Here is a 115343-nt window from a genome sequence, read left to right on the forward strand (position 1 = left end):
ACCCGCACAGCGCTTTAGGATATCAATCCCCGCGCGAGTTCATCAGCTCGCAATCTCAAACCTGAGCATGTCCGGTCTTTTGGGGGCAACTCCACAGTATCCGTATCCGTAGCGATAGGGGGCGGTGGCCGCTGCGCCGATGGCGACTCCCGTCACAAGTCCGGCACCGGCATACCACGCACCATGATAGTCTGGAGCATGCCAATAATTGGCATGGACGTCGTTGATATGAACGTCTCGATTGCCTCCAGCGAACCCGCCGCGGAAGCCGCCGCCGTCAACGCCGCCGCCATGAAAGCCCCCGCCCGCAAAGCCTCCACCACCGAAGCCCCCCCCACCGAAGGAAAAGCCGCCGCGGTCGATGAACAATGCGGCAGGACCGCTTCCGCCCGACAGACTTCCTTCAAGGACTGCCACCTCGAACGTCAGGTTCCCACCCTCGAGCTTTGGATTCATAATCGTGATGACGGCGTCTTCGACCTTCGACCCGTTCCCACCCAGCACGGAAATGGTGGCATTGGGTGGATCATCGGCGAAACTGCCTTTGCCTTGGTCCCATTGCATGACGAACTGCTCAGTCGTGAGGTGACCGGCCGCACGAATTGGCCGATCGGCGAAGACGATCGAATTCATCGAAACGCCGGACATCGTCAATGTGGTCCCCTCAAGTTTTGCGCCCGCGGAGTTCAGCACGTACAGCGATGGGACTGGCCCTGTAGGTGTTACCTGGCCGATCGTCTTGGCAAGCGGAACGTGCGGCTTGACCTCGGCGTCTTGCGCCAAAGCCGCGTGTGGGATGAGATATTGGCTTGCGGCAAGAAAAAACGAAAGAAAGACAGCAGCTTTGGGGGCCATACCTACCTCCTGCGTTTCAGGGTAATTTGAAATCCACGTCGCGATGCGAAACTGCTCGATTAGTCCGCGAACATACGCTTCCAGTCGTCCTTCATGCTGATCACGACCCAGCCGTTCTTCATCGCTTCGTCGTAAAGTTCCTGCGTGAACGTGCCGACCTTGGTGTCGGGGAGGCCCTTCGCCGGGCCATAGGCGTATTCCCGATCTGCATCGTCATGCAGCACGAGCGCTGAGAGCCGTGGGCCATCGCCCGCTTCGGTATATTCCAGCATCTCTTTGTCACCGGTCGAATTGCCGAAAGCGATGAGCGGTCGTCGTCCGACCATCAAATGGATGCCCTCCGGTTTGCCCGCATTGTTATCGTTAAGAAGAAGCTTGGGGTCCTTGGTCAGGGCCGGCTTGCCGTCCTTTGCATAGCCATAGGTCGTTCCGCCGGCTGTCCCAACCACCTGCTCGGGGGGAATCCCGTAGGTGCTTTGGGAATAGACGCGGACGAAATCCTGCCCACCGCCGGTCACAATGTAGGTCTTGAAGCCGTTGGCGCGCAGATAACCGAGGAACTCCTGCATCGGCTGGTAGGTGAGGGCCGTATAGGGACGTTTCCACCGCGGGTCCTTAGCCGATGCCATCCATTTTCCAACTTCGGCCTGGAACTCATCGACCGTCATCCCGGAAAGGGTGGCAGCGAGGAGCTTTTCGAGTTCGGCCATAGGAAGCTTCGCGATCGCTTCCCGATCACCGGTGAGCACGGTCTTGAAGGGCTCGACGTCCTTCAGTTCCGGTTTCGCCTCCACCAGTGCCGGAACCCGATCCAGGCAATAGATCACCTGGCTGTACATCGGATGCTCAACCCAAAGCGTGCCGTCCTGATCGAAGGTAGCAATCCTTGCCTCGGGGGCCACGAATGTCTGCTTCGTCTCGTCCGTTGTGGCTTCCACGAACTCGACGATGGCCTGCTTTGTCACGGTGTCGTTCCAGGACGGCAGCGGGTCGTTCTGGGCCTGCGCCATGGAAGATGCAAACGACACGCATAATCCGAGAGACAATCCGATCAAGTTCTGAAACACAGATTTCGAGAGCATTTTCCAATCCTCCCAATCGGTATGCGCGAGCTGACGGACGCCCCGAGAGGCGTCCGCTGCGACATTCCTGTTCGCCGGCGTCAGTCGTGCCCTGTCTTCATCTCTCGAACTTGCTGCATGACCTGTTCAAGATTGTAACTTGCAGGGTCCTGCATCGGTGGAAACTTGACGTAGGTCTCAAGGTGCCTCAGCCACAACTGCTGCCCGATGGGAAGCATGTTCCAGTCATAGACATAGGCCGTCGATGGAGAGGCGATCGCGCCGCCCATTCCGAACAGTGTCTTGATCTGCTGTCCGACCGAGGTTTCGAACGGATCGCGCTTGATGTTGACGACCTGTGTCCATGAGTACGGCATCACGCCGGCAATGAAACCTGCCGGATCGTCGGATACCATGGCGAAATACATCTTCCAGTTCTTGTAGCGGACCGCGGACGGCTCCTTGCCGGAATAGTACAGGAACGTGTCGCGTGCCGACTTGTCCGACTTTCCTTCGAGGTAGGCCCGTTGGTTGACGCCGTCGAGCGTGGTCTTGGCGAGGCCAGGATACTTGCCTTCCTCGAGCGTCGCCTTCAGTTCATCACCCTTGGGCCCGCCAGCAATGTCTACGAAGGTGGGCAGCCAGTCCAGCGAGGCAAAGATGTCGTTCTTCACCGTTCCGGGCTCGATGTGGCCGGGCCAGCGCACGACTAGCGGCGCTCGCATCCCTCCCTCCCAGGTGCTCAGCTTGCCGCCCTTGAAGGGCGTGGTTCCGCCGTCAGGAAAGGTGATCGTCTCGGCACCGTTGTCTGTCGTGAAGACGACTATGGTGTTGTCGAGCTCGCCCATCTCCTCAAGCTTCTTCAGCACATAGCCGATGTTGTCATCCATCTGCTTCATGCCCGCTTCGTTAGCGCCCCAGTCCTTACCGCCGGGCTCGCCAATCATATTCTGGTACTTGTCCGACAAGACGGTCGTGACGTGCATACGCGCAGGATTGTACCAGACGAAGAAGGGCTTCTTGGTCTTCTCGGGGTCGTTCCTGTCGAGGAAGTCGATAACCTTCCCCGAAATCTCTTCGTCAATTGTCTTGGAACGTTCGAGTGTCAGCGGCCCTTCGTCCTTGCACGTCTGATTGGCCGCCGTCCCGTCAGAGGACGTGCATGCCAGCATCGGGCGGGGTGGCGTCAGGCAGGTCGTGGTTGCCGGGTCGACTGCCGCTGGATTTTCTGTAAGCCCCGGGATCGGGGTGTTCTTGCAAGGCGGCGCGAGGGTCTGTTCGGTTGGCGTCTTGTTGATATCGGGGAAGCTCACACCCTGCATGGCATCGAGGTGATAAAGATACCCCCAGAACTCCTGGAAGCCATGGGCGGTCGGAAGAGACTCGGTGTGGTCGCCCAGATGGTTCTTGCCGAACTCGCCAGTGTTGTAGCCGAGATCGTGCAGGAAACGGGCAAGCGTCGGCGTGCCGGTCCGAAGATAGGACGGGCTTCCGGGAATTTCCGGCAGGACCATGCCAACCCGCACCGGCTGCATGCCAGTGATGAAGGCGGTGCGACCAGCCGTGCAGCTTTGCTCGGCGTAGTAGGTCATGAATTTCGCACCCTCATTGCCGATGCGATCGATGTTGGGCGTTTCCCCCACCATCAGGCCCTGGTGATAGATGCTGGGCTGCATCCAGCCGATATCGTCGCCCATGATGAACAGGATGTTGGGCTTGGTTTCCTGCGCTCGGGCGCTCGTCGCGCCGCCCAGAATACTGGTCGCCGCCAATACTGCTGCAATGCATGTCGCTCTTGTACGAGGCATTTCCTGATCCTCCACGAAAAACTTGCAAGGTGAAAATGACCAAACCTGGCCCAAAGCGTATGAACGTTGGATGCGAGGCGGTACGATAGTTGCGACGCGTTGACTCCTGCGCCACAACGGCAACGAACTGTCCGAAATTCAACGCGGGGTAGCGTCCGCGCACGTGGTGTAATTTCGGGGGCGCTTTGAGTGGACACGGCGGTTGAGATTGATGCGCCGTTTTCGCGAGACGTCAGGTGGGCACCGGGCCCGTCGGAGAAGGTGGAGTTGCGAGACTTCAACCAGACCGAAAGGAAGACCCGATGACCGACGACAGACTACCCCTTGCCGAGCTTGCCGCGAAGAGTGGCGACAGCGATTTTCTTCGCGCCATTGCCGAAAGCGTGCTGCAACTGATCATGGAGGCCGATGTTGACGGCCTGATCGGTGCGTGCCGCTATGAACGGGGCGATGGCCGCCAGACCTGGCGCAATGGTTACCGCGAGCGTGCGCTCGACACCCGGCTCGGCACGCTGAACCTGAAGATACCGAAGATGCGCTCCGGAGCCTACTTTCCCGGCTTTCTGGAGCCGAGGAAGATGGTGGAGAAGGCGCTGGTGGCGGTGATCCAGGAGGCATGGATCAACGGGGTATCGACCCGCAAGGTCGATGAACTGGTGCAGGCCATGGGGATGACGGGCATCTCCAAATCGTCCGTGTCGAAGCTATGCAAGGACATCGACGAGCGGGTGAACGCCTTCCTCAAGCGCCCGCTTTCCGGTGATTGGCCGTATCTGTGGCTCGATGCGACGTACCTGAAGGTGCGCGAGGGCGGCCGCATCGTCTCGGTCGCGGCGATAATCGCGGTGGCCGTCAATACGGACGGGAAGAGGGAGATCGTCGGCCTGCACATCGGCCCTTCCGAAGCCGAGCCGTTCTGGACGAGCTTCCTGCGCGATCTGGTGCGCCGGGGCCTCACCGGCGTCAAGCTGGTCATCTCCGATGCTCATGAAGGGCTGAAGGCCGCCATCACCCGCATCCTCAGCGCGACATGGCAGCGCTGCCGCGTTCATGCCATGCGCAATGCGCTGGCCTATGTTCCCAAGGGGCAGAACACCATGGTCGCCGCCGCGATCCGGCAAGCCTTCATCCAGCCAGACCACGACAATGCCGTGCAGACCTGGCGGCATGTCGCCGACCAACTCCGCGCCAGATGGCCCAAGCTCGGCACCTTCATGGACAACGCCGAGGCCGATGTACTCGCCTACATGGCCTTTCCCGCGCAGCACCGCACCAAGCTGCATTCCACCAACCCGCTGGAGCGGCTGAACAAGGAAGTGAAGCGCCGCGCCGATGTCGTCGGCATCTTCCCGAACGAAGACAGCATCGTGCGCCTGATCGGTGCGGTCCTGCTCGAAGCCAATGACGAATGGCAGCTTCAGCACCGATACATGCAGGTCGAGGCGATGGCCGAGCTCAACACACCAACCATCGAGGAGGAAATCCCCCTGCAAATTACACCCAGAGCCGCCTGATCATGACGGCCCGGAACCACACCCGAAATTACACCAACTTGACGGACGCGGCCCAAGGCGCTTACGCTTCAAATCAATGGTGAAGCCGTCGGACTGCGTAGATTACGTTCCTGGTAGCTGCATACGCGCGTATAGCAAAAAATATGCCTGTGAGTGCGTCGAGAGGCCGCTCGCGCACGCAGTAATCATGGCACTGACACGAAACATTTCAAGACGTGCATTCTCGCTAAAGACGCACGTGGTAGTCGATCGTCTGGCCTTTGCCCGCTTTGATGGGCAAAGAGTACCGCTAATGGAGTACTCGGTGCACCGCTGCGTCCCGATTGAGACGTCGCCGGGTTCGGGTTCGCCATTCCGGCCTTCGCCTGGCAGTGAAAACGTCGCGCCGGACCGGCCAGCGGACGCGAACACCCGAGCACCCTTCCCGCAAAAACACCCGCGTCGATAAGCGAGGAGAGTACAGGTCGTGAGTGCTGGCCAGCTGACATTCCTTGATCCATCCATCGCTCGTGCGGCGAGAGCCCATACCGGACTAACCCAGATAGATCTTGGAAGGGCCGCGGGTGTGGCGTCGCGCACGGTGCACAAGTTGGAGAAGGATGGATGGGTCGCCGAGGAATCCATGACGAAGATACTTGGGGCGCTTAGCCGAGAGGGTATCGTGATGCTGCATGACGAGAGAGGTATGATATACGGACGCCAGGGACCGGGACGGTCCTGAGGGCGGCGCGGGCGCGATCACGTCGACAAGCGCACGAGGCATCGCAGTTCCACCGCCGCCGGGAAGTCAATCAGACCGGCCAGGGTGAGGGATCGACGCTGTGTCCTTCCAGACCTGCCGGCTCGGTGACGGCACCTCCCGCTAAAATACCACGCGCGATGGACTTCGAACGCGGCATCCAGCGCGTGCGTCCAATCGGCTATTTGGAACGACTACAAGCCGTATCGTCGTATTCGATGATCCGGTATGCGCTCCCGCCGTGAATATGATGACGTCGCCGAACCGATATAGGCTCCGGCCATCATCGCGCCGATAAACAAGGCGCGCAGATGGTTCCTGATAATGTCGACCTTGTGCTGGTCCACAGCGGCAAATTTTTCGACCGTCTCGATGTACATGGCGTCGTTAGCTTCCTGCTCGTTAGACAGTTTCTTTGCCGTCGGGTCTATACGGAGGCGTTGGATTTCGATGTTCAGCGAGGTTGGCGCGGATGTATTGGACAATCCGACAGCATCGCTGTCGCTAAAATGTGGCTCCACCGGGCGACGCACATATGCGGCGCTCATGGTCAACACATAGCCGCGCTCAGTCAGGGCCCTTTTCCAGGAGAACCTTCAGTGAAGATCACCTATCACGTCGGCCAACAGACCATCGAGATGCTGGCGCTGGGCCGCGGCCTTGGCCGCCTTGAGCGCCTGCTGGTAACGTCGCGAATGGTTCGGACCAGACGTTGTCGAGGCGATACGCGTAACCGCCGTCGTCGCGACGCCGAGATCACCTACCAGGCCGCTGACGGCACCTGGCGGAACGAACACGCTCTGGGCGGTGACAGGCCGGAGACCGCCGTGGTAGATGACGGCTAGGGGTATTTCTCCGTTACCGGGGAAGAGCTTTCGTTCGACTATTCCGGCACTGGCGACTACGCGCCGAGCGCCGCTGCGCGAGGCAGGTCCTCTTGCTCTTCAACCGACAACGGCATGACGATCTCGAAAATCGCACCGCCGTCCTCGTGGTTTCGGGCGGTCAGCGAGCCGCCGTGGGCTTCGACGATCGTCTTGCAGATCGCGAGACCCATCCCCATGCCTTCATTCCTGGTCGTGAAGAAGGGGCTGAAGAGTTTCGCCAGGTTTTCCGGCGCGATCCCGGTGCCGTGGTCACGGACTTCCAGACGCACCATGTCGGATTCGGTGGCCGCCAGCGAGATTGTCAGGTCGCGCAGATCGGTCGGCACGCCGCCCATCGCATGCAAACCGTTCGTGACGAGATTCGCGATCACCTGCTGCATCTCGACCCTGTCTGCCAACACGACCGGTTCATCGATCGAGAAATCAGTCGTCACCTTTGTGGACGCGGACATCAATTCGCGGTCCAGCAACCCGAGGACGTCCGTGACGATGTTCCTGAGGTCGATGCTTTCGAGTCTCCTCTTTGTTCCACGGACCTGCTCGCGGGTGCGCTGGATGATCTCGCTCGCCCGCATGCTGTGCTTGATCGCGCGCTCCGCCGCCGTCGAGGCGGCCTTGATGTCCGGCGGGTTCGCCTGAAGCCAGCGTACGCAAGCCTGGGCGCTCATGACCACAGCGCCGATCGGCTGGTTCACTTCGTGGGCGATCGACGCGGAGATCGCGCCAACCGTGGCGACCCGGCCCACCCTTGCGAGTTCGCCCTGCGCCGCCATCAGCGCCTCCTTGGCCTGTTCGCGCTGGGTGACGTCGATCATCGCGCATGCGACACGGTCGAACGCGTCCCTGTCCTGCGGGAATGCGATGACAAAGATCACGATGACTTCGTTGCCCGGACTCCTAAGAAGGCGCGCTTCCATTTCTACCCGGTCGTCGCCCGAGCACATACCAAGAATGATGGCTTCGACCAGCTCGCTGTGCGGCGGAAGAAAGCGGTCAATCGAGCCGAGGGCCTCCCGCTCGTTCTCACGTCCGAGGAGCAGGACGGTGGCTTCGTTGACGTCAACGAACCTCACGAGCTTCGAGCACTGGTCGACGAACTCCGGCGTCGCATCGAGATATGCCCGCAGCTTGGCCGGGGGATAGGCGCGCACCGCCTCCAACCGCTTCCACAGGAGGGAAAGGTCGACCTCGCAAAGCGAGACATGGTTCTGCGCGAAAATGGAGCGGTATCTCGTCTCGCTCTGGGCCAGCGCTTCGAGCGCCTTGCGTCTGGCGCTCGCGTCGAACGCTATAAGGCTCAGTCCGCCCGTGATCGCGAGATAGAAACCGACCGCTACCAGTCCGCTGTACTGGGCAAGGGCCTGGGAGACCACCGGGGTCAACGCCCCGCCGATGATACCGCCGATATTGAAGGCCACCGACGTCCCGGAATAGCGGACCCGGGTCGGGAACAGGCCGGGCAGCCATGCTCCGAGAGGTCCGTTCACGAAGCCCATCACCCAGAGCGAGAATGCCAGGTAGAGGAAGATGACCAGCAGCGACCCGCTTCCCAGCATAGGAGCGAGCACGACGCCGGAGACTATGGTGCCGACGCAGCCAAAGATTAGGATTCGCTCGGGATCGATCCTGTCGGAAAGCCAGCTCGCCACCACGATGCCAGCAGCCATGAAGAGGATCGCGCCCAATTCCACCATAAGGAACGATGATCGCGTATAGCCGAGCTCCGACGTGCCGTATCCAAGGGCAAAGGCCGTTACGACATAATAGAGCGAGAAGCAGGCGACGACGCCGAACGCGCCGGATATCACCTGGTCCATATGAAGTCGGAAGATGTCGAGCAAAGGTACGCGGGAAGGCTTCGACTTGCTGATGGCAGCGTGGAAGTCCCGCGTCTCGACGAGGTTGAAGCGGATCCAGATGCCCATCCACACCAAGGGGGCGCTCAAGAGGAACGGCACCCGCCATCCCCAGTCGGAGAACTGCTCCGGCGACAGCGTCAGGGTCAGAACCAGGAACAGGCTGTTCGCCAACACGAAACCGATCGGCGCGCCGAGCGGGGCGAACATCGCGTATCGCGCTCGCCACCCTTTCGGCGCGTTTTCAAGAGCGAGAAGCGCCGCGCCCGTCCATTCGCCGCCGAGCGCCAGTCCCTGGCCGAACCTCAGCAGACACAGAAGAGCCGGAGCGAGCCAGCCTGCGACCGCGTAGGTAGGCAGCAGACCGATCGCCGCAGTCGATGCGCCCATGAGAAGAAGCGATGCGACCAGGGTCGCCTTGCGCCCTACCCGGTCGCCGAAGTGTCCGAAAACCGCGCCGCCCAGCGGCCGGGCTATGAACGCGATACCGAAACTCGCGTAGGCTCCGATCAACTCCATCGATGACACTGACGCCGGAAAGAAGAGCGGGCCGAATACGAGACTGGCCGCGGTCGCATAGATGTAGAAGTCGTAGAACTCGACCGATGTGCCGACCAGACTGGCCATCAGGATCCGGAACGTCATTCCGCTCGGCATCGGTTCGTCGCCGACATAGGTACTGTCGGACGGAGGTCTGGTTTTCATGGACGTCGATCCCGGAAATGCTTGTTTCTTTCGGCCCTCCCAAACCAATGGAACTGTACAATAATGGCCAACTGCCAGAACCTATCCTTATGGCTAGGTCGAGATTTTGGCACGCGCGTAGTAGTTATCCGCTGGTACAAGCGCGCAGTGTCCGTCGTGATACGATCGGCATGCGGCAATTCCAACGATTACTTCGAGGTCTTCGCCGATGTCGGCTGCACTTGGTATTCGGGCCCACGACGCCTCGGCGGTCAAAGCCGACACGCCACTGGTTGTCGTCGTGGACGACGACGACGGGATGCGTGACGGCGTTAGGGATGTCCTGCGCTCGGTCGGCATCGATTCACTCGGGTTCGCTTCGACGACGGATCTCCTGGCTGAGCCGCTGCCCGACCGTCCGGGTTGTCTGATCCTCGACGTCCGTCTGCCCGGTCTGAGCGGGCTGGACCTCCAGACCAAGTTAAATGGCATGGGCAACAAACTTCCGATTGTCTTCATGACCGGGTACGCCGACGTCCCGATGAGCGTGCGTGCGATGAAAGCCGGGGCGACCGATTTCCTAACCAAGCCTTTCAGGGATCAGGAGATGCTCGACGCTGTCTCCGTGGCGATAGAACGCGACAGATCCCGACGTCTTGAACTCAGCGCCGCCAACGAGGCGGTCAAGTCCGCCTCATCGCTTACTCCCCGTGAGCAGGAGGTGATGGAAGCCGTGGTCAGGGGGCTTCTGAACAAACAGGTCGCCCATCTCCTCGACATTTCCGAAGTCACGGTGAAAATCCACCGCGGCAACGTCATGCGGAAGATGAACGTGACGTCGCTCGCCGATCTGGTCCGCAAGGTCGAAATCCTCAAGTCTCTGGCCTGAGTCCCTCCCCCGGCTTTGCCGTGGCGACCGACGACTTGGCAGCTGACGAGGGCTACCCATACAATCGTATTATTACAAATTCCCGCCAGTCCATCTAACTAGATGTCACAGCCCGTAAGTCGGGGAAAAGGAACATCAGGTGTCTGGCGACAAAAAATCCGTAGCCATCGTCGACGACGACGAAGCGCTCCTCGAGGCCACATCCGGCTTTCTCGAGTCCATGGGCTATGACGCCCTCCCCTTTAGCTCTGGGCGTGAGTTTCTCGCCTATGATAATCTCGACTTTGTCTCGTTGCTGTTGACTGACATCAACATGCCGGAGATGACCGGGCTGGAGCTGCTGGAAATCGTGAAGCAGCGCTGGCCGGACATGCCGATCATCATGATGACGGCACTCAAAGACGAGGTTATCAGAAGGCGCGCGATCGCGGGCGGAGCCACGGAGCTTCTCCAGAAACCGATACTCGCCGACGATCTGATCAGATGCATCGAAGAGGCCTGATTTAAGGGGTTGGGTCGGTCAGGCGTCCGATTGGTCGTCTGACCGCACAGCTGTCTGTCTTTACGGCACCCGTAGCGTGTACGCCAAAAACGCCAGCTCGCGAGCTGAAAACCACTGATGTGGAACGACAGCAGTCCAACGGCCATGCGAGCGAACATTGCTTTCGACGATATTCGTTTGGAAATCAGGTCTCTTGTAAAAAAAAGGTCCCAGGAGGAGCGCCAAATGGCCGACAGGTTGTCCCTGTCGGCCATTTGCTCCGCGTAGCGAAACTTCGGGTTTTACAACGCGGCCTTCAGTCGAAGCTGGGTTATACCCACCGAAATGTCGAGACCTTCCTGCCCACCGACAGCGACTGGCTGGAGGGAAAATGTTCCGTGTGTGCCGCCTGTCAGGATAACAGCGCCTCCGCCGACGCCAACCGCCGCCGACGCCTCGACGCCCCGATAAATGCCTTCGAGGTCGTAGGAAGGCTGCCTGCTGACGGCGTCCACCGCCCAGATAAGATTTGCCTTTTCGATCTCACCGATGTCAAAGCCGAAATTGTCGATCGATCCTGTGTATCTGACGGGCGTCCCCGGCTCGGACGGGTGGAAGACACAATCGACGTCTTGCTTGAAACCGATGATCTCCCCTTCGGAGCGCGAGAGGTCGCATTCCAGCCGCCCGGCGACGAAATGCTCGGACGCGGCTAGGGAAGGCTGGATGGAGATCGCAGAAATTGACACGACTAGGGCAGTAAGGCGCATGGAGTTCTCTTTCAAAACGGAATTGCATTTGATCCGCTAGACCGCGCTCGTCATGGCGGTTGTCGCGCGGACAACGAGGTTGGCAACGCGGGTGGAAGCCGTTGCCGACCGTGGGAAGTTGTCATTCCGGAACCCGGTCAGCTTGTCGATTTCGGCTCCCCTGCTCTCGCAGGTCAGTTGAAGCGTGCGGTATTCGCCTCTTGACGTGTGGCCGATGGGACCCGCGTGCCGGACGGACGCTGGACGCCTTGGGAAGAACGACGCCAGCGGTTCGGTGTCGTGCCGAAGACCTTACGGAAGGTCTTGCAAAGGTGAGCTTGGTCGGCCATCCCGCAATCGAGCGCAATCTCGCTGAGCGCGGCGTCGGTTTCGGTGATAAGCTCCTTTGCAAGCTCCATACGTCGGCGCAGCACATAGTTGTACGGGCTTTCCTTGTACGCCGACTTGAAGACCCTGGAGAAGTAGGTCTTGCTGAGCTTCGTAAGGGCTGCAAGCTCCTCGACCTTGATCGTCTCCGTGAGGTGTTCCTCGATGAATTGCATGATCTTGCGACGCTGCCAGGGCAGAAGAAGGTCACGCTGGACAACATCTGAGGAAAGGTCAGGAAGCGAGATCGGGGCCTGGACGGCGGCAGGAACAGCGGCCGACAGGTCGATATCCGAGTCGATTGCCAGCGAAGCTGCTTCGATGATCTTGAGGTTCTTGGTGGGGGCGTAGGCATTCATCGGTGCTCTCCGGGATTTGAATTTCGATGAGCAGATGTTGCCTTTCCGGCCACCTGAAATCTGTTCGGACCACCGTGTGTCGAGACCATACCTTCTGGTTATACGCGGCAGGCCAAAGCGTGATCTCGGTCTCAGAACCGTTGAGAATTTTGAGTAGGAGAGGTCAATGGCTGGCTGTGAAGCCACGGGCGCGATGAATCAGAACGGCACGGCCGACGCCTGCACCCGCAGCCGGAATGTGCAAGAAAAATGATCCGTGCCGGGAATACATGACCACAAGTCAGGTCAGAGGAACGACGTCGAGATGCGGTCGAGAGTGGCGATTGCGATACTTGCCGCTGGACGTTCGACACGAATGGGCAGCTTCAATAAGCTCCTGTCCATATTCGTCGATGTATCGAAAGCGGTGTTTTCCTCGCACATTGGCCAAGCGTGGTAGACCGTTCCGAAAGCTGCCGCTGCGACATAGATGGCAAGAATGCGCCAATAGCAGACGTCACTCCGGTCTCATTCGCTATCGCGGCCCGAATGCTTGGATCAAAAAGTCAACGAACACCCTGATTTTCTGCGGGATGTGGCGGCGCTGGGCGTAGAAGGCAACAGGGAATAACCCTGTCCTGTGATGCACGCATTCCTCACTGCCCGGGCAGAGTTCATCGTCAGGCGTTGCGGGACCTCGAAGTCGATAAACTTCCCATCGTGAGAGAACCTATGCATGTGCCCCCACTCACCGCTGACCTGCGTCACAGATGGCCAGGATGTGATCTCATCAAGGGTTTTGGGAGGCCTGTGCCTTTCGCAGAACTCCGGCGACGCGACGAACACGATCCTTTGCGTGAAAATCTTCCGGGCAATCAGGGAAGTGTCGCTCAACGGTCCTACGCGGATCGCCACGTCGAACTGCTCGCCAATCAGATCGACCAATCGATTGCCGAAGTCGATCGAAATATCGAGCTGCGGGAAGCGCCGGCTGAACTCGGGAATCGCAGGTGCCAGGCACTCGTTGCCGAACGCCGTGACGCAGGAGACGCGCAACCGACCTTTCGGAGTTTCGTGACGCTCGCGGACCGCACTCCGCATCAGGTCGAGTTCCTCCAGGACCCCTACGCTCTTCTGAACGAACTCCGTCCCGGCATCCGTCAGGTTGAGTTGCCGGGTGGTACGGTTGAACAGTCGGACGCCGAGATCGGCCTCGAGCTCGGCCACGATCCGGCTCACCGAGGCCGCGGAAAGGCGGAGGTCCCGGCTAGCGGAAGAGAAACTATTGTGCCGCGCGACCGCGACGGCGACCTTCATGGCTTCGACAATGTCCATCGGCTATTCTTCCGAATTCCAAAACAATGTTTCTCGAGTGGGACGGATTAACACGGAAGGCAAGCGCATGCATCAATGCCGGCAGCATTCACGATGGAGAGAAAGATGGCCACCAATCCAAGCTGGGTACTGAAGTCCTATCCTTCCGCCATGCCAACGGTGGAAAACTGGACGCTGGAGGATCGTATGGTGCCCCAGGCGAACGATGGCGAACTGCTGGTCAAGACGCTCTGGCTCTCGGTGGACCCCTATATGCGCGGCCGGATCAGCCCGGCAAAGAATTACGCCACGGGCTTCAAGCTGGGTGACCTCATGCGCGGGGGCGGAATTGGCGAGGTCGTTGCCTCCGAGTCCTCGGAGTTCAGGCCGGGTGACATCGTGACCAGCGACTATTTCGGATGGCAGCCTTTCAGCGTCATCCGGGCCGCAACGGCAAAGACCGTAGCGACCGGGGAAGCACCGATACAGGCAGCGCTGAGCTACCTCGGCATGCCGGGTCTCACCGCCTACTTCGCCCTACTCAGGACAGGGCGTCCGAAGGCAGGTGAAACGGTCCTGATCTCGGCGGCGTCGGGAGCGGTCGGGCAGATTGCGGGCCAGGTCGCGCGTATCAAGGGCTTCGATCCCGTGGCCATTGCCGGATCGGACGCGAAGCTGGAATGGTGCAAGGAGCTCGGATATCGGACGGGTATCAATCATCGCACCTCGGCCGATCTCATAGCAGACGTCGCCGCGGCATGTCCCAAAGGGGTGGATGTCTTCATCGACAACACGGCCGGCCCCATTCACGACGCCGCGATGTCCAACCTGAACACATTCGGCAGGGTGGTCGTGGTTGGGACGATCGCTCTGGCCGACCGCTTCGACCAGCCCGATATCGGCCTGAGGCACCTCAGGAGAACGCTCATCACCCGCGCCCGGATAGAAGGGTTCCTGCTCGACGACCACGAGGCCGAATATCAAACAGCAATCGCCGATCTGTTGTTGTGGCACAGGCAGGGGCTGCTCCAGACGAGGGAGGATGTCGCCGAAGGGATCGAGACCGTGCCCCACGCCCTTGTCAGGATGCTGAAGGGAGAGAACTTCGGAAAGCAGTTGGTCAAATTGTGATGCGGGAATGATCGGAACCGTTCGCGCTCGGCATGACACAATGGGGCCAATAGGCCAATAGGAGTCCAACCCTCAGGTCTTCATAGCGCCCTTATAGTGGTCATCGAGCCACCGGTCGCTGTTGCTGCAAAGCGGACATGACGCAGCAGCCACGCGGGGCGGAGTTGCGCCATCAGCGGACATTGCTTCCCGCACGCCTGGTCGTTTTCCTTCGCCGTGGTTCAAGCTGTGACTGCGCCTCTTTCGCTACGCGGCATCAAGATGATCATCGCGGGCTACTAGGTTGCGTCGAGTAAGCCACCCGTGACCCCAGTCCCGCAGCCCGAGCAGAATGGGCGCGAGCGTTCTGCCTTCCTCGGTTATCGAATACTCCACCTTGGGCGGGATGACCGCGAACACCTTCCGTGCCACAAGCCCATCGTCCTCAAGCTCTCTAAGCTGCTTGATCAGAAGACGCTGGGAGCAGTCTCCCAGCTCTCGCTTCAGGGCATTGAACCGGAGTGTCCCCTTCAAAAGGTGATACAGGATCATGCCCTTCCATTTGCCGCTGATAAGATTGAGCGCCGCGTACATCGTGCAGCCGGGTACCTCGTCGTAGTTCCGATCCTTGTTCATTCCGACCTCGTTTACGGTATACTTCTGTACACTATGTGCATTCGATTACCGTATTTTCAGTTTCGCTTCCAGTTGCGAAATGCGTCCGACCATTCGCGCTGCGTTCAAGGCGTGAAGAAGAGATACAAGGAACATGCAACATGACGAGAGTTGCTCGCTTTCATGAATACGGGGAACCCGATGTTCTCCAGATCGACGACATCGACGTTTCCGCCCCGGCAAGCGACGAGGTGCAAATCGCAGTCAAGGCCATCGGTCTTAACCGCGCCGAGGTGATGTTTCGCCGCCACGCATATCTGCAGGAGGCCGAGTTCCCTTCGATGCTCGGTTATGAAGCGTCAGGAACGATCACCGCGATCGGAGATGCGGTTACGGGCTTTGCCGAAGGCGACGCGGTCAGCGTCATTCCAATTCTCGACATGGCACGCTGGGGCACCTACGGCGAGGTCATCAACGTGCCCGGCCGTCACGTCGTGAAGCACCCGGAGAACCTGTCGTTCGAACAGGCGGCTGCATCGTGGATGCAGTATGTCACGGCCTGGGGCGCGCTGATCGAACAGGCAAAGCTCACGACGAATGAGTTCGTGATCGTGTCTGCGGCATCAAGCAGTGTCGGCGTCGCCGCAATCCAGATCGGTCGCAGCGTCGGCGCGACGGTGATTGCCACAACGCGGACAAGGTCGAAGGTGGAAGCCCTGATCAAGGCAGGCGCGCATCATGTCATCGCGATGGAAGAAGACGATCTTGCAGCCCGCGTTACGGAATTCACCGAGGGCAAAGGCGCGCGCGTTGTGTTCGATCCCATTGGCGGCCCGGCCATCGCGCAGCTTGCGGACTGCATGGCGGTTGGCGGTATCCTGCTTGAATACGGTGCTCTCAGCCCGGACGAAGGCCCGTTCCCCCAGTTCGCCGTCCTTGGCAAGAGCCTGACATTGAAGGGGTATCTCTACACGGAGATTGTCTCTGACGACGCGATCCTTTCCCGCGCGAAGACCTTCATCAATGACGGGCTGCGCTCTGGGTCTCTCGATCCATTGATCTCGCGCACGTTCGGCTTTGATGACATTCGCGAAGCGACGCGCTTCTTGGAAAGCAACGAGCAGATCGGCAAGATCGTCGTCACTGTCTAACCCGCCACGGCTATGGCGGAGTTTCTCCCGCCATAGCCGCGAAACAACAGGATGGAAACACGATCATGAAAATAGGAATTCTTGGCGTCGGCCACATCGGAAAGACCCTGGTTCGTACTCTCAGCGAGGCAGGGCATGATGTGAAGGTCGCAAATTCGCGCGGGCCGGAGACAATCCCTTCCGAGGTGCTTGCCTTTGGCGGCAGGGCAGTCACTGCTGAGGAAGCTGTGAAAGACGCAGATGCGATCATCCTCTCAATCCCGCTGAACCGCATACCGGGCATCGCGCCATTGCTGGCGACCGTGCCCGAGGACACGGTGGTGATCGACACCTCGAACTACTATCCAATGCGGGACGACAAGATCACAGAGATCGAAGAGGGTAAGGTCGAAAGCGTCTGGGTCTCCGAGCAACTAGGCCGCCCGATCGTGAAAGCGTGGAACGCAATCGGCTCGGACTCCTTTGCGCGGAAAGGCAAGCCCAAGGGGAGCGCTGATCGGATCGCCATCCCTGTTGCGGCTGACCGGGACCGGGATCGCGAGGTGGGGCTGAGACTCGTCGAAAGCTCGGGTCTCGATGCGGTTTACTCCGGCACGATTGCCGAATCCTGGCGGCAGCAGCCCGGCGCTCCCGGCTACTGCACCGACCTTACCCGTGAAGAGATGCCCGATGCGCTGGCGAAGGCCGAGAAAGCTCGACTGCCAAGGCGGCGTGATCTTGTTGTCGCGGCCATTCAGGAAAGGGTCGGCGACGCAACGACTAATCCGGACGCAGACTTTGGTGTCCGCCTGGCTCGGGCTATCTGCATGTGACGCCATGCCTGGCCGCTTTTCAGCCGCCAGCCATGCAGTCCCCAATTTCGACATGTCGGCTTAGGGCCGACGGCAGTCTTCCCCTTCGCGCCAAAAGCAGTCATTGAGTTAGCGGTGTCGCCAGACCTTCGCCGCCGAGATCAGCAGGATCGCAGCGAGGGCGGGCAGCAGGAACGCGTTCGGCACTATGCCTAGCAGGAGGCCGCCGACGAAGATACCGACAATCGAGCCCGCCGCCATGACCAGTAGGAAGATCTTGTTACGGCCGAGAACCGAAAAACTCTGATCGCGGCTGTAGCGGGTGAATCCGACCAGCATCGTAGGCAGGCTCACGGCCAGGGAGAGGCTTCCGGCCAATTTGATATCCGCCCCGAAAAGCAGGACCAGCGTCGGGATCAGCAGCTCGCCGCCCGCCACGCCGAGCAGGGAAGCCACGATTCCGATGATGAAGCCTGCCACCACGCCTGCGATCATCTGGGCCACGCCCGTGAGAAGCGCTTGGCCTGCTGTCGCGTCATGGCCGATCACCAGGATGACGGCGATCGCAACCAGCATCGCGGCAATCACCTTGTAGAGGGTCGCAGACTTCAGACGAGTTGCCCATCCAGCCCCAAGCCACGCCCCGAGCAGGCTGCCGGCGAGCAGATTTACGATGATTGGCCAATTCTCGACGATTGTGCCGAAGGGCACTGTCGTGGCCCGGAACGGGAGAGCGGTGGCAACGACGACCAGGCTCATGGCCTTGTTCAGGATGACCGCCTCAAGGGCCGCAAAATTGAACAGGCCAATCAGGAGAGGCAGCCGGAATTCAGCTCCTCCGAGGCCAATCAACCCACCGAGGGCACCGATAATTCCACCACCCGCAAAGGCCATTGGGAGATTTTGAAATGTAGGCGGTAAGGCGGGCAGATTCTGAGACATCGATATAGTCCGCTGAAGATATCGCCATCCCTAGCTGAGCCATCAGAAATCACCAAGATGAGATTGGATTGCAAAGGCCGCTTCGGGCCGACGGCAGACTTTAGCCGTCTTAGATGCCAGGCGGCGCGGCCGACCCAGTCGGCAAGAGTCGACCGGTCGAGATCGATCCCCTGGCGTTTGTAGATTTGCGCCTGCCTGTAGAGCGGCAAGTGATCGGCATTACTTCGAGACCAGCACCTGGGCGACGGTCGCCTCGGTCGGAATGCCGCCCTCGATCAGCCGCGCGGGTGCTGCAGCCTGGACGACGACTTCACCTTTACCGCTCCCGACGGCCCGATCACGTCTGCGCCTTCACGGCCTGATTGACGGTGGCAATCGTGGCCGCATCCGCGCCGGAAGCGACCCTGATGATCGCCCCGCCGATCTCTAATTCGATTGCGCCACTGCCCGGCTTCTTTCTCGAGGCACGCGCTCGTTCCGGTTCGTTTGCGTCAAGCGTCGCAGACGGCTCCAGCACCGCTGGCGCAAACATCGGAACGTCCTCGAGGACGCGCGCAGCATCGAGCGGCTTGCGAGCGCGCCGACGCCAGGTGAACAATTGCTGCGGGGTCAATCCATGACGCCGCGCCACGGCGCAGACCTTCACACCCGGCTCGTAACTCTCGGCGACGATCTCAGCCTTGCTCTCGTCGCTCCACTCGCGGCGTCGGCCGCTGCCCGTGAAAACCTCGAACCGGCGCACCGGCTCTTCATCGCTGGATGTAAGCGTAAGCTGTGAAATCGACATATGTCCAAACCCTCGTTCGGGCTCAACATCGTCAATCACGCCGTGATCCGGAAGGTGGGTGCCAAACACCGCTCTGATGTCCATTGTCAATGCATTGGGCACGAAGAAGCTGCCGCTCTCGCGAACGGGCCTCTCATGATGATCGCGTATGGGTGGAGGCGAACTCGAGGACGTCGGTGATCAAGCTCTGATGCGCGGGTTGGATACCGCATTCCCGATTGTGCGTCCGGGGCTGTTCCTATCTTACTGCGGGCGTCGGACAATGCCGGCCATAAAGCGTCTGACGGATGTTCCCCTGCCGTTGTCCCGCCTCCGCCCATGCGCGAGGTGTAAGTTCGCTGCAGTGACCTATGTCCTGATTGCCTGCGCCTCCCTTGCAACGGCCCACATGAAGCCGGCCAATTCTCGGGCAATTGCGGTGCAAACCACCGTCGTCCGTTTTCCCCGTGCGACCAGCAGGCGATATCGAGCCGTTAACCGGCTCTGAGTCTTCCACGCGATCTCTCTGACTGCCGGCGACGCTTCCGCCAGACGGTCTAGCTTTCTCGCGCCGACTTTCGGCGGGTGCCGGTAAGTCCACGCGCTCTCGACCAGCATGTGCCGAACCCGGCCGTTGCCTGCCTTTGTGATCGAGCCCCCGTCTGACGGTCTCACCCGTGGATCGCTCACCAGGGACCAAGCCGAGATAGCCCATCAATTGGCGCGGACTCTCGAAACGGCTGACGTCGCCGACTTCCGTGGCGAATGTAACGGCGACGATCAGATCAACCCCTCGCAGCGTCTGCAGAGCTCGAATGACCGGAGCCAGAGACCAGTTCGGGACAAATTCCTCAATTACCGTCTCCAGGCGTCCGACGCGCTCTTTCGAGACGCGCACCGCCTCGACCATTTCCTGCAAGGCGATCTGATGCGCCGGATGATCGAACTGTTGCTCCTGGAGCCAGCAAAGGTATCGCATAAAAGCGCTGATCTGTTGCCGGTGAACCCGCAACGTCTCGACAGCCGCAGCCCGGGCGCGGACGAGGTCGCGCATCGCCTCATGGCCCTCGTCGGGAACCCACACCGCCGTGAGCTCGCCGGCCCTCAATAGCCGGGCGAGCGCGAGTGCATCTCGACGGTTGGTCTTTACTCTGTCGCCCGGCTTCCTGGGGATCAATGATGGAACGACGACCACACGTTCATGGCCGAGCGATCGGATCAGCCGATGCAGCCCGTATCCGGTTGGTCCGGCCTCGTAGCAGAATTGAGCGCGGTCAAACTTTGCAGCTATCCGCTGGATGATGCGGCGCATGCTCGTATCAGACGCGTCAACCTCACCCCAGAAGCGAACCTCTCCCTCCCGGCCGGATTTTACTCCGCCGCCTGGCCTTAATTTGCTCCGGCGTTGACACCGATTCCAACGAACACTTCTCTATAATCTGCCACGGCTTGTCCTCCTGTGATGAGGATCGGCTCGGCCTGTCCGAGCAACCCTCGGAAGACCAGTGTAGGGGCGAGCCACCTCAGCCACGAAGACGACGATGTATCATTGGTGCGGCTGTCAACTTCCCGAGCGCTAGCCTCCGGAAGAGGCCTGGTGGATATGCCTCTGCTGAGCGAAGCCCACTTCGTGTCGATGATCGATGCCTTCATAGGAAATAAGGGGTTGTCATTGTGCGTGCCACCGCATTCGGCGAGCCCGGAAATCCGGTCATTTTGCCGAGATCGCTATTCTCGAATCTCTCGAAGCTAGACGGCGATGCAGGGGCGCGTCGGATTATCGCCGCAAGCGGGATACCAGTAATAGATATAGAGATCGGGTGCGCCGTGGACACGCCCGAAGCCCTGGAGGCGGCAGTAGGTATTTGGCCCGAGACTGATTGCCATCGTCTCGAGCAGACGACGCGCTCCTGCTCGCAAATTTAGCGTCGCGCACGCCTCTGACCAAAGGCACCTTGCGCATATCTCATTTGGTCGGGAGTGTCCGTGCAGTGAGTTTGTTTCCGTCGGGATCGCGAAGATATGCAACGAATGACCCGTTAGGGCGCGCGGTTGGTGGGCTCTCGATCGAGATGCCACCGCTCGCGATACCGGCTGCATGCCAGGCGAGAACATGACGTTGGCTTGTGGCGACGATACCGATAGTCGCGCCGTTGGCTACGGTTGCAGGATTGCCGTCGATTGGTTTCGTGATCATAAGCCGACCGCCCTCGTGGAGATAGATGAGCCTACCCCTCGCATCCACCTCGCCAGGCGCGCCATCTAGTGCGTGGAACGTGGCATCGTAGAACGTCCTGGCCCGCTCCAAATCATTGCTTCCAATCATGATGTGAGTGAACATCTTTCCTCCTATGCCGTTTCGGGCGGCTCCCACGGACGCTAGCCCAGCCATTGTTGAGTCGTCTGGTCACGGCTGACCCAAAACCTATTTCCTGGCTAACGATGACATAAGCCAGTCGAGTTCCGTGCGAGCGGACGAGAGCACGCTTGCATAGGAACTGACGGTCGTCATGTCACTCCCATATCTCTTGTCCATAGAGGCTGCGGAGCCCTTACCGATCATCAAGATCCTCAACGGGCTGCTTGAGGTGATGGTCCCTGATAAGTCATCACGATATTGCTCGGCTTGAGCGATGTCTTCCCGAGAAATCGGATGGTTGGGACGTTTGAACTCAATCAGCAGATAGCTGTCAGCTAGATCCTGCGACAGCAGAAGATCAGGCCGTTTCGAGGCCCGTTCGCCCGTAAATTTCTTATCACTATATTTCGCGATGACCCGTTTCAGGGTGACGTTTGATGACATCAGAGCGTATTGGCGGCCAAGAAGCCACAAATTCGTCTCGAAGGCCTTATGGACGTCCTTTTCGAGGGTCGCTTCGTTGTCGATAAGCTCCTCGAGGTAGTCCAGAAATCTCATTCGTCTGGTCGCTTGAGCAGCGATCCCAGAGAGCTCAACCATACCAAAATCTTCGAGCGCCGCTGCAAAGGAACTGACATCTGTGCGGTCGGTGGCATTTATCCGCTCGAAGACGGCCCAGTAGGCGTCATGCTCCATGGCGTCGAGCGCGACCTCCGCGATCGTCGCAATGCGGTCTTCGCTTTCCCGATAGAATCGCTGCAGGATCCGGTGGAGGGCTTCCTCAGCGTAGCGTCGGCGGTGTTCTGGGAGGTCTTTCAGCCTAGCGTCCAGCTGCTTCTTCAATCGAGCTAGCTGAAGGCTCATATCGCGAGAGTGGCTCTCCCTAAGGCCTTCTTTGACGATGGATTTCACATAAGATTGGATTTCTTGGAACGCCTTGCTGTTCTCGACCACCCCGCCCCAATCGGCAGTTACGAAATGGTCGTTACCCTCGAGCTCCACCTCTCCGTAGACTCGTTTCGACAGCTTGAAGGGAATTTCCTCGTCATCATCTAGGCCGAACATCATCGGCTTCCCGACGACCTTCCCGTCCACTTTCAGGACGATACCCGGAGCCTTTGGAGCCTTTTTCCCGTCCGCGATCGTGAACTTCAATCGAACTGAGCCGCTCTCAGTAAGCGTCTGCTCGACTTCCCGCGATACACCAGGAACATCGTCGACGGATAGCTGCGCCTCGTTCACGAATACTCTGAAGGAATCCTCCCGGCCGTACTCATGCACGAGGATTTCTCGAAAGCGGTCCGGCGTTGGGAAATTCAAACGGCTATCAAGACCCGACAGGATGATTGTCGTGCCTGCACGAGCTTCGCCTGCATCCTCCTCGATGAATGGTAGCGGCACTGCTTCCAAGTCGTTCTCATTCTCGGCCAGGACGAGCTTGTCGATGGTCAGGCTGCATTTCCGACCTCGAGCGACCGCTGAGACATCCATCCGGCTGGCCAACGATAGGCCAGCGAACTTACCAATACCCTTGCGGCCCTTGACCTTCCGCTTGAGGAGCGGCGTACGTTCACCTGTACGCGCCCGTTTGTCACTGGCGATGTTCAGGTACTCGTTTCGCATTTCCAGGGACGTCATTCCCGAACCGTCGTCGCGCACGGTGATCGGATCAGCCGACAACGGCGTCGGCAGCGTGATCCAAACATTCTTCGCGTCAGCGTCCCACGCGTTGTCGACAAGTTCTTTCAAGGCGGCTTCGCTAGATCGATAGGTTTCACCCAAAAGCCTGGTCAGTCGTGTATTCACCGAAAAATGCACGTCCATCGAAATGCGTTCCCCAACCCGTGTAGATTAGAGGTAGCAGAAGAAATAAGTCTCTGTAACCTTTGCAGATGAGCCCCCACAGGAAACAACGGGGCTCGGACATTGTGAGAAGCGGAGCGTGCGGCTCTTGATATTCACGAGGGACGATCGGGTCCGCCACTCCTTGGCACATGAATAGACCCTACGTCAGACGCGTTCCAACCCCGCGCTACCATCTCGTCATAGCCAGAACGATATCCCATCATCGCGTTTTCGATTACCTTGCCGATGTCGTTGAAACCAGCAACGAATTCTGGATTGCTCGCGGCTGGCGTATCAACGTCCACTAATGTGGCCATCCGAGCCAAGCCCGCTGTGTCCTGCTCGACAAAGACGATCTTCCGCTTTTCAACCTCGTAAGGATGCATGCCGAGAGCCTCCAAAGCCATACCTGCGGCTTGAACCGAACCATCAAACATCTCACGGACGATACGATCCGCTCCCGCATCGAGGAGCTTGTAGTGATGCAGACGATCGTATGCGCGGACGATGATCTGGATGCCGGGATTACTCCGGCGGGCGTAGGACACGATTTCGGTCGCTCTATCGGGGTCGTCTATGGCCACGATAAGCAGCGCAGCGTGGGCAAGCCCGGCCGATTCCAGTAGGTCCGGCCGCCCTGCGTCGCCAAAGAAAGACTTCACTCCGAATTTTCGAACGTTGTCGACAACGTCCGCCCTGTAGTCCAGGACGACAGGCTTGTAACCGTTTGCAAGAAGCATCCGGTTCACGATCTGTCCAAAACGCCCGACTCCTGCAAGGATGATCGTGCCGGCATCGGGCTGGTCGGCGTCCCTCTGATGTCGTCCCCGTCTCTCAAGCATGACAACGATCCTGTTGGACAGCGCGAAAAGAAGGGGGGTGAGGACCATGCTGAAGGTAATGATCAGGACCGATACCGACACGGTTGGGGGCGAGAGCAGTCCGCGGTCTCCGCCGATCGTCAGCAGTACGAAACCGAATTCACCTGCCTGCGCGAGCCCGAGGGTGAAGAGCCATCCGGCGGGCCCACGGATGCGGAAAAACCAGGCCAGCGGCAGAAGGATGAGCGCCTTGATCGCTATTAGGCCAAACGTGGCGGCGGCTACCGTCAACCAGTTTGCTAATAGGATCTCGGGGTCTATCTTCGCGCCGATAGTCATAAAAAACAGCCCGAGCAAAAGCCCCTTGAAAGGCTCGATATCGTTTTGCAGCTCGTGCTTGAACTCGCTGTTCGCGAGCACGACACCTCCCAAGAATGCGCCGAGCGCGGGCGAAAGGCCTACAGCCGACATCAGGACGGTGATACCCACCACGACCAGAAGCGCGGCAGCGGTGAATACCTCGCGAAGTCCAAGGAGCGCTATGGTCCTGAAGACCGGGCGCGATAGGAAGTGTGCCGCGGCCACGACCACGCCCACTGCTGCGAGAGTAAGGATCGCCGAGGCCCATCCGGGCAGGTTTTCCAGGAGTGCGGCATCGCCGTGTCCGGACGATGCACCTTGGCCGCTTCCGGCGATCAACGGGATACACGCGAGCATTGGGATCACCGCAAGGTCTTGGAACAGGAGCACCGCGAAGCTTGCCTGACCCCCGTCGGACTTGAGTAGGCCTTTCTCCTCGAGCGTCTGCAACACGATCGCCGTGGAGGACAGTGATGCCACGAAGCCGAAAAGAAGCCCCTGCTGCCAGTTGAAGCCAAGAGCGAGCCCCGCCGCTGCCACGGCACCGACCGTCGCGAGAACCTGGAGCCCACCGAGGCCGAGTAGCTTGCCTCGGAGCCGCCACACCATCTGAGGATCGATTTCGAGGCCGATGAGGAAAAGCATCATCACGATGCCGAATTCGGAAAACTGCTCGAGATACCCCGATCCGGCTATCGAGATCTGGAAGACGGGGCCGATCACAACCCCGGCGGCAATGTAGCCTACGACCGACCCAAGGCCCACCCGTTGCGATACTATGACGGCAAGGACCGCCGCGGCGAGGTAGCAAAGTGCATAGAATGCCAAGCCTTCCAAGGGTCAGTTCCTTACCAGGTCAGTGAGATCGAAGCTGTCGAATGTCGGCCTCTGACGGAGGGCAGCGAGATCGAAGCGATCATCGCGCAACGCGGCCAAAAGCTGGGGATAGGCCCGGATGTGAAGCTGCGCGCCAGTGTCGTCGATATGGTTTGCGGAATGAAGGACGAACGGGGGAAGATACTCCATCCCGCAAAGCCCGGCCGTCTGCTCGAGCGGATAGAGGAAATTCCGTATTTCCCGTCGGTTGCCGCCCTCTTCTGAATAGTCAGACTTGCTCCCACCAGTGGTGATGCAGGCGATCGCGTATTTTTCGGACAGCGTCTTCCCTTTCGGGCCGTACGCAAAGCCGTATTCAAGAACCAGGTCCTGCCACTGCTTGAGAAGGGCCGGCGTCGAATACCAGAAAAGCGGAAACTGGAAGACGATCACGTCGTGCTGCATAAGTCGACGTTGTTCCCGGTCTACGTCGATCGAGAAACGCGGGTATTCCGCATAGAGATCGACAAACGTCACCCCGCCCAGTTGCCTTGCACCGGACGCCATAGCCACGTTGACACTGGATTTCCGCTGCGCCGGATGCGCAAACAGAACTAGAACTCGCATCGCTTTAGTTCCCCATTGATAGTGATACTGAGCGTCTTGCTGTCGCCGCCCGTCGCCATCATCCCCGGGACGCGAGACGTTTTATTGCAGGATCGCGCACTTATCGCGCTGCGTTCCAGGCCGACGCGCGGCTCAGACTTCCTCGGCAGGGGCGAAATTTCCGCCTGAAACACCCTGGGGACATAGTTCGCGATACTTCCCGGAAATCCAGTTCCTGATCTCCTACCCGTACTCGACGGCCGCGTCCTCCCATATCAGATGACCGCCCTCCAACAGGACTTCTCGGCTACGTGGAATACGGTCCACGAGGTGCTCGCCGTTGGCAGGCTGGACGAGCGGACCCTGACGACCCGCCAGCACCAGTACCGGCGTCTCTACTTTCGTCAAAAGTCCTTTCAGAACCGGGAGTTCTTCCGGGTAGGCGCGGATAAAGTTGGCCGCATTATCGAAGCGCGCGGCTGCCGAAGAATGCCAGTAATCCTCGACTACGGACGGTGGCGGCGGCCTTGCTGCCGGCTCCGACACGAAAGCAACCGCGAGATCGCCGCCCTCGGCATCGGCGAACGCACCGAATGGAGACTGCATGAGTTCGATCAGCCGCCCGGCGACAAGTTCGACGCCTACCGCCCCGCTTCCGACGACAAGGCTCTCAAACAGGTCCGGACAATCCACGGCCGCGAAAAGCATCGCGGGCTCCCCACATCGGGTCCGACGCCATGCATCCTCTCGATTCCGAGAGTACGAGCGGCCCTCACGATGGAAACGTGCCATCCCGGATGGCGACATCAAATCGGAACGGCCGCGACATCTCGAATCCCGGAAGGTCGATGGCCACGTACGGTGCAACGGCACCGATAACAGGCAGGACGTCCCTGAAGGCGTAGATGCTTTCCGGCCAAGGGCTCGACAGAACGGCCGGAATCCCACCAGGACGTCCACCCGTAGCCACATGAACGTTGACGTCGTCGATCTCGCTCCGGTGGGACGCGGGCGCGCCCCTCGCCTGAGCTCGCGGCCAGTCTGGCGAGCGGTGATGCCTCGAGATTGTCCGATCGTGCAATGGCAGGCAACGATCGCCGGGACGCTATCCTACAAATGACAAAAGGTCGGCGGCCCATATTAGCCTCGTGCAGGGTACGGTCCCTGCAACTGGTGAGCGTCGACAAATGAAAACCGCTCTCTCCGCTCGGCTTCACAGCAATGCTGGCGTTCCCCGCTCTCGCGTTGAAGCGGGCAGCAGCACATACAACGGCCAGCCGCGTCGGCGTCAGCCATTGGGGACGATCGTACTATAGGGCAACGCGTCAGCGGCTTACGGTCGTAATGGAGGACATCGCAAACCGACAGGTGACGACATGGCTGTAAAACGCGCAGAAACCTCTTTTATTTTCCGGCAGGTTCCGTTCGGACGCATCAAACAGCGCTCGTCCTTTCGTCGACATACCGCCGCGAACGATAACATTTTGAGTTCACAGGACGTCCAGGCGACATCGCCGGATGACTCGCCATCACTGACCGATGTTTTCCCGATACTGGTCCTTATGGCGATGTCCGGCGGGACCATCTACTTCATATCCACCGTTCTTTCCGGTTACCTGGCAGCTTTCCCGCTGCTCTATCCGTGATCGTCACGACGAGCGATGTCGAGATCTCAGCCTTTCGACGGCAACACGCCAACATCGACGTTTTCACGGCCGTCTCGGAGGGAAGAAGCTAACGGGTCGCGATCGGGCTCCGTGGCGGTTCCAAGATCCGACATAAGTCGGCCGACTTGTGGATAGCTGGCCAATTGCACAACGAGAACTGTTGTCGCATGTCGCCATACTACCCGCCCTAGTATATCGAGAAACGATAACGAGTGCATGACTCTGAAAGGCCGCCGAGTCGATGTCCGACAATGCTTTCAAGTTTCTCCTTCAAGACGATAGCCAGCCGTTCTTTCCGTCGCGATGTTACGTGGTCGCGGACCCGGCGGTGGCGGAACGCGACCAGTGGTCAGTAGAACTTGACGAACCTGTCGGGGAACGTTGGGTCCACCGCATCGACGATATCAAGGACTGGATGCTGCACGGGGAAAAAGATACCCGGCAAATGATCTTTGATCGTAACGACCGTTTCACGCCTTTCCGAACCCTGCATCGTGACGAGGTTTTCAGGGCATACTTACGAAAGCTCCTGGATCGTCTGCCGCCTGAATATGAGTCGCATCGTAAACACGCGCTCATGCCGTCTATCGCGGAAGAGAAAACGCGCAACCGATATAAAGACGCCGTCGAAGCGGCAATCCCGGGCATCACTCTGCTCCCGGAGCCAGAGATGGTGGCGGAATACTTCCGTCTAGTGAAAGGCACGCTCGAGCTTGAGGAGCGTAGGAACAACGTCATCCTCGTAGTTGATGTCGGCGCTTCGACGGCCAACATGACGCTTATCGTCAGTCGCCGGGACCAGAAAATTGTTTCGGCAGGGAAAAAGGGCACTCAACGCGACCTCCGACTTCGAGCGCTTCGAGGTGACAGCGTCGGCCATGCGGGGCGCTGGGTAGATATCCGTCTCGCCGGAATGCTAGGAATGCCCGAAACCGCGGAAGCATTGCGAGAAGTCGAGAGTGCCAAGATAAGGGTCAGCCTGAGTGGAAAATCGACCGCGTTCGAAAGCGGCACTACGACCAAACCATCATCGTTGACGCGAAAGACATTGTCGTCCGTCTCGAAGGAACTGTGGTTTCACCTGCGGCCGCTCTTCGAGAAGCTCTGCGAACGGCTTTATGAAAACCAGACGTCTTCAATCGATGCGAAACGGTTGAGCGCAGATCGAATGGAGGAGCTGGGCGTCAAGGCACCTCAGGAAGCATATCGTCTGATCGACACGGTTCTTCTCGCGGGAGGCACCAGCCTTTTGCCGGGTTTCGATGAAGCGATGATGGAAACACTCTTCCCGGAGGGCGAGCATCCAAAGGTGCTTCGCGTGGGAAGTTCCTTTGCGATAGCCGCCGCAGCGGGGGGGCTCGCCCATATCCTGCAGAACTACGACCCTCCCCGGCTTCGCAGCCGCCGGGCTGACAACAACGAGGTTCGCTCCGCTCCTCTGGAATCGACGCTTCCCGACTCTCTTCTGCTCGGCATCAAGCAGCCTGGCGAACTGGAGCAGCGTATAGCGGTACTAGATGCAAACGATCCGTTCGTGGATGACGGCGGTGTGAGGCCCATCGAAGGACTTCCGGCTCTTGCAGCCGGCTCTCATCCGAAAATGCGCCTGGTCCCCGGTTTGGGGGCGGGATTGTCGGCGCGGCAAGGACGTCCTTTCAAAGCTATGGACGTAAGGCAGTCTCCTGGCAAGATGTCGTTGAAATGGGACCCCGACGAGGAAAAGGCCTTTATCCTTTCAGACCAGATCGACGGGACCGGGTATCTGTGGATCGAGGGCAAGGACTTCCGAAAGCGCTCGGAGCCTGCCTTGACGCCGTTCGAGGGCGAACTGGCGACAGGCGATCTCGCCATCGATGGAGCGGAAGACGTTATCCTAGACCTCGGAATGTCGAAGATCGTCGTGATGACCGCGCAACGCGGCAGGACCTCCGCCAGCGAGCTTGAACATTTGATGCGCGATGGCATCGGCAGAGGTCCCGGCGAGAGTGCTTCGCCAGCAGCCGTTACTGTATCGACATCGGAACTTGTGGATTCAATCGACGATCAACCTCCCGCAGCACCGAAAGGGAAGGAAGAAAAGTCACGTGACCAGGATGGCAAGGCGTCGGCAAACAATCCTGCCCGCTTGAAAGACGCTGCCGCGCCCCCGCAATCCGCTACCGCACCCAAGGATGGATCCGTTGCGATTACCCCCGGTGTCGATCGGGCTAGCCACGTTTCAAACGAATGGGGCAACCGGGTATCGGAAACTGTTTTTTCGAACGCTCTTTTGTCCTTGAAGGAAGCCGTGATCCGAAACGAGCCGACGTTTAACTTCGATGACGTCGTCGTGACTTTGTTGGCGCTGACCGTCCGACCCGTCGTTTTGCTCGCGGGCCCTCCTGGTTGCGGGAAATCGTCGTTGGTCAGGATGATCGCCCGCATGTTGGGCATGACACGTGGCGAGACTTTCCACGAGATCGCGGTCCAGGCGCACTGGGAAAACGACGGCGTGCTGTTCGGCGACTCTGGCCTACTTCGGCCAGTGCTCGGCGAAACGTCGAACCAGCACCTGATCCTCTTCGACGAATTCAACCTCACCCGGCCCGAGTATTATCTTTCCCGGTTTTTCCATGCTTTGGACGGCGGTCATGGACATCTCGAAAGCGGGCTCAGCATCGCACCGTGCCGAATACTCGGGACGATGAATGTCGACGACTTCTCCCGCCCTCCATCGCCAAAGGTCATCGACCGCTGCTTCCTACTGGAACTTGCCCAAATCCCGTGGCACAGCGAATCAGGCGGGATGGTGGAGCTTCGAGATGTCGATCCCCTCCCCGGTCTCCCGGTGGTGAGCTATGGTGGAGCGGGCAAGGATGAGCGCATCGAGCGTATCCTCGATGCGCTTCATGTGGCGGTCCATGAACACGGTCTTCGTCATGACCTTCTGCCGTCCCGTCGCGTGTTGGGCGACATCAGGTCGATACTTAATCTACATCACCAACTGGATCTGCAGGCTAAAGGTTTGCTGGACCGTGGTGAGCTCGTCGACCGGATCGTCGCGAGCCGCATTCTCGTGAAGCTATCGGGCGCAATCGATCAAGTGCAGCCCGCTCTGGAAGCGTTGGAGCGGGCGGCCAACGGATTGGACGAGCTGGTGAGAACTAAGGCTCGGTTGAAACTCGCCCGACATCAGGCGCGTCTCGGGTTCGTATCCCCTTGGCAGTAGAGGCTTCTTCCATCGTCGCAGTTCGGGTCGCGGACGCCGACGGTGTCTACAAGGAGCTTCCGTGGAACCCTACAACGCGGTATCTGATCAGGGACGACAAGCCCTTTCTTGATGTTCTGGTTCGCGGGGCGCTTCTCAACGCCAGAGCGGACCTCAAAGACGAATCGAAACTCCGTGATTTGAAGGAGACCGAGGAAAGCGGAGCCAGATGGCAGAGATGGGACCTCGAGACCTATCTCGCTAGATTCCGCCGCTTCGGCGAGATAAATCTCGAACTCAAAGTTCCGAAAAGCTCTGCGTTGCACTGCTACATAATCCCGACCGCATTGCTAGACCTCCGGGATGTCATAGCCATGGTCGATGACATCGAAAGCGAGCTGGGAATAGTCGCGGCCTGGGATGTCGACAGCCCGAAGCCGGAAAGATCGTGGAGCCGGGGAACCGATCGGAGAGGTTCGACTACGGCCCTTGAACTAATTCGGGAGGCAACTGAGGAGCTGGCTGCGGCAACCTCTCTCCGACGGGAGCCGTTCATCGAGCTGGGGCCTCGCTCCAGACGAAACTTGCCTCTTCCGGAAAACGCGGTCGTATCGCATTGGGCAGCCAGGAGATGCGCGCAGCTCCGAGATTGCGCGGCCGTCTGCATCGCTGAGATGCAGTCGCTCGAGGACAGGGCGGCGCGCGGACACGCCGAAAGGCGACGAGAGAGGATAGAGGACAGGCTCGCCACGCTGAAATCGGTAAAGACGAAACTGGAACATCTGACCAGTATCATCGCACGGTTTGGTAATGACGGCTCGGAACTAAACACTCTCGTTTACCCCACGCCCCTGTTTCATCGTGACCACCGCCTCAGGCTTCTGTTGCGCGCGTTCTCGCCGCTTATCTCAGAGACCATCGCCGAATCCGAGGCACTGCGATCGCGGTATCCCCCAATCCTTTTGACCAAGCTCTGGGAATTCTGGGGGGCTGTATGGCTTGTGAAGGTGTTTCGCGACCTTGGATTTACAGGACATTGCATTACGGAGCTGAAAAATGCGCCGGGTGCATGTTCCTGGCGTCTGCGAAAAGCGAATGTGCAAATCGAACTCGATTTCGAGGCCGAGCCGAACTACGTCGACTATTCCAAGATACCGCCCCCGCACGAGCGAGCGGTACCCGTCTTGGAGTGGGCGGCGCTGAACCAGGAAATGGATCCTGAGCGACCGTTCCTGGGACTGGAAGAGAAATGCTCTCCGGACTACATGCTGAGGATAACTGTCGGAAACGAACGTTTTCTCGTCGTCGGCGACGCGACCCTCGCGAGCGCGGAGTACCATCACAAAGACCCAAAGCCGAAAACGGTCGAAAAGTATCGCCGCACGCTCGGCTGGTCCATCGATGGCGGAATAGTAAGATGCCACCCGATGGGCGGCTTTGTCATTTTTCCTCCACCTTCCGCATCCTGGAAAGAGTTCGAGGTCATTCCCGGAGCGGCAGACTGCGTGATATTCGCACCGGGGCCGAGAGATGCAGAGGTTGCGAGGCACCGACTGCTAGGTCTTCTGGTGGCAGTTTCGCCGGACCTCAAAGCCAATTTGATGACTCAGGATTTGGCTCAAGGACCGGAGTATCGCGCGGACGAGATTGATGCATAGGCGATCTTTGGCATAGCTAAGTCGATCCATCCGCTGACGCGGGGCTACGGAAGCCAAGACCTGTGGCGTTCGCAGCCTTGAGGAGCCGTTTGAAGGTCGCACTATTCTTCATATCCCCTTTCGGTACGCTCGGGCCAGTTCGTATCGACATGCGCTTCCACAGACATGCCCGGACCGAGCCTGTCGAGATCGGGTTCGCCCGGGTCGATCTTTATGCGCACCGCGATACGTTGCGGGATCTTCGTGAAATTGCCGATCGCGTTGTCAGTACGGAGGACGGAAAATTCGGAACCGGCCGCCGGCGAAATGTCTTCCACATACAGGGTTTGACAGGCCACCACGATGGCAATCGGCGACCGCATCGGGGACTCGAGTTGTGAAGGCGACATAATCGGAGATCGTGCAACTTCTGTTAAGCGACAAGCCGCTCGCCTGCATTATCAGTGCCGGATACGTCGGCGCTATTGAGACGCTTGGTGATGCCGCCGCGGTAGCGGATCGAAGCGAGAGGACCTTGGCTCCTGCCGGCTCAGCAAGCGCACCCTGCGAGGTTCGATTCTCCTCCGTCATGAGCGGGTGGTGCCCGATCCTACAATAATCCCCCGACGCCATCCGTAAGGTTCCGATGCATGCCGAGACCCGGCACGAATAGATGGAGCGACTCGTGACCTACGAACTTTCCCGCCGACAGACACTCATTGCAGGGGCAGCCGTCTCTTTTTCCATGTTTGTGCCGGTCGCCGACGCAGCCGACAAAAAGAGCAACGCAGCGATCGAAGGAGAATTCGAAATGACCGAAGCATTCGTAAAGACCAAGGAAGGCGTCGAACTGTACTATAAGGACTGGGGCCCCAAGGACGCTCAGCCGATCGTCTTCCACCACGGCTGGCCGCTGTCGTCGGACGACTGGGACACCCAGATGCTGTTCTTCGTTCAGCACGGCTACCGCGTCGTTGCCCATGACCGTCGTGGCCATGGCCGTTCGTCGCAGGTCGCCGATGGCCACACGATCGAGCAGTATGCGGCAGACGCCAACGCCGTTTACGAGCACCTGAACCTCAAGAACGCGGTTCACATCGGTCATTCCACGGGCGGCGGCGAAGTCGCGCGTTACGTCGCGAAATATGGCGAGCCGCAGAAGCGCGTCGCCAAGGCGGTCCTCGTCAGTGCTATCCCGCCGCTCATGGTCAAGACTGAGTCGAACCCCGGAGGCCTACCGATCGAAGTCTTCGACGGCCTGCGCAACGGTCTCGCCGCCAACCGCGCGCAGTTCTATCTCGACGTTGCATCCGGCCCGTTCTACGGCTTCAACCGTGAAGGCGCGAAGGTCTATCCGGGCGTCATCCAGAATTGGTGGCGGCAGGGCATGATCGGTGGCGCAAAGGCCCACTATGACGGCATCAAGGCCTTCTCCGAGACCGACCAGACCGACGATCTCAAGAAGATCACGGTGCCGACCCTGGTCATGCACGGCGACGACGATCAGATCGTCCCGATCGACGACGCGGCGCGCTTGTCCGTCAAGCTCCTCAAGAACGGCACCCTCAAGGTATATCCGGGCTACCCGCACGGCATGCTGACGACGCACGCGGACGTCATCAACCCGGACCTTCTGGCTTTCGTAAAGGGTTGATACCCGACCGTCAGCAGACCGCGGCCACGCAGGGTATCTGCGTGGCCGACGATCGGGCGCGACCCGACCTACTGATACCTTCCCGGATCGCACCCCCGCCAGATATCCGATCTCGATCTGGACCATGCAATCAAGTATTGGACCATGAAGGAGTTCGCCATCTTGGCGGACTCGTAGACGGCGATGCAATGAGATCGGCTCCGCGTTTGGTGGAGTTGCCGTCGCGCTGCGCCAATCCGGTGCAAATAGCCGGAGCCTGTCCCGCCGCCGGAAACGACTGCCCAGTCCCCCGCAGCGGCACTGGGCGTCCGTCCATCGTCAGCGAGCGGAAACCGTGTGCGAAAGCCGACCCTGAGCGGGCGGAAGCTTCGATGGAGTTACAAAGACCAACTCGGTCTTCCCGATGTATCGCTGCCGCCGCTCGTTTCGCGGCACGTCAGCATGTAATTCTTGGATTGATAACCCTCGAACGAGGGGCATCGCCGACACAGATTTCTTGAAAACACCCTAAGAGCCGTTAGGAAGTGGCTAGGCATTCGCTCGCGTTCCACGCTGTCACTCCATTTCGCAGACGAATCCTGCCTCCTGGGGCCTTCCGACCCGGCAGCAGAAAGGTCGCGCGAAATGAACAGGCATGAGCCACGTCCCGGTTTCGCTGAGATTCTCGAGGACGCCGATGCGCGTGGGGACCGCTTGCTCCGGCGCTTCGCAGGCAGCCGAGTTCCAGCTCGGAAAATAAACCTGTATCGGATGGTGGATGATGTCTCCCGAGAACACCGCCTTTTCATTGCCCGAAGACAGCGTCACGTGACAATGGGCCGATGTGTGGCCGGGACTCGTTTCGATGTAGAGTTCGTCGCAAAGCTGGAACGGAGCGTCGATAAGCAACCACTGGTCGCTCTCGAGTATCGGCTGGATCGTGTCGGCGATCAGGTTCAAGTGGTCGGCCGACGGGCTTCCTTCGCCGACGAGGCGCTCGAACTCGCCGCGCGACACCACGTATTTGGCGTTGCGAAAAGTCGGCACCCATCTCCCGTCGAGAAGGCGGGTGTTCCAGCCCGCGTGATCGATGTGCAGATGTGTGCAGAACACAAAATCGACGTCGTCCGGATCGACCCCGGCTGCCGTGAGGTTCTCCAGATATGGTGAGTTCATCATGGAGAAGAACGGACTGTCGGGGCGATGCTTGTGATTGCCGCTGCAGGTATCCACGAGGACGGTCAGATTAGGCAGTTTGATGACCCAGCTGTGTATGGAGCCGACCAGTCTGCCCTCGTTCGGCGCATAATGGTCCGGCACCATCCAATGAAGGTGCTTGTCCACGAGCCGGGCGTCCCAATCCGGCAGGAACGCTTTTGGAGGAAAACCGAGCCCGTGATACTCCTCGACCCGTAGGACCTCCGCGTTACCGATCCGCATGCATTGTCCCCCGTTTCTGTCAGATCAGTTAGTCCGGGCGACCTGGGTTCTTCAACCTACCTCTATGGCTAGGTATTTCCGAGTGATCGTGAAGCGTAAGGTCAGCTTGCAGAACTGCTTGTGGTTGCTTGCCCGCCGCTTGCTGGTTATTCGAGGAGGTTCCGGAACATCCTGATGTCTACGATGCGATTTCTTGATTTCGAACTGGATATTTCCCGTCGGTTCCTGACGCACCGGGGCGAACCTGTGAAAGTCGGCTCGCGCGCGCTCGATATTCTCGCCGTACTGGCATCGCGGTCGGGGGAGGTCATCTCCGCGAACGAGATTCTGCAAGCCGTGTGGCCAGGCAGCGCTTCCGCTGAAAATTCCCTCCGTGTACATCTGGTGGCGTTGAGAAAGGCGCTTTCGATCGGCGATGCCGACAGCCTCGTTCAGAGCGTCGCTGGCCGCGGGTACATCCTGTCGGCCACGGTAAAAACAGATGTGTCGAACCCCGAGACCGGGCAGCCCGTGCCCCGTGGCAAAGGCAACCTGCCAGGCAGAAATACGAGCGTGATCGGTAGGGAGAATTTCATCAGGCGGTGCCTCGATCTCAGGCAGTCGCGGGTGATGACGATCGTCGGGACCGGAGGCATCGGAAAGACCACCGTGGCTTTGGAACTCGCGCATCTCCTCAGTGACGAATACGAAGCCGTGTACTTCCTAGACCTCGCGGCGCTCAGTTCGCCGGCTAGTATCGGGCCAACCCTGGCGTCCTTGCTTGGTCTTTCGGTCTACGGCGACGATCCACTGCCCGGGATCACGGCGGCTTTATCGGATCGGAGGATCATGATCGTCTTCGATAACTGCGAGCATGTGATCACGGATACCGCCCAGATTGTCGAAAGCATTACCAGAACGTGCCCTAACGTAACCGTACTTGCGACGAGCCGGGAGCCTCTTTCTATTCATGCCGAAACCATAAGGCGTCTCGGTTCGCTGGATGTCCCCGAGGAAGGCGAGGTTTCTGCAGATGCTTTACAGCGATCCGCCGTGGCTCTTTTCATGGACAGGATGGAGCATTCGTTCGAGATCGGCGCTCCGCTCGACAGCGAACAGACGGCGATCGTCGCGGCGATCGTCAGAAGACTGGAAGGCATCCCGCTCGCGATCGAGTTCGCTGCGACCCGCGTGGTTGACCTTGGCCTGAAAGAGCTTCTTGCCTCGTTGGACCGGCCGTTGACGGTTTTGAGACGTGGGCGGCGCACCGCGCCCCGCCGCCAACAGACCCTTCAGGCGACACTCGACTGGAGTTACGGCTTTCTCACCGACAACGAGAAGTTCGCGCTACAGGCACTATCCGTGTTCGCATACTCCTTCTCGCGGGAAGGCGCGTATGTGGTGTGCGGGCTGTCTCTCGGGAAAGAGGAGACCGAAGACGCGATCTGGGGGCTACAATCGAAATCCCTTCTGGCGAGGTCAGAGTCGGGAACAGCGTTGCGCCTGCTTGAGACCACGAGGGAGTACGCGACGATCAAACTGGCCGCCTCCGGACAACAGGCGGAAGCGCGGCTGGCTCATGCCTCGCTTCTGCTCGTCCGGATGCGGCAAGCCGAGCTGCTATGGGACAAGCTCTCTACATCTCAGTGGATGAATGGATACGGGATACTTATTCACGACCTGCGTCTCGCTCTCGCCTTTTGCGAGGAGACAGGAAACTTCCACCTTCTCCATCAGCTTCTTGCCGCATCCGGGCTCCTCTGGACGCAACTGGGACTGATGAATGAACAGTTCCGGCATATCGAAAGAGCCGTTAAGGCGTTCGACGATGCGCCGACGACCGACACACTGGTGGAATCCCAGTTACGGTCGGCCTATGGCTCTATCGCTTACAACGTCCATAGCGTCGCCGGCGACATCGAGGCCCGACGACAGTTCGAACTGGCTGCCATGCTCGCGCGGTCCCTGGACGACGGCACCAAACTGCTTAGGGCAGGCAGCGGAATTTGCGCACTTCTCACCACTCAGGGCAGCTATCACGAGGCCAATGACGTCGCGCTTGGATTGGTTCGAGATCTCGGACCGATTGCAGAGCCGGCAGTCGATCGGATTCTTGCCCACAACAACCACTATCTCGGACGCCATGACGACGCTTACGCCCACGCGCGTCGTGCGTTGGATGCGAACGGTCTCGCGGTCCGCGGGACACTCACAAGCGGCGCGAGTTTCGGTCAGAAGACGCTGTCGTTGATGGTGATGGCGAAAACTGCCTATCTTAGGGGTCAGATCGACAAATCTCTGGAACATCTGGATGAACTGACGTCGGACGTCCTCGCCGTGAAGCATCCGATATCGACCTGCCTCGGTCTCGCAGTCGGGGCCTGCCCGATATATTTCGGTCTGGGCAGGCAGGATCAAGCCCACCGCTTTCTGGACATTCTAAGGGACATCTCGACAAGGAACTCATTGGTTCGCTGGCAGGAGTGGGTGGATGGGTTCGATTTCGCTCTAAGGGCAGCCCACCCCGATGACGAGGGTGTCATATCGAGCCTTCGTCGTGGTGGAAACGGACCGCGCCTCGAGAATATCGTGACAGTCGCCGGAAAGAAGGCGGGCATCGACCTGATCGAGCTAGCCCTTGCGGGAGAAGCGGGATGGTGCCAAGCGGAGCTTCTGAGGCTCAAAGGGGAAATACTGCTCGATCATGGAGAAACAGGCGGCAGAGACCTGCTTCTCGAGGGCTATGAAATCGCCAAGCTTCAAAGCGCCCTGACTTGGCAATTGAAATGCGCGACCAGCCTCGCGAAGCACGCCACGTTCAAGACGCTCTCGGCAGATCGCGAGAGGATCGATCGCACTTTGGCACTCTTCCCGGCCCACTTGGCAGAAGCGGAAACACATCTGAGGCTGCCGAGCATGGTTGGACGACACGCATAGGAGGACGATGAGGTCCAAGGATAGATCGGCAGAAAGGGATGAAGCCGCTTATCCATGTCCCCTGGACAGGTATGCGACGCCTCGGTCGATGCCAGTGCCGATGATCGCACCGTTCTGACCGATCGTACAATATTTAGGCTGCGTCCTTGGGCTTCCTGTCAGGGTCGAAACAATTCAGACGAGGAAATCCCATGTTCAAGAAATTGCTTTCATTCGCATTGCTGGCCACTTCGTTGATGGGGGCAGCCGCGTACGCTGCCGACACGAAGCCGACCATCGTCCTAGTCCACGGCGCTTTCGCCGATGCCTCCAGCTGGACTGGCGTAATCGGGAAGCTCGAGGCCGACGGATATCGGGTTGTGGCCGTTGCCAACCCGCTGCGTAGCGTCAAGGGCGACAGCGCATATCTCAAGCGGATCATCTCGAACCTCGACACACCCGTCGTACTGGTCGGCCATTCCTACGGCGGCGCGGTGATTTCCGAAGCCGCGACAAAGGGCGAGAAGATCAAGTCACTCGTTTACGTCTCTGCGTTCGCTCCCGAAATCGGGGAGTCCGCCCTCGAACTCAGTGGCAAATTTCCGGGAAGCACCCTCTCCCCGACGCTCGCCAAGCCTGTCGAGCTGGAGAACGGCGCAAAGGACCTCTACATCCGGCAGGACAGGTTCCACAAGCAGTTCGCCGCGGACGTTTCCGCGAAGGCCGCGGCCGCCATGGCTGCCTCGCAGCGCCCCGTAACCGATGTCGCCCTCGGCGAAGCCGCTACCAACGCCGGGTGGAAGGAAATCCCCTCGTGGTCGATTTTCGGCTCGGCCGACAAGAACATCCCGCCGGAAGCGATGAAGTGGATGGCCAAGCGGGCGAACGCGAAGGAGACCGTCGAGGTCGAGGGCGCGTCGCACGTCGTCATGGTGTCCCATCCCGACCGTGTCGCCAAGGTGATCGAGGACGCCGCCAGGGGCCGTTGAGGCTGACTGCCGGGCCTTTGCCGCTTGAGGCGGGGCCCGGCTAAACGATCGGGGTGATCAAGGGCCGACAGTAGCGACGTCGCGGCCTCCAATAGGCAGTGAACTATTCGCCGAATGGAGAACGCCGAGAGAGTTTGTGTTTCGCCATCAAGCCGCGACTTTGTTGCGGCCACTTCTTTGCCCTGTACATGGCCTCGTCGGCGCGGCGTAATGTCTCCGCGAGAGGCTCTGCTTCTGACGCGGTCGCAACCCGATGCTCGCGGTTACCCTGATGGAACGACCCTCGAACACCACGGGTGCGTCGCATACTAAATTCCGCATTTTCTCGGCCCGGTCCCCGACGTCGAGCGAGCCGGACGACGTCAGCACGATCGCGAATTCCTCGCCACCGATCCGACCGATGAACTCGCCTTCGCTGATTGCGGTCAGTATCCGGTGATGGAACGCCCTGAGAACAGCATCTCCGGCAGCATGACCAAAGGTGTCGTTGACGTCTTTGAAATCGTCGAGGTCAACGACGAGAACGGCCTCGGGCGATCTTTCCTCGCAACGCTTGAAGGAACCGCTTCGGTTCAGCGCGCCGTCAGCGGGTTCGAACGTCTTGAGTTCTTCCTGCATGACGTCTCCGTCGCGCGAACGGCAGGCCATAGCGGCCGCGGCGCGTAGGTTCGGGATTGAGGATTGGTGAGCTTCATATGGCGGTGCTCCCGCGTCCCGGCAAAGGTATAGCTCGGATGCGTGCCGGACGTGGGAGAAAACAACACCGCCGGCGGCGATGGCGGGCCACGGCGTTTTCAAACGCGCCTTGCTGCGACCACAATCCGTGCCTATATATGTCCCATCGGCATTGCTGATGAGCGCTGAGACAAATTCGGCGCTCGCAACTGCCGCGTCGCTTCAAACTTTTGACCACGGATGTACTGGCACGGGTGATTGGGCGATGATGAGGAAGGTCGGTGCGGTTTCGCCCCGGCCTTTTTTGTTTCTCGTCTGGTGTTCGCCGATGGCGACGAAACTCTACGTGCGTCGGACGGGCACGCTCGCCAAGAAAAGACTGTTACAGAAGCAAAACGTCTATGTGATGCCTCAAATTAGCGCGGAGGCGCGGGCTCTAAGCGGAGGCACGTGCCGCAAGAACAAGCCGCGTTTTGTAGCGCGGCCTGTATGAATGGCACCGGAATGCGTCAGAGCGCCGTGACGTTCTCGGCCTTGCTCTTGCCGGTCTTTCGATCCTGGCCGATTTCGAATTCTACTTTCTGGCCCTCGCGCAGCGTGCCGCCGCGTTGAAGTGCCGAGACGTGTACGAAAACGTCCTGGCCGCCATTTTCTGGGGTAATGAAACCAAACCCCTTGTCGTCATTGAAAAATTTCACGGTTCCTGTCGGCATGTTCGTATCCTGGCTCGGTTGTTACATTGCGTCGAACCGTGCGCTTTTGGCCGGGGCACAGCAACCCTTCGAAGCGCTGTGTCGCGTTCCGATGTTCAGGTATCCGTACACCAAGAATTCATGTTCACGCGTTCGATGTACGGCACGGCCGACATGCAAGAACAGGGCGAGCTTCTGACGAAGGTCGCCGAACTGATCGACAGCGGGGCGATCAAGACCACTGTCACGGAAGTCCTGCGGCCCATCAACGCGGAGAACCTCAAGAAGGCCCACGCGACGCTGGAGAGCGGGAAGGCCAAAGGCAAGATAGTGCTCGAGGGCTTTTGAAGCCGGAAGGTATTTCGATGGAGAAGCCGCCGGGACCGAGCCAGGTCCCGGCGGTCGGTGATGTCGCGCAGTAAAAGCCTATGCCGCAATTCGCGCGACGAGCACATCGTGATGCTCGCGCGGGTTCGTCAGAGGATGTTCTTCACGAAGGAGGTGACGGTCTCCGCGCAGAATATCGGCTCCTGGTGATGTGGGCCGTGTCCTGCCTGCGGGATCGTCACCAGATGCAGCGACTTCCACTTCGTGGTCAGCGGTAGCCAGTTCCCGATCGGGCATGCGATGTCGTGATCGCCGCTGATGACGAGAACCGGGTTCTTGCCCGCGGCCAGCGCCGCCATCTCCGTACCCTCCGGATCGGGATAGATCGTCGAGCGGTCCTTTGCCTCGCTGAGAAGCTTCATAAAGACGGTCTCGGGAATCTGCGGGGAGCGGTCGGCATCACGGCTTTCGATGCGCTCAAGCGAACGCTTTGCCGCTTCCCGGCTGCTTTCCGACTTTGGCTCGAAGAACAGGATCGTCTGGTCTTCCAAACCATTGTTTGGGTGCATTGCCGTTTCCATGAACAACCGCTCACCGCTCACTTCGGGTTTTCCGGGAGGAGCCGTGCCGATCAGCACGGTGTGGGAGACCAATTCCGGATGGGTGGCCGTGAACTTTTGGGCAACGACCCCGCCGAGCGACCACCCGCCGATCACGACCTTCTCGAAGCCGAGGAAGTCGATGAGATCTCTGGCGTCCTTGACCAGAGAAGCCCGGTCGTAGATCGGATGTCCGGTGGATGCTCCCAGTCCCGTATAATCGAATATGACGACTTCGAAACTCTTTGCCAGCTCGTCGAGGAACAGCGGATCCCAGGAATCCATTGTTCCGCGGAACCTGATGTTCAATACGAGGGGCGTGCCCTTTCCGAACCTTCTGTAGGCGATCTTACGATCTTCGAGGTCGGCAAACTTAGTCGATGTCGTCGAGGCGGCCTCAGTCATAGCAGTTCTCCTTTGTTTGGTAGAGGAAACCGTTTCCGGGCTGCCGCTTATTGTACGATGTAGTCGCGGGGATCTGATCTGTCCCCGCGAGTATCCTCTCTCAATCGATGCTAAGTGCGCAGAATCCGCTTTAATGAGCCCCGAAGAGCCACAATGAAGACCACTATTTGACGGGATCGCTCTTGAACGCAGAAAGGTTTTCTTTCAGCCAGGCGTATGCTGACCGAGGTGGTTGACCGGTGAGTTCGAAGACTGTGGATGTCGTTTCCGACTGTACGGACAGTTCGAACAGCTGGTCGAGACCAAGTTGAAGGTCCGCCATCATCTCGCTCAGCCCCGAATTCAAAAGCACCTCTCGGTGTTCTCCGGGGGTGCGGTGATTGTATGAAATCTGCTCGCCGAGCAGTCGCGATAGTTCGGCAGCGACATCAGGCATGCTTACTGCTGCTGGTCCTGTGAGATGATAGGCGCGCTGCGCTTGGAGGTTCGCCCTATCGAGAAGTACCGCACGCGCGACGTCTGCGACGTCGCGCGTGTCGATGAGGTTGACGCGTCCTTCGCCTGCGGCCCCGCCCCATGCGCCTTGGGCGACAAATGCAGCCCTGCTCCTCAATATATCGACGAAAGTGGATGGACGAAGGAGCGTGTACCCAACATCGCGTGTAGCAAGATGCGCCTCGATCTGTGCATGCCAGTCGAACGGGTGAAGCCTTACAGGCGGCCCCATAACTGAGACTTTCACGATGTGCGCGACTCCGGCATCGACCGCCGCATCGATCAGAGCGATTTCGTTCTCTACCTGCCGTCCGTAGGTGCCGTGCACAACGAAAAGCTTATCGGCTCCTTCTACAGCCTTCGACAGCGTCGACGGCTTTTCGAAGTCGACTACCGTCGGTGTAATCCCGCGCGGCAAGCGATCCGTGGACGGATCACGCGAAAGCGCCACGAGTTCGACATCATCGGTTACGAGATTCGAGAGTAGTGCAGAACCAATTCGGCCTGTCGCGCCCGCAACCGAGATGCGCAAAGCGCCTTTAGAGAGTATGTCGGACATAATGTACCTTTTTGATGATCTGTGGCGACGGTAAGTGCCCGTCGCTGGGTGCGAAAAATTTAGACGGTTTGCATAAGTCGAATGAGCGCATGCTTGACAGCCGAGCCGTGACATAAACCGACGCTGTTCCGGGATACGCCTTAGACGGCGTCGCGTTACGACTGATGCTGGGACGACTTTCCATCGGGTCGCCCACTACAAGGGTGCCCGACCTTCCGCCCGAGGTTGATCCATGGGTTACATGGCATTTTTGCCTGGTTCGAATTCGGTTTTCATAACCCCGAATCTTCAAGGCGAACTGAATTACGACCTAGTCGATGCGCCCGGACGCGGGCGGGTCACTCGCAGGGAACGACTCGATCAGGGCCTCTTCGAGTAGTTCGTCGGAAGTCGATCGAGGTAAAGACTGCATTTCAAGGCCCAAATCTTCGAACTCAGGCAGCGTTTCCGCCCCGTCACGCAGAGTTTCGAAAGCATCATCTGTCGTTTTGGTCATCGCAAGTTCTCCTTTCGAGGAAGATCTGGCCATGTGGCGCTTCTCCCGTATTGGAAGATTCAACCTCCACGGACTGTGGCGGTGGCTCGAGAGCGCGGCGCGTGAGTGACATTAATGGCAGGAGGGATCCTTCAATACCCTTTCAGGCACCGAATTTTACAATAACCGCACCTGCCGCGGGCCTACACCTCCTCAAGAGATTTGATGGAGGGTTCGTTGTTAGCAAAAATCGAGAAAATAAGCGGGGTTGTTCCGGCCGAAGGCGAAGTTCCGCTCTTCAACGAGGGTGAAGCGGTTGCGATCGCAATGCGTTCGCCGATCGGGCACTACAGGATGCCGACGTATCTTCGCGGTAAGCGCGGGAAGGTCGAAGCAATCATACCTGGAATGGCCGTGGACAATGAGGAAGAGGGGTATGGCCGCAACGCGGGGTCCAAGGGCCATTACTATAGAGTGGCAATCCCGATGACCGAGGTTTGGCCGGACTACATCGGTTCGGCGAATGACGGCCTTCGAATCGAAGTCTTCGAAAACTGGCTGGAGAAACCGTCCGATGTCTGACCACGACCACGACCACGACCACGACCATGCGCCTCTCACCGTAGATGAAAAGCCAGGCTATTTTGATGTCATGGAGACGGCGGTTAGAGAGCTTCTGATAGAACGGAAGCTTTTCGGAGCCGATGAAATCCGTCGCCAAATCGAAGTACTCGACTCGCGCACCCCAGCTCTTGGCGCAAAGGTTGTAGCAAGGGCCTGGACGGACCCCGACTTCAAGTCCCGCCTTCTCGAGAATGGGCGTACCGGGTGCGAGGAACTGGGCATTACTTTCTACGACGACACCCAGTTGATCGTTTTGGAGAACACGCCCGACGTACATAATCTCATCGTGTGCACGTTGTGCTCGTGTTACCCACGCCCGGTACTTGGTCTCCCACCCGACTGGTACAAGCTTAAACCCTATCGTGCCCGCGCGGTTTACGAACCGCGAGCTGTCCTGGAGGAATTCGGGACCTCGATACCCCACGAGGTCGAGATACGAGTCAGCGACTCTACGGCAATCATTCGTTACCTCGTTCTGCCGATGCGGCCGGAAGGAACCGAGCATCTCAATGAAGCGCAACTGGCCGACCTGGTCACTCGTGATGCCATGATTGGGGTCATCCAGGTGGAATACAAAAAGGAGGCAGCGTGATGGTGTCTGAAAATCTTGTGAGGAAACTCCCCAACGATATCGGTGGCGACGAAGCGGGCAAAATCGAACGCGTCGAGCATGAGTTGCTTCCTTGGGAAAAGCGATGCCATGCGTTGGCCGATGTCCTCGACTTCCACAAAATCATCAACACCGAAGAGAAGCGACGCGGCGTGGAATCTCTGGGTGCGGAGATGGTTGGGAAGCTATCTTACTACGAACGATGGATCGTCGCGTTCGCCAATATTCTTTTCCAAAAAGGCATTCTGACGCCTGGAGAACTGGCGATGAAGATGTCGGAGGTCGAAGGAAGGTTCTCTGATGTTCCAAACGCGCACCATAGCTAGACCGGGCAGCCAAGGCACCGTTCCGAGCTTCTTCGAGAACAATCCCGAGCTGCCAGTTCTTCGCCGGGCGTTTGTAGAAGCCGTGGGAACAGCATTCCTTGTTATCGCGGTGGTCGGTTCGGGTATCACGGCATCCAGGCACGTCCCAGCCGAACAGTTGGCGGCATCCCTAATGGTTGCGGTCTCGATAGCAGGCGCGCTAGTGGGCCTGATAGTTGCCCTGGGAAAAGTGTCCGGGGGGCATTTCAACCCGTTGATCACCTTTGCCCAATGGCTGAACAAGGAACGCAGCACCGGCTGCACCGTATTGTACATCGTGGGACAGGTAGTCGGTGGCGCTCTTGGCGCGATCCTTGCAGCTACGATGTTCGGCTCCCCTATGCGCACTGATTTAGATGCCCTCCCTTCGTTCGGGAACTTTCTGAGTGAACTTGTTGCAGCCGCTGGGTTGATGACAGTAGTCTTGGGGTGCGCGCGCAGTACCAAATGGGAAACCGGACCGTTCGCTGTCGGAGCTTGGTTGGTGGCGGCTATCATCGCCACCCCTTCCACTTCCTATGCGAACCCTGCGGTCACACTTGCCGCGATATTCGCAGCGGGCCTCGTCGGCCTTTCGCCACTGACATCGCTTGCGTTCGTTCTGGCACAAATAGCCGGAATGTTCGTCGCCATGGGTATCAACAAGGTAGCCTTTACCAGAGACGCCGTAGTTACTGAATAGGTGACGACGTCCTGGTCAACCTTCTTCCGCGGCGAGCGCGCGCCTTTCTGCATTTGATTTTTGGGGGAGCAGGTCGCTCCCGCAATCGCGCGATGGCCATAACATCTATTACAAGCCCCACCCTCTTGGAGAACAGCAATGCATATCGAACCCGGAATAGTAGACGGTGCCAAAATCGTACTCAGCTATGCGACAGCAGGTTTCTCAGGCCTCTTCACCCTCAAGTTGGCATCGAGCGATATCAACAAACGCGGCGCTTTGTCATTTGTGGTGAGAAGTGCGATCACGACCGCTCTGGCCTTCTGCTTCTTCGAAGTCCTGCCACACTATCCTGTCGGGGTCTCGGAGGTACATCTGATCCTCGGCTCAACCCTTTTCCTTCTGTTCGGGATGGCCCCGGCGGCGACCGGGCTGGGGCTGGGTTTGCTGGCTCAAGGCCTGCTTTTTGCGCCATACGATCTGCCGCAATACGGGATGAATGTGACGACGCTTCTCGTGCCGCTCTTCGCTCTCCGGATGGTTGCCTCACAAGCGATTGCGCCGGGAATTCGGTATGTTGACCTCAAGTATCGCCAGGCTCTTGCTCTCTCCGTGACCTATCAAGCGGGCATCGTCGCATGGGTTGCATTCTGGGCGCTGTATGGCCATGGCATTAGCGTGGACAACCTCGCGTCCATCGGAGCTTTCGGACTGTCGTACATGCTGGTGATCGTGATCGAACCGTTGGCGGATATCGTCGTCCTCGCTATAGCAAAGTCGAATGCGACTATATCGCGTAGCTCGTTCTTCGAACCCCGACTGCTCGGGCGAGCCTGATCATCTTCACCAATTTAAGCACAGGTCTGCGACTTTTGCGTTGCAATTTGGGCAACTGTCAGCGTCTTATCCAAATCAAATCGCGGTAGGGTGCGGCACTTCGCACCTTATCACTGCAACGCCGGTTCCGACCGCGTATCTTGACGTGCCAAGGATGACGCTCCTGACAGGTATGCGAACCCCTGTTGCTAACCTTGATCGTTCTTAGGCTATATTCCTGAACCCTTCGTCTACAAACCAATCATCGGATGAAAGGGCATCGCACATCGCGTATTGCCAGCTATTCGGGCGGACTCGGTATCGGTTCCGGTCGCCCTCCAGATATCCTTGGACCGGAGCAGGCCCACCGCGGTCGTACAATTCGCCGAGCGTCGGCTTCAAGATGGGCAGTTCATCGTTTGCGTTCGAGGCGAATAGTACGGCTAGACCACAGACCGCGACATGGCGCTTGCCCCTCTCCTGATCGACAGATGGCCAAGCTGTCGGAGGGTCCGCACGAAATACAATTGTCACTGGCGGTCCTCTGTCAACCACCGCTCGGAGCCAGTGCACTTCGAGAAGGCGACGATTACCCAGCGACAAATCCGTACGACTGGATTGCGCCCGCATGTCAGCGTAGGGACCAGCTTGGTCGCTTCCCGAAAGCAGACGTCGCCAGCGACAAGTCTCGACGACAGCGCCCTGTTGGGTCACAGCAAAATTTCGCAGCCTCCCTTGGCGAGAGCGGCATCGACCCAGCCACGATCGTTCTTGCCCAGGCGGATGTTCTCCATCTGTCTCGTCTCCGCCTCGTGCTTCTTCGACGCAGCGGTGAAAAGCGTCTCGGCGTCATCAATGGGAACGCTGAGCAACCCGTCCGGATCGCCGCAGATAAGGTCGCCTGGGTGGATGACCATGCCGTCGATCGCAATGGGGACGTTTACCTCACCGGGGCCGTCCTTGTAGGGGCCACGATGCGTCACGCCGCATGCAAAAACCGGGAATGATCCCGCGCTGAGCTCCGCGCTGTCACGGATCGCGCCAAAAATTACGATGCCGCCAAGCCCACGCTGCTGTGCATGGGCAACCATTAGTTCACCGATGATCGCGTTTGTCGTATCGCCGCCGGCATCGACGACAACGATATCGCCGGGCTCGGCAATATCCAGTGCCTTGTGCACCATAAGGTTGTCGCCTGGACGCGATTTGACGGTGATCGCGGGCCCCGTCATCGTCCCCCCAGTGTAGAACGGCCGAAGCGCCGAACCACCAGCGGTCATCCGCGCCATCACGTCACTGACGTTTGCAACGGGCAGCGAACGGAATGCCTCTACCCATCGAGCGTCAACCTTACGCGCCCTTTTACATACGCGAAATCCAACCATAGGTGCCTCCTTCAACTCTGGGCTGATTGTCTCTGAACAAGTTCCTGGTTCGCGAGGGCCCGTCTTTCGAAGCCGTTGCCCGCGAGAACGCCGAGAATGTGGTTTACGCTCTGGAGCGCCATGTTGCGGAGCGCAGAGCGACTGGCCCCGCCGACATGCGGCGTGGCGATGAGGTTTGGTAGACCCCAGAGAGGATTGTCCTTCGCCGGGGGTTCCTCCTCGAAGCTGTCGAGTGCCGCCCCTGCGATTAGGTTGTCACGCAGCGCCGCAACCAGTGCGGCTTCGTCGACGACAGCACCCCGCGCCGTGTTCACCAGAAAGGCCGAAGGCTTCATGACGCGGAGCGTCTTCTCGTTGATCAGGTGCCGTGTCTGCGGCATCAGCGGGCAGTGCAGGCTGACGACATCGGCCTCCCGGAGGACGCTCTCTAGGTCATCGCTGACTGAAATGTCGCCGATACCTTTGGCAAACGGGTCGTAGGCGATGACGCGCATGCCGAGTGCCTGCGCGAGGGTGGCTGCGCGCTGACCGATCTCACCGAAACCGATGACGGCGAAGACGGCTCCAGCCAGGTCGCGCCCCACATACTTCGTCTTCGGCCAGTCTCCGCCCTTCACGGCAATGTTCAGGACAGTGATGTCTTTCATCAGCGAGACGGTGTGCGCGATCGCCAGTTCGGCTACGGATTGAGCGTTCGCCGCAAGGGCTCTGAGGACCGGAACGCCCCTTGCGGTCGCTGCGGCCAGATCGATGTTGTCGACGCCGCTGCCATGCTTGGCGATCACCTGCAGTTTGGGGGATGCGTTGATGACCTCGGCGATGATCTGCCCCTGCCGGACAAGAACTGCCTGGACCTCATGCTCCCGGGCGATTTGCGCAAGGTCCGCTGAACTGGAGTATGCGGGCGCATAGATCGCCTCCACGCCCGCTTCTGCGAGCAGATCGCGTGCCTCCTGCACAAGTTGCGCGCCCGTGACCATCACCTTGGGGTGTGTTTCCTGGCGTTCCAAAGGAGCGGTACGCGTCTCAACAACATTCACGATTTCATCCTCCACTGGCCGGTCATTGGAGCGACAGCCCGCGCCCCGTTGACGAAACTCATTTATCGCGTATTGTACTAAATGAAAAGGTGTTGTACCAAGTACAACGTACATCACCTTTATGGGAGGTTTTCATGCCTGGGAATTCGAGTGGCGTCGCTGCAGTCGAGCGCGCCGCCTCATTGTTGGAAGCGTTCACCGACCGCGACTTCTCCCTGTCGCTGGGCGAACTCGCGCGTCGCGTCGAGCTGGACAAGTCGACGGTGCTTCGCATTGCCCGTTCGCTGGCCAAGCACGGACTACTGCTGCGCAACGAAGACGCTAGCTGGCGTCTCGGACCGAAGCTCATGAAGCTCGGCAACATCTATCAATCGACATTCCGCGCATCCGACATCATCGAGCCGCTTTTGGCCGAGGTTGTCGAAAAGACCGGCGAGAGCGCCGCGGTCTATGTGCGTGAAGGACAGGAGCGGGTCTGCCTGTTCAGGCACGATTCCCACCAGTCAATTCGGCATGCAGCTCGTATCGGCGATACAATGCCACTAGATCGCGGCGCTCCGGGGCGCGTGATCCTCGCGTTCGGCGGGCGATCCGGCGAGGTTTACGATCAGATACGTGACGCCGGCTTTCACGTCACTTGCGGCGAGCGCGATCCGCAGGTCGCCAGCATCGCCGTTCCAATCTATCGCGACGGGCCCAATCTTTTCGGCTCGATGGCCGTAACGGGACCTCCCGCCCGCTTCGACGGCGAAGCCGTTCAACGTCATCTCGAAATTCTTCGGCAGGCCGCGAGAAAGCTCTCGACTGCCATGGGTGGAGAACCCGGAACATAACGCGGGGCCGGGCCCGCAACGCTCCAATGGAGGATTGGATAATGAAGAACTCGTGTTTGAAACTCGCGCTCGCGGCGGTCGCACTCACCGCCACGGTCTCTGCTGCCTACGCCGACTGGCCGAATGACCGCCCGATCCAGATGATCGTGGCATTCGCGCCGGGCGGCAGCACCGATGTCATGGCGCGAGCGATCGAACCGTTCCTCGAGAAGGAGCTGGGGGCCGACATCGTCATCGAAAACCGCCCGGGCGCATCAGGGGAGATCGCCTACACCGCGCTCTCGAAGGCAAAGGCGGACGGATACACGTTCTCCTACATCAACACCCCCGGCTTCCTATCGATGCAGGTCCAGCGCAAGCTCGGCTATGATCCGAAGAGCATCAAGCCGATCGCCCGCATCGTCGACGACCCGACGGCGATCGTTGTCCCGGCGGCTTCCGAAATCAAAACACTGAAGGACTTCGTCGAAGCAGCGAAAGCCAATCCGGGCGCGGTCTCCTACGGTTCCTCCGGGGTGGGCACCGACGACCATCTCGCGATTATTCTGCTTGGCTCTGCGACCGGCGCGACCTTCACGCACATTCCGTTCAACGGCGCGGGCGAAACACGCACGGCAGTGCTCGGTGCGCAGGTCACGGGCGGCGGCCTCAACATCAGCGAGTTTGCGGGCAATGACACGTCCGGCCTGCGCATGATCGCGCACTTCGGCACGGAACGTTCGCCCCAACTGCCGGACGTGCCCACCGCGAAGGAGTCCGGCTTCGACGTCGAGATGACATCGGAACGGGGTGTGGCAGCACCGCGTGACGTGCCTGATGACATTACGCAGAAGTTCTCCGACGCGATGAAGCGCGTGCTCGACGATCCGGAATTCCAAAAGCAGGCCCAGCAACTGGCTCTGCCGCTGGCGTACCTCTCCGGACCCGACTGGGAAGCGCAGATGCCAACCCGTCTCGAGCGGTTCCAGAAAATCTGGAACGAAACCCCGTGGGTTCAATGATGACCGGCTCCTCCAAGAACCATCGGGATTACCCCGATCTGTTGGCGGGTGGTCTGATGACGGGTTTGGGAGCGCTTGGCCTTTGGGCCGGGCGCGACCTGGCCTTCGGCACTCCGGCCATGATGGGCTCCGGATTTCTGCCGAACGTCCTCTGTGGCGTCCTGATCGCCATAGGCCTCTTTGTCTTTCTAAAAGCAATGACGAAGTCCTACGAACCGATCGGCGACAGCAACATCAAGCCCTTGCTGATCCTGATCGCGGCGATAGCGGGTTTCGCATTCCTTGCCGAGAGTTTTGGGTTCGTGGTTTCCACGGTCTGGCTGCTGGTGATCGGCAGCCTCGCCGATCAGGAATCGCGATGGAAGGAGATAGCCGTTTCCACCCTGCTCCTGACGGCGTTCGGAGCTCTCGTCTTCATCTACGGTCTGGGCGTTCAGATGCCGGTCCTGCCCTTCTGAGCGGCATAGCCGAAGGACTACAATCATGGCTTTTCTCGATGTCTTGATGTTGGGCTTTTCGGAAGCCTTCACACCCACGAACTTGCTGTTCTGCTTCATCGGTGCGCTACTCGGCACGCTGATCGGCGTATTGCCGGGTATCGGTCCGACCGCGACTGTCGCAATCCTGCTTCCTGTCACGTTCTTTCTGCCGCCTCTGGGAGCCCTGATCATGCTCGCGGGCATCTTCTACGGGGCACAATACGGTGGATCGACCACCGCGATCCTGGTCAACCTGCCCGGAGAAGCGTCCGCAGTGGTGACCGCGATCGACGGCTACCAAATGGCAAGGAAGGGACGAGCGGGTGCGGCGCTCGCAATCGCCGCCCTGGGTTCGTTCTTTGCCGGGACAGTTGCGACAATCGGCCTTGCAGTCGCAGGCCCCACCTTGTCTTCCTTTGCCCTGTCGTTCGGTCCGGCGGAATACGTGGCGCTATGCATCTTCGGTCTTCTTGCCGCGACGATCTTGGCCCACGGGTCGGTCGTCAAAGCGATCGGGATGGTCTGTCTCGGGCTCGTCCTCGGCATGGTCGGCATCGATGTCAACAGCGGGGCGACGCGGCTGACCTTCGGCTCGACCGAACTCTACGACGGCATCGATTTCGTCGTCATCGCAGTCGGCCTTTTCGGCGTCGCCGAAATTGCCAGCAACCTCGAGTTCAAGGAAGCACGGGGTGTCCTGCAGAGCACGATCGGTCGCCTCTGGCCGACAAGGCAGGAGTTCAAGGAAAGCTGGGCTGCCGTTCTGCGCGGCACAGCCGTCGGAACGATCCTCGGAGTCCTGCCGGGTGGGGGAGCCACCTTGAGCGCCTTCAGCGCCTACTCGGTTGAGAAGAAGATATCGAAGACTCCGGAGAAATTCGGACACGGTGCGATAGCAGGGGTCGCCGGGCCGGAGGCTGCGAACAACGCTGGCGCGCAGTCATCGTTCATTCCGCTGCTAACCCTCGGTATTCCCTCGAACTCGATCATGGCCATGATGCTGGGTGCAATGACGATCCACGGCATCACCCCTGGACCGTCGGTCATTCAGAACCAGCCGGAATTGTTCTGGGGACTGGTCGCGTCCATGTGGCTCGGCAATGCCATGTTGCTGGTGATCAATCTGCCGCTGATCGGCATCTGGGTGCGGCTCCTGAAGGTGCCTTACCGTCTGCTCTATCCGGCCATCCTGCTATTTTGCTGCATCGGCGTCTACAGCGTCAACAACCGAGGCTTCGACGTCGCGCTCGTGATCCTGTTCGGTATCCTCGGCTACGTGCTGCGCAAGGCGAAGTGCGAGGCGGGTCCACTGCTGCTGGGCTTCGTGCTCGGTCCGCTCCTTGAAACGAACCTGCGCCGCGCCCTGCTTCTGTCGCAGGGCGACCCGCTCGTCTTTGTCGAACGTCCGATCAGCGCGGTGTTGCTGCTGATCACCGCGGGCATGCTTCTGACCCTGATCCTTCCTGCCATCAGGAAAGGACGCAAGGAAGCCTTCGAGGCAAGCGAAGACTAAACAAAAATCTGCGGTGCAGGACCGTTTCGCCTTCCTGCACCGCGCCCCATAAGTCGCTGAAAGACGTTGGCCATGTCACCCTCCCGAACTGGCGGCTGTACCAGCCGTGTCCTGAGAGACTTCCTTTGTCTCGATGACTTTGAAAACAGAGCGCGACGTCACCTTCCCAGACCGCTGTTCGGCTACATCGCCGGCGCAAGCGAGCGCAATTCGTCTTTGCGAATGAACGAGGAAGCTTTCCAGAAGTACGCCTTCAAGCCGCGTGTCCTGCGAGATGTCTCCGCCCGCTCGACGGAAACGACGCTCTTCGGAAAAACCTACGCTGCGCCGTTTGGAATTGCCCCGATGGGTATCAGCGCGTTGATGGCCTACCGTGGCGATCTTGTGCTGGCGGAAGGTGCCGCACAGGCAGGCATTCCAATGATCATGAGCGGCTCCTCACTGATCCCGTTGGAAGACGTCGCAGCCGCCTCGCCGGATGCCTGGTTCCAGGCATATCTGCCGGGAGAGCCCGATCGCATCGATGCCCTTGTGGATCGTGTTGCCGCCGCAGGATATGAAACGCTTCTGCTCACCGTGGACACGGCCACCCTGGCAAATCGCGAGAACAACATCCGTGCGGGGTTTTCCACCCCCTTGCGGCCGAGCATACGCCTCGCCTGGCAAGGCATCTCTCACCCGCGGTGGACGATCGGAACGTTCATCAGGACCATCGTCAGGCACGGAATACCGCATTTCGAGAACTCCTATGCGACACGCGGCGCACCGATCATCGCCTCGAACGTTATGCGCGACTTCGGCAAGCGCGATCATCTGAACTGGACCCATCTCGAGCGCATACGCCGCCGCTGGAAGGGCAAGCTCGTGGTGAAAGGGATCATGCATCCGGACGACGCGGCACTGGCTGCGGAGACTGGCGCTGACGGCATCATCGTTTCAAATCACGGCGGCCGACAGCTCGATGGAACGGCCGCGCCGCTACGAGTTTTGCCAGATATCGCTGGACGTGTATCGATTCCGGTCATGATCGATGGCGGAGTTCGGCGTGGAACCGACGTTTTGAAGGCTCTGGCGCTCGGAGCAAGCTTTGTCTTCGTTGGACGCCCCTTCCTGTACGCCGCCGCCGTCGCTGGCCTGCCTGGAGTACGACGCTGCGCTGAAATTCTCAGATCGGAGACTGATCGCGATATGGCGCTCATGGGCATCGCATCGCTATCCCAGCTTGCGGAGGAAGGCCTGATCGATGGCTGAGTTCTGCTCCACGGCGGCTCAGGCGGCGAGCCAACATGGATCACGGGGGGCAGAGACTATTAGGTCCGCGGCCTCGAAAGATAACAACAACGCCTTCCTCTTCGTGCTCCCATCTCGGCCGTAGAGTCCGCCCAAGCGGCGTCTCCAAAGCGGACAATGCAGAGCAGTCGCGAGCCTTGATATCGCGCGAAGCTCCCGGACGTCGCTGCCGGAGGGATGTTTTCCCGCCTCGTTCGATTTCGACGACTACTGGATGCGCCCCGACAAGGGCGTGATGTAATCGAGGTTTCTCGCCCCGCGTATGATGGGCGCTCAGTTGGCGTTCGATTTGAGTGAGCACGGTCGCGAGTACCTGACGTCGCACCCGTGACAAAGGCCAACGGATGGCGCTCATCCGGCCTTCCACTGGGGATAGGGCTCCTGCAGTCGGTAGACCCTGCTGCGGCATCTGGCCCACGTCATACCGCGGTCGAGCTGCAGCAGTGGAGAGGTACGGCCAAAGCCTCCTTCGACGATGAACGGATGGCCTTCGAAGTTTCCGAAAATATGCCGATACCGTTCGCCTGATGTGTAAATCACCTCTTCGATCTTCCAGTGGGTAATCAGCGGAGCCGCCGAAAGCTCCTCCTGTGTTGGCGGGGTGCCGGAAGCGATCTGTTCGAGCATGAGATTGTAATCTCGCAAATAGGTCTCGAGCGTCCTGCCGTCGGGCGCGGTCATTTCCCAATCGTTCATCGCTTCAGCTCCCACCGGGGTTTCGCGCGCAAGGGCCAGCGCGACGAGCCCTCTCGTCCCGGGACAGGCCGGGCAAGCCTGTCACCGCTGACCGACAGCAGGTTCCGCACTTCCGCGCCGCTAGCGCTCCCTCGCTCCATTAGCATGGCCGCAAGAACGTCGAGCTCGTCCCGGTACTCTGCCAGGATCGCTTCCGTTTTATCGAGAGACGACTTGAGGCGGTGATCGACAGCTCGCCAGAGTCTTGGGTCCCGAGCTCGCAGGTCTTCCAACGCGCGTTGGCCGCTTCCCATGTCGAGTACAAGGCTTTCCCCGAAGCCATATTGGCGCTCGACGGCCGTCGCGAGCTCTGTGGCGATGCGAAGGTCCGAATTCTGCGCGCCACCCCCGCTTGTCGAATGATGGCCGAACACTACCCGCTCTGCGGCAATTCCGCCCATATGCACGCCAATACGGGCCATCAGGCTGTCCTCCGTCTCGCAAACGCTCTGCCTCCGGCGATATTCCACGTGGCCCAGCGTGCTTCCCGTATCGTCGAGCGCGATCCGCCGATTGATGACCACCCAAAGCAGCTCGTCAGGGCTCGCGACCAGTGTCACGAGAGCGTGGCCTGCTTCATGGATCGCGACCCGCCGCAGCTCGGCGTCGGACAGCATCCGACTTGGCGGAAGCGCGTCCAGCAAGTCCTTCTCCTCGAGCGCACGCCCCTCCCTCCTCACACGACGGCGAGCTCCCCGGGCGATAAGCTCGATGTTGGCCCCGGCGTATCCAGCGCTCATCTCCCGGAACTGCCGTAGGTCGTCAGGCGCGGTCAGCCCGCGGAGGTGCTGCCGCAGGATGGCTTCGCGCGCGGCCCCGTCGGGAAGCGGAATTCCGATAAGCCTTTCCAGCCGTCCCGGCCTTAGCAGTGCCGAATCGATCGCCTCGGGGAAGTTCGTTGCCGCGACCACCACCACACCCGGCCTTCCGGCCGGAGGATCGAGGCACTCGAGTAGGGCGTTGATGACCTGACGCTTGTAGTCGAGATTGTCCCCGGCTGTGTCGCTACTGCGGTCCCCAAAGGCGTCGAACTCGTCGATGAAAAGGATGCAGGGCGCGTGTTTGTCGGCCAGTTCGAACGCCTGCCGCATGGCTTTGAGCATATCCCCGAGGTGCCCCTTTGCCTGCCACCTGGCCGACGATGTCTCGATGATCGGCACGCCACATGTCGCGGCCAGGATCCGACCGTAGGTGGTTTTGCCCGTCCCGGGTCGACCACAGAGAACCGCGCCGCGATCGACGTCCTGCCAATCGATCTTGCCCGACTGCCATGCGGCGAGATCTTCGGCGAGCTGGATGCCCCAGTCGGCGGCCTCACCATACCCGGACATCTCGTGGAGGGTCCTGTCTGCCTTGTTCGGTTGCGGTGGGCGCACGCTGGCCTTGGCAGCTTGAGCGGCCTCGACTCTCCGCAGACGCCCGATAGCTGAACGCAGGGTCCGGTGTTCGTTCACTGCCATCTTTACCCGTTCGAAATCAAGACCGGCGAGGTACTCGGCGTCCTCCCTCGTCATATCCTTGAGGCCGATCTCCCTGGCGGCGGCAAGGTAGTGGGCGGGCCTTGGCGGTTCCAGTACGATCTCGACGTCGGCGATCAACCTGATGTTAGGGTCAAGCGCATCGAGATCGCTGCAGAGAAGCACCGTGCGTTTTGCATCGAAAACCTTCCTCAGGGAATTCACGATCGAGATTTCATCCAGGCGCGCGATGAACAAACGGTCGTTGCCGTACTCGTCGTACTGCGCTTCCGATTGCATAAGCTCCGTGATCGCCAACTGGAAAAAGATGCTTTCGCCGTTGAAACCATATGGCATCTGCAGCAATGCCTTAAACCGGGCATCGGGATGGTTGAGGAACGGTCGGAGGGCCTTCCTAACGGAACACATGATTACTGCGGTCGGGAAAGAGGGCTTGTGGTGGGCAGGCGAAATGGGGCGTTTGGTGATCATTTTTGTCTCTCTGAAATCCGGCTGGAAGGGCGCTTGATTTCAGGGACGTATTCGGCGCACCGTGGTCTCGGGTCCGAGTAAGGCTTCGTCGAGATCGACCTCGATGAAACCGGAAAGGATGAGCGACGCGATCCCGGCGACGGGCTTGGTCTCCTGGATCGCGCCGAGGCACTCGGCAAGCGTCAGGCTCCCGTTTTCGTCGAGAGCGGCCAGCAAGCGGACCCGGTCTCCAAGGCTCGTGCGCCATCTTCCATATTGAAGGAGGTCACGCGTGTTCTGAAGCCGATAACCGTCGTAGACCTCGGCACGGGACAGCTGGCGATACTCACCTGGTAGTCGTTCGCGGAAGGTCATATCTGACGCTTTCCGGTCCGGCGCGTCCAGAAAGCGTTGGTGGCCGTCCGCGTACATGACAAGGAAATCTGGCGTTCCCTGTTCCGCATTCCCTCCCCTATTGAGTGGCTGGCATTGCCAGGACGAGACATTCTGATCGACGTCCAGCAGGCAGGCGACATCGCGCGCCGCCTGGGTTCGAAACAAAGCAGGACCATCGCATTTGATTGTAGCCAGGGGATGAAAGCTGGTGTTCGCGGGAAGCTTCTCCCGCGCGGCGTCAGCCGCGGAACGCTCATAGGTTCGCATGACTTCCTCAATACAAATAGCCATTGACGACGGGGCCGCTGTGCGGTCAGCAGGTCAACGTATTCGTATCGAGTGGGTCAGCGATTTAAACATGGAAAGAACAATTAGGGAACAAACGCATTGGAGTCAACTGGGCTACCCCCACAATTTTCCACTGCCTCTTTCGGTTCCTAGCTAACCCGGATTCGAGTTTGACGGGGCAAGCTCCACCGGACTGTGGGCTCGCGCGCGGGTTACCGACTTGTGTCGCCGCCCACGGATCGTGGAAATCGAAATATGATACCGAAGGAAACATTGTCCCATAGTGGGCAAGATCGCTCCGTCCCTTACAGCGGATCGCGACTGATAGCCGGCAGGCTACCGACGGCGAGAATTCGCCTCCGATACTTGGGCATCGCGCGCCCGAGTGGTTTCCACTCGCTGGTATACAAGCTCCGACAGGTCCACTGGTCGGTCTGAGCGTCCACCCGCGTGAGAACCTCTTCGAGATAGTCAGCATCGTGCATAAGCTCGAACGCCGTGAAGGGCTCATTGACCCCGTCATGGATTTGGCACCAATATCCGAGCGCGTCGGTGGACGCGAATGCCTCGCCGAGCGTCATTTCCACCGGTCGGTGCGTTGGGCGGTCGACAGCTTTGCCCCTGAAAATGCCCGGTGATTCCTTCAAGGCTTGCGATCTCGCTCTCAGTTCTCCAAGAAGGGTACCGTCGCCCAACTGCTTGTAGGAGACGGCGGGATCTTCGTTGCTTCCGGCATCCACGGACCGTGCGGGGGCGTCGGGCCCGTTGACGTTCGAATAGACGATCGGCAAACGCTGATCGTCTACAGGAAACCAGACAACGCCTTCAAGAGCATGCATCCCGCACGCTGCCGAGATTTTCCCCGGCTCGAGCTTCAGCTCCGCGTGGCCTTGGAGATTCGCAGCATCTTCGTCGAGCCCCTGCCCTCCTCCCGCGAAAAATCCGCTGCCGTTGTTATATCCCTCCTTGTCCCAGTCGAAGATTTCAGAAGCATAACGCTGCGTGACGACATTCCCGTCGGCCGCAACCAGATGTACCAAGTAGGCTTCGAACCTCGGTTCCTGATCTGGATCGACGTGATGCCATTTTCCCGACAGGACGACCGCGGCCGTATCCGCCAGCCTCAACGCTCCCGCCCCCTTGAGGATAGATGCCTCATAGTCGGCGATAAGCGCGGCAAGCTGGCCCTCCGGGTGGGATGCGACGCCACTGATATAGCCGTTGACGTTCGTTCCGATCACTTTAATGGCGGCATCCGGACCCGCGAATACCAATTGACCTTCGTACCAGCGAGTGTCGGGGTATGCGGCATCACGCTGGGGAGCTCGCTTGTATCGGGAGATGCGATAGAGATCGGACGTCATTCGTTTAGCTTCCTGAAAGCCACGGACAGTCACGGTCGGCCGGACGGATTTCCGGCCGACGCCAGCTCTGCGGCGCTTGCTGGGGATGGGACCTGTGAGTAGGTCGATGATGAAATGCTGACCCGGATTTGATAGGCTGGCAACCCCGAACACGCATTCTGTTCAAACCGCCTCATCCATCGATCCGCATCTTCCGTGCGCGCAGCAGCTGCCTTTCAGAAGGACGCCGACATGGTTGCCGACCCGTCCAGGATAACCTGCTCGATGTCGTGCCGATCGCGGAGGAATCGCCGAATGAGATGGAGATTGACCAGAATTCCGGCCTGCCCGCCATTTTCGGCCAATTGCTCAACAAGGAACCTGCGATCGAACGCGATCCCGAAATAGGCGTGGTTGTCGACGTCGATCCAGGTCGGATCGATCACCCGGCCGTTAAGGTCCACGAGCCAGGCGTGCTGCACGGGCATGACAAGCTCCGGGCCAACCGCGTATCCTTCGGCGTACAACACGTCATCTCGGACCGCGGCATAAGCCGTTGCGTTGTTGAAACAGTCACGAGGTTTCCCGCGCTTCAACCATGGCGTTCTATCGACGGATGGCTTGAACGCCCGGCCGTGCTTCAAAACCACGGTGGACGGCCCGAACGCCTGCTCCGTACTCGAGAGCAAGCCGACAAAATCCTTGATCTCTTCCACGAGGTCCGTGAACAACATGCCATCGGTCATTTCTGAATTCCCGTTTATCGACGTAGGCCGGACAGGGCTGCCACGAAATTCGACGGCAGCCCTGTCCGTGAACAGGATTGAAAAGGACGATCTGCGCCCGTCTAGTGACGGACGCGCCGCGACGGTCGCGCCTTGCGCATCACGGCCTTGAGGAAGTCTCGAAGGGCGTCCTCGCCACGTCGGCGGATATCCGCGGGAATGTCGACACGGAGGTCGGCGTGACTTTTTGCCAGGAAGCCGGCGAATTCGAGAGCCTCGCAATCGAGCGGCATGGGAAGCGCGAGCAGGATATCCGCGACGCCGATCTCCCCTTCGATCAACACGGCGATCTCGTGACGGCCGAAGCTGCCGACACCCTTTCTCAGGGCCAATCCCTTATCGGAGGCGACGAGAAAATCTCCCTTGAGACTGCGGCTTTCGTCGCGGCGCGGCGCGAGCGACATCACGAACTGGAACAACGGAAACACGCCGTGCCGTTCGCTGTAGGCCTTCGTCCAGAGGGTGTTCAGGATTTCGTTGGAGAGCGATCCGAGAGCCATGTCATGTCCTTTCGTTGGCTGACGCAATACAAGTCCTGGGCCGTAAAGCCTCCTATGAACTTGCCTATGCAGACCAACAGAATGGACATGAGAACTCCGTTCGAAACTCCGGCCGGTATACGCGAATTCCTGGATTTGAATAGATCGCCGGAGTGAGAAAGCGGCCGGCAATCCAGCTTATTCAGCGTAGACTGAACAATCGGTTAAAGTAATGCCGCGGTGGTTCTGTGGTGTCTCGCTTTGGAACACCCTTTGGCGCGCCTCGTAGCGATCGACTGCCTAGCCTTCCCAATCCATACCTCGAGCCCGCCGACCTAGTTTGACATAAGAGGACCGGCGGCCGCGCCGCAGGCACATCGCGCGAGGCCCGACATTCGCGCACGATTGAGAATCTGCCTCCGTGGAAAAGCTTCTGAGATACAGCCTTCCTGCTCCTGCGCCTCGCCCCATACTTCAACTGGCCTCTCTCTCGACACCCATCCTCGGCAAACGGCCACTCGGTATGAACAGCATCAGCCTAAACGTCATGTCGCCATCGTTTCCGTGTGATCCATTTCGCTCTTGCGGGAGACGAAAATCCGGGAAACACTTTCTATAGGGCCCGCCCGCAGGCAGCCAATCGAACAGACGAATGACGCAGCCCGCCAGGTACTCCGGCGAGCGCGGTATCGCTTTGCCAAAAGGAGCCATCCAGTGACTGAGACCCATCTCTATCGTTTGTCGCAGTTTCGACTTCCTGGGTTTAAGGCCGAATTGACCGACCGGTCGTCCTCAAATGTCACGGCCCGCCCGGTGTTTGCGGGACCCGATGCGGCTATCGAAATCGACGGAGATACTATCCGGGGGTTTGTCAACGGCGGGCCCTCGCACGACACCGGGCAACTTGCGAAGTTCATTGACCGCTATCGCAGAGAACTCGTAGCCGCGGCGGAAGCAAAGCGAACCGGGGAAACGCTGAAGATCATTTTCTCGGGCACCTGGCATCACATCGACTTCGATGTCGCTCCCCGGTTCGAGGGGTGCCTGACGCACGTCGTCGCGCCGGACGGATCGGTCAAGACCACCCTCTACGAAGAGCGGGTGTTCGAATGGGACGTTACGCCTTATCGCGCGGGCTACGGGTTCGTGACCTCGGTGCGCGGCGAGCTGGACGACATTGCCGACCATCTCGACGAGATGGCTGACCACGGGGTATCCAAAAGGCGCGGAGAATATAAGGGCGCGAGCGGGCTTGGCATGGTCGGCGGAATGATCTGGTCAACAAGTGACGAAGCTCACATTCCCATCTTGTATTCGGCAGCGACGGGCACTCACGAGATCGAGATGGAATACGAGCTGGACGAGGAAGAGGAGGAATACCTGTCGGGACAGCCGGTAATCGGAGATGGCTCGCTATCGGCCGCCATCGTGTCGAAGCTGAAGGACCTTGGAAAGCATGACGGCTGGTTTCGCGGAAAGGACATAGACCGGGCATCGCATCGACCGCGCAAGCTCAAGCTTTTCGAAGTTCCGGATGCGGTGGACGCGATCGGTTACTGGGTTCAATTCCGCACCGGCGGAGGCATCGTCTCGACGGAATTCAGGCTGTTCGGAGGCGTCCCGGAGTGGCCGCATGAGGTTCTCGAAAAGAGAGGCGACGTCGATGGCGGCGATGATCTACTCGGCAATCTATACGCCAGCGACTGGATCTACGAACCGACGATCAAAGCGCCGGATCAGGAAGTCAGGGTCCTGGCTCTCGGGCCGATTCCTCATATCTCGCTTGCGCCGCTCTGAAATTAGTGGAGGGCGTACGCCTACTGCAGGGTCTTTTCGGCGAAGAGTGCCGGTCGCGTTTCCCTTTCCAGTTCCTCGGGTGAGGAAAGGACACGGAGGAACTCTTCCGTCGTGTAGATGCCGATCGGCAGTGCCGCGTCGAGTTTCTCTCGCAAATCCTCCGCGGAGGCGGAAGCCATGGCTTCAAAAAGCGCTCCCATACGCCTGTTGTGTTCCCCAATCGATCGCACTGCCGGTCATGAGTGCACCCGGTCGACGTCCTGGTTACCATTGAAGGGATCAACTCCGGCAGCGCCGACGCAGTGGTATGTTACGGGCGCTACAATCACGCTTCGTCATCGACGGACCGGAGTTTGCAAGTCGACAACCTGCGAAATGACCGTGGACGACGACGCGACATAGGCGGAGCGGCGTGAACCAAATATTCGAAAACAAGGGGCTTGTCGGTTCGAAAAATCCGCGCCACGCTTGTTACACAATATGGAGAAAACGAGATGGCCAAGGCCCAGAAAAAGCTTGAATACTGCGTTCCCCCGATCCTGGTAAGAGACCTGACCACACAGTGCGCTGCGCACTTCTTTCAGTGGTTCCGTTACGAATCCGAGGAGCATGTCAGGGACGTGAGGCGCTGTGGGCTACGTGGTAGCGGAGGCCTCGTCGAAGAGGTTGAGTGGTGGTTCGGATGCTGCAAAACCTCCGATGCTTGGGATGCCGAGCACGACGGCCCATGGGTCTACGACGAAGTTCCGGTGAAGGACGTCGCGGATGTAGTGTGGAAGCACACGAGAGGCTGGAGCTATCAGGATTTCCTCGACTACGGTTACACGACCGTCGAACGGGACAAGCGCGACGCGGCCTACGCCCGGGCTGAATTGAAGATTTCCGCCTGATTGATGTTGGGGATGCAAGCTGTGCCGCGGGGGGTACATTCCGCGATCGCTGCGTAAGAGTAACCCGCGCGCAATCTAACTAGCTTCCACGAGTCTACGCGCCTTCAACGGTCGATCGACTATCGCCAAAAACGTAGGCGGATCGAGGCCGATCGCACTGGACTAAGGTTGCCGCCATGACGTCTGTTCGTGACCACGCCTCCCGAACTGATCGAGGACATCATCGAGTGCGGCCTCGAAGAAGGCGGCTGGGTTTATGAAGTCGAGCACTTCAAGTTTCAGTGCGAGGCCGACGTCGACACGGACGACACGACCTCGGGTACTGGACGCTCGAAGAAAACGGCCCGTGGTTCTACGATATCTCTGCCTAGATGGCCGATCTCCAGAAGCACATCAACGAGGTCGCCGCCGAGCTAAACCTGTTCAAGCGCAAGTAGGCGCTGAAGACACCCACGGGCAAATTTTTGCCGCCGCGGGCGCGTTGCTCAGGCTCAGGACATTCATCTTGTGCGATGCCACGTTAACCATTCGAGTGAATATCGAGACAGTCGCACCTTACTATCTGTAGTTTTCCGGCACGTCTCGAATTAAAAACCTCCGTTGGAAGCATTCTCCGGCAGAGAAATTTCCGGCCTAAAGGCCTTGGATGGAGACTACCGATGCGCATAGCGAAACTCATAGGACACGCTTCTCTCTAGCAGAGGTCTCCCGGTCGGAAACCTCGTGCGGCGAGACGGTCGCAGGTATCGAGGGGTCACGGGAATGCATCACTTCATCAACTACTGTCATTGCTATGAACGCGCCGATCGGATGGTTTCCTCGACCGTCAGCAATCTGCGATACAATGCTTCCACTCCGCTCCTTCCAACGCCGCGAGGCTCAGGTTTTCGGACTTCGGCAACCAATTTCGCTGTGAGTGTTCTTTCGGCCGCCGGTCACGACACTCTCCCAGCTATGTCCTCTCTCAACTCCCCAGCCGACATCGAAATACGTCGGCCAGCGTGCCGTGGGTGATCCGCCTAAGCAGATCGCCTCGGTTTTGTCATGTCCGGGATTGGCTGTCCCGGTCAATGGATTCGCGTGGGGAGAAATTCCATGGACTACAAACTGATCCTCGACATTATCCGTGAGCGGCGCGCGGGAATCGACGCCATCGTGTTGGCTTCCGAGCGACGCGGTATCGCCGGGCATGATGAAACGCGTACCCATCCCGTTCATGACTCAAGGCACGACCCTGTCTATGGTCTGGAAGAATGGGCCTGCGCAGCGATGCCGGGGCCATTCTGACATGCGCGGCCTGTTGCGTGTTCCGTTCTTCGCGGATGAGCTGCTTCTGAGTTTCCTGGCGAGGACGGCGGCGGCGAATGGGCGGTTGGAGCTTCGGCATTTTTGCTCCGATCTCGGGCTGGACTTCCGCGGCATCGTCAGGGGCGAAAGTGCGGCGACCGCCGCGATCGCCTCCGCTCTCGAATATCCGACTGACCTTTTTGAGAAGCGTCGGCTGGCCCTCCTCGGAAGCCGATGTGTTCGCTTTGGTGGGGAAACGTTCTTCGCGGGCATCATGTCCTATGGTGCGGTCCACTACTGCCCCGAATGCATTGCCGAAGATGACTCGGACCAAGGGCGCTTGCCTGGAACGCGACGCTATATGCGGACGGTATGGTCACTCCATTCCGCAGAAATCTGTACCCGGCATTCACGCAGGCTCGTCACCGTCCGAGAAACCGCATGGTCCGCTAGATCGTTGGAAGCGTACGTGCCGCTCGATCAGAGCTTTTCATATGTGCGGCCATCAGCTTCCCCGGAGCGAATCGCACCCAACACCTTCGACATCTTCGTTTCAGAACGTCTTTCCGGATATGCTCGCCATGGTCCCGTTCTTGACGCGCTCTCGCTCTCCGCATGCATAGAGCTGTCTCCCCACGTCGGCATGGCTTCGATTTTCGGCCGGAGTTATAGCCACCGCAAACCCGACTTCGAGACCTTGCGGAGAGCCCGGATGAGAGGCCACGACGTCCTGAGAGAGGGTGAAAGCGGGATCCAGGACCTCCTGGATAAAATCGCTCCCGCCTTCAACGCTGACTCGCGAAACTGCGCGGAACTGTATGGCGGCGTTTTCGATTGCCTCGGACGCCGCCCGTCCGCCTACAAACCCGTCCGCGCTATTTTAGCCGCTCACGCGATGGTGCGTTATCCGCGGCTTTCTCCTGGGGCATTCCCCGGTTGCACCGAAGCTCTCGTGCCGATCGAAACGATTTCGAAAGTTGCTGGCGTATCTCTCCGGACGACCTGTACTTATCTCAGGCAGCACGGTCTGATCGGAAGCAGAGTGGCGGCGCACGGAAAAGAGCTTGTCGATGCGGAAATTGCCCATTCGGCTATGCTGGCCCTTCGCAATACGGTCGACGGACCCGAAGCCTGTGCCTTGCTTGGCTGTTCACCCGGTGAACTGAGGAGTCTCGTGGTTTCAGGCTTTTTGATTCCGTTGGTCGGCAGCGCCAGATCGCCGTCGCCATCGAAGAACGACCTCTACCTACGCACTCATTTAGAGATTTTGCGTGTTCAACTGATCTCACTCGCCGGGCCCGGGAAAACCATATCAACATCTCTTCGGACAGCGGTCAGGGATGCAGGCTGTGAAGTCGGCGATGCTTTAACGGCAATACTGGGCGGACGTATCCCCATTTTCGAGTTTGATTGTTCGAAGCCGCTGCTAGGAGGTTTGCGGGTCGAGACGTCGATGCTCGTCGGAGCACTCGGTTTAGAAGGGCTGCTGGGGGGCCGCAAAGCTCGCGAGTTTCTCCAGATCGATCAGTCGTCCCTGAAAAAGATCGTGTCACTCGGCATTGTTTCGGCGTCCATTGATAATCAGGGAAACCCGGCGAACTTCCACAGAAACGAACTGGCGAGTTTCGCACGCCGCTACGTAGCCCTTCGCAGCCTCGCGAGGGCCAACCGAATTGCAAGTCGAGAAATGAGAGCGATCCTATTGCAAGCGAACATTACCCCCGCGTTTCCACCGTCTCAGGTTAATGGAATGATCTTTCATCGCCCTGAAATTCACCGTAGGTTTTCCAAGCTCGAGCTCAAATCAGCTGATATCCCAACGGGGATAGGTGACAACATCCAGCCCGCCTTATGGATCGAAAGGCGGAGACGAGTTTCTCTTGACACCGGGACGCGGAGACCATGTGAATGGAAGCGTGGCATGGTCGCCAGTTTTCCCGAGGATATCCACATCGCGGCGATTGTTCCAGTGCGCCATAATGATACGGAATTGACTTATTTGCCTCTCGCAAGCAATGATGGAATATATTTGTTAATCTTAATGATTATTAAATCGCCCATCGGAATACTTCTGAGAAAAAATATTACTGATTTCCAATTTTAGACTTTGAAATACTGATAAAAAGTGCTAGCAGAACGCCATTGAAACGAACGAGGGCTCAAATGAGCACAGTTTACCACATCGCCAGAGACGCGGCACTCCGCGCGATAGCTATATAGCTCGGTGTGGCACGCCGGGGCGCTCCCCGCGCGATTCTCGTAGTGCAATCTTCGATCCGCGATCGAAAGGGTCATGCATGGTTTCGACGTTTCAAAATGCATTTGATCCGCGCCAAGGTACTCCTGATGTACGCGGGGTCGCTCTTCTGCAGCGTCGTCGGCCGCTCATACGCAGCATAGCGTAGTACGGTTCTCGCACGAGCGAACGCCGTCCTGAGGTAAATCCGGGTGTCATTCGGCTCCGGAGGCGATGTTACACGAAGGAGTTGACCTGAGATGACCTGCGAACGCGACAACCACCCGATCATTGATGGCCAGAACGGGAAATGCGCTAAGCGTAGCCTGCGCTACTTCAGCCAGGAGGAAGAGGCCCTCATCGTAGCCCGGTGCCGTGCCCATCACGCTGACCGAAACCACCCGACCATGAAGGAGAGCTACCTCAAAATGGCCGCACTCATTCAACACGTGAACAGCGGTCGGCTTCACGGACGGCTCGTTCCGCTGCGGACGCCGTCGAGCTTGACGTTCCATCGCGTACTCAGGGAGGTCCGCGTCGAAGGCGAAACTCTCGACCGCCGGGCCTCAAGATAACCTTCGTCTTAATAGAAGATCGCCGGAACACGATTCCAATCAAGGTTAGGCTGCCGTCATGGACTGCACATGTCACATTGCTGACTACCTGCGCGCGACACGCTGCATCCGTGACGCGTTCATGACAGCCCGTTCCGAAACTGCAGCATCGGCACACGCCGTCCCTCCGCTCGGATCTTTCAACACCCTTCCCTCCCCCACGGTCGACCGTCGAATACGCCGGCCAGCGTAGCGAAGGCTCTTTGCAGGCCCTCGCTTGATCGTACGCCGGAGGCCTGGCCGCCTCCGACATCGAAAACGCGTGTGCGTAAGGGGGCAAAAATGCCTGGTATCGACCCGAACTTCATCATCGCGACCATGCTCGAGCGCAGCAATGGCATCGACACGATTTCGAAGGCGTGGGAACGCAGGACCCATTTCGCCGATCCCGACTATCTCAGGGAGCAAGACAGCGCGTCGTCACGCCTCCTCGCCCTTCCCGCCGCGGATGAACCGGAGATCATCTGGGACAGCGTGCATCCGGAACCCGGCACGCCGGACCGCGTGGTGCCGATGAAGAACAAGGACAGGCACCGGAAGACCATCGCCAGCAACCGCGTCCAGAAGGTGGAGCCCAACACCAATACCCGCGTGCGGCTTGAGAGCGGCCTCGAGGCCAGCGCGATGATGATCTTCCTGGCGGATCGCAATGTCGTGGCGATCCGTCCCCAGTTCGGCCCAGTGTGGTTCAAGCGCGACGACGTTTGGCACAAGCACTACTTCGACTTGTGCGTCGATTACCGCACGGGTCGTCGTGGCCTCTATGCCGTGCGAAACGAAAACCATGCACCTGAGGTCGAAAGCGACCTTGAACTGATTTGTAACTATGACTTGCACAATCACGCGCATTTCGCGGAGTTGTGGACCGAAAAGGAAATCTCGAAACCGGCTGTTTACCGCGCCTCGGAGATTGTCCGCGCACGGCGGATGAACAACGAGGGGAATACGCAGTTGGTGATGAAGGCCCTGATCGACGCGGGTGGCCGCGCGCGCGTCTATGATCTGATTTCCAATCTCAAGGGCGTAATGGTCTCCTGCGGTTGGACGGCGCTTTGGTCCCTTATCGGGCGTGGGCTGGTCGCGCATCATCATGCTCGCGCGGATCAGGTAAACCTCGAATTCCACTCTTGGGTGCGCCTCGTTCCGGAGGGCCGTCCGTGACCGTCATCGACAACAAGAGCTTCAAGACGGCGACGAGATTCAACATCGAGGAAGACGACCTCGTCGTTGTCGATGGCCGCAAGACAAGATGCGTCGGCAAGTGGGAAGGAGGCGTGTTGCTACGGGCACTTAACACTCGTGACGCCGAAGCCAAGCCCGCGAGATTCGAACTGCTCACCAGGATGCTTCTGGCTGGCAGGCTGGAGGTCCACAAGGACTATTTCGGGATTCAGGCCGCCATCGAACGCGCACGTGAAACGAAAGGCTTCGAACTCGAGGCCGAGACCGTGCTCCGTACGCGCATGGTCTCCGAGTTCGTCGCCCAGGAATGCTCCGATGACGATTTCAAAGAGCGGGCCCACCGTTCAGACGAGGACATCGAGAGGTTCTACGCGGTTTTCAAGGCCGAGAATCCAGAACTCATTGAAGAGGCCCGCCTCAGCCTCGCAAAAAAAGGCAAGACGAAGCTGTTCGTCGGTCCACGACAGTTCCGCCGCCTGATTAAGCGCTATCTGGATGGGCAGCTCCATCCGACCGCAATGATGGACAGGCGGGCGGGACGGAGCGGCTCGGGTAGCAAGTTCACGCATGAAGAGCTCGAGTTCCATCTACAGTTCGCCGACGAGTACCGCACGCCCCAGCAGAAGACGATGAAGCAATGCTGGCTCGAAATGAAGCTCGAAAACCGGAAGCGTGTGGCGGAAGGCAAGGAGCCGATCCGCCTTCCTTCTCTGGCGACGTTCCAGCGGCTCATCAAAGACGGCAACGATTACCTGAACGAAGCCATGCGTTCGACCAACAAGGAGCGCGTGCTCAGGAAGTACGACTTCAAGCGGAAAGGTCTCCAGCCAGATCGCCCACTCCAGATCATCGAGATGGACGAGCATGAGTTCGACGTCAAGGCGCTCCTGACTAAGAACAAGCTCTGGAACTACCTCCATCCGGAGGCCCAGGTGAGGCTCGAAGGCCTCGGCAGGGTACACATGTCGGTGGCGCTGGACGCCTTCTCACGATCCATCTGCGGAATGAAGATCATCAAGGGCGCGCCGAGCGCGAGTTCGGCCATCGCCACGCTGGCGATGGTGGCGAGGCCCAAGAACAAGATTGCCGCGCTAGCCGGCTCGAAGTCCGGGTGGCCGCAATGCGGGACACCGGAAGGGGTCCATACCGATGCAGGAGCGGGCTACGTGGCGGCGCAGTTCGAGCTCGCCGTCATGCTGTACACCGGAGAACACCGGATTCCCCCGTCGAAGCATCCGCACCTGCGGGGACGAGTGGAGCGCTTCTTCAGGACGATCAACCAGCGCTACGTGCATATGTTTCCAGGGAGGACGTTCTCGAATGTCCTGCTGCGGGACGAATACGATTCTGACAGGTACGCACGTCTGACTGACGAGGAAATCGCGGACCTTTTAGTATGCCTCATCGTCGACTGCTACCACAACACGAAGCACCGTTCCCTTGGTATGACGCCCCTCGAGATGTGGGAACGAGGCAGTCAGCACGCCAAGGGGAGCATCAACCCGCCGCCGAACGAAGCGCTCTACCGCGAGATCTTCGGCTCCACCATCCTTGCTAGGGTTGGCAACGAGGGGATTGAACTGTTCGGGAACAATTATTCCAACCCGAAGCTGCTCGAAATCCGCAAGAAGTGGTTCGACTCGACGCTGGTCGTTCGTCTCAACGAGGAGGACATTTCCACGATCTCCGTAAAGCACAAGCTCCTTAACCGCTGGATCAACGTGCCCGCGGTCCACAGCGGGCTTGTCGGAAAATCTCTCGAACAATGGAACGAGACCGTCCGGTACATCAGGAAAAACATCGGCCATCAGGATAAGTACTCCGAGGAGATCGTTCTGGATGGCCTCCAGGCGGCGATCGACGTGGTACAACGCACAGAAAGACGCCCGGGCGCAATCCTTCACGAAGATCCGGGCGAACGGCTCCGAAAGTTCCAGGCGGAGGTTGGGGCGTTCAAATGGGACCAAGGCCGAGCCAGAGACTACGGCCGCGAATCTGCGGTCGTTGAACAGGTTAATGACGTGGAGCCAGAGTTCCTCACCGATTTCGAGCATGAAGTCTTCGGCGAGCAGGAACCACTGTCGAATAACGGCGTGCTGGACCGCCAGGCCGTTGATCGCCACTGGGAGAGTTCGGGCGAGGATCCCTATGCGACCGACGGCTCTGAATACGACACGACGCATTTCGTTTCCGCGGAAGACCGCCTTTTGCCGCCCGACCAGCGCGGTGGAGGCAAACGTCCCCCGAAGCCGAGCAAGCCGAAAACGAAGAAACCGAATCCCGCGGCCGGAAACTTCACCGTGATGTCGCCGGAAAAGCCGGAGACGCGGGGGCCTGAAACCCCGGTCCCGCCGGACGGCCCGACAAAGCCTTACGGATTCAAGAAGCGCAGCGCCAAGGAGAAGAAGTGATGTCCGATATCAGTCGCAACGATCTGGCCCGCTCGATCATGCGTGGCCGCACGTCGCAGCACGTTCTGGATCGGGCTAAGGCGCTCGAGGAGGTTGCCGCCGTTTATGTGATGTCCGATAACGATCGGAAAATGACGATGGAGCTCGAGCTGATCGTCGCGGACATGCTCAACCAGCATTCGTTCGAGGGATACGCCGTCGCCGTCACCGGGCCTTCGGGATCGGGGAAGAGCACCCTGGTCAACACGTCGCTCGACGAAATGGACGAGTTCCAGCCTGTCGATGACGGTTACGGCAACGAGGTCCAGTTCTGCCTGCGGGTATCGACACCCTCATCGTGCTCCACGAAGGACCTCGGCATCGCGATCCTCCGCGCTTCCGGCTATCCCCTCGCCAAGCCACCGAACGAGGGAGAGATCTGGAACGTCGTGAAGAACCGTTTGCGCGCCAAAATGCACAAGGTGCTTTTTCTCGACGAGTTTCAACATGCTCTCAAGAAGCCCGGAGCCAAGGGAGCGGAACATCTGGCAAACCAGATCAAGCTCCTTATGCAGGACAAGGAGTGGCCGTTGTGGCTGATCATCGCCGGTATGCCGGATGTCATGGAGTTCGTGAACCGGGACGAATGGCAGCAGATGGATCGTCGCACGCGCGAAGTTCCGCTCGACGCGCTAACGGGCAGCCCCGAAACGATCGAAAATACGAAGAATATGATCGGACAACTGACCGACGCGGCAGGGCTGAGATTGAGCGCGCACACCACCGACGAGTTCATCCTGAGGCTGCAGCATGGAGCTCTGTGGCGCTTTGGGCTGTCGATCCAGCTTACAAAGATGTCGATCGAGGTGGCACTTTGGGACGACGGGAATGAGGGCACGATGAAACACGAGCATTTCGTGGAAGGCTACAAGAGGCTCTCCCGTTGCACCCGCGAGAGCAATGTTTTCCTCTCGCCGGACTGGCGGCGCATCACGCGCGAGGTGTCACGAAACGGCTCCCTCACGCGGACGTTTAAGATGGCCGAGACGCCGAGGCTCTAAGCTGGCCGGTCGGAGACAGGTCGCGCCAGGGCAATGCGCCTTGCGCTCTCGGTGGCCGAGAATACCAACACCGCACGCATGTCGCCGACAGGCGGGCCGAATGGGAAAACAGCTACATGACGGTCCTTCGTCGCATCTCCGCAAAGCGTCCGATGGTCGCGCACGGTTGTGCGCGCGCGCTTTCGTCTTCGCACCGCGCCGCTGGCCCGCGGACGGTGTTAGCGGGCCAGGCGGTCCGAAAATGAGCGCGATGTTGCGCGTGCCGTTCCACGACGACGAGACGCTGGCGAGCTTCCTCTCCAGGATGGCGCGGGTCAATGGCCGGAACACGCTATCCGGTTTCCTGAAGGATTTCGCGCTCAGCCCTCTCAGGGTCCACCATGGCGATAGAGCTGAACTGGACAAGCTTTCACACGTCACCGGCATTCCTGCCGAAGTGCTCTACTCGCGCGCCGTCAGGGTGAAAGGCACCGTCACCGAATATCGGGGCGAGACCTTCCATCGACTTGCCATAGAGCGCACGAGGCTTCGGGTCTGCTCGCATTGCCTGCAGGAAGACGAGCGGAACAGCTCGTGCAAGCCAGGAACGCGAATGTATGCCCGGGCGGTTTGGATGGTCCCTGCGGTGGTGTCATGCCCGCGCCATGACCGGACCTTCACGGCAGTCGCCGTCAACTTCGACGGCATACCGGATCTGTACCGCACGCTTGAAAAGGCCCAACGCGAAATAGCCGACGGGCTGACGACATCCTCGGAGCTTTCGTCGACGGCATTCGAAAAGTTCGTGGAGCGACGTTTGTCGGGCTTGCGCAGGGACGGCGAACTCCTCGACGGCGCTTCCCTGCAGACGGCGATCGACCTGTGCCAGATTTTCGGGTTCGCGTCTGTCCACGGTCGGAAATTCCACGTGAGAGGCGCGTCCAACGACACCCTCAGTGTCGCCAGCCAACTGGGGTTCGACGCTCTCGGGCGAGGCAGGGAAGGCGTCTTCGCAATACTGGATAGGCTCGCGGCGCAAAAATCGGAAAGCAGTATCAGGGGCGGTTTCGCCATCTACGGAAACCTGTATTTTCTCCTGACCAGACCCACCCGAGGAACCGAATACGACCGGGTCAGGGAACTGGTGCGTGAGCATGCGGCCAGAGCCGTAGCCACTCTGCCCGCAGCCCGGATTTTCGGGAAGGTCGGCGATACGGGGACGGTGAACATGAACGCCTTGGTTCGGAAGGCACGCGTTCATCCCACGACGGTCGCCAGATATCTTCAACAAAACTCCTCGGTCGAAGAGATGGACAAGCCGGAGTTCGGTCAGTTCGTGGATGCCGCTACTGCATCCAGAGCAGTGGCGGACCTATCTGATACGATCCTCATGCCCGCCGTCAGCGAAATACTCGGATGGAATATCCACGATTGCCGCCGGCTGGCCGAAATGGAAATCCTTCCGGCCGCTGTCAAGCGCGATATGAAGGGTTACGGCTTGAAGCAGAGATATTCGCCGACACTCGCGATCGCCCTGAAGGAAAGTCTGATCTCGCGGGCGAACTACAATCCCAGTCAGCTGCAGTCACTCAGGGCGTTGCGACTCAGCATAGTTTCCGGTCACGATGATGTCTTGAAGGCAGTATTCGACGGTCGGCTCAGACACATGGCATATGCTGAACACCGGTCGATTCTGGATGCCGTCCAGGTAGACCTGTGGGAGGTGATCCGGCACTGCGCGGAAGTGACCTTGTCTCCGAAGGCCATCAACAGGCTTCTCGGCTTCGAGCGTCTCACCTTTCTCAGGCTATTGGAGATCGGAGCGTTTTCGAACGCAACACCGGGAACGACCGTATCCATCAAGGCTGATGACGTCGTGTCGTTTGACAGTGCCTACATCACGTCTGCGCGAGTCAAAAGGGAGCATATGCTTCGTCGAGGCGATTTCGATGCCATGATGGATATCAACGACATTGACCCGGCATTCCCGCTGGACGAAGTCGGGCAGATGATACTGCGTCGTCTGGACATCCCGCGTCTATTGTCCGCTGGCCCGAAGCCAATCCGCATGCGCGCCAATTGACACCAGGCTAGATTGAACGGCATGGTCGAAGCCCCGGCCGTTGGCTGCCGCCGAGGGGACGCGCCCCTCTCCCGCTCACTCCATGCCCGAACGAGTTCCGGAGGCCCTGCTCCGCATCGCCTCGATCATCCGGTCTAGCGCGTCCGGCCCCTTCGCGCTGCTGGGCGGTCCGGTGACGAAGTCCCTGTCGGGACCAAGGGGGAAAACGGTAAGTTCGCATAAACCGGCGTCGAATGCCGCACGGAAAAAGCGCCGGAAGTCCGGATCTCGATTGGAGGCCCTACTCAGAAACCCCGCGACAAGATTGCAGAGCTGGAGCGAGGCGCACTCGTGACTCCGCGCGCTGCTTACGGATCTGACTGGAAGCGGCAAGTTGAGGGTCTTCGTGCCGAAAAGTATTTCGGACGGCGCGATCGTCTTGTCGATCATGCGCAGCCATCGGTCCTCCCGCTCGAAGAAATGGATGCTTTCGTCGTGGACGATGTCGAAGGGCTCAGCGATCATGTCCTGCCAGAAATCTACGCATTGCAGGACGGCGGTAACGTGGATGTCGTTGGTGTCTCTGAACGAGGGGAGGTCGTTGAGTTCGTCAAATTCAATGGCTCCCGCTTCCATGAGGCCGATATAGTCTCGCGCCTTTTCGGGAATACCACGTAGTCCAGCGAAGGCAGCTTGTAGCTGGTTCAGAGTCTCCGCGTCGGGCTTGCGCGCGAACGCGTTTTAGGTTTGAAGCAGCATGTCGACTGAGGTCTGGTCTTCGATGTCCGCGAATACCGCCATCATGGTGTTTGCGAATCGCCGCGCGTATCCGTCGGTGTAGAAATCGTAACCTCTGGAATGCAGGAGAGGCTCCACGATGTTGTCCACCATCTTGCCGACGATAGCGAACCTCTTGTCGATCTGGCTACCGCAGAAACTGTTCGGGCGCTTTCCGATTTCCCTGGCGAACTCTATGAGGCCGGGGCGGCTTCGTGGCTGCTTGAACAGACGTTTCGACTTGAGTTCGTCTCCGGCGTGTCGGGGAAAGCAAGTGGCGATAATGTCGGCCGCTTCGCCAGCCTCGATATCCGTGCTGCCGATTGTGAAAAACGGTTGGTCGCGGTCGAAGAGGTTCGCCCCCGTCTGGCCGCTTTCGTCGAAATAGACAGCTTTCATTTTCTATTCCACGTTGGCTGCGGGCTGTTGGTACGTGAGAGAGCCCGCGCGGATTCGACTATCATGCCCGCGATCGGATTTACGGCACGGACAAAGCCGAATCAGCTATTAAAGTTATTGTTGAATTAATCTTAAATTGGCGAGATCAGGTGCGAAAACACTTGGTCGATGCGACGCTTTTGAGCGGCGGAAAGCGCAATAGAATCAACACGAGGGCAAATTTGGGACATCTTAGTGCCGATTTCGGGACGGATAGGAATGAATTCCTCTTCATAACCCCTTGATTTAATTGATAGTCACTGGACATCTTTGTTGAGTTTCTACACATGTGAATCGCTGTCAACGTCGCCACTTCGCTCGGCCGCGGCCGATCTACTCGACGCACGAGGAAGCTACTATCATCAACGCCTCGTCGAGGTGCTCGGGCAAGAGAATGCAGGCAGCCTCGTGTATCCTACCCGGGAGATAGAAGATCTCGCCGAAGTTGACCTCGGCGACCGTCTGGTCCGGATCACCGCGCACCGGACCGCGCATACGGATTGCGACCTGTCGATGCTCGATACATCCACGGGAACGCTGTTTCCTTCGGATCTGCTTTTCGTCGGCCGCATTCCCTCCCTGGATGGAAGCTTGCCCGGATGGCTGGCCGAAGCCGAACGGCTTGCAAAGCTTGGTGCTGCCCGTGCAGTGCCGGGACATGGACCGGCAATGGTGGAGTTCGAGCCGGCCATGGCAATACAGCGGCGCTATCTGACGACCCTCCAGGACGAGACGCGCACGGCGATAGCGGAGGGCGTTGCGATCGACGAGGCCAGCCGAACGGTCGCCGCGAAAGCAGCCGAAAGCTGGGCGCTGGTCGAGCTCGGGGATAGCCGCACGTTGATCGCGACGAAGCCGCCCGTCAGGCCGCTGCCCTCGTGGATCGCGCGCACGAGGTGCTCCTTGCCCGATCCGGTTTCCCCCTGGATCAGTACCGGCAGCGCCGTACGTGCGAGCTTGGCAACTTTCGCCTGCAAGGCGACGATCTCCGGGGTGTCACCACCGAGCCGACGGATCGCCTGGGGGATCTCGCCGTGCACCCAGGCGGAGGCGCGACGCTGGGTCTGCGGTTCGATCGCATGCGCAAACAGCGCGTTGCCGTCTCGGGCGAAGACCAGCCGGTCCTGCGTCGGTCGGCGCCGTGTCAACTCGGACAGGCCATCGACCTCGAGGTTCAGAAACTTCGACACGGGCTGACCGATCAGGCTTGCCGGCGTGCGCCAGTCCGCGCCGCCCGCCCGGGCGAGGATCTGCGCCCCTCCATGCGTGATGCCGATGATGCGGCCGCCGCCGAGATCGCCGCCTCGGGATCGACATCCAGGAATTCCGGCGAACGCGAGAAGCGCAAAACCCATTCGTGGCGTGTCTGCGCCATCAGGTTCGCGAGTTCGATCCGCCGTACCGTGGCACCGACGAGATGGCGTGCCAGGCTCTGGCTGGCCTTGAGGATCGGCGAACTCAGCAGGGAGATGTCGAGCACGGCCGCAAGTTCGCCCGTCGTGTCGTAGATCGGAGCGGCCGTACAGGAGAGTGCCTCTAGAATCTATCTTTCCGCACAGTCGACATACCTGAGCGTAACAAGGAGCGGGACGTCAGAGCTTAAAGAAGCTCGCCATCAATTCGAGCTGCTGTTCCAACATCGGCTTGCCGGGATGTGTGCGGCAGCCCTTTTCGCCGGCTGCGGCCAGAAGAGGAGTGGTCTCCGGCTCCATGATGACCTCGGCGACGATCATGCCGGGTGCGAGGCCTGCCGCGTCGAGCGGCAGCGGATCGCCGGGCTTCATGCCGAGCGAAGTGCCGTTGATCACGATGTCATGACCCGCCGGATCAGTTGTGCCGACGCTGACGGAGGCGTCGGGCGCATGGCTGCGGATCCGGTCGCAGAGATCTTGCGCCTTGTCCGACGTGCGGTTCGCCAGTGTCAGGTGAGCGATGCTGGCCTCCACTAGAGCGAAGGCGATGGCGCTCGCCGCCCCGCCGGCACCGACGAGATAGACCCGCTTGCCTTCGACGGAAATACCCTTGGATCCGAGCCCGGCGACGAAGCCCACCCCATCCAGCATGTCACCGACGAGCCGGCCGTCATCCTCGCGGCGGATGACGTTGACCGCGCCCATCATCCGGGCGCGCGAGCTGATCTCGTCGCAAATGCCCGCCATTGCACCCTTGTGCGGCACCGTGACGATCCCCCCATCGAAGCTCTTCAGGGTGCGGAGCGAAACGGCAAAGGCCACAAGGTGCTCCGGCGCGACCTGGAAGGGCACCATGACCGCATCCCGCGCACGCCGGATGGCGATGGCATTGATGCCGGGCGGCGCCTTCACATGGCCGATCGGATCGGCGAGGATGGCGAGAACGCGGGTCTTGCCGGTGATGGTGGTGAGGTCGCGACCCGTCATGGCCTACTTGGCCCAGGTGAGCGCGAGCGGGTTCACCTCGCGTGCCAGTTCCAGGAGGCCCGCACGCGTCTCCGGATGGACCGGCTCCAGCGGATGGCGCACGGCGTCCGAGCCGATCACGCGGCCCTCGGCCATGACGATTTTAGCGGCGCGAAGGCCGCACTGGCGGTTCTCGTAGTTGACCAGCGGCAGGATGCGCTGGTAGGCGGCGGCGGCAAGATCGCGCCGGCCGGCCGCGTGATGCTCGATCACCGGGCGGATGAGGTCGGGGAGCAGCGCACTCGACATGACGCCCGTCGCGCCGGCATCGAGGTCGGCCATCAGCGTGATCGCCTCCTCGCCGTCGAACGGGCCCTTGATCAACTCGCCGCCGGCGGCGATCAGCGCGCGCAGCTTGCCCGCCGTGCCGGGCACCTCGATCTTGAAATAGCGCACCAGCGGCAGTTCGCGCGCCAGCTTCACGAGGAAGGGCACGGAGAGATGCACGCCGGAGAGCGGGGCGTCCTGCACCATGATCGGAATGCCGGCGGCGTCCTGGATACGGGCGAAATGATCGAAAATCGCCTGTTCATCGACGCGCAGTGCGCCGGCGCCATGGTAGGGAGGCATCATCATCAACAGGCTGGCGCCGTGTTCGCGGGCATGGGCGGCACGCTCGGCGGCAATGCGCGTGGAGAAGTGGCTGCACGTCACCATGACCGGCACGCGGCCGGCGACGTGGGCAAGGCTGTCTTCGGTGAGGATACGGCGCTCCTCGTCGGTCAGGAGGAATTGTTCGGAATAGTTGGCAAGCAGGCAGATGCCGTCCACACCCTGGTCGATCATGCAGTCGAGGACGCGGCGCTGACCCTCAAGGTCGATATCGCCATTGTCATGGAACGGCGTCGGTGCAACGGGAAACAATCCGCGGTAGGGCGTACGGTCGGCGGTCATGGTCTGTCCTGTACTGAAAACGATCTGGGGAGGCCCGGCGCGGGTTTTCCCCGCGCCGGCAAACGGCTTATTCTTCCGGAATGGTCTTCGGCAGCGACTGGTGGAAATACTTCTCGTAGATCGTGTTCAGCTTGCCGTTTTCGAGGTTCTTGGCGACCCATTCGTCGACCCACGCCTTCAATTCGTCGTCGCCCTTACGTAGGCCGACGGCCATCGGATAGGCAGCCATGTCGATCTTGAGTTCTAGGTTAAGCGCCGGGTTCTGCTCGGCCACCTCGTTTGCTGTCGAGAGTGCGGCAGCGAGGATGTTCTGCTGGCCCGTCGCGACGGCGGTGTTCGTGGTTGCCTCGTCCTCATAGCGCACGATATTGGCGTCGACGCCATTGTCCTTGACGAGGCGGGTCAACTCGATGTCGGCGGTGGTGCCACGCGCCACGGCGAGCGATTCACCGGCAAGATCGGCCGGCGCCTTGATGGCCGTTTCCTTGGACGCCGAGATGACGACCGGGATGACGCCGTAGGGCTTGGAATAATCGATGACCTTCTTGCGCTCGACAGTGATTGAGAACGAGGCGATTACCATGTCCACCTTGCGGCTGATCAGCGAGGGCACCCGGTTGGCACCGGAAACCGGTACGATTTCCAGCGGGACTCCCATGTCTTCGGCCAAGAGCTTGGCCGTCTCGACATCCGAGCCTGTTTCCTTCGCCTCGGAATCCAGCATGCCGTAGGGCGGGTGGCTGACATCGATGGCGACGATCACCTTGCCGCGTTCCTTGATCGTGGCGGGAACATCGGCCGCGCCGGCGGCGGTCGCGCCGAGGGCAAGGCCGATCGCGAGGCTTGCGGCCGTTGCGGCCAGTTTGAATTTCAACATGGTTTCTCCTCCTTGGGTTGGATGGTTCAGAGCCCGTTGCCGACAAACTGGCGCAGTTCGGCCGTTTGCGGATCGAGCAGCATGTCGCCGGGTCCAGTTTCCCAGACACGGCCCTGGTGCATGAAGACGACCTGGTCGGCGACCGAGCGCGCGAAGGCCATCTCATGCGTCACAAGCATCATCGTCATGCCGTTCGAGGCGAGGCGCTCGATGGCCCTCAGCACCTCGCCGGTCAATTCCGGGTCGAGCGCCGAAGTGACCTCGTCGAAGAGCATCAGGCGCGGATGCATGGCGAGCGAGCGGGCGATTGCGACACGCTGCTGCTGGCCGCCGGAAAGCTCCTCCGGGTAGGACTGTACCTTGTCGGACAGGCCGACCTGCGCCAGCACCTCCCTGGCAAGTTCGCGTGCCTCGGCCGAGCCGACGCCCTTCACCTTGCGGGGGGCGAGCGTCACGTTCTGCTCGACCGTCAGGTGTGGAAAAAGGTTGTAGCTCTGGAAAACGATGCCGACATCCTGGCGCAACTTGCGCAGGTCCACCTTTTCGGCGGCAAGATCGTGGCCGCAGACATGCAACTCGCCCGCCTGAAAGCGTTCCAGCCCGTTCACGCAGCGAAGCGCCGTACTCTTGCCGGAGCCCGAGCGACCGATCAGCGCGACGACCTGGCCGGGCGCCACTTCGAGATCGATGCCTTTCAGCACCTCGACCCGGCCGTAGCTCTTGTGCAGGTTGTGGAAACGGACCATCGGGTGGGTTGCGCCTGACATGATGGATTGTCCTTCGTGTGGTGGAGCCGATGACCGGAACCTTGGCCCGGCGGTTCAATTGCGGTGGAGTTTGCGTTCGAAGCGGCGCGCCATGACCGACATCGGGAAGCAGATGGCGAAGTAGATGAGCGCGGCGATCGTGAAGACGGTGAATGGCTTGAAGGTCGAGTTGTTGATGACCTTGGCCGAATAGGTGAGGTCGAAGAAGTTGATGACGACGGCGTAGGACGTGTTCTTGACGATCTGCACCAGGAAACCGACCGTCGGCGGGATGGCGATACGCAGCGCCTGCGGCAAGATGACGTGAACGAAGCGCTGCGGCTTGGTGAGCGCGAGACATTCGGCCGCCTCCCACTGGGTCTTCGGTACGGCCTGGATGCAGCCTTTCCAGATCTCGCCGAGATAGGCGCCGGCATAGAGGGTCATGGCAAGGCCGGCCGCCACCAACGCGGGCACCTCGAAGCCGCCGATGCTGATGCCGAAATACACGACGAACATGATGACCGGCAGCGGCACGCCCTGGATGAACTGGACGAGGCCGGAGGAGATGACCCGCAGCCACCTGGCGCGGGCCGAGCGCGCGAGCGCCAGTGGCAGGCCGAAAATAGTGCCGCCGACAAAGCCGAGCAGAGACAGGACGATGGTCCAGCCCGCACCCTGAAAGATATAGGCGATCTGTTGGACGGTAAGTCCCAGCATGGTTCTACCTCACAGCGGTGTGCGCAGCCGGCGGCGGCGGGGGAAGGACACTTCCGCGATGCCCAAGAGGACGACGCGCAGCAGCGAGGCGAGGCCGAGATAGAGCACGGCGATGACCAGGTAGACCTCGAAGCCGCGGAAGGTGAAGGACTGGATCATGTAGGCGACGCCCGTCAGTTCCTCGGCGGATATCTGCGACATGATGGAGGTGGCCAGCATCATCAGCACGAACTGGCTGACGAGTGCGGGATAGACCCGCTCCACCGCCTGCGGCACCTCGATATAGACGAGGGACTGGAACGGGCTCAGCGAAAGACAGGACGCCGCCTCAAGCTGGCCGCGCGGAATGGTCTGGAAGCCGGCGCGCATGATTTCCGCGGTATAGGCCCCGACATTGATGACGAGCGCGATGACCGCCGCGGCGAAGGAGCCGACATGGACCTGCAGCGAGGCGAGGCCGAAGAATAGCCAGAACACCTGGATGATCAGCGGCGTGTTGCGGATGGCCTCGACATAGATGGTGGCGATGCGCTGCGCCCAAGGCCCGCCACGAAGGCGCGCCACAGCGACGACGGTGCCGAGCAGGAAGCCCGGCAGGATCGAGGCGACCGTCATGCCGATGGTCAGCCAGACGCCATTGATGAGGTCCGGCAGGTAATCGCTCAGGAAGGAGAAATCGAATTCATACATTACGGCACGCGATTCCGGGTTCCACGACGGAAAGCAGCGCAGTTCCCGCATTTCCAGCGGGCATCGGGCGACATCGCAAGATCGCAATAGGCATCTGTCCGGGCCTCCTCCCCACGCCAATTTTCCCTCGACTGGCAGTTGACTTTTCGGGCTCTACCATGAATGATCTATGCACGCAATAATCATTTTTAGGGTTTATTTCATGACGACGGATACGATATCCCCGGTGATCAGGCTCAACCCGGCTGACAATGTGGGTGTGGCGCGCACGGCGATAACCAGCGCCACGGCGATTGCCGAGGGAGGGGAAACCGTTGCGGCACGGGCGGACATCCCGAGCGGCCACAAGGTTGCACTGCGCACCATTGCTCCGGGAGAAGCCGTCCTGAAATACGGCCAGATCATCGGAACCGCGACTGAAACCATCGCGCCGGGCGACCATGTACACCTGCACAACCTCGCCATGCAGGAAAGCCACGCGACCCATCACTTCGCCGAGGACGCCCGCGAAACGCCGCTCCTCCCGGAGGGCGAGCGCCGCACCTTCGAGGGCTATGTGCGGTCCGACGGGCAGGTCGGCACGCGCAACTTCATCGGCATCGTCACCTCTGTGAACTGTTCCGCCACGGTGGCGCGCGCTATCGCCGACCATTTCAATCGCGGCGGCGGGCTCGACGGCTATGACAATGTGGACGGCGTGGTGGCGCTGACCCACGGGACGGGCTGCGCGATCAACATGAAGACAGAGGGCTACCTTTATCTCCAGCGCGTGCTCTCCGGCTATGCGCGCAACCCCAATTTCGCCGGCATCCTCTTCATCGGCCTCGGTTGCGAAACGAACCAGATCGACCCGATCGTTCAGAAGTTCGGCCTGACGGAAGGCCCGCTCCTTCGCACCATGACAATCCAGAATCTCGGCGGCACGCGCAAGACCATCGATGTTGCGAACGGCATCATCCGCGATATGCTGCCGGAGGCGAATTCCGCCAAACGTACCACCGTGCCGCTCACTGGTCTCAAGGTCGCACTGCAATGCGGCGGCTCGGACGGCTATTCCGGCATTTCCGCCAACCCGGCACTCGGATACGCGGCTGACCTCATTGTTCAGCACGGCGGTACCGCCGTCCTCAGCGAGACGCCGGAGATCTACGGCGCGGAACACCTCCTGACGCGCCGGGCCGTCAGTGCCGAAGTGGCACAGAAGCTGATGGATCGCATCGAGTGGTGGCGCCGCTATACCGAGCACAACGGCGCCGAGCTCAACAACAACCCCTCCCACGGAAACAAGCTCGGGGGCCTGACGACCATCCTTGAGAAGTCGCTGGGTGCGGTCGCCAAGGGCGGCTCCATGCCGTTGGAGGCGGTCTACGAATATGGCGAAATCATCGACCGCACCGGCTTCGTCTTCATGGACACGCCCGGCTACGATCCCGTCGCCGTGACGGGGCAGGTCGCGGGCGGATGCAACGTCATCGTCTTCACCACCGGCCGCGGCTCGGTCTCCGGCTTCAAGCCCGCCCCCTGCATCAAGGTCGCGACCAATACCGAGATGTACGAGCACATGAGCGACGACATGGACATCAATTGCGGCGACATCGTCAACGGCACGGACAGCATCGAGGCGGCCGGCCGACGTATCTTCGAAAAGATTCTGGTTGTCGCTTCGGGCGAGCACACGCTAAGCGAGGATTTTGGATTCGGAGACAACGAGTTTGTGCCATGGCAGATCGGAGCCGTAACCTGACAGCGCCCGCGACCGGGCCTACCGGAACGGCGGGCTCGACCACCTATGCGACGATCGCTGCGCAAATCCGCAAGAGCATCGGCGCGCGCGCCCTGCCGGAAGGAACGGTGCTGCTGGAAGGGCCGCTCGCGGCGATGTTCGGCTCCAGCCGCTCGCCGGTCAAGCGTGCGCTCGCCTCGCTGGAAGAGGAAGGCCTCGTCAGCCGCTTCGACGGGCGCGGGCTGCTCGTCGGCAGGGGCGAAGTGCCACGCAGGCTGAAGATCACCCCCAAAATGCTGCTGCTCGACGACGAGGACGGCGTGAACGCCAAGACCTTTGCCTGGCAGCCCTTCTACTACGAGTTCGAGCGCGAGATCATCCTGCGCTCGGTCTTCGGCAAGACGCGGGTCAACGAACTGGCGCTGGCCCGCCACCTCGATGTCGGGCGCACCGTCGCCCACGATCTTTTGACCCATGCCCGCGAGGTCGGCATCCTACAGAAAGACGACGGGTCGCGCTGGTGGATCGTGCCGCTCGATGAAGCGCGCTTCGAAAATCTCTACCAGTTGCGCATCCTCCTCGAACCGGTCGCCCTGGCCGGCGCCATGGAGCACATTCCCCCTGCGACTCTCGACGAGATCGAAGCGCGGCTTCACCGCGTGCAGAGCGAATTTCCCGCGGTCACCGGCGCCGATCTCGACAGGCTGGAGGCCGATCTTCACATCGAGTGCATTGGCTACAGCCCAAATCCCGAGATCGTTGGAGCCCTGAAGCGCAGCCGCTGCATTCTCGTGGCGGGCAAACACATCCAGCTAGCGTTCGGCAACGGCAACGGCGTGGATCCCTTTATGGAGGAGCATCTGGAGATCGTTCAGGCGTTACGCGACAGGGACGCGGAGGCTATCCGCACCCGCCTTGTCCGCCATCTCGCACTTTCCGCGGAAAAGGCCGCCCTGCGACTTCAGGCCTTCCGTAGTTCACAGGTCATGGCCGACCTGCCCTATGTCCTCGACTAGGCTGGATCACATTAGACGGATCTCGCTTCTCCGATGGGCCGCGATCCGGCACCCAGCGGTAGTCACTCTCGCTTGAGTTTAGCGGGAAGCTTCAGTCACGACGGTGCCCCGACACATCTACTCCGGCGTCGTGCGGGAGTGACGGGCGATGGCATCGCGAATGTTCACCGACGCATAGTTGCTGATGAAGACCTCGTCCCTGGTGCCCTTCGGCGAATAGATCGCCAGGCCGTGCAGCATGCTGGACGACCGGCGACGGCCAGCCAATCACACAGCGCCCCTCGATCCTTCGGGTGCGACCATGCCGGCGGAATAGGAATTCTGGACGAGTGATGGACGCCGTCGTGGCGGCGTCCAAATTCAACGCGTTGGTCTGCCGGCTGGCTATTCATTGCCACCCCAGGCCTTCGGATAGTTCGGCATCTCCTCGCAGCCGCACATCGTGTAATGCAGCGGGGGCATTTTCTCGTTGACGAAGCTGTCGAGGTTTTCCTTCGTGATCGCCGGCTGCGGCAGGACCCATTCCGGACCCGGAACCGCTTCACCCTTCAGGATGCTGACGGCCGCGAGGATCGGCGTGCGCCACTGGTAGGTCGGGTAGGTCGGTGCGATCGCCGTCATGTTGAGCGCCCGCCACTTCTGGAGGAAGTCCTGCTGGTCCTCGCCGACGAAGACCGGGATCTCGTATCCGCCGTCCTCGAAGGCTTCGACCGCCGCGACCGCGGTCGCGCCGGCATCCATCCAGACGGCATCGATGCTGCCGCGCTGGAGATAGTCCTCCACGATGGATTTGGTCTTGGCATTGTCGCCGTCGGTGAATTCCGCGCCGACAACCTTGAGGCCGGCCTCGTCAAGGATACGACGGCCGGCTGAGTAACGCGTTTCCAGCACGTCCACGCCGGGCAGGATGCGCAGCATGAGGACATTTCCGCCGGACTTGACGTTGTCGGCGATGAACTGCGCGCCCTGGATGCCGAAGCCGTAGCCGCCGACCGGATGGATGAAGGTCACCGGGCAATCGGTCTGGACGCCCCGGTCGAAGACGATGACGGGCAGCTTCTGGCAGGCCGCCTCGACAGCCGGCGTTAGCGCCGCGGTCGTGTTGGGCGAGACGATCAGGACATCGCAGTTGCCGCCGGCCAAAAGGTCGTTGATGTCGGCGATCTGCTTGTCGTCGGAGCCTTCGGCATCGACATGCACGAAATTGCCGATTTCGGGATGAAGCGCCACCTCCTCCTTCATGTTGGTATAGCCGACGACGCGCCATGGATTGTTGACGCCCGCATTCGAGAAGCAGACCGTCGCCGGCCCTTCTTTCTTGTACTTTGCCGTGTCGGCCATCTTGCCGACGAGGTACTGCGCCCACGGCTGGCCTTCCGGGCCTTTCGGCGTCATGGCGAGCTGTTCCCTCTGGCGGGCGAACTCCTCGGGGTCGTTGAAGTTGTCCGCCGCGTGCGACGTGTTTGCCGTGGCGAGCAGCATGCCCGCCGTGACTGCATATGACAGGAATTGCTTCATCTTTGGTTCCTCCCTTTCGATGATGCGTGGATACGGGCTATTGCCCGGTTCGTTTGCGGCGATACATGGCAAGCGCCACCGCAGCGATGAGAATGAGGCCCTGCACGACCTGACGGACGGGTTGCGGCAGTCCCAGAAAATTGAGCAGCGTGAAGATCGCCGTCAGCGTCAGCGCCCCGGCTATGGTTGCCGGAACGGAGCCTCGGCCTCCGAGAAGCTGAGCGCCCCCGAGCACGGCCGCGGTGATCGCCTGCAATTCGTAGCCCGTGCCCACATCGGTGGACACGCCGGCGAAGCCGCCGAGCAGGATGCCGGCGACCACGGCGCTCAGGGACGACACGACGAATGCCGTGATTCGCACACGGTTGACCGGCACGCCGGCGAGCTGCGCGGCACGCGGATTGTCGCCGATGGCGTGGATCATGCGTCCGAGGTTGGTGCGATGCATCAGCCAGTAGAGCGCGAAGCCGAGGACGGCCATCACGATTACCGCGACCGGCAGCATCCGGATGACCGGGATATCCATGATGTTGAAGCGGCCGAAATAACGGAAGCTGTCCGGCAGGTAACCCCGTGGCGCGCCACCCGACCACATGAAGGCGAAGCCGTTGAGCGTGATCATCATGCCGAGCGTGGCGATCAGCGATGGCACTTTCAGGAAGCACACGACGAGACCGTTCACCACGCCGACGGCGAGCCCGATGCCAAGCATCGCGGCGATGACCCAGCCTGTGGCGTTCGGATCGTTGTTGGACAGCATCGATGAACCGACGACGACCAGCGTGATCAGCGAGCCGACGGAAAGGTCGAAGCCGCCGGAAACGATGACGTAGACCTGCCCCGCCGCCAGAATGGCAAGCGGTGCCGCCCGCTTGAGGAAGTTCATGTAGCCGGTCGGCTCCACGAAGGCGGGGTTGTTGAGGATGATGGCGACGATCAGCGCCGCAAGCAGGAAGTAGACCGGATTGATCTGCGGAAGGCCGCGGGCCTTCTCGGGCTTGGCTGCGGAGAGGACATGGTCGGTCATGCAACGATCCTCTTCGAGCGGACGGCATAGAAGGCGACGGCAGCGACGATGATGATGCCGCGCAACACCTGTTTCACGAAGGCGTCGACGCCGAGGACGTTGAAGATCGAATCGATCAGCGAGAAGATCATCACGCCGACGACCGTGCCCCAGATTCCGCCACGCCCGCCGGCAAGGATGGTCCCGCCGATCACCACCACGGCGATGGATTCCAGGTCGTACACGCCATTCGCGCCGATCCAGGGTGCCCCGGAGCGCAGGCGGCTGGCGAGATAGAGACCCGCGACGGTCGCGCAGAGCGAGCAGATGATGTGGGCGATGACGACGATCCTGCCGGTCGGGATACCGGCAAAGCGCGCTGCATCGGCATTGCCGCCCACCGCATAGACGTTGGAGCCGAACCGCGTGAGCCGAAGAACGACGGAGGCCACCATCGCCAGGCCGAAGAAGAACAGGATGGCAAAGGGTATGCCCGCCACATTGCCGTAGGCGAAGAACTGGAACTCCACCGGCACCGCGCCCGCGAAATTGGAAACGAAGGCGGAAAGGCAGCCCTGTATCACGAGGCTCACGCCGAGGGTCGCGATCAGTGGGTTCACGTCGAGGCGCGTGATGATCAGCCCGTTGATCGCGCCGACAAACGCTCCCAGCGCGAGCGACGCGGCGATCGCCGGAAGGATCATGGCCGGGTCGCCGTTCATGATCACCGAGGCGAGCACCGTTGTCGCCGAGATCAGGCTGGCGACGGACAGATCGATAGACGCGACAAGGATGACGAAGGTCTGCCCGATCGCCGTGACGCCGAGCGCAATCGACCGGCCGAGCACCGCAAGCAGATTGTCCCAGTTGAGATACTGCGTCTGCCCCGTGACGATGCAGGCCGCGAGATAGATGCCCACGGCGGCGAGCAGCAGCAGCGCGGGCGCCCAGCGGTCGAACCGGAACCGGAACGCCGGAGACTTTGGCCGTTCAGCGGCAATCTCGCTCATACCGCGGCCTCCTGTTCGCCGGTCGCATCCAGCATGATCGCCGTCTCGCTGGCTCCGGAAGGATGCTCGGCCACGATCCTGCCCCCGCGCATGGCGAGGATGCGATCTGCCGCACCGATGATCTCCGGCAGGTCGGACGAGATCATGATGATGCCTGCGCCCTCTTTCGCCAGGTCGCGCATCAGGCGATAGATTCCGGACTTGGCATTGACGTCGATGCCGCGGGTCGGCTCGATGAAGATCAGCACCTTCGGCTTCAGCGCCAGCCAGCGCGCGACGATCGCCTTCTGCTGGTTTCCGCCGGAAAGGAACCGGATGTCCTGATCGTAGGATGCGGCCTTGACCTCCATCTGGTCGAGCAGGCGGTCCATGCCCGCAAGATCGGTGAAGGCGGTTTTCCTGTGGCTGGAAAAGAGGTTGCCGAAGGCGCGCGGCGTGAGCATGCCGTTGTCGCGCACGGACTGCATGAGCACCAGCCCCTCGCCTTTGCGGTCGCCGGGCAAAAGGCCGATGCCTGCGCGGATGGCCTGACGCGGATGCGTGAACCGCACGCTATCGCCGGCAAGCGTCATGGTACCGCTCTCGAACGGACGAGCGCCGAAGATCGCCATGGCAAGCGCCACGCGTCCCGCGCCCTGGATGCCGGCAAAGCCCAGGATTTCGCCGGCCCGCAGCTCGAAAGCGATGTCGTGAAGCGCGTCGTTGCTGCCGCCCAGCACAGACAGGACAGGCTTGCCAAGTTCGTCGGCGGTGGCGAAAGGCGCGTAGAAATCCGATATGTCCCGCCCGACCATCGCATGAACGATCGCCGATGGCTCCGGCAGGGTTTCGAACCGGGCGGCGATCTCACCGTCCTTCAGCACAGTCACGCGATCGGCGAGCCTCGTCACCTCGCGCATGCGATGGGTGATGTAGATCACCGCCGTGCCATGCGCGCGCAAAGCGTCCACGGTCTCGAAGAGTTCGCGGCACTCGGCTTCATTAAGCGCCGCCGTCGGCTCGTCCATCACCAGAACCTTGGCGTCGAGCGAAATGGCCTTGGCGATTTCGACCATCTGCTGCGAGGCGACGTCGAGGTCCGCCACCAGCGCATCCGGATCGATCCGCCGGCCCGCGCCGAACATGTCGAGCACGCGCCGCGTCTGCGCGCACATCGCTGCACTGTCGAGCATCCAGTTGCGGGTGATCTCCCGCCCCAGGAATATGTTCTGCGTCACCGTGCGTTCGGGGAGAAGGGAGAACTCCTGATAGATGACCGAAATGCCGGCCGCGATTGCCTCCACAGGATGGCGAAACGCCACCGGCCTGCCGTCGATCCACACCTCGCCGTCATCGGGCCTGTAGACGCCCGACAGGATCTTGATCAGCGTGGACTTGCCGGCACCGTTCTCGCCGACGAGGGCGTGCACTTCCCCGCGCCGGCAGGCGAAGCTCACGTCCTCCAGCGCCACGACGCCGGGAAAGCGCTTGCCGATACCCTTCATCTCGATCACGGGTGCGTCTGTCATGCCGCAGCATCCCATCCGCGACGAACGAAGTCGATCGACTCAGAAAACAGCGTGTCGTAGTCGGGAAACAGCGGCCGCCAGACGCGCGTGGCCGCCGCCAGTTCCGGCAGGCCGCCGCCGAAGGCCTCGATCGTCACCCAGCCGTCATAGCCGGTCCCGCGGACTGCGCCGAACACCTCGGCGAAGTCGATGTGGCCTCGCCCCGGAATGCCGCGATCGTTCTCGGATATGTGCAGGACGCCGATATGGCCGGCGACGGCGGCAATGGCGCGCGGCTGCTTCTGCTCCTCGATATTGGCATGAAAGGTGTCGTACATGATGGAGAAGGCATCATGGTCGACCGCATCGACATAGGCTTTCGCCTGACCCATCGTGTTCAGGAAATGGGTCTCGAACCGGTTGAGATGTTCCAGAGCCAGATAGATGCCGTTGGCATGGGCCTGCTCCGCCATGCGATGGTGCGCCTCGGCACCGTAGCGGATCTCGTCCTCACTCGGGCCCGAACCGGTGAAATGGCCGATGGGCGCATGGAACGGGCCGCCGATGCTCTCGGAACCGAGCGCGAGCGCGCATTCCATGATCCAGTCGAGATGGGCCAGACCGCGCCGCCTCACATCCGCGTCGCTGCTCAGCGGATTGGCATCGGGCGACGGCGTGACCGAGGTCGATGTCCGGCGCAGGCCGATGGCGTCGAGTTCCTTGCCGAGCCACGCGTAGTGCCGCGCGTCGCCCGTCAGAACGGGGACCTCGACTCCGTCATAACCCAGCGCCTTCAATCGCCGGATTTGCGGCAGGTGCTTGTCGGTGATGAAACCGGCAAGGCACAACAGATTGATGCCGACCTGCATATTCCTCCCTCGGCCGGCTTCGCCGGCGCGCCCGCCCAGCATGTTCGATTTTCATCGTCGCGCGATCGCAGGTATTTTCTTGTCTTTGTACCTTGGCAGTTTATGCCGCGACTTTTCCTCTCCTGCACGTCCCTCTCACGACAGGAAAAGACAGAAATCATTGACTTTTTTTAGTCACAGCTCTATTGGTCGGCTGGAATTCGATAAGGACAGCATTGCCGATCCGCGCGACAAGCGCGTTCAAAATCTGCAAGCGGTAAAAATCATACATCGGGAGGACATTCGATGACCGGCATGAACAAGGCGAGCGCGGTCGCACGCCCGGCAGTCTTCCGCGAACCCGGCGCGCTGCTTTACGCGGGCAACTGCAAGGATCTGCTGGATGCGTCGCTGGAGGGCAAGGTGACGCTCAGCGCTTGGACGCGACGCGGCTATCCGGGCCGCGATCTCGGGGATGCCCTGCCGCAGGTCTGCTCGGTCGGCGGGTGGGATGCGACGCGCCCGCAGGACTGGGGTCTCAAGGAGCATTGCAACGAGGGCGTCAAGATCGCCTATCTGGCGCGGGGCACGATGACGCTGATGCTCGACGGCCAGCGGCACGAGTTGCAGGAGGGCCAGATGTTCGTGGTGCGCCCCTGGCAGTTGCACGCGTTCGGCGACCCCTTCGTCGGTCCGAGCCAGATCGTCTGGGTTCTGTTCGACATGGGCGTCCGCCGGCCGCACGAAGACTGGCTCTGGCCCGACTGGGTCGCATGGCCCGAGCGCGACCAGAAGAGGCTGACCGAGCTACTCTCCAGAAACGAACAACCTTGGTACACGGCATCGCGCGAAGTCGCGCGCAGTTTCATGGATATCGCGGACCTCGTCGCCACCAACGATATCGAGGGCGGCGAGACGCGCCTGCGCCTGCTGATCTCGATGATGCTCCTGCAGTTCAAGAACCAGATGGAGGCCTACCAGCCCATACTGGACAGTTCGCTGGCCGCCTCGCGCCGCACGGTCGATATCTTTCTCAAGCGGCTCTGGCATGCGCTCGACGACGACTGGACGCTGGAGAACATGGCGGCCGAGTGCAACCTTTCGCGCACGCAGTTCGCCAAGCACTGCCAGTCGCTCACCAACATGACCCCGACACGCTATTTCCACATGATCCGCCTGGAGGCCGCCCGCCAGATGCTGTCGTCCAGCAACGGCAGGTCGGTTACCGAAGTCGCCTTCGACTGCGGCTTCTCCTCAAGCCAGTACTTCGCCACCTGCTTTCGCAAGCAGTTCGGCATTTCGCCCAGTGAACTGAGATTTCGATAGGACGGGACAAGTTCGATCTGCAGTCCACCCCTTTCCTGCCGCCCCATCCGCAATCCCGGCCGAGACCGGATGAGAGTGCGGTGTTGCCGAAGAGGTCAATTATAAAGGGATTGTCATGCGACATGGCTGTTTCTTCTGAGTGCGGGGCACGTCGTCGTCCGGCTGGAAGGCTCCAGCAGGGGCTGACATGCGTGAATTGTGGTGATTGGGTTCGCGGCCGCCGGACGGCGCCCGTCGACGGATTGCTAGCCTCGCGCGATCACGATGCATTGCGTCCGGAAGGAATGAGATGCGCAGATGCGCGCAACTGGGACTGGCTGCGATCAAGGCCTCAAGGCCATCGGCGTCGAGGAAATCCACGCCGTCATCGCCGCCGAACGTCCGGCGTTTGACCACGAGCCAGTCGTCGTTTCTGCGGGGGTCGCATTCCTCGGCGTAGGCGCCGAGTGGCTTTGCTCCCTCGGCCAGTTCGTCGTTGGAGCACAGATATATCCCGTGGTCTTCGACGAGCCAGAGGCCCGGCTTCCGGTTGTCGGTCGCAGATAACACGAAGTGGGGATCGCGGAACCCGCCATTGGCTGCGCGTCCACAATTCCGCGAGCGATGACCTCGCGGACGGTGGTGATGGGGAAGGTCAACGTCATCTCACGCCTCCCCCACGCCACCATTGCATCGGGCATGCGGTCGTCGATTTTCAGGCTGCGCATGGCGAACATTTCACCACGCATCCAGAGCGGCGGCAGGATCTCGAACATGTAGTCGTGCCCGCGCTCTCAAATCTCGAACCATTCGCCGCCGTAGAGCGCGCTATCGTCACCCTCCCAGCAGTTCGGACGTTGGGCGTGACAGTCGAACGTGCGGAACATCTGCCGGCGGTCGGCGATGCCCTGATAGACTTTGCGTACGGACAAGAGGGTCATGGGCGGGCTCCCCCCGTCGAGCGGAAGCGTGGCTCATCCTCTCGATGGCGCCATCCTCTTCAGCCCTTCTTGCCCCCTCCCCGCGGCCGCCTCTCCGTCCGGCGGGGTCAAGGGCCGCGCAGCGGGCAAAGCTTTACCCTTGACGCGGCCGGCGGGCATGCGGCAGCCCGGCTTTCGTCTTCTTCCGTTCTCCCTTTTTCTCTTTCCATCTTCTTCCATGTCCCTTCGCTGTTACCCTGATCAGGGTGCAGGCTGTTTCCGTGACACATTTTTCATACTACAGGCTTAATTGATGAAGTTGAAACCCAGGCGATAAGCTGATGAATATATGTCCTCTATCAGCCTGTAAGAAAAATGATCGACCTCTTCCAGGAACCAGAGGACGCAACACAGCTAGAGCCGCAGGAGCGCGAGGGCCTGCTTCAAAGCTGGATCACCCACAGGCAGGATCTCAACGAGGCCGAACAGGAAAACATCGTCGAGGGCGCAGCCTGGGCTCGCGGACGACGCCGCATGCCGCTCGGCGGGATGCTGACCGAAGACTTCATGCGCATGTTCAGGCCGGCCTGCTGAGTTTATGCTGCATCGCACAATTTACTTGCGCCTGCTTTCCACTCAAGGTATCAGTTGTCGGCTCGCATTCGTACCAATAGCCGGCAAAGGGATGTTCTAAGTATCGTTCACGACGGCCGAAATGATATGCCTACAAAATGGGACGCTGTGCACAATGTCATCTGCAGTTGACGTGGCATGGACATGCCGGTTTGTCACCGGGGCCATGCTCCCGGTCGGAAATAGTGCCCAAAACGCCTATTTACGCAAAAACTCGCTCCTGAATTCTCCCCGCTGTTCTGCGAGGTCCGATGCAGACAAAGAAAGCCGAAACGGAAAAGTCTTCTCGAGAGCCGGTGCTGGTCGATCTGGCACTGCAAGGCGGCGGGTCGCATGGCGCCTTCAGTTGGGGAGTGATGGATCGGCTGCTCGAGGAACCCTGGCTCAAGATCGAAGGCGTCTCCGGCACCTCGGCGGGGGCGATGAACGCCGCAGTACTTGCTGATGGCTATGCTGAGGGCGGCGCTGAGGGAGCGCGCAAGGCGTTGGAGACCTACTGGTTCCACGTCTCCGAGGCGGCGCGCTTCAGCCCGTTCAAGCGCGGCCCGATCGACAAGCTGCTCGGCCGCTGGACGCTGGACCATTCGCCGATGTTCGTCATCATGGACTCGGTGTCTCGACTGTTCTCTCCCTACGACCTCAATCCCAGCGGCACCAACGCGTTGGCACCCATATTGGCGAAGGAGATCAATTTCGAGCGGCTCCGCAATTCGCCCCTCAAGGTCTTCATCACCGCTACCAATGTACGCACCGGACGCCCGCGCGTCTTCCGCAACGCCGACCTGACGCCCGAGGTGCTAATGGCCTCGGCGTGCCTGCCGACCCTCTTCCAGGCGGTGGAGATCGACGGCGAACCCTATTGGGACGGTGGTTACTCGGGCAACCCGACCCTGGCGCCGCTGGTCGGCGAGCTCACATCCGACGACACCATCCTCATTCCCATCAACCCGGTCGAGCGCCCCGGCACGCCGAAAACCGCTCAGGAAATCCTTAATCGCCTGAACGAGATATCGTTCAACTCGGTGCTGATCAAGGAACTGTACATGATGGCGCTGCTGCGTCGCAACACCGTTCCCGGAAACGACGAAGGCGCCGAGTGGGCTAGGATGCGGGTCCATATCGTACGTAACCCGGTCATGACCAAGCTCGGCTATTCCTCGAAGCTTAACGCCGAATGGGACTTCCTCAGCATGCTGAAGGAGGAAGGCCGCAAGGCGGCGGCGGAATTCCTCCTCCTGCATGCCGACGACATTGGCAAGCGGTCTACCCTCGACATCGACCAACTGATTGCGGAGATGACCTGACCATGGGACTTCTCGGCATCCTGGTCGGTCTTGCGGTTCTCATCTTCTTCGCCTTCCGGGGCTCAAGCATCCTCATCCTCGCCCCAGTGGCGGGGCTGATGGTGGCCGCGTTCTCGGCCGAGCCGTTGCTCGCCAGTTGGACGCAGACCTTCATGCCGAACGCCGCGCAGTTCTTGGCGCAGTTCTTTCCTTTGTTCTTGCTCGGGGCGCTGTTCGGCAAACTGATGGAGGATTCCGGGTCAGTCACCTCCATCGCCAGGTACATGACGCAGAAGCTCGGGCCTTCGCGGGCCGTGCTGGCGGTGGTGCTGGCGGGCGCCATCGTCACCTATGGCGGCGTCAGCCTATTCGTCGCCTTCTTCGTGCTGGTGCCCATGGCCATCGAGCTGTTCCGCACCGCCGGCGTGCCGCGCCGGCTGATGCCGGCGGCGGTGGCACTCGGCACCACCACCTTCACCATGTCGGCCATGCCCGGCACGCCGTCCATCAACAACGCCATCCCCATGCCCTTCTTCGGTACCACTCCGTTTGCGGCGCCAGGGCTCGGCATCATCGCCTCGCTCATCATGCTCGGCTTCGGCATGTGGTGGCTGAAGCGGAAGGAAATGCGAGCGCGGCTCACCGGCGAGGGCTTCGGCGCATATGTCAACGACAGCGTGGAAAAGGCGGCGGACGACCCCATCGTGCGCGAGCGGGCCACCACCTCGCAGCACTTCGATCCTGCCGAGATCGACCACAGCGCTTCCGCCGCCACGGACCCGCCAATCTTCCTCGCCGCCCTGCCCATCATCGTGGTGGTAATCGTGAACCTGTTCATGTCGTTCGCCATCCTCCCGGGGATGGACGTCGCCTTCCTGGCCGAGCCCCGCTGGGGCGGGGTCACGCTCTCCGCCGTCGGCGGCGTGTGGTCGGTCATCACCGCGCTCATCGCCGCCATCATCACGGCGATCGCCATCAACTTCCGCAGCGTGCCGGAACTGCGCGCCACCATGACCGCGGGCGCAAACGCCTCGGTGCTGCCCATCGTGTCGGTGGCGAGCCTCGTCGGCTTCGGTGCCATCGTGGCGGCCACGCCGGCATTCGAGGACGTGCGCAACTGGGTGCTAGGCATCGAGGGCGGGCCGCTGGTGTCGCTGGCGGTGGCCACCAACATCCTGGCCGCGCTCACCGGCTCCGCCTCGGGCGGCCTCACCATCGCCCTCGACTCGCTGGGGTCGACCTACATGCAGATCGCAGCCGAGATCGGTATGGACCCTGCGCTGATGCATCGCGTTGCGGTGATCGGCTCGGGCACGCTCGACAGCCTGCCGCACAACGGCGCGGTCGTGACCCTGCTCTCGGTGTGCGGCGTGACGCACAAGGAGGGCTATCTCGACATCGTCATGACCGCCATCGTCGGTGCGCTCATCGCCCTTGTCGCAGTAATCGTGCTCGGCTCACTGGTGGGCAGCTTCTGACGGGCGTGGATAGGCATGGAAGGAGGGAAATACGCGGCGATTGCTAAGGTGATGTTGCAGTTCACCATGGCGGTGCTTCTGCCCGGCGATTGTCACGGACTACACCGCCCGGCTGCCAGGAGTCGCTTGGGCTTGGTCGCTTTCGACGCAAACGTCCGCGCCTAAGTCTGGCTCGAACTTCTTCCGAACGCTTGGCCAAAGCAGGTATAGAGCCGTCAGTCGGCAGCGTCGGTGAAAGCTACGACAACGCTGTCGCCGAAACGATCAACGGCCTGTACAAGGCCGAAGTCATCCATCGGCGAGGACCGCGGCGCAACTTCGAAGCTGTGGAGTTCGCCACGCTCGAATGGGTCGACTGGTTCAACCATCGGCGGCTTATGGAGGCCATCGGAAGCATCCCGCCAGCCGAGGCCGAGCAGCAGTAATATGCCATGCTGGACGCACCAGCATTGGCTGCATAACTTAAACCAGACGGCCTCCGGCAATCCCCGACGCGGTCCACTTCCTCCAGCACCAGAGATTGCAGACGCGTCTTCACGACTTTTGCACCGTTGCCGGTTGAACTGCCATCCGCGGGTCGGCATTGGGCTCGGCTGCGACACGAGCGCAGACGTAGCAAGTCTCAAACGTCGTGATTGCCTCTTCGCCAATAGGATACAACTAGATGCTCATGCTTTTTCAAGCTGCGATTTCTTAGATCTGCGCGAATCGAACGGAAGGCTTCAAACTCGCAGCCCACCCAGACGTAGCGCGCCACACTGCCTTTAGGCAACTCGGTCACTGCGACGACATCCGTTAGAAGGTTCGTGCTTCCGCTGGGCATACCGTTGCGTAACACCCATACGAGCTCGATGCCCGCCGGGTGCCGAAGCGGCTGAACTTCTGCGGCATTGGCGACCTCAATGATTGCCCTCCCCCGTGCTGCGACTGGCAAGGCTTCGAGCATGCGTGCGATCGCCGGAAGAGCGGTTTCGTCACCGGCAAAGAGATACCAGTCGGCTACCGCCAGCCCGCCGCCACCAGGCCCCGCCACCCCGATCCGGTCTCCGATCCCGGCGTGCTTCACGAGGTCCGATCCAGGACCGGCGTCCGGATGCAACACAAAATCAATGTCGATCGTCCCAGCCTCCAGATCGACCGAGCGGACGGTATATTTTCGCAAGTGAGGCCGGTTTTCACTGTCGGCCCATTTGATCAGGCCGTCCGCACCGACGGTCGGCCATTGTGGCTCGGCAAGCCCAGGCCGCTGTATCAGGATGTTGAGATGCAGCGCCTCGAGCGAGGCGAAGCGGGAAACGCCTTCTCCCGCCAGCGTCAACCGGCGCATGCAAGGCGTGACATCGCGAATACTCCGCACTTCCAGGATCTGGAAGTTAGGCGGCTGGATGAGCTCGACGCCGTCACCTTCCCATGCGATTATCGGAGCATCCGCTTCGGCAAATTCGATGATGTGCGCGGCAATCGCCATGCGGGCAAAGTATATGCTCTCGATATCGGTCGCTCTGACGTCGATGACTGCAGCATTGCCGTCCTGCGAAAGGTACGCGCTGGTTTCCCCGAAACGAAGGACATGCACGCCATCGCTGACCTCGAGCGTGGCATCGTGCTCCGTCATGTGCCGACAGACTGCAGTAATGACCCGATGTGGCTCGGAAAGCGCGACGCGGGAGCGAGACTGAAATTCCTTCAACGATTTTCTCCGTTTTCCTCATGTCCTGCGAGTATCATGGCGCGCTAGCGGCTCCGCCGAGACCCGTCCAGAACGTGCCTTCGAGCTTGATGGCGAGGAAGCGTTCGTTGATCTCGGCAAGCGTCCTTTCCGGATCGACCTCGGCCAGGGCCTCGGGATGCAGCCATTTGGCAAAGCACTCGAAGGCAAGAACGTTTAGTGCCGAAATCGTGAGCTGATGCGAGATCCCGAAGGCGCGTCCGTTCTGCACGGCCGAGAGGCTGCCCAGAAGGTTCCGACTAGTGACGTCGCGTAGCGATTTTTGTGCGGTATCAGCTGCAATCCCGCCACCTATCACGAGTCCGCCCTGCATGGACAGATGCGGACTTCCGGTCCCTATATAGACGTCGGGATTCGCCTGCAGGACGAATTCCGGGCCGAGTTGCCCATCGTAACCGGACGCTGCATCTGCGCCGATGCTGTGGCCGCCGGCCAGTTCGAGATACTGGGTCATGCGGTTGCCCGAACCCGGCGTGTAGCAACACAGCGTGCCGGCATGCACGTCGATCAGGACTGTCGGGCGCGCTGTCACAGTCGCAAGGCGATCTGCGACCACTCTGTACCGTGAGGTCACGAAGTCGCCGAAAGCCCTTGCCTCGTCTGTTCGGCCGATCGCATTGCCGAGAAGCCCGATAGAGAACGCTGTCGCTTCGGCAGGGCCGTGGCCTGCTCGATCGGGGCTGTCGAGAAAGATAACCGGGACGCCCATGATGCCCAGTTGTTCGGCAATCATATCCCAGCCCGGATCCCAAAGGCTGACCACGAAGAGATCCGGAGCCGTGCTCAAAATCGCTTCGAGGGAGACATTCGCCGGTACGACGCTGCCGACCTCGGGGATCACGTCGATCGCCGGAAACCGGCGGCGAAAGGCGTCATAGATGCCACTGTCGATACGCCGCGGCGCCGCCCAGCCGACAATTATCGCCACAGGGTCCGGATCAAGCAGAGCCAACGAGTAGAGGAGCAAGCTCTCATTGGTGACGATCCGGCGCGCCGGCGCCTCCAGCCTGACCTCGCGCCCTATTGCATCGCGCAACACGATCTCCGCCCGCGCCGGCACGGCGGAAAAGACAAGGCTGGTCAACGCGAGGAGCAGGACGCAGAAACCAAGCACCCTACGAGAGGCCGCGTGGCGGTCCGTCTTTTCCCTCGAATGCAACCCCGATGTTACCATGTGTATTTCAGGCTCGCGGTGATCGACCGTCCCGCCCCGTAGTTGCAGCTGCCGCCGGTCAGATTGAGGCAATGGGAAACGAACTTCTTGTCGAAGAGGTTCGTTACGTTCACCTGGAGCGTGGTGCCCTTGAACTCGTGGTTCAAAGCGCCGAAATCGTACGAGGCACCGATGTCGAAGAGCGTTCGCGACGGTATCCGCAATTCCTCCAGATAGGTGACATCCGTCTGGTACGAAGACAGGTAGCGCACGCCGGCACCGATGGACATGCCCTCGACTGCCGGCGGTCGATAGTCGACCCAGAGGCTTGCCTGGTGCTCCGGAAGGCGCAGGACTTCGTTGCCGACGGCAAGAGCATTCGTCGACTCCAACACCTCGGAGTGCGAATAGGCATAGGCTGCCAGCACGTCGAGTTCCGGCGTCAACTCGAATTTGCCCTCAATCTCGACGCCGCGTACGCGCTGCTTTCCGTCCTGCGCGTAGCTGACGGGTCTTGCAGGGCTTGGACCGACAGGGGTCAGGGCATTTTCGAGGGTCAGATTGTAAAGCGACAGCGTCACCATGCCGGGGATGCCGAGGGGTTCGTACTTGACGCCGATTTCGAATTGCTCCGCGGTCTGCGCCTCGAAGGCGTTGCCGTCGACGTCGGTCCCCATTAGCGGCAGGAATGCTGTCGAGTAGCTGGCATAGGGCGCAAGGCCGTTGTCGAAGAGATAGGTGAGACCCGCCCGCCAGGTCACCGCAGTGTCGCGGGTACCGACGCTGGTTTCCGTAAGCCGGTTGTCGGTATCGATGTCTGACAGGTCGTAACGCACGCCGAAGGTGCCGACCCAGCCATCGTAGCGGACCTGGTCCTGTAGATAGAGCCCAATCTGGTTCTGCGTCTGCAGCGCAGACGCCGTGACTGGGGCGATCGGGAAGTCGAAACCGTATTCCGGATCGAGATAGTCTATGCCCGGAACGATGGTGTCAAATCCGGTGTTGCCGAAATTGGTGCTGGAAATGCCGTGAACGTAGTCCAGCCCCAGCAATGCCGTGTGCTCAAGTCCGCCGGTCGTGAACTGCGCTTCGACCTGCGTATCGACGGCGAATGTGGACGTCCAGTCGTCGGATACAGCGGTGACGCGGTCGAGATAGCTAGAAGGCGGCCCGGAGAAGGCGAAAGCAGGGTTCACCAGCACGAGGTCCATTTGCTGATCCGAGCGGCCATAGCGCAAGTTCTGACGTACGGTCCACGTCTCGTCGAACGAATGCTCGAATTCGTAGCCGAGGTGATAGTAATCGCGGCGGAAGCCGCCCCAGTCCGGATCTCCGAGGAAAACGTCACGCGGTATCTGGCCGGCCGGATTTGGCAGCAGCGTCCCATAGGCGGGATAGAAGCGCGGACTGAATACCGGGTCGTCATGCTGGTAGTAGCCGTAGAGGGTGAGCGATGTCTCCTCGTTCGGCGACCATGTTATGGCGGGCGCGATCATGAACTGCCTGTCGCGCTCATGATCGATCTGCGTTTGCATGTTGCGCCCCTGGCCGAGCAGTCGATAGCTCCATTCGCCATCTTCTGTGATCGGGCCGGTGAAATCAAAGGACGCCTGGGCGCCGCCAAAGCCGGAGGTGCCGATGGAGACCTCCCGGTGCGGTGTCGTCTGTGGCCGCTTGCTGACCTGGTTCACCAGCCCGCCGGGAATGGTGCGGCCGTAGAGTACGGATGCCGGTCCCTTGATGACCTCGATGCGTTCGAGCGAATAGGGATTGATGGTGGGGGTGGCATAGTTCAGCGGATCTCCGGCAACGGCCAGACCGTCCAGCCACATCGTGCCGTAACTGTTAAAGCCGCGGATATACAGCCAGTCGTAACGCACGTCGTAGCCATTGGGATCAGCGAGGATGCCGGGCGTATAGCGAAGCGCCTCGGCGACGGTATTTGCACCCTGCCGGTCCATTTGTGTGCGTGTCACCACACTGACAGCCTGCGGGGTTTCCAGAATGGAGGCGTCGATCTTGCCGGCACTGCGATTGCGCTTGGCGATCGTTCCCTGGTCGGCCGCGAGGCTACCCTCGTTCTCGACGACAATCGGGTCGAGGCGTGTCGCCGTCTGTGTGCTCACGCTTGGCTCTTGTGCATGGGCCGTCGAAAGCACGGCGCCCAAGAGACTGTATAGAAGCGTGGTCGCGAACAGAGCGCTTCTACTCGACCGGATTTTCAGCGGAATGTCAACGGTATTGAAAATCTCTGCTGCCCGTTCCCTGTAGCTGCCTATCACGATTTCGTTCGCTCCCATGCCCAGCGATTAAGTTGACCATCTAATTCAAGTTATCGTATCTACTAGGTCATGAGAGCACGGGAGGGAACGCCCGGAACTTTGCGAGGCAAGAAGAAACGTTTGCCGTACAGCAAAATTTTCTCAAAACGGCTGCCAAGGCACCGGCCCTTTCTCTATCACGGGAAAGGCCGCGTCCGGTCTTCGAAGGGTTTCGCCATGACAACGTTCAACGATCCAGCGCGTGCGGCCGAACCATCGAATCGCAGCAGGCGATTTCAAGTACGGGATTTTCTACGCACAGAGGGCGTGACCGTTGCCAGCCCCCATGACCAGCTTTCCCCGGACGACACGCTGATCTACGGAAACTTCCTGCACGCCGAGCTTCGTCCCGGCTTGGTCCTGCATTGCAGCGACGTCCTGGAGGAACGTGCTTTTACCGCCACCTCGGTGCTGCGCGAGGGGCTCTCCTGCATCTTTTTCCTGGACGGCAATGTCGATTTGCAGATCGGCGACCGGAGCTACGCGTTTGCCGGCCCGCGCGGTGCCGTTACCGGCGCGACGATCATGAACGCCCGGCCTGAGCGTTTTCAGCGCTCCTCCCGCCGCCGCCAGCACCTTCGCCATCTCGTCGTTTCGGCCTCACCCGAGTGGCTTGATCTCGATGGTATGCAGAATGTCCACGAACCGTCTCGTGGCAGGGAATTCCTCAAGGATCATCTTACCGATCATCGCTGGGAGTTGACACCAAGGGCGATCGAGCTGGTGCAGCAGGTGCTGACGCCTTCACCGCTCATGCCGCAGCTGCACAATCTCTATCTCGAAGGTCGGGCGGTCGAACTCGTTGCCGAGAGCCTCGCGGCTGCGATGCGGGCCGACCGTGCCATCAATGACGGCACGATCCTCACCCGCCCGGAGCGCATCCGGTTACAGCGGGCGATCGATATCATACTTGCAAATCTCGAGGCGCCGCTGAGCGTCGACATGATCGCCCGCAAGGCAGGCACAAGCGCCAGCGGTCTGCAAAAACTCTTCCACCAGGCCGAAGGCAAGAGCATCTTCGAATATGTCCGGGGCGAGCGCCTCGCGCGAGCATGCGACGCGTTGAAAAGCGGCGAGGCGACGATCAAGGAAGCAAGTGTCCTAGCCGGCTATACAAGCCCAGCGAACTTCGCGACCGCCTTCCGCAAACGGTTCGGCACCACGCCCCGCCGAGTGGCCAAGCGGTAGGCGTCCTCTCTTCTGAGGGATAGCCGGTGGCGTCGCCTTTACGTAGCGCTGGATTCAACAAGGGCCAACGGTTCTATCTTAGGCCGCGATCGAGATGGCGATCTTCCGCCAGATGATGACGGCATCTGCGCGGCGTTGGCGGTGATCGGCAGCAGTTAGATGTTTGCGATGAAGGTGGAAGAGATTGGCGATCTGTCCGTGAATTGAGACGAAACGTTGACATTGCCGCGCCGACTTGAAGCGCATCATGCGCCTCTCTCGTCGCCGCAGCGGCAGATGAGAATTTTCGGCGCGGTTGTTCAGACCCTTGTGCGCGCGATGCTCGACGCCTGGCATCAACACAGCTTTTGCGGTGTCGTAGGAGCGAAGCTTGTCGGTTACCATGACGCGCGGGGCGACACCTTGGCCTTTGAGCAGCTTGCGCATCAGCCGAAGAGCCGCACCCTTGTTTCTGCGGCTTCGCAACAGGGCAGCTGTTGACCTCGTAGTCCAAACACTCGGCGACCTGCATAGGCCGGCCGCCGAGCTCTTCACAGACCACTTCAGATGGATCGAGCGATGCCTCCGCTCATGTCCGTGAGACCATGCTTCGTCCGGATCAGATCGGCCGCCCGCTCTCCGATGACAACGCAAGGGGCCATCGTATTGCCGGTCGTGATACGCGGTATGATCGAGGAGTCTGCGATGCGAAGACCGTCGATGCCGTAGACCTTAAGCTCATTGTCAACCACCGACATGCTGTCGCGTCCCATCTTGGCGGTGCAGGACTGATGCCAATAGGTGACGGCCGAACGCCGGATAAAGTCAATCATCCCTGATTTGTCACGCGCGCCAGGCGCCGCTTCGCCTGTCACCAAAGGCGTGAAGGCATCGCTGTTTCCGAGTTCGCGGCATAACTCCACCGCAGCCAGGGCGGCGGCCATGTCCTCCGGCTCACTGAGCGAATTCGGTTCGATCAGCAGGGGGTCTTCTGGATTGGGACCGGACAGCCGCAGTCGACCGCGGCTCTTCGGCTGGGCGAGACCGGTAAACATCGTCCAGCCATGTTCCGGCGTTTCGAGCCCTGTCTCGATCGGCGAAGGGACTGCGAACTCCAACTGGCACTGAAGGATGTCGGGTTGCGCGAGGTGGGACGCGCTCTTCCAGTAGAGCTTTGCTTCGCAGCCGCCGCCACCGACGCCTTCCGGTTTTCGATAGGCCCAGGTGCAGCCGAATGCGAGATGATCCTGATGATTACGGCCGACGCCGGGAAGGTGCTGCACGACGGGGATGCCGTGCGATTGCAGTTCCTCTTCGGGGCCAATGCCCGACTGCATCAGGACTTTCGGCGTGTTGATCGCTCCGAGCGATAGAACCGTCTCGCAACGGGCTGTGAATTGGCGCCTGTGGCCATCGGCACGAACCTCCACCCCGATCACACGCTTGCCTTCAAAGATGAGGCGCGTGACCATCGCTTCCGTCAGCACCGTAAGGTTTGGCCGCGACAGAAGCGGACGAACATAGGATCCGAATACGGATTCCCGCTTGCCGTCCCGGATCCGCAGTTCAGCGATCGATGCGCCTCCCGGGCTCTCCATCATGTCACCGTTCGGGGTATCATAGACGGGAATGCCTATGGCGGATGCTGCACTCAACAAGGCCTCTGCGACTGGCTGGGGGGACTGCGGCTGCGCTACGTATGCCGGTCCTCCCACCCCGCGGCGAACTGGGTCCGGAGCGCCGCGCCAGTCTTCGATCCTGCGATAATAGCCGAGGATCGACTGATAGCCCCAGGCGTCATCCCCGGCTTCAGCGGCAAAGTGGTCCCAATCTCCCTTGTGCCCCCTCGCCCACACCATGACATTGATGCTCGAACCGCCGCCGAGCCCCTTGCCCATGCTGAGCGGCAGGCGTCGACCATTCAGCCCAGGTGCCGGTTGCCCCACGAAACCCCAGTCCCGGCTCGAGCCGAGATTGAGCGGCCACTGCGCAGGATTCGTAACGGTCTCGGCTGCATCATCTCCGCCTGCCTCGAGCAACAGGACGCTCGCGTTCCCATCCTCTGCCAGTCTTGCCGCAACAACGGAGCCGCTGGACCCGGCGCCGCAGACGATGAAGTCGAAAACATCGCCGACCGCGCGCTGCGGCATCGCCGAATTTCCAGATGCATTTTTTTCATGCGTATTCAGCTTCACGTGATGACCTCCGTGAATGGATTGATGGAAAATTGCTAAGGTGTGGATATGCCTGGGGCGAAGGCACGCATTGAGCCTCCGCCAGAGATTGAGCGGCCTTTTAGGTGCCCGATTTTGCCCTACCGCGCCTGACTGGGCAGACATTGCTCGTCGTCATCGGGCTAGTACGAGCTGCCCCGATGAACATGCGCCCATCATTACCTCTTCGCCGAAACGGCCTTGGCGGCCTGGTCAATGGTATCCGCGACGACCTTCGGCTGCGTCATGAACAGGGCGTGGCTTGCCGACACCTTCGTGATCTTGGCATTGATGCGTTCGGCCATGTGGATCAGCATCGCCTGGTCGAACGCCTTGTCCTCAGTAGCGATCACAGCCCAACTCGGCTTGGTGCGCCAGGCCGCATTTTCGAGCTTCGTGCCAAACGCCGACATGTTGATCGGGACCTGAGCATCCCTCATGAACGCAGCATCGGCATCGCTGACGTCATGCGCGAACCCTGCCTTGAATTTTTCCGGGCTGACATATCCAAAACCATCCTTCGTGGTCTCGATGACGAATTCCGATGCGGGAGCAAATCCTTCATATTGCTGCGCCGTCGTCTCGCCGGCATCGGGGGACAGAGCAGAGACGTAGACGAGGCCTGCAACCTTCGCATCGACGCCGGCTTCCGTGATGACCGTGCCGCCCCAGGAATGTCCGACGAGAATGACCGGACCATCCTGCCGCTCAAGCGCACGTGTAGTCGCGGCAACGTCGTCCGCTAGAGACGTCAAAGGATTCTGCACGATCGTCACGCGATAGCCACGCTTGGTGAGATTGTCGTAGACGCCTTTCCAACCCGAACCATCCGCGAATGCACCGTGAACGAGAACGACATTTCTTACCGACTGATTTTGAGGGATGGTATCGGCGGCGTTCGTCGGCAGTACGGCCGACAGTGAGGCTGCGGCCGCAATTGCAGCAACGGTGGTCGTGGTCTTGCGTGTCATGATTGCGTCCTCTAATTGTTACGATAACTATTATCGTGATATCTGTAGCCTGTCAGATCTTGGATTGCGCGTCAACATAATTCTTATCGCGATATTGGTTTTCGCTGTATCGCTTGTTATATGTAGGCGGACAGGAGCTTAGAATGACCAAACGCCATAACGATCCACCGCCGTTGCACGACCAATTGTGCTATGCGATCTACACGGCCGGCATCGCCATCCAGCGCGCCTATAAGCCCTTTCTCGATGAATTGGGCCTGACTTACCCGCAGTATCTCGTGCTCAACGTGTTATGGAACGAAGATGGACAGACGGTGGGCGCCATTGCCCACGCCCTCGCCCTGGAATCCAGTACGCTGACGCCGCTCTTGAAGCGCCTCGAGACATCCGGCTTGCTGCGCAGGACCCGAAACCTGAACAACGAGCGGCAGGTCCTGATCGCATTGACCGAGGAGGGCCGTGCCTTGCAGCACAGGGCGGGCTGTCTCAGCGACACCTTGCTTGCAGCCTCTACCCAGACGCCTCAGGAGTTGGCCGCTTTGAACCGCGACGTACGTCGTCTCCGCAACGCGATCTATTCCCAGACCGGCGAGTGGGACGCACCGGCCTGACTTGCAGGGGTGAGGCGGCGCCTACGCTGTAGGCACCGTACCGCCGTCGATCGTGTATTCGGTTCCGGTGATCGAAGCAGCCCGGTCGGAGGCGAGGAATGCGATCAGGTTAGCAACCTCTTCCGGTTTTGCCGGACGACCCAGTGGTATGCCTCCCAGTCCGTCCATGATGATCTTCTTGCCGCCCTCGAGGTCTGTCCCGGCCTGCACCGCGAGGCGCTCGGCGAGGCGCACCGATGCTTCCGTTTCGATCCAGCCCGGCGACACCCGAACGATCCGGACACCTTTGGGAGAGACTTCCTTCGACAGCGCCTTGCTGTAGGTGGAAAGTGCTGCCTTGGCCGCAGCATATGCGGTCGTCGATTCCGGTAGCGGCAATACTCTCTGGATGGATGTGACATGCACGACAACGCCGCTTCCTCGGGCGACCATGTCCGGAACCAGTTCCCGATCCAATCGAACAGCCGGAAAGAGGTTGAGCGACAGTTCCTTGTCCCATTCGTCATCCGATAGCGCCGAAAAGCCGCCCCCGGCCGCTGACGAGCCACCCAGCATATGGACAATGACATCGACGCCGCCAAGACGCCGACGCGTGGCTTCCGCGACAGTTGCACACCCTTCCTCGGTGGTCAGGTCGGCCTCGACGAACAACTCTTCCGGCAGGCCTTCTGGGCGCATCCGCGCTGTCGTCAGCACCTGCGCTCCGAGTTCACGAAACAGGCTCACGGTCGCAGCGCCAGCCCCCTTGGTTCCGGCCGTTATAAGGGCGCGTTTGCCCCTCAGGTTGAGAAAGTCGGCCATCACTGAATCTCCAGCCTCAGGATCTTGTCGTCCTTGATGACGAAGCTGTAGGCGACCGTCACCGGGCTACCGGGAAACTGACCGCTCACCTTGGCATGGACGAGCGCACTATCTCCGTCGACCGTGGTTTCAAAAGGTTCGGCGACGTACTGAGCCGCCTTCTTTGCAGCTATCCACCATTCACGGATGGCGGAGACGCCGTGGTGGCGAGCTCCTTCGTCTTCCACGACGGCTTCGACTGCAAAGGCTTTCGCCAGCGTATCCGCGTCATTGCGGCTGTCGGCGTCGAAGTACATGTTCACTATACCGGGCATATCCATTGTGTTTCTCCTCATCTGCTGACCCGATAGTTAGTCCTCGACCATTGCATGCATAAGTGGGATAATGCGGCATGTGATAATGAACGGATCGGGACAATGGAGCACGCTAACCTGAAGGAACTTGAAGCGGTCATCGCTATTGCACGACGCGGAACGTTCCGCTCAGCGGCCATCGGTCTGGGCATGTCGACGACCGCGCTGAGCTACACGATAGGTAGGCTTGAGGCGGGGCTCGGCGTGCGATTGTTCAACCGCACCACGCGCAGCGTCTCGTTGACGGACGCGGGCAGGCTCTTTGTGCAGCAGGTAGCGCCTTCGCTCCAGGATCTCTATGCCGCTCTGGATTCGGTGCGCTCGCATCGCGAGACGCCTTCCGGAACGATACGGATCAACGCGGCGCCCTTTGCGGCGCGCGCCATCATCTCACCGCTCGTGCTTGAGTTCCTGCGCCGCTATCCCGACATGAATGTCGACGTCGTCACTGAAGGAAAAATGGTCGATATCGTCAAGGACGGGTTCGATCTGGGCGTGAGGGTTGCGGGCCTCGTTCCCAGCGACATGATCGCCGTTTCGCTCGGCCGGCCCCAGCGCCACGCTGTGGTTGGGTCGCCTGCGTACTTCGAGCGACATGGCAAGCCCATGGTTCCTCCGGACCTTCTCCAACATAAATGTATTCGCGTTCGCCTGCCTGACGGGCCGCTGTTTCGCTGGCGTTTCGAAAAGGATGGGGAGCAGGTGCAGATCGATGTGCGCGGCCCGATCACGCTGGACGAGGCGAGCCTTGTGAGGACCGCACTCCTCGAAAACACTGGTGTTGGCTACATCTTCGAACGGGACGTTTTTCCGGACATAGAAGCAGGCCATCTCGTCCGTGTTCTGGCGGACTGGACGCCTCCCTACCCTGGACTTTGCCTTTACTATCCTGGGCGTCGCAATCTTTCGGCTGGCGTCAGAGCGTTTCTCGATCTGGCTCGGGAGCTGGCGCGGCGAACAACAGCGTGACATCAACCGAGACGTGATGTCTCAAGCCATCGCCTCGCTCTTGAAGGGATTCGAACCGTGCTTACCAAGCAAACTTTTCCCGGCTTGCTGGCAAGGCCGGTTCCCTTGGATACACTCACGCCATCGCTCTAGCACGTAGCCAGCACATACCATGAACAAAAGCGGTTAGAGGCGTAAGGCCAATTTATGGAACTGAGAGAGGTGATGGTAAAGACGCGCTGCCGGCCGCCACTACGCAGATGTGGAGCGAGATCGCTCAGCTTGCGCTCGCCTGTCCGCGGGGACGTCTAGTCGCACTCAACTGGCCGAGATTAGCTTTACAGTGCCACCCACCTGCATACGGCCTCGCCGGCAGCCGCTGTACCAAGCTTTCCTCCTATGTCTTGAGTGGCTTCACCCCGACGAACCGCCTCACTGACGGCTTTTTCGATTGCAGATGAGGCGTCAACGTAGGCCTGCTCATTTTTCCGGTGCCCATACCAGGCGAGTAGTTGTGCTGTGGACAAGATCAACGAGATCGGATTGGCGATGTCCTTGCCTGCTATATCCGGTGCCGAGCCGTGCGATGCCTGTGCCATCGCATAGTGGGCGCCGGCATTGATAGAGCCGCCCAGGCCAAGGCTCCCCGAAAGTTCGGCCGTCAGGTCTGACAGGATGTCGCCATACATGTTGGTCGTGACAATGACATCGAAGCGTGCCGGCGCACGCACGACATGGGCCATCATGGCGTCGACGAGGAAATCCTCCGTCAGAATGTCCGGATATGATTTCGCCATGTCGCGGCAGATGTCGAGAAACATACCGTCGGTCGTCTTGAGCACATTCGCCTTGTGCACGAAGGTCACCTTGCCGCGACGGGCCGAGGCGAGCTCGAATGCTGTCTTCGCAATGCGCTCACAGCAGAGCCGCGTAATGCGGCGGATGGCGATCGCCACGTCTGCGGTGACAAGAATCTCGCCATTGCCACTTTCCATGTTGCGATCCGTATAGAAGCCCTCCGTGTTTTCGCGCACGACGACGAGGTCGAACGGGCCGACCCTGTCGGGAACGCCTTCATAGGTGCGCGAAGGACGGATGTTGGCGAAGAGATCGAGGCGCTTGCGGAAGAACATGGACGGGTTGATCTCGCCGCGGGACTCGTCCTTGAAATCGAAGGTCGCCGCCGGCCCGAGGATGAGGCCGTCGGCCTCCCGCACCTTGTCCAGCACATCCTCGGTGATCGTCGCGCCGTGACGGGCAAGGCTCACATGTCCCATCAATTCTTCTTCGATCACAAGCGACAGGCCGAACCGCTCCGCCGCGGTATCCAGTACCCTACGTGTCGCCGCGCTGATTTCCGGGCCGATACCGTCTCCAGGCAGAAGGACGAGCTTCATTGATTTCTCCAAGAACATTAGTGTACATGCGCATACGCGCGGATAGAATGGATTCGTCTGGGATGGCGGGCCACGGCGACGGACGGTGGAAAGAACGATGAAAAACGAAACCTCTCACCGCGAAGGAAGCCGAGATCTCGGCTGGGCGGCCTATCTCAAGCTCAAGGAAGCGATCGAAGACGGGCAGATTACACCCGGCACCCGTGTGACTGAGGTGGAACTGAGCGACCGGCTCAAAATGTCGCGCACGCCGGTACGCGAGGCGATCTACCGCCTCGAAGTCGAGGGCCTGCTCAGCCACGAGCCGCGGCGCGGCCTCGTCGTCACTCAGCCCGACCATCAGATGGTCGTGGAACTCTACACGATGCGCGAGGCGTTGGAGGGCACGGCGGCGCGCCTTGCCGCCCAGCATGCGACCGAGGCCGAACTCGCTACGCTCGCCGAGATCAACCAGCAGGAGCCGGGCCTCCACGACCAGCCGCGCATGCTCTCGCGTCTCAACCGTCGCTTTCATGCGCTGATTTCGATGTCGGCGCACAACCGCTACCTGTTGAAGAGCCTTGAGAACATGGCCTCGACGACCGCCCTGCTGCCGACGATGCTCAATCTCGAGGGACGCCCGGAACAGGCCTATACCGAGCACAAGGCGATCCTGGATGCCATCGTCAGCCGCAAGGCGGATGCCGCCGAGGAGGCAGCGCGCGCACACATCCGTTCGGCCGGCCGCTGGCGAATAGAACTGATCTCGAGAAGCTATCAAGAGTGACGCTCCGTGATTGCGCTCTCCCGCTCTTCGCGGACCTCACGATAGAGCCGGAGCACCGACATGCCGATGACGGCAACGGCGGCGAGGGTAAAGACCAGCGAGATCGGCCGGGTGACGAAGACCGTGGCATCGCCCTGGGCGATATTGAGAGACTGGCCGATGGCACTCTCGATCGGCTTGCCGAGTATGAAGGCCAGAATGGCCGGCGCGAGCGGATAGTTGAGCCATTTCAGCCCGGCACCGATGAGCGTGAAGGTTGCGAGCGCCAGGATGTCGAAGGGATTGTTCTGGACGGTGTAGACACCGATCAGCGACACGACGACGATGATGGCGCCGATCAGGTTACCGGGCAGCCGGAGGATGGCCACCCACATGCCGATCAGCGGCAGGCTGAGCGCGAGCAGGATGCCGTTGCCCACGACCATGCTGGCGATGAGGCCCCAGGCGACGTCGGGGTGATCGCGGAACATTAGCGGGCCGGGCGTCACCCCCTGGATCATCAGCGCACCGAACAGAATCGACAGCGCCGCCGAACCGGGGATGCCGAGCGTCATGAGCGGCAGGAAGCTGGCATTGGCGAAGGCGTTGTTGGCGGTCTCCGGACCGGCGACGCCCTCGATCGCGCCCTTGCCGAACTCCTCCGGATGACGGGTTACACGGCGCTCAACGGCATATGAGAAAAAGGTGCTGACGGCTGATGCCATGCCCGGAAGGACGCCGAGCATCATGCCGATGCCGGTGCCGCGTGCGATCGCACCGATGCTGCGCTTCATGTCGCTCGCTGTCGGCAGAAGGCGCGTGATGCGTGCCGCGGCATTGCCGGTCTCGAACGGCTTGAAGACGCTGAGCAGAACATCGGAAAGGCCGTAGAAGCCCATGATGATGGCCAGGATCGGGATACCGTCGAGCAGGTTCACATTGCCGAAGGTCAGGCGGGTTACACCAAGCGCCGGGTCGGTGCCGATTTGCGACAGCATCAGGCCGAACACTACCATGATCAGGCCCTTGACGATCGAGCTGCCGAGCAGGCCCGCGGCAAGCGTCAGGCCGAGGATCATTAGCGTCGCATATTCCGGCGGGCCGAGCTGGAGCGCGAGACGGCTGATCGGCAGCGCCAGGACGGCGAGCATGACCGTTGCCACCGTTCCGCCGACGAAGGACCCGATCGCCGAGATCGACAGGGCGGCGCCGGCCCGGCCCTGCCGCGCCATGGGATAGCCCTCGAAGGTGGTGACGATCGATTCGGATTCGCCCGGCACGTTCATCAGGACGCTGGTGATCGTCCCGCCATAGGCTGCGCCGTAGAAGATGCTGGCGAGCATGATGATCGCGCCAGCGGGATCGAGATGGTAGGTGATCGGGATCAGCAGCGCCATTCCGGCGCTCTGGCCGACGCCCGGAAGAACGCCGACCAGCATTCCCGTAAGGCAGCCGATCAGGGCGAAGAGCAAGTTTTGCCAGGTGAAGACGACGTCGAACCCGTGCAGCAGACCGAACAGTCCTTCCATCGTGGACCTCCTACAGACCGAAGACCGCGAGCGGCTCGAATGCGGCGCGGGGCAGGTTGACGCCGAGCATTATACCGAACACCAGCCAGGCGACGACGACGGCGATGACGGCCTCGACCATGCTTCGACGCAACGGACGACCGAGCAGGACGAGCGACATGAAGGTGAGGACGACTGTCGAAACGAGAAAGCCCGCGGGTTCGAGCAGAAGACCGTAGGCGAAGATCGTCGTCGTCAGAGCGGCGAAGCGGATCATGCCGCTGCGCGTTGCAACGAATTGATCGTCGCTTTCATCGGCATTCAGCAGGGCGGCGGGATGCTCCGGCGTCGGCCTTGCAAGAACGGTGCGCCGGTGCGTCATCAGGAGCCCAATCGCCTGCAGCACCGCCAGACCCAGCATCGTGAAGGCCAGCACCTTGATGAAGAGACCGGGCCCCGGCCCAAAGCGTGTCATCACCTGCAGGTCCGCGCTGGCGACGAGCGCGCCCGCGGAAACCGCAAACCAGGCGATGCAACCGACCCATTCCTTGGACATGGCACTTCCTATCGGGTGGGGCCGGCGGAGGTCCGTCCGCCGGCCGTGTCGATCACTTCGGGGCGGACAGCTCGCGGAACTTTTCCACCTGCGGGCGGAAGGCCTCGTCGAGGCCCTTCCACAGCGCCGTCGCATCGGCCGAGTTCATGTAGCGGATCTGCACAGCGCGTTCTGAGGCGACCTTGCGGTATTCCGGATCGGAGGTGATTTCCTCGATCGCAGCCTCCAGCATGGAGACGACCTCCGCCGGCAGGCCGGCAGGGCCGACCAGCACCCGGCTCGTCGACAGGGCGACGTCCACGCCCTGCTCCCTAGCCGTCGGGATGCCCTCGATCTCCGGGCTGGGGGCATCGGCCAGCACGGCCAGGAAGCGAATGTCGCCGTTCTGCGCCGCCGGATGCAGTTCCGAGAACGTATCGCTGACGACCTGGATATGGCCGCCGAGCAGCGAACTCATCAGCATGCCCGGCTCGCTGATGGCCGTCCAGTTGACGTTGATGCCGGCCGCCTCGTTGACCAGCATGAGGCCGAGATGGCCGATGGCCAGCGCGCCGTTGCTGGCCGCGGTGATAGCGGTGTTCGACTTGGCGTCGCTGACGAGATCGCCGAGCGTCTTGTATGGGCTGTTCTTGGCCACGGCGAGAGCGACCGTGCCGTAGTCATGCATGGCGATGATGGTCAGGTCGTCGGGGGTGAAATTGCCGCCGCGATCGGGATCGAGATAGAGCATGTTTGATGCCGGGATCGGCACGAAGGCCAGCGTGTAGCCATCCGGGCTTGCCGGCACGACACGCGTCAGGGCCTGAAGGCCGCCGCCGCCCGGGTAGTTCTCGACGATGAAATTGCCGCCCAGCTTCTTTTCGAGCGCATCGGCCAGAAGCCGGCCCGCAATGTCGGTTCCGCCGCCGGCGCCGAAGCCGACCATGATCTTCACCGTCTTGCGTTCACCCGGATAGACATCCTGCGCGAGCGCCGCCGATACCATCATGCCGGCTGCGACTACCGCCCCGATCAGGCCCTTGATTGCAAATGTGTTCATTAACACTCCTCCTCCTCGCTGCGAGCAGGCGCTGCAGCACGCGCATGACGGGTCCCACCGGACCCAGCATTCATCTCCCGCGGCTAGAGCCGCATCGTGACCAGACGTTCCTCAGTCATCTCCCGCACCGCGAATTTCGGCCCCTCCTGGCCAAAACCGCTCTGCTTCACACCGCCATAGGGCATGAGGTCGATGCGACTGGAACTCGTCTCGTTGAAATGCAGGCCCCCGACGTCCAGCCCATCGATCGCCCGGCGGACGATGTCGAGCCTGTTGGTGAAGACGCCGGCGGCCAGCCCGAAGGGCGAGGCATTCGCGCGCGCGATCACCTCCTCGAAATCATCGAACGGCAGAACGCTGACGACCGGTCCGAAAATCTCCTCGCAAGTGACCCGCATGTCCGCCGCGACGCCCGTCAGCACGATGGGGCGCAGGCAGGCACCGCTCCTCTCGAGCGGTGTCAGCAGACGCGCGCCAGCACCCTCGGCCTCCTGCACCCAGCGTTCGACACGCTCTGCAGCGGCAAGGCTGACCAGCGGGCCGACCACGGTCGCGGCGTCCCGGGGATCACCGACAACCATGGCCTTTGCGCCAGCGATGAGACGCTCCAGCACCGTGTCCAGGATGCTGCTGTGGACGTGCAGGAGTTGGATGGAGCTGCAGACCTGACCGGCCTTGCGAAAGCTGGCCGAAACGACCTTCGGCACGGCCGCGTTGAGGTCCGCGTCGGCGCAGAGCACCGTCGAAGCGATCGAACCAAGCTCCATCTGGGTACGCCTGAGCCCGGCCCTGCCCTGGATGGCGCGGCCGGCGGCCGTGCTGCCGGTAAAGGCGATGTAGCGGATGGCTTCCTCGGCGATCAGCAGTTCTGCCGTTTCGACGCCGCCATGCAAAATGGCGAGAAAGCCCTCCGGCACCCCAGCCTCGGCGAGGATCTCGATCAGCAGGGCCGCCGTCGCCGGCGTGTGCAGCGACGGCTTCAGCACGACCGGATTGCCCGCCGCAAAGGCCGGCGCCACCTTATGTGTGACCGTGTTCAGCGGCGAATTAAAGGGGGTGATAGCGAGAACCGGGCCGACCGGAACGCGATGCGTGAAGCCGATGCGGCCCTGCCCCTGCGGAGAGCCGGACATCGGCACCATTTCGCCGGCAAGTTCGCGAGCTGCCATGGCCGAAAGCCGCAGCGTCTCCTGGCAGCGGTCGATTTCGCCGTCGGCGTCGCTGCACGGAAAGCCCGCCTCGATCGCCATGAGGGTGCGGAAATCCTCGCGCCGCTCGGCAACAAGCGGGATCGCGCGTTCGAGGATCTGGGCCCGCTCCGCCGGCGACGGCGCACCGGCTCGGTGGGCCGCGAGCGCGGCCGCCACGGCAACGCCGATCTCCTCCTTGCCGGCAATCGAGACGGTGCCGGCCGGCTCGAGCGTGTATTTGTCGAGAACGGCCTCGGTGCGTACCGACGTGCGCCAACCGCCCTTGAAGAAAAGCTCGGTGTGGATGTGGTCCGGATACTGCATCTTAGAACTGCGCCAGGTACTGGGAGGGATCGATATGGGCGGCGATGACCAGGGGCGTGCTCGATGCGGGACCGCGTTGCATGACCTTTTCGAGTTCGGCGGCCGTATCGACCCGCACCGCATCGCAGGCCATCGATTTCGCCAGCATAACCACGTCGGTCTCCGGGATGGTCGTGCCAAAGCTCGGGAACTGGCGTGCATGCTGTTTCAGTTCGATGCGGTTCAGGCTGTTGTCGCAGAAGACGACGACGGTCAGGCCGAGTTTCAAGTGCGAGGCGGTACGCAGTTCGGCCTGCACCATCGCTAGGCCGCCGTCACCGGTGAAGCAGACCACGTTGCGCTCCGGCATGAGCATCTTGGCGACCATTGCCGCCGGCAGCGAATATCCCATCGAGGACAGGCCGTTGCTTGTCAGCATCGTCTTCGGTTGACGGCTGACCCAGCCCTGGCCGACGAGCAGCTTGTGCGAGCCCACATCGGAGGTGGCGATCGTGTCCGGCGTACTGGTCGCCAGCGCGATCTCGACGACATCTGTCGGGTTGAGCTTTCCCGGCACGCGACCGGCCAGGTAGAGCTCGCGCAGCGCCGCACGGTGGCGTTCGACTTCAGTCTCGCTCCAGCGTGGCCCCTCGACCTTCAGGGCACCGGCGATCGCCTCGACCACCGGCGCGATGCCACCGACTATCTCGATCTCGGACTTGTAGATCTGATCGGTGTTCGGCACGGAATCGATGTGCACGGTCGGCGTCGAGACGGTCCACGGCTTGATCAGTTCGACGGCATCGAAGCCGATGTTCAGAAGGAGGTCGGAGGACTTCAGGAAATCCCAGACGAAGGCGTTGCAGGCCATGTCGAGCGTGCCGGCGAAATACGGATGGGTCTCGTCGACGATGCCCTTCGACATCGGCGCGACGACGATTGGGCAGCCGAGGGTCTCGGCAAGGCGGGTGATGGCCGCGCCGGCATTGCCCCAGACGGCGGATACGCCGGCGAGGATGACCGGGCGGCGCGCAGCGGCGATG

At 60.4% G+C, this 115343-nt stretch carries 103 protein-coding genes and 8 pseudogenes (1 of these 111 running past the window's edge); 45 read left to right on the forward strand and 66 right to left on the reverse strand.

Annotated features, from left to right (window positions below; translation table 11 throughout):
• Positions 1 to 42 precede the first annotated feature (42 nt).
• The 3 genes from GGQ64_RS27900 to GGQ64_RS23400 form a co-directional block, all read right to left on the reverse strand.
• Positions 43 to 855, reverse strand: coding sequence for a hypothetical protein (locus tag GGQ64_RS27900; RefSeq protein WP_246422880.1), 813 nt, complete (start codon positions 853 to 855; stop codon positions 43 to 45).
• Positions 856 to 914: 59 nt separating this feature from the next.
• The gene (locus GGQ64_RS23395; protein ID WP_183807763.1) at positions 915 to 1937 is read right to left on the reverse strand and encodes an HAD family hydrolase; all 1023 of its coding nucleotides are present in this window, start codon (positions 1935 to 1937) and stop codon (positions 915 to 917) included.
• Between the two features lie 80 nt (positions 1938 to 2017).
• Positions 2018 to 3724: an arylsulfatase gene (locus GGQ64_RS23400; RefSeq protein WP_281380588.1), complete on the reverse strand. Its 1707-nt coding sequence runs from the start codon at positions 3722 to 3724 to the stop codon at positions 2018 to 2020.
• Positions 3725 to 4026: 302 nt separating this feature from the next.
• On the opposite strand from GGQ64_RS23400, the gene GGQ64_RS23405 reads away from it, so the two are divergent.
• Complete coding sequence (locus tag GGQ64_RS23405) at positions 4027 to 5238, forward strand: IS256 family transposase (protein WP_183807764.1); 1212 nt, start codon at positions 4027 to 4029, stop codon at positions 5236 to 5238.
• A 933-nt stretch (positions 5239 to 6171) separates the two neighbouring features.
• On the opposite strand, the gene GGQ64_RS23410 is transcribed toward GGQ64_RS23405, so the two are convergent.
• Positions 6172 to 6525, reverse strand: a complete 354-nt coding sequence (locus GGQ64_RS23410) for a hypothetical protein (protein ID WP_183807765.1) — start codon at positions 6523 to 6525, stop codon at positions 6172 to 6174.
• Between the two features lie 51 nt (positions 6526 to 6576).
• On the opposite strand from GGQ64_RS23410, the gene GGQ64_RS23415 reads away from it, so the two are divergent.
• Positions 6577 to 6822 (forward strand): hypothetical protein, encoded by a 246-nt coding sequence (locus GGQ64_RS23415; protein WP_183807915.1) that lies wholly within the window; start codon positions 6577 to 6579, stop codon positions 6820 to 6822.
• 56 nt (positions 6823 to 6878) lie between these two features.
• On the opposite strand, the gene GGQ64_RS23420 is transcribed toward GGQ64_RS23415, so the two are convergent.
• Positions 6879 to 9425, reverse strand: coding sequence for an MFS transporter (locus tag GGQ64_RS23420; protein WP_246422882.1), 2547 nt, complete (start codon positions 9423 to 9425; stop codon positions 6879 to 6881).
• Between the two features lie 208 nt (positions 9426 to 9633).
• On the opposite strand from GGQ64_RS23420, the gene GGQ64_RS23425 reads away from it, so the two are divergent.
• Positions 9634 to 10293 (forward strand): response regulator transcription factor, encoded by a 660-nt coding sequence (locus GGQ64_RS23425; protein WP_183807766.1) that lies wholly within the window; start codon positions 9634 to 9636, stop codon positions 10291 to 10293.
• Positions 10294 to 10432: 139 nt separating this feature from the next.
• Positions 10433 to 10795: a response regulator gene (locus tag GGQ64_RS23430; protein ID WP_183807767.1), complete on the forward strand. Its 363-nt coding sequence runs from the start codon at positions 10433 to 10435 to the stop codon at positions 10793 to 10795.
• Positions 10796 to 11076: 281 nt separating this feature from the next.
• Here the strand turns inward: GGQ64_RS23430 and GGQ64_RS23435 are convergent, their stop codons facing one another.
• From GGQ64_RS23435 to GGQ64_RS23445, 3 genes are all read right to left on the reverse strand, one after another.
• The gene (locus GGQ64_RS23435) at positions 11077 to 11544 is read right to left on the reverse strand and encodes a DUF992 domain-containing protein (protein WP_183807768.1); all 468 of its coding nucleotides are present in this window, start codon (positions 11542 to 11544) and stop codon (positions 11077 to 11079) included.
• Between the two features lie 173 nt (positions 11545 to 11717).
• Entirely contained in the window at positions 11718 to 12269 is a 552-nt protein-coding gene (locus tag GGQ64_RS23440) for a helix-turn-helix domain-containing protein (protein ID WP_183807769.1), read from the reverse strand.
• A gap of 537 nt (positions 12270 to 12806) precedes the next feature.
• A complete protein-coding gene (locus GGQ64_RS23445; RefSeq protein WP_183807770.1) occupies positions 12807 to 13583 on the reverse strand; it encodes a LysR family transcriptional regulator in 777 nt (258 codons plus the stop codon).
• A 105-nt stretch (positions 13584 to 13688) separates the two neighbouring features.
• Between GGQ64_RS23445 and GGQ64_RS23450 the strand changes: the two genes are divergently transcribed.
• Positions 13689 to 14693, forward strand: coding sequence for an NADP-dependent oxidoreductase (locus GGQ64_RS23450; RefSeq protein WP_183807771.1), 1005 nt, complete (start codon positions 13689 to 13691; stop codon positions 14691 to 14693).
• 246 nt (positions 14694 to 14939) lie between these two features.
• Here the strand turns inward: GGQ64_RS23450 and GGQ64_RS23455 are convergent, their stop codons facing one another.
• Entirely contained in the window at positions 14940 to 15308 is a 369-nt protein-coding gene (locus tag GGQ64_RS23455; protein ID WP_183807772.1) for a winged helix-turn-helix transcriptional regulator, read from the reverse strand.
• A 140-nt stretch (positions 15309 to 15448) separates the two neighbouring features.
• On the opposite strand from GGQ64_RS23455, the gene GGQ64_RS23460 reads away from it, so the two are divergent.
• Positions 15449 to 16438 (forward strand): zinc-dependent alcohol dehydrogenase family protein, encoded by a 990-nt coding sequence (locus GGQ64_RS23460; RefSeq protein WP_183807773.1) that lies wholly within the window; start codon positions 15449 to 15451, stop codon positions 16436 to 16438.
• Positions 16439 to 16503: 65 nt separating this feature from the next.
• Positions 16504 to 17250: an NADPH-dependent F420 reductase gene (locus GGQ64_RS23465; RefSeq protein ID WP_183807774.1), complete on the forward strand. Its 747-nt coding sequence runs from the start codon at positions 16504 to 16506 to the stop codon at positions 17248 to 17250.
• Positions 17251 to 17358: 108 nt separating this feature from the next.
• Here the strand turns inward: GGQ64_RS23465 and GGQ64_RS23470 are convergent, their stop codons facing one another.
• The 9 genes and pseudogenes from GGQ64_RS23470 to GGQ64_RS23510 form a co-directional block, all read right to left on the reverse strand.
• A complete protein-coding gene (locus GGQ64_RS23470; protein ID WP_183807775.1) occupies positions 17359 to 18171 on the reverse strand; it encodes a sulfite exporter TauE/SafE family protein in 813 nt (270 codons plus the stop codon).
• Between the two features lie 107 nt (positions 18172 to 18278).
• Positions 18279 to 18483: pseudogene (locus GGQ64_RS23475) on the reverse strand (IS66 family transposase); the annotation flags it as partial.
• A gap of 25 nt (positions 18484 to 18508) precedes the next feature.
• Positions 18509 to 19042 carry an IS66-like element accessory protein TnpA gene (gene tnpA, locus GGQ64_RS23480; RefSeq protein ID WP_246422883.1) on the reverse strand — a complete coding sequence of 178 codons (534 nt, stop codon included), beginning with the start codon at positions 19040 to 19042 and terminating at the stop codon, positions 18509 to 18511.
• Between the two features lie 264 nt (positions 19043 to 19306).
• Positions 19307 to 20365 (reverse strand): annotated as a pseudogene (locus GGQ64_RS23485) (IS110 family RNA-guided transposase).
• Positions 20366 to 20903: 538 nt separating this feature from the next.
• Positions 20904 to 21278 carry a VOC family protein gene (locus GGQ64_RS23490; RefSeq protein WP_183807776.1) on the reverse strand — a complete coding sequence of 125 codons (375 nt, stop codon included), beginning with the start codon at positions 21276 to 21278 and terminating at the stop codon, positions 20904 to 20906.
• Positions 21279 to 21362: 84 nt separating this feature from the next.
• A complete protein-coding gene (locus GGQ64_RS23495; RefSeq protein ID WP_183807777.1) occupies positions 21363 to 23120 on the reverse strand; it encodes an ATP-binding protein in 1758 nt (585 codons plus the stop codon).
• 134 nt (positions 23121 to 23254) lie between these two features.
• A complete protein-coding gene (locus GGQ64_RS23500; RefSeq protein ID WP_183807778.1) occupies positions 23255 to 25159 on the reverse strand; it encodes a cation:proton antiporter domain-containing protein in 1905 nt (634 codons plus the stop codon).
• 3 nt (positions 25160 to 25162) lie between these two features.
• Entirely contained in the window at positions 25163 to 25765 is a 603-nt protein-coding gene (locus tag GGQ64_RS23505) for an NAD(P)H-dependent oxidoreductase (protein ID WP_183807779.1), read from the reverse strand.
• Positions 25766 to 25987: 222 nt separating this feature from the next.
• Complete coding sequence (locus GGQ64_RS23510) at positions 25988 to 26452, reverse strand: alpha/beta fold hydrolase (protein ID WP_183807780.1); 465 nt, start codon at positions 26450 to 26452, stop codon at positions 25988 to 25990.
• Between the two features lie 668 nt (positions 26453 to 27120).
• Between GGQ64_RS23510 and GGQ64_RS23515 the strand changes: the two genes are divergently transcribed.
• The 3 genes from GGQ64_RS23515 to GGQ64_RS23525 all read left to right on the forward strand — a co-directional run bounded on the left by GGQ64_RS23515 (position 27121) and on the right by GGQ64_RS23525 (position 32256).
• The gene (locus GGQ64_RS23515) at positions 27121 to 27390 is read left to right on the forward strand and encodes a hypothetical protein (protein ID WP_183807781.1); all 270 of its coding nucleotides are present in this window, start codon (positions 27121 to 27123) and stop codon (positions 27388 to 27390) included.
• Between the two features lie 262 nt (positions 27391 to 27652).
• Positions 27653 to 30619, forward strand: a complete 2967-nt coding sequence (locus GGQ64_RS23520) for an AAA family ATPase (RefSeq protein WP_183807782.1) — start codon at positions 27653 to 27655, stop codon at positions 30617 to 30619.
• The gene (locus GGQ64_RS23525; protein WP_183807783.1) at positions 30610 to 32256 is read left to right on the forward strand and encodes a hypothetical protein; all 1647 of its coding nucleotides are present in this window, start codon (positions 30610 to 30612) and stop codon (positions 32254 to 32256) included. The genes GGQ64_RS23520 and GGQ64_RS23525 overlap by 10 nt, the downstream gene beginning before the upstream one ends.
• A gap of 101 nt (positions 32257 to 32357) precedes the next feature.
• Here the strand turns inward: GGQ64_RS23525 and GGQ64_RS23530 are convergent.
• Positions 32358 to 32576: pseudogene (locus GGQ64_RS23530) on the reverse strand (hypothetical protein); the annotation flags it as partial.
• A gap of 470 nt (positions 32577 to 33046) precedes the next feature.
• Between GGQ64_RS23530 and GGQ64_RS23535 the strand changes: the two are divergent.
• Positions 33047 to 33889 (forward strand): alpha/beta fold hydrolase, encoded by an 843-nt coding sequence (locus GGQ64_RS23535; RefSeq protein ID WP_425488534.1) that lies wholly within the window; start codon positions 33047 to 33049, stop codon positions 33887 to 33889.
• 555 nt (positions 33890 to 34444) lie between these two features.
• Here the strand turns inward: GGQ64_RS23535 and GGQ64_RS23540 are convergent.
• Positions 34445 to 35308, reverse strand: a complete 864-nt coding sequence (locus tag GGQ64_RS23540; protein ID WP_183807785.1) for an MBL fold metallo-hydrolase — start codon at positions 35306 to 35308, stop codon at positions 34445 to 34447.
• Positions 35309 to 35482: 174 nt separating this feature from the next.
• On the opposite strand from GGQ64_RS23540, the gene GGQ64_RS23545 reads away from it, so the two are divergent.
• Positions 35483 to 38224 (forward strand): ATP-binding protein, encoded by a 2742-nt coding sequence (locus tag GGQ64_RS23545; RefSeq protein ID WP_183807786.1) that lies wholly within the window; start codon positions 35483 to 35485, stop codon positions 38222 to 38224.
• Between the two features lie 191 nt (positions 38225 to 38415).
• Positions 38416 to 39192 (forward strand): alpha/beta fold hydrolase, encoded by a 777-nt coding sequence (locus GGQ64_RS23550; RefSeq protein WP_183807910.1) that lies wholly within the window; start codon positions 38416 to 38418, stop codon positions 39190 to 39192.
• 147 nt (positions 39193 to 39339) lie between these two features.
• Here the strand turns inward: GGQ64_RS23550 and GGQ64_RS23555 are convergent, their stop codons facing one another.
• Positions 39340 to 39810, reverse strand: coding sequence for a GGDEF domain-containing protein (locus tag GGQ64_RS23555; protein WP_183807787.1), 471 nt, complete (start codon positions 39808 to 39810; stop codon positions 39340 to 39342).
• A 566-nt stretch (positions 39811 to 40376) separates the two neighbouring features.
• On the reverse strand, positions 40377 to 40580 hold the full coding sequence (locus tag GGQ64_RS23560; RefSeq protein WP_183807788.1) for a cold-shock protein: 204 nt from the start codon (positions 40578 to 40580) through the stop codon (positions 40377 to 40379).
• Here GGQ64_RS23560 and GGQ64_RS23565 point away from each other — a divergent pair.
• Positions 40491 to 40907 (forward strand): zinc-binding dehydrogenase, encoded by a 417-nt coding sequence (locus tag GGQ64_RS23565; protein WP_343059550.1) that lies wholly within the window; start codon positions 40491 to 40493, stop codon positions 40905 to 40907. The genes GGQ64_RS23560 and GGQ64_RS23565 overlap by 90 nt on opposite strands.
• 128 nt (positions 40908 to 41035) lie before the next feature.
• On the opposite strand, the gene GGQ64_RS23570 is transcribed toward GGQ64_RS23565, so the two are convergent.
• The 3 genes from GGQ64_RS23570 to GGQ64_RS23580 all read right to left on the reverse strand — a co-directional run bounded on the left by GGQ64_RS23570 (position 41036) and on the right by GGQ64_RS23580 (position 43440).
• On the reverse strand, positions 41036 to 41890 hold the full coding sequence (locus GGQ64_RS23570; RefSeq protein ID WP_183807789.1) for an alpha/beta fold hydrolase: 855 nt from the start codon (positions 41888 to 41890) through the stop codon (positions 41036 to 41038).
• Between the two features lie 163 nt (positions 41891 to 42053).
• A complete protein-coding gene (locus GGQ64_RS23575; RefSeq protein ID WP_183807790.1) occupies positions 42054 to 42944 on the reverse strand; it encodes an NAD(P)H-binding protein in 891 nt (296 codons plus the stop codon).
• Between the two features lie 310 nt (positions 42945 to 43254).
• Positions 43255 to 43440, reverse strand: a complete 186-nt coding sequence (locus tag GGQ64_RS23580) for a hypothetical protein (RefSeq protein WP_183807791.1) — start codon at positions 43438 to 43440, stop codon at positions 43255 to 43257.
• Between the two features lie 216 nt (positions 43441 to 43656).
• Between GGQ64_RS23580 and GGQ64_RS23585 the strand changes: the two genes are divergently transcribed.
• The 5 genes from GGQ64_RS23585 (at position 43657) to GGQ64_RS23605 (ending at position 46516) form a co-directional block, all read left to right on the forward strand.
• Positions 43657 to 44001 carry an SH3-like domain-containing protein gene (locus GGQ64_RS23585; RefSeq protein ID WP_246422884.1) on the forward strand — a complete coding sequence of 115 codons (345 nt, stop codon included), beginning with the start codon at positions 43657 to 43659 and terminating at the stop codon, positions 43999 to 44001.
• Entirely contained in the window at positions 43994 to 44635 is a 642-nt protein-coding gene (locus GGQ64_RS23590) for a nitrile hydratase subunit alpha (protein ID WP_183807793.1), read from the forward strand. Before GGQ64_RS23585 ends, GGQ64_RS23590 begins: the two co-directional genes overlap by 8 nt.
• The gene (locus GGQ64_RS23595) at positions 44635 to 44979 is read left to right on the forward strand and encodes an SH3-like domain-containing protein (RefSeq protein WP_183807794.1); all 345 of its coding nucleotides are present in this window, start codon (positions 44635 to 44637) and stop codon (positions 44977 to 44979) included. Before GGQ64_RS23590 ends, GGQ64_RS23595 begins: the two co-directional genes overlap by 1 nt.
• A complete protein-coding gene (locus GGQ64_RS23600; RefSeq protein ID WP_183807795.1) occupies positions 44954 to 45700 on the forward strand; it encodes an aquaporin in 747 nt (248 codons plus the stop codon). Before GGQ64_RS23595 ends, GGQ64_RS23600 begins: the two co-directional genes overlap by 26 nt.
• Positions 45701 to 45838: 138 nt before the next feature.
• On the forward strand, positions 45839 to 46516 hold the full coding sequence (locus tag GGQ64_RS23605) for an energy-coupling factor ABC transporter permease (protein WP_183807796.1): 678 nt from the start codon (positions 45839 to 45841) through the stop codon (positions 46514 to 46516).
• Positions 46517 to 47205: 689 nt separating this feature from the next.
• On the opposite strand, the gene GGQ64_RS23610 is transcribed toward GGQ64_RS23605, so the two are convergent.
• Both GGQ64_RS23610 and GGQ64_RS23615 read right to left on the reverse strand, forming a co-directional pair.
• Complete coding sequence (locus GGQ64_RS23610; RefSeq protein WP_183807797.1) at positions 47206 to 47880, reverse strand: RraA family protein; 675 nt, start codon at positions 47878 to 47880, stop codon at positions 47206 to 47208.
• A gap of 11 nt (positions 47881 to 47891) precedes the next feature.
• Positions 47892 to 48935 (reverse strand): hydroxyacid dehydrogenase, encoded by a 1044-nt coding sequence (locus tag GGQ64_RS23615; RefSeq protein ID WP_343059551.1) that lies wholly within the window; start codon positions 48933 to 48935, stop codon positions 47892 to 47894.
• A 119-nt stretch (positions 48936 to 49054) separates the two neighbouring features.
• Between GGQ64_RS23615 and GGQ64_RS23620 the strand changes: the two genes are divergently transcribed.
• The 5 genes from GGQ64_RS23620 (at position 49055) to GGQ64_RS23640 (ending at position 53997) form a co-directional block, all read left to right on the forward strand.
• Positions 49055 to 49753: an IclR family transcriptional regulator gene (locus GGQ64_RS23620; RefSeq protein ID WP_183807798.1), complete on the forward strand. Its 699-nt coding sequence runs from the start codon at positions 49055 to 49057 to the stop codon at positions 49751 to 49753.
• Positions 49754 to 49794: 41 nt separating this feature from the next.
• Positions 49795 to 50754 (forward strand): tripartite tricarboxylate transporter substrate binding protein, encoded by a 960-nt coding sequence (locus tag GGQ64_RS23625; protein ID WP_183807799.1) that lies wholly within the window; start codon positions 49795 to 49797, stop codon positions 50752 to 50754.
• A complete protein-coding gene (locus tag GGQ64_RS23630; protein WP_183807800.1) occupies positions 50754 to 51212 on the forward strand; it encodes a tripartite tricarboxylate transporter TctB family protein in 459 nt (152 codons plus the stop codon). Before GGQ64_RS23625 ends, GGQ64_RS23630 begins: the two co-directional genes overlap by 1 nt.
• A 25-nt stretch (positions 51213 to 51237) precedes the next feature.
• A complete protein-coding gene (locus GGQ64_RS23635) occupies positions 51238 to 52746 on the forward strand; it encodes a tripartite tricarboxylate transporter permease (protein ID WP_183807801.1) in 1509 nt (502 codons plus the stop codon).
• A 72-nt stretch (positions 52747 to 52818) separates the two neighbouring features.
• On the forward strand, positions 52819 to 53997 hold the full coding sequence (locus GGQ64_RS23640) for an alpha-hydroxy acid oxidase (protein ID WP_183807802.1): 1179 nt from the start codon (positions 52819 to 52821) through the stop codon (positions 53995 to 53997).
• Positions 53998 to 54387: 390 nt separating this feature from the next.
• Here the strand turns inward: GGQ64_RS23640 and GGQ64_RS23645 are convergent, their stop codons facing one another.
• The 6 genes from GGQ64_RS23645 to GGQ64_RS23670 all read right to left on the reverse strand — a co-directional run bounded on the left by GGQ64_RS23645 (position 54388) and on the right by GGQ64_RS23670 (position 60011).
• Positions 54388 to 54732, reverse strand: coding sequence for a hypothetical protein (locus GGQ64_RS23645; RefSeq protein WP_183807803.1), 345 nt, complete (start codon positions 54730 to 54732; stop codon positions 54388 to 54390).
• A complete protein-coding gene (locus GGQ64_RS23650; RefSeq protein ID WP_183807804.1) occupies positions 54729 to 56720 on the reverse strand; it encodes an AAA family ATPase in 1992 nt (663 codons plus the stop codon). Before GGQ64_RS23650 ends, GGQ64_RS23645 begins: the two co-directional genes overlap by 4 nt.
• Positions 56721 to 56759: 39 nt before the next feature.
• Complete coding sequence (locus tag GGQ64_RS23655) at positions 56760 to 57362, reverse strand: hypothetical protein (protein ID WP_183807805.1); 603 nt, start codon at positions 57360 to 57362, stop codon at positions 56760 to 56762.
• Between the two features lie 326 nt (positions 57363 to 57688).
• A complete protein-coding gene (locus tag GGQ64_RS23660; protein WP_183807806.1) occupies positions 57689 to 58747 on the reverse strand; it encodes a hypothetical protein in 1059 nt (352 codons plus the stop codon).
• A 215-nt stretch (positions 58748 to 58962) separates the two neighbouring features.
• Positions 58963 to 59472, reverse strand: a complete 510-nt coding sequence (locus GGQ64_RS23665) for a hypothetical protein (protein ID WP_183807807.1) — start codon at positions 59470 to 59472, stop codon at positions 58963 to 58965.
• A gap of 101 nt (positions 59473 to 59573) precedes the next feature.
• Positions 59574 to 60011 carry a hypothetical protein gene (locus tag GGQ64_RS23670; protein WP_183807808.1) on the reverse strand — a complete coding sequence of 146 codons (438 nt, stop codon included), beginning with the start codon at positions 60009 to 60011 and terminating at the stop codon, positions 59574 to 59576.
• A gap of 693 nt (positions 60012 to 60704) precedes the next feature.
• Here GGQ64_RS23670 and GGQ64_RS23675 point away from each other — a divergent pair.
• Positions 60705 to 61787 carry a hypothetical protein gene (locus GGQ64_RS23675; protein WP_183807809.1) on the forward strand — a complete coding sequence of 361 codons (1083 nt, stop codon included), beginning with the start codon at positions 60705 to 60707 and terminating at the stop codon, positions 61785 to 61787.
• Between the two features lie 20 nt (positions 61788 to 61807).
• On the opposite strand, the gene GGQ64_RS23680 is transcribed toward GGQ64_RS23675, so the two are convergent.
• A complete protein-coding gene (locus GGQ64_RS23680) occupies positions 61808 to 61966 on the reverse strand; it encodes a hypothetical protein (RefSeq protein WP_183807810.1) in 159 nt (52 codons plus the stop codon).
• 315 nt (positions 61967 to 62281) lie between these two features.
• Between GGQ64_RS23680 and GGQ64_RS23685 the strand changes: the two genes are divergently transcribed.
• The 7 genes from GGQ64_RS23685 to GGQ64_RS23715 all read left to right on the forward strand — a co-directional run bounded on the left by GGQ64_RS23685 (position 62282) and on the right by GGQ64_RS23715 (position 73509).
• The gene (locus GGQ64_RS23685; RefSeq protein ID WP_183807811.1) at positions 62282 to 62677 is read left to right on the forward strand and encodes a hypothetical protein; all 396 of its coding nucleotides are present in this window, start codon (positions 62282 to 62284) and stop codon (positions 62675 to 62677) included.
• 1095 nt (positions 62678 to 63772) lie between these two features.
• Positions 63773 to 63964, forward strand: coding sequence for a hypothetical protein (locus GGQ64_RS23690; protein WP_183807812.1), 192 nt, complete (start codon positions 63773 to 63775; stop codon positions 63962 to 63964).
• Between the two features lies 1 nt (position 63965).
• Positions 63966 to 66068: a TniQ family protein gene (locus GGQ64_RS23695; protein WP_183807813.1), complete on the forward strand. Its 2103-nt coding sequence runs from the start codon at positions 63966 to 63968 to the stop codon at positions 66066 to 66068.
• A gap of 1028 nt (positions 66069 to 67096) precedes the next feature.
• A complete protein-coding gene (locus GGQ64_RS23700; RefSeq protein WP_183807814.1) occupies positions 67097 to 67975 on the forward strand; it encodes a hypothetical protein in 879 nt (292 codons plus the stop codon).
• A complete protein-coding gene (locus GGQ64_RS28235; RefSeq protein ID WP_183807815.1) occupies positions 67972 to 70407 on the forward strand; it encodes a Mu transposase C-terminal domain-containing protein in 2436 nt (811 codons plus the stop codon). The genes GGQ64_RS23700 and GGQ64_RS28235 overlap by 4 nt, the downstream gene beginning before the upstream one ends.
• Positions 70407 to 71447, forward strand: coding sequence for an AAA family ATPase (locus tag GGQ64_RS23710; protein ID WP_183807816.1), 1041 nt, complete (start codon positions 70407 to 70409; stop codon positions 71445 to 71447). The genes GGQ64_RS28235 and GGQ64_RS23710 overlap by 1 nt, the downstream gene beginning before the upstream one ends.
• A gap of 241 nt (positions 71448 to 71688) precedes the next feature.
• Positions 71689 to 73509, forward strand: coding sequence for a TniQ family protein (locus GGQ64_RS23715; protein ID WP_183807817.1), 1821 nt, complete (start codon positions 71689 to 71691; stop codon positions 73507 to 73509).
• A gap of 75 nt (positions 73510 to 73584) precedes the next feature.
• On the opposite strand, the gene GGQ64_RS23720 is transcribed toward GGQ64_RS23715, so the two are convergent.
• Both GGQ64_RS23720 and GGQ64_RS23725 read right to left on the reverse strand, forming a co-directional pair.
• The gene (locus GGQ64_RS23720; RefSeq protein ID WP_183807818.1) at positions 73585 to 74124 is read right to left on the reverse strand and encodes a hypothetical protein; all 540 of its coding nucleotides are present in this window, start codon (positions 74122 to 74124) and stop codon (positions 73585 to 73587) included.
• Between the two features lie 105 nt (positions 74125 to 74229).
• Positions 74230 to 74664 (reverse strand): DUF3800 domain-containing protein, encoded by a 435-nt coding sequence (locus tag GGQ64_RS23725; RefSeq protein WP_183807819.1) that lies wholly within the window; start codon positions 74662 to 74664, stop codon positions 74230 to 74232.
• A gap of 447 nt (positions 74665 to 75111) precedes the next feature.
• Here GGQ64_RS23725 and GGQ64_RS28240 point away from each other — a divergent pair.
• Positions 75112 to 75351 (forward strand): annotated as a pseudogene (locus GGQ64_RS28240) (quinoprotein relay system zinc metallohydrolase 2); the annotation flags it as partial.
• Between the two features lie 59 nt (positions 75352 to 75410).
• On the opposite strand, the gene GGQ64_RS28340 reads toward GGQ64_RS28240, so the two are convergent.
• The 8 genes from GGQ64_RS28340 to GGQ64_RS23760 all read right to left on the reverse strand — a co-directional run bounded on the left by GGQ64_RS28340 (position 75411) and on the right by GGQ64_RS23760 (position 81068).
• A complete protein-coding gene (locus GGQ64_RS28340; RefSeq protein ID WP_425488535.1) occupies positions 75411 to 75893 on the reverse strand; it encodes a sigma 54-interacting transcriptional regulator in 483 nt (160 codons plus the stop codon).
• Positions 75894 to 75904: 11 nt separating this feature from the next.
• Positions 75905 to 76183: a hypothetical protein gene (locus GGQ64_RS28345; RefSeq protein ID WP_425488536.1), complete on the reverse strand. Its 279-nt coding sequence runs from the start codon at positions 76181 to 76183 to the stop codon at positions 75905 to 75907.
• 112 nt (positions 76184 to 76295) lie between these two features.
• Positions 76296 to 77102, reverse strand: coding sequence for a shikimate dehydrogenase family protein (locus GGQ64_RS23735; RefSeq protein ID WP_183807820.1), 807 nt, complete (start codon positions 77100 to 77102; stop codon positions 76296 to 76298).
• Positions 77103 to 77105: 3 nt separating this feature from the next.
• Positions 77106 to 78035: a dihydrodipicolinate synthase family protein gene (locus GGQ64_RS23740; RefSeq protein WP_183807821.1), complete on the reverse strand. Its 930-nt coding sequence runs from the start codon at positions 78033 to 78035 to the stop codon at positions 77106 to 77108.
• 67 nt (positions 78036 to 78102) lie between these two features.
• Positions 78103 to 78912, reverse strand: coding sequence for a transporter substrate-binding domain-containing protein (locus GGQ64_RS23745; protein WP_183807822.1), 810 nt, complete (start codon positions 78910 to 78912; stop codon positions 78103 to 78105).
• A 26-nt stretch (positions 78913 to 78938) separates the two neighbouring features.
• Complete coding sequence (locus GGQ64_RS23750; protein ID WP_183807823.1) at positions 78939 to 79679, reverse strand: amino acid ABC transporter ATP-binding protein; 741 nt, start codon at positions 79677 to 79679, stop codon at positions 78939 to 78941.
• Between the two features lie 54 nt (positions 79680 to 79733).
• Positions 79734 to 80378 carry an amino acid ABC transporter permease gene (locus GGQ64_RS23755; RefSeq protein ID WP_183807824.1) on the reverse strand — a complete coding sequence of 215 codons (645 nt, stop codon included), beginning with the start codon at positions 80376 to 80378 and terminating at the stop codon, positions 79734 to 79736.
• 9 nt (positions 80379 to 80387) lie between these two features.
• Complete coding sequence (locus GGQ64_RS23760) at positions 80388 to 81068, reverse strand: amino acid ABC transporter permease (protein ID WP_183807825.1); 681 nt, start codon at positions 81066 to 81068, stop codon at positions 80388 to 80390.
• Between the two features lie 202 nt (positions 81069 to 81270).
• Between GGQ64_RS23760 and GGQ64_RS23765 the strand changes: the two genes are divergently transcribed.
• Together GGQ64_RS23765 and GGQ64_RS23770 are read left to right on the forward strand one after the other, a co-directional pair.
• Positions 81271 to 82812, forward strand: coding sequence for a UxaA family hydrolase (locus GGQ64_RS23765; protein ID WP_183807826.1), 1542 nt, complete (start codon positions 81271 to 81273; stop codon positions 82810 to 82812).
• Complete coding sequence (locus GGQ64_RS23770) at positions 82788 to 83807, forward strand: GntR family transcriptional regulator (RefSeq protein ID WP_183807827.1); 1020 nt, start codon at positions 82788 to 82790, stop codon at positions 83805 to 83807. The genes GGQ64_RS23765 and GGQ64_RS23770 overlap by 25 nt, the downstream gene beginning before the upstream one ends.
• A 117-nt stretch (positions 83808 to 83924) precedes the next feature.
• Here the strand turns inward: GGQ64_RS23770 and GGQ64_RS23775 are convergent, their stop codons facing one another.
• From GGQ64_RS23775 to GGQ64_RS23800, 6 genes are all read right to left on the reverse strand, one after another.
• Entirely contained in the window at positions 83925 to 84074 is a 150-nt protein-coding gene (locus GGQ64_RS23775; RefSeq protein WP_183807917.1) for a hypothetical protein, read from the reverse strand.
• Positions 84075 to 84191: 117 nt separating this feature from the next.
• The gene (locus GGQ64_RS23780) at positions 84192 to 85325 is read right to left on the reverse strand and encodes a substrate-binding domain-containing protein (RefSeq protein ID WP_183807828.1); all 1134 of its coding nucleotides are present in this window, start codon (positions 85323 to 85325) and stop codon (positions 84192 to 84194) included.
• Positions 85326 to 85362: 37 nt separating this feature from the next.
• Positions 85363 to 86352, reverse strand: a complete 990-nt coding sequence (locus GGQ64_RS23785; RefSeq protein ID WP_183807829.1) for an ABC transporter permease — start codon at positions 86350 to 86352, stop codon at positions 85363 to 85365.
• Positions 86349 to 87341, reverse strand: coding sequence for an ABC transporter permease (locus GGQ64_RS23790; RefSeq protein WP_183807830.1), 993 nt, complete (start codon positions 87339 to 87341; stop codon positions 86349 to 86351). The genes GGQ64_RS23785 and GGQ64_RS23790 overlap by 4 nt, the downstream gene beginning before the upstream one ends.
• Entirely contained in the window at positions 87338 to 88849 is a 1512-nt protein-coding gene (locus tag GGQ64_RS23795) for a sugar ABC transporter ATP-binding protein (protein ID WP_183807831.1), read from the reverse strand. The genes GGQ64_RS23790 and GGQ64_RS23795 overlap by 4 nt, the downstream gene beginning before the upstream one ends.
• Positions 88846 to 89697 (reverse strand): sugar phosphate isomerase/epimerase family protein, encoded by an 852-nt coding sequence (locus GGQ64_RS23800; protein ID WP_183807832.1) that lies wholly within the window; start codon positions 89695 to 89697, stop codon positions 88846 to 88848. The genes GGQ64_RS23795 and GGQ64_RS23800 overlap by 4 nt, the downstream gene beginning before the upstream one ends.
• 40 nt (positions 89698 to 89737) lie before the next feature.
• Here GGQ64_RS23800 and GGQ64_RS27655 point away from each other — a divergent pair, with 40 nt between their 5' ends.
• Positions 89738 to 89986, forward strand: coding sequence for a hypothetical protein (locus GGQ64_RS27655; protein ID WP_210300403.1), 249 nt, complete (start codon positions 89738 to 89740; stop codon positions 89984 to 89986).
• Entirely contained in the window at positions 89983 to 91002 is a 1020-nt protein-coding gene (locus GGQ64_RS23805) for a helix-turn-helix transcriptional regulator (RefSeq protein ID WP_183807833.1), read from the forward strand. The genes GGQ64_RS27655 and GGQ64_RS23805 overlap by 4 nt, the downstream gene beginning before the upstream one ends.
• 99 nt (positions 91003 to 91101) lie before the next feature.
• Here GGQ64_RS23805 and GGQ64_RS28245 read toward each other — a convergent pair whose 3' ends face one another.
• Together GGQ64_RS28245 and GGQ64_RS23815 are read right to left on the reverse strand one after the other, a co-directional pair.
• On the reverse strand, positions 91102 to 91551 hold the full coding sequence (locus tag GGQ64_RS28245) for a DUF3085 domain-containing protein (protein ID WP_343059552.1): 450 nt from the start codon (positions 91549 to 91551) through the stop codon (positions 91102 to 91104).
• Positions 91552 to 91703: 152 nt separating this feature from the next.
• Positions 91704 to 91922, reverse strand: a pseudogene (locus GGQ64_RS23815) (DUF1419 domain-containing protein); the annotation flags it as partial.
• Between the two features lie 354 nt (positions 91923 to 92276).
• On the opposite strand from GGQ64_RS23815, the pseudogene GGQ64_RS23820 reads away from it, so the two are divergent.
• From GGQ64_RS23820 to GGQ64_RS23835, 4 genes and pseudogenes are all read left to right on the forward strand, one after another.
• Positions 92277 to 92474: pseudogene (locus GGQ64_RS23820) on the forward strand (mobile mystery protein B); the annotation flags it as partial.
• 311 nt (positions 92475 to 92785) lie between these two features.
• Positions 92786 to 93838: a patatin-like phospholipase family protein gene (locus tag GGQ64_RS23825; RefSeq protein WP_183807834.1), complete on the forward strand. Its 1053-nt coding sequence runs from the start codon at positions 92786 to 92788 to the stop codon at positions 93836 to 93838.
• Between the two features lie 2 nt (positions 93839 to 93840).
• Positions 93841 to 95295: a GntP family permease gene (locus GGQ64_RS23830; RefSeq protein WP_183807835.1), complete on the forward strand. Its 1455-nt coding sequence runs from the start codon at positions 93841 to 93843 to the stop codon at positions 95293 to 95295.
• A gap of 182 nt (positions 95296 to 95477) precedes the next feature.
• Positions 95478 to 95720 (forward strand): annotated as a pseudogene (locus tag GGQ64_RS23835) (integrase core domain-containing protein); the annotation flags it as partial.
• A 197-nt stretch (positions 95721 to 95917) separates the two neighbouring features.
• Here the strand turns inward: GGQ64_RS23835 and GGQ64_RS23840 are convergent.
• The 3 genes from GGQ64_RS23840 to GGQ64_RS23850 all read right to left on the reverse strand — a co-directional run bounded on the left by GGQ64_RS23840 (position 95918) and on the right by GGQ64_RS23850 (position 100303).
• Positions 95918 to 96985, reverse strand: a complete 1068-nt coding sequence (locus tag GGQ64_RS23840) for a siderophore-interacting protein (RefSeq protein ID WP_183807836.1) — start codon at positions 96983 to 96985, stop codon at positions 95918 to 95920.
• Between the two features lie 34 nt (positions 96986 to 97019).
• Entirely contained in the window at positions 97020 to 98108 is a 1089-nt protein-coding gene (locus tag GGQ64_RS23845) for an ABC transporter substrate-binding protein (RefSeq protein WP_246422886.1), read from the reverse strand.
• Between the two features lie 83 nt (positions 98109 to 98191).
• Complete coding sequence (locus GGQ64_RS23850; RefSeq protein WP_343059553.1) at positions 98192 to 100303, reverse strand: TonB-dependent siderophore receptor; 2112 nt, start codon at positions 100301 to 100303, stop codon at positions 98192 to 98194.
• Positions 100304 to 100675: 372 nt separating this feature from the next.
• Here GGQ64_RS23850 and GGQ64_RS23855 point away from each other — a divergent pair, with 372 nt between their 5' ends.
• Positions 100676 to 101686, forward strand: a complete 1011-nt coding sequence (locus GGQ64_RS23855; protein WP_183807839.1) for an AraC family transcriptional regulator — start codon at positions 100676 to 100678, stop codon at positions 101684 to 101686.
• A gap of 78 nt (positions 101687 to 101764) precedes the next feature.
• Here the strand turns inward: GGQ64_RS23855 and GGQ64_RS23860 are convergent.
• The 3 genes and pseudogenes from GGQ64_RS23860 to GGQ64_RS23870 all read right to left on the reverse strand — a co-directional run.
• Positions 101765 to 102157 (reverse strand): annotated as a pseudogene (locus tag GGQ64_RS23860) (DDE-type integrase/transposase/recombinase); the annotation flags it as partial.
• A 71-nt stretch (positions 102158 to 102228) separates the two neighbouring features.
• Positions 102229 to 103860, reverse strand: a complete 1632-nt coding sequence (locus tag GGQ64_RS23865; RefSeq protein WP_183807840.1) for a GMC family oxidoreductase N-terminal domain-containing protein — start codon at positions 103858 to 103860, stop codon at positions 102229 to 102231.
• Positions 103861 to 104057: 197 nt separating this feature from the next.
• On the reverse strand, positions 104058 to 104849 hold the full coding sequence (locus GGQ64_RS23870) for an alpha/beta fold hydrolase (RefSeq protein WP_183807841.1): 792 nt from the start codon (positions 104847 to 104849) through the stop codon (positions 104058 to 104060).
• A gap of 143 nt (positions 104850 to 104992) precedes the next feature.
• Between GGQ64_RS23870 and GGQ64_RS23875 the strand changes: the two genes are divergently transcribed.
• Complete coding sequence (locus GGQ64_RS23875; RefSeq protein WP_183807842.1) at positions 104993 to 105460, forward strand: MarR family winged helix-turn-helix transcriptional regulator; 468 nt, start codon at positions 104993 to 104995, stop codon at positions 105458 to 105460.
• 21 nt (positions 105461 to 105481) lie between these two features.
• On the opposite strand, the gene GGQ64_RS23880 is transcribed toward GGQ64_RS23875, so the two are convergent.
• Together GGQ64_RS23880 and GGQ64_RS23885 are read right to left on the reverse strand one after the other, a co-directional pair.
• The gene (locus GGQ64_RS23880) at positions 105482 to 106261 is read right to left on the reverse strand and encodes an SDR family oxidoreductase (protein WP_183807843.1); all 780 of its coding nucleotides are present in this window, start codon (positions 106259 to 106261) and stop codon (positions 105482 to 105484) included.
• Complete coding sequence (locus GGQ64_RS23885) at positions 106261 to 106581, reverse strand: nuclear transport factor 2 family protein (RefSeq protein ID WP_183807844.1); 321 nt, start codon at positions 106579 to 106581, stop codon at positions 106261 to 106263. Before GGQ64_RS23885 ends, GGQ64_RS23880 begins: the two co-directional genes overlap by 1 nt.
• Before the next feature lie 48 nt (positions 106582 to 106629).
• On the opposite strand from GGQ64_RS23885, the gene GGQ64_RS23890 reads away from it, so the two are divergent.
• Entirely contained in the window at positions 106630 to 107583 is a 954-nt protein-coding gene (locus tag GGQ64_RS23890; RefSeq protein ID WP_183807845.1) for a LysR family transcriptional regulator, read from the forward strand.
• A gap of 317 nt (positions 107584 to 107900) precedes the next feature.
• Here GGQ64_RS23890 and GGQ64_RS23895 read toward each other — a convergent pair whose 3' ends face one another.
• On the reverse strand, positions 107901 to 108959 hold the full coding sequence (locus tag GGQ64_RS23895) for an isocitrate/isopropylmalate dehydrogenase family protein (RefSeq protein ID WP_183807846.1): 1059 nt from the start codon (positions 108957 to 108959) through the stop codon (positions 107901 to 107903).
• Positions 108960 to 109056: 97 nt separating this feature from the next.
• On the opposite strand from GGQ64_RS23895, the gene GGQ64_RS23900 reads away from it, so the two are divergent.
• A complete protein-coding gene (locus GGQ64_RS23900) occupies positions 109057 to 109725 on the forward strand; it encodes a GntR family transcriptional regulator (protein ID WP_183807847.1) in 669 nt (222 codons plus the stop codon).
• Here GGQ64_RS23900 and GGQ64_RS23905 read toward each other — a convergent pair.
• The 5 genes from GGQ64_RS23905 to GGQ64_RS23925 form a co-directional block, all read right to left on the reverse strand.
• A complete protein-coding gene (locus GGQ64_RS23905; protein ID WP_183807848.1) occupies positions 109716 to 111233 on the reverse strand; it encodes a tripartite tricarboxylate transporter permease in 1518 nt (505 codons plus the stop codon). The genes GGQ64_RS23900 and GGQ64_RS23905 overlap by 10 nt on opposite strands.
• Positions 111234 to 111243: 10 nt before the next feature.
• On the reverse strand, positions 111244 to 111768 hold the full coding sequence (locus GGQ64_RS23910) for a tripartite tricarboxylate transporter TctB family protein (protein WP_183807849.1): 525 nt from the start codon (positions 111766 to 111768) through the stop codon (positions 111244 to 111246).
• A gap of 52 nt (positions 111769 to 111820) precedes the next feature.
• Positions 111821 to 112807: a tripartite tricarboxylate transporter substrate binding protein gene (locus GGQ64_RS23915; protein ID WP_183807850.1), complete on the reverse strand. Its 987-nt coding sequence runs from the start codon at positions 112805 to 112807 to the stop codon at positions 111821 to 111823.
• An 83-nt stretch (positions 112808 to 112890) separates the two neighbouring features.
• Positions 112891 to 114321: an aldehyde dehydrogenase family protein gene (locus tag GGQ64_RS23920; protein WP_183807851.1), complete on the reverse strand. Its 1431-nt coding sequence runs from the start codon at positions 114319 to 114321 to the stop codon at positions 112891 to 112893.
• Between the two features lies 1 nt (position 114322).
• Positions 114323 to 115343 carry the 3' portion of a thiamine pyrophosphate-binding protein gene (locus tag GGQ64_RS23925; protein ID WP_425488537.1) on the reverse strand. 527 nt of this gene lie beyond the right edge of the window, so the window shows 1021 of its 1548 coding nt (coding positions 528–1548); its start codon lies off the right edge, out of view; its stop codon occupies positions 114323 to 114325.

It is taken from the genome of Mycoplana azooxidifex (assembly GCF_014196765.1).
GTDB lineage: Bacteria > Pseudomonadota > Alphaproteobacteria > Rhizobiales > Rhizobiaceae > Mycoplana > Mycoplana azooxidifex.

Coding starts and splice junctions, on each gene's coding strand:
- GGQ64_RS23635 (WP_183807801.1), top strand. CDS start 51,238: ATGGCTTTTCTCGATGTCTTGATGTTGGGCTTTTCGGAAGCCTTCACA.
- GGQ64_RS23650 (WP_183807804.1), bottom strand. CDS start 56,720: ATGATCACCAAACGCCCCATTTCGCCTGCCCACCACAAGCCCTCTTTC.
- GGQ64_RS23715 (WP_183807817.1), top strand. CDS start 71,689: ATGAGCGCGATGTTGCGCGTGCCGTTCCACGACGACGAGACGCTGGCG.
- GGQ64_RS27655 (WP_210300403.1), top strand. CDS start 89,738: ATGTTCGATTTTCATCGTCGCGCGATCGCAGGTATTTTCTTGTCTTTG.
- GGQ64_RS23515 (WP_183807781.1), top strand. CDS start 27,121: ATGGCTGTAAAACGCGCAGAAACCTCTTTTATTTTCCGGCAGGTTCCG.
- GGQ64_RS23905 (WP_183807848.1), bottom strand. CDS start 111,233: ATGGAAGGACTGTTCGGTCTGCTGCACGGGTTCGACGTCGTCTTCACC.
- GGQ64_RS23570 (WP_183807789.1), bottom strand. CDS start 41,890: ATGACTGAGGCCGCCTCGACGACATCGACTAAGTTTGCCGACCTCGAA.
- GGQ64_RS23465 (WP_183807774.1), top strand. CDS start 16,504: ATGAAAATAGGAATTCTTGGCGTCGGCCACATCGGAAAGACCCTGGTT.
- GGQ64_RS23785 (WP_183807829.1), bottom strand. CDS start 86,352: ATGACCGACCATGTCCTCTCCGCAGCCAAGCCCGAGAAGGCCCGCGGC.
- GGQ64_RS23880 (WP_183807843.1), bottom strand. CDS start 106,261: ATGGCCGACTTTCTCAACCTGAGGGGCAAACGCGCCCTTATAACGGCC.
- GGQ64_RS23440 (WP_183807769.1), bottom strand. CDS start 12,269: ATGAATGCCTACGCCCCCACCAAGAACCTCAAGATCATCGAAGCAGCT.
- GGQ64_RS23800 (WP_183807832.1), bottom strand. CDS start 89,697: ATGCAGGTCGGCATCAATCTGTTGTGCCTTGCCGGTTTCATCACCGAC.
- GGQ64_RS23760 (WP_183807825.1), bottom strand. CDS start 81,068: ATGTATGAATTCGATTTCTCCTTCCTGAGCGATTACCTGCCGGACCTC.
- GGQ64_RS23555 (WP_183807787.1), bottom strand. CDS start 39,810: ATGCAGGAAGAACTCAAGACGTTCGAACCCGCTGACGGCGCGCTGAAC.
- GGQ64_RS23725 (WP_183807819.1), bottom strand. CDS start 74,664: ATGAAAGCTGTCTATTTCGACGAAAGCGGCCAGACGGGGGCGAACCTC.
- GGQ64_RS23605 (WP_183807796.1), top strand. CDS start 45,839: ATGCATATCGAACCCGGAATAGTAGACGGTGCCAAAATCGTACTCAGC.
- GGQ64_RS23750 (WP_183807823.1), bottom strand. CDS start 79,679: ATGTCAGGCGCAACCCACCCGATGGTCCGTTTCCACAACCTGCACAAG.
- GGQ64_RS23685 (WP_183807811.1), top strand. CDS start 62,282: ATGGCCAAGGCCCAGAAAAAGCTTGAATACTGCGTTCCCCCGATCCTG.
- GGQ64_RS23690 (WP_183807812.1), top strand. CDS start 63,773: ATGGACTACAAACTGATCCTCGACATTATCCGTGAGCGGCGCGCGGGA.
- GGQ64_RS23505 (WP_183807779.1), bottom strand. CDS start 25,765: ATGCGAGTTCTAGTTCTGTTTGCGCATCCGGCGCAGCGGAAATCCAGT.
- GGQ64_RS23495 (WP_183807777.1), bottom strand. CDS start 23,120: ATGGACGTGCATTTTTCGGTGAATACACGACTGACCAGGCTTTTGGGT.
- GGQ64_RS23660 (WP_183807806.1), bottom strand. CDS start 58,747: ATGACGTCCGATCTCTATCGCATCTCCCGATACAAGCGAGCTCCCCAG.
- GGQ64_RS23610 (WP_183807797.1), bottom strand. CDS start 47,880: ATGGTTGGATTTCGCGTATGTAAAAGGGCGCGTAAGGTTGACGCTCGA.
- GGQ64_RS23710 (WP_183807816.1), top strand. CDS start 70,407: ATGTCCGATATCAGTCGCAACGATCTGGCCCGCTCGATCATGCGTGGC.
- GGQ64_RS23520 (WP_183807782.1), top strand. CDS start 27,653: ATGTCCGACAATGCTTTCAAGTTTCTCCTTCAAGACGATAGCCAGCCG.
- GGQ64_RS23455 (WP_183807772.1), bottom strand. CDS start 15,308: ATGAACAAGGATCGGAACTACGACGAGGTACCCGGCTGCACGATGTAC.
- GGQ64_RS23590 (WP_183807793.1), top strand. CDS start 43,994: ATGTCTGACCACGACCACGACCACGACCACGACCATGCGCCTCTCACC.
- GGQ64_RS23640 (WP_183807802.1), top strand. CDS start 52,819: ATGTCACCCTCCCGAACTGGCGGCTGTACCAGCCGTGTCCTGAGAGAC.
- GGQ64_RS23770 (WP_183807827.1), top strand. CDS start 82,788: ATGGCAGATCGGAGCCGTAACCTGACAGCGCCCGCGACCGGGCCTACC.
- GGQ64_RS23720 (WP_183807818.1), bottom strand. CDS start 74,124: ATGGAAGCGGGAGCCATTGAATTTGACGAACTCAACGACCTCCCCTCG.
- GGQ64_RS23490 (WP_183807776.1), bottom strand. CDS start 21,278: ATGTTCACTCACATCATGATTGGAAGCAATGATTTGGAGCGGGCCAGG.
- GGQ64_RS23545 (WP_183807786.1), top strand. CDS start 35,483: ATGTCTACGATGCGATTTCTTGATTTCGAACTGGATATTTCCCGTCGG.
- GGQ64_RS23885 (WP_183807844.1), bottom strand. CDS start 106,581: ATGGATATGCCCGGTATAGTGAACATGTACTTCGACGCCGACAGCCGC.
- GGQ64_RS23645 (WP_183807803.1), bottom strand. CDS start 54,732: ATGAACGATTGGGAAATGACCGCGCCCGACGGCAGGACGCTCGAGACC.
- GGQ64_RS23445 (WP_183807770.1), bottom strand. CDS start 13,583: ATGGACATTGTCGAAGCCATGAAGGTCGCCGTCGCGGTCGCGCGGCAC.
- GGQ64_RS23755 (WP_183807824.1), bottom strand. CDS start 80,378: ATGCTGGGACTTACCGTCCAACAGATCGCCTATATCTTTCAGGGTGCG.
- GGQ64_RS23630 (WP_183807800.1), top strand. CDS start 50,754: ATGACCGGCTCCTCCAAGAACCATCGGGATTACCCCGATCTGTTGGCG.
- GGQ64_RS23560 (WP_183807788.1), bottom strand. CDS start 40,580: ATGCCGACAGGAACCGTGAAATTTTTCAATGACGACAAGGGGTTTGGT.
- GGQ64_RS23400 (WP_281380588.1), bottom strand. CDS start 3,724: ATGCCTCGTACAAGAGCGACATGCATTGCAGCAGTATTGGCGGCGACC.
- GGQ64_RS23700 (WP_183807814.1), top strand. CDS start 67,097: ATGCCTGGTATCGACCCGAACTTCATCATCGCGACCATGCTCGAGCGC.
- GGQ64_RS23920 (WP_183807851.1), bottom strand. CDS start 114,321: ATGCAGTATCCGGACCACATCCACACCGAGCTTTTCTTCAAGGGCGGT.
- GGQ64_RS23740 (WP_183807821.1), bottom strand. CDS start 78,035: ATGACCGCCGACCGTACGCCCTACCGCGGATTGTTTCCCGTTGCACCG.
- GGQ64_RS23790 (WP_183807830.1), bottom strand. CDS start 87,341: ATGAGCGAGATTGCCGCTGAACGGCCAAAGTCTCCGGCGTTCCGGTTC.
- GGQ64_RS23435 (WP_183807768.1), bottom strand. CDS start 11,544: ATGCGCCTTACTGCCCTAGTCGTGTCAATTTCTGCGATCTCCATCCAG.
- GGQ64_RS23765 (WP_183807826.1), top strand. CDS start 81,271: ATGACGACGGATACGATATCCCCGGTGATCAGGCTCAACCCGGCTGAC.
- GGQ64_RS23825 (WP_183807834.1), top strand. CDS start 92,786: ATGCAGACAAAGAAAGCCGAAACGGAAAAGTCTTCTCGAGAGCCGGTG.
- GGQ64_RS23670 (WP_183807808.1), bottom strand. CDS start 60,011: ATGGCTCTCGGATCGCTCTCCAACGAAATCCTGAACACCCTCTGGACG.
- GGQ64_RS23575 (WP_183807790.1), bottom strand. CDS start 42,944: ATGTCCGACATACTCTCTAAAGGCGCTTTGCGCATCTCGGTTGCGGGC.
- GGQ64_RS27900 (WP_246422880.1), bottom strand. CDS start 855: ATGGCCCCCAAAGCTGCTGTCTTTCTTTCGTTTTTTCTTGCCGCAAGC.
- GGQ64_RS23405 (WP_183807764.1), top strand. CDS start 4,027: ATGACCGACGACAGACTACCCCTTGCCGAGCTTGCCGCGAAGAGTGGC.
- GGQ64_RS23655 (WP_183807805.1), bottom strand. CDS start 57,362: ATGCGAACCTATGAGCGTTCCGCGGCTGACGCCGCGCGGGAGAAGCTT.
- GGQ64_RS23620 (WP_183807798.1), top strand. CDS start 49,055: ATGCCTGGGAATTCGAGTGGCGTCGCTGCAGTCGAGCGCGCCGCCTCA.
- GGQ64_RS23550 (WP_183807910.1), top strand. CDS start 38,416: ATGTTCAAGAAATTGCTTTCATTCGCATTGCTGGCCACTTCGTTGATG.
- GGQ64_RS23665 (WP_183807807.1), bottom strand. CDS start 59,472: ATGACCGATGGCATGTTGTTCACGGACCTCGTGGAAGAGATCAAGGAT.
- GGQ64_RS23900 (WP_183807847.1), top strand. CDS start 109,057: ATGAAAAACGAAACCTCTCACCGCGAAGGAAGCCGAGATCTCGGCTGG.
- GGQ64_RS23595 (WP_183807794.1), top strand. CDS start 44,635: ATGGTGTCTGAAAATCTTGTGAGGAAACTCCCCAACGATATCGGTGGC.
- GGQ64_RS23830 (WP_183807835.1), top strand. CDS start 93,841: ATGGGACTTCTCGGCATCCTGGTCGGTCTTGCGGTTCTCATCTTCTTC.
- GGQ64_RS23875 (WP_183807842.1), top strand. CDS start 104,993: ATGACCAAACGCCATAACGATCCACCGCCGTTGCACGACCAATTGTGC.
- GGQ64_RS23870 (WP_183807841.1), bottom strand. CDS start 104,849: ATGACACGCAAGACCACGACCACCGTTGCTGCAATTGCGGCCGCAGCC.
- GGQ64_RS23895 (WP_183807846.1), bottom strand. CDS start 108,959: ATGAAGCTCGTCCTTCTGCCTGGAGACGGTATCGGCCCGGAAATCAGC.
- GGQ64_RS23910 (WP_183807849.1), bottom strand. CDS start 111,768: ATGTCCAAGGAATGGGTCGGTTGCATCGCCTGGTTTGCGGTTTCCGCG.
- GGQ64_RS23625 (WP_183807799.1), top strand. CDS start 49,795: ATGAAGAACTCGTGTTTGAAACTCGCGCTCGCGGCGGTCGCACTCACC.
- GGQ64_RS23600 (WP_183807795.1), top strand. CDS start 44,954: ATGTTCCAAACGCGCACCATAGCTAGACCGGGCAGCCAAGGCACCGTT.
- GGQ64_RS23780 (WP_183807828.1), bottom strand. CDS start 85,325: ATGAAGCAATTCCTGTCATATGCAGTCACGGCGGGCATGCTGCTCGCC.
- GGQ64_RS23735 (WP_183807820.1), bottom strand. CDS start 77,102: ATGACGGGTCGCGACCTCACCACCATCACCGGCAAGACCCGCGTTCTC.
- GGQ64_RS23695 (WP_183807813.1), top strand. CDS start 63,966: ATGCGCGGCCTGTTGCGTGTTCCGTTCTTCGCGGATGAGCTGCTTCTG.
- tnpA (WP_246422883.1), bottom strand. CDS start 19,042: ATGGACATCAGAGCGGTGTTTGGCACCCACCTTCCGGATCACGGCGTG.
- GGQ64_RS23805 (WP_183807833.1), top strand. CDS start 89,983: ATGACCGGCATGAACAAGGCGAGCGCGGTCGCACGCCCGGCAGTCTTC.
- GGQ64_RS23470 (WP_183807775.1), bottom strand. CDS start 18,171: ATGTCTCAGAATCTGCCCGCCTTACCGCCTACATTTCAAAATCTCCCA.
- GGQ64_RS23915 (WP_183807850.1), bottom strand. CDS start 112,807: ATGAACACATTTGCAATCAAGGGCCTGATCGGGGCGGTAGTCGCAGCC.
- GGQ64_RS23410 (WP_183807765.1), bottom strand. CDS start 6,525: ATGAGCGCCGCATATGTGCGTCGCCCGGTGGAGCCACATTTTAGCGAC.
- GGQ64_RS23795 (WP_183807831.1), bottom strand. CDS start 88,849: ATGACAGACGCACCCGTGATCGAGATGAAGGGTATCGGCAAGCGCTTT.
- GGQ64_RS23540 (WP_183807785.1), bottom strand. CDS start 35,308: ATGCGGATCGGTAACGCGGAGGTCCTACGGGTCGAGGAGTATCACGGG.
- GGQ64_RS23460 (WP_183807773.1), top strand. CDS start 15,449: ATGACGAGAGTTGCTCGCTTTCATGAATACGGGGAACCCGATGTTCTC.
- GGQ64_RS23890 (WP_183807845.1), top strand. CDS start 106,630: ATGCATAAGTGGGATAATGCGGCATGTGATAATGAACGGATCGGGACA.
- GGQ64_RS23395 (WP_183807763.1), bottom strand. CDS start 1,937: ATGCTCTCGAAATCTGTGTTTCAGAACTTGATCGGATTGTCTCTCGGA.
- GGQ64_RS23510 (WP_183807780.1), bottom strand. CDS start 26,452: ATGCTTTTCGCGGCCGTGGATTGTCCGGACCTGTTTGAGAGCCTTGTC.
- GGQ64_RS23535 (WP_425488534.1), top strand. CDS start 33,047: ATGACCGAAGCATTCGTAAAGACCAAGGAAGGCGTCGAACTGTACTAT.
- GGQ64_RS23450 (WP_183807771.1), top strand. CDS start 13,689: ATGGCCACCAATCCAAGCTGGGTACTGAAGTCCTATCCTTCCGCCATG.
- GGQ64_RS23580 (WP_183807791.1), bottom strand. CDS start 43,440: ATGACCAAAACGACAGATGATGCTTTCGAAACTCTGCGTGACGGGGCG.
- GGQ64_RS23425 (WP_183807766.1), top strand. CDS start 9,634: ATGTCGGCTGCACTTGGTATTCGGGCCCACGACGCCTCGGCGGTCAAA.
- GGQ64_RS23745 (WP_183807822.1), bottom strand. CDS start 78,912: ATGTTGAAATTCAAACTGGCCGCAACGGCCGCAAGCCTCGCGATCGGC.
- GGQ64_RS23420 (WP_246422882.1), bottom strand. CDS start 9,425: ATGAAAACCAGACCTCCGTCCGACAGTACCTATGTCGGCGACGAACCG.
- GGQ64_RS23680 (WP_183807810.1), bottom strand. CDS start 61,966: ATGGCTTCCGCCTCCGCGGAGGATTTGCGAGAGAAACTCGACGCGGCA.
- GGQ64_RS23855 (WP_183807839.1), top strand. CDS start 100,676: ATGACAACGTTCAACGATCCAGCGCGTGCGGCCGAACCATCGAATCGC.